The sequence below is a fragment of the Agrobacterium sp. SORGH_AS_0745 genome (assembly GCF_030818995.1).
Taxonomy (GTDB): Bacteria; Pseudomonadota; Alphaproteobacteria; order Rhizobiales; family Rhizobiaceae; genus Agrobacterium; species Agrobacterium tumefaciens.
The window spans coordinates 1286784-1401175 of sequence record NZ_JAUTBI010000003.1; the positions used below are offsets into that span (position 1 = coordinate 1286784).

Annotated in this window: 101 protein-coding genes and 4 pseudogenes (2 of these 105 cut by a window edge); 63 read left to right on the forward strand and 42 right to left on the reverse strand. The window is 59.6% G+C overall.

Annotated features, from left to right (window positions below; genetic code table 11):
• Positions 1–684 carry the beginning of an MDR family MFS transporter gene (locus QE432_RS15960; RefSeq protein ID WP_003515163.1) on the reverse strand. The gene continues 714 nt to the left of window position 1, outside the view, so only the first 684 of its 1398 coding nucleotides appear in the window; its start codon is at positions 682–684; its stop codon lies off the left edge, out of view.
• A gap of 193 nt (positions 685–877) precedes the next feature.
• On the opposite strand from QE432_RS15960, the gene QE432_RS15965 reads away from it, so the two are divergent.
• The 5 genes and pseudogenes from QE432_RS15965 (at position 878) to QE432_RS15985 (ending at position 6353) form a co-directional block, all read left to right on the forward strand.
• Positions 878–1879 (forward strand): MBL fold metallo-hydrolase, encoded by a 1002-nt coding sequence (locus tag QE432_RS15965; RefSeq protein WP_162690615.1) that lies wholly within the window; start codon positions 878–880, stop codon positions 1877–1879.
• Positions 1880–2163: 284 nt separating this feature from the next.
• Complete coding sequence (gene guaB / locus QE432_RS15970) at positions 2164–3669, forward strand: IMP dehydrogenase (protein ID WP_003515165.1); 1506 nt, start codon at positions 2164–2166, stop codon at positions 3667–3669.
• Positions 3670–3783: 114 nt separating this feature from the next.
• Positions 3784–4185, forward strand: a complete 402-nt coding sequence (locus QE432_RS15975) for an MAPEG family protein (protein ID WP_003515166.1) — start codon at positions 3784–3786, stop codon at positions 4183–4185.
• 149 nt (positions 4186–4334) lie between these two features.
• Positions 4335–5363, forward strand: coding sequence for an alcohol dehydrogenase AdhP (adhP, locus tag QE432_RS15980; protein WP_003515167.1), 1029 nt, complete (start codon positions 4335–4337; stop codon positions 5361–5363).
• 110 nt (positions 5364–5473) lie between these two features.
• A pseudogene (locus tag QE432_RS15985) lies at positions 5474–6353 on the forward strand (dienelactone hydrolase family protein).
• Positions 6354–6397: 44 nt separating this feature from the next.
• On the opposite strand, the gene moaB reads toward QE432_RS15985, so the two are convergent.
• The 4 genes and pseudogenes from moaB to QE432_RS16005 form a co-directional block, all read right to left on the reverse strand.
• Complete coding sequence (gene moaB, locus QE432_RS15990; RefSeq protein WP_003515169.1) at positions 6398–6943, reverse strand: molybdenum cofactor biosynthesis protein B; 546 nt, start codon at positions 6941–6943, stop codon at positions 6398–6400.
• A 26-nt stretch (positions 6944–6969) separates the two neighbouring features.
• A complete protein-coding gene (locus tag QE432_RS15995; protein WP_112681697.1) occupies positions 6970–7854 on the reverse strand; it encodes a 4-(cytidine 5'-diphospho)-2-C-methyl-D-erythritol kinase in 885 nt (294 codons plus the stop codon).
• 6 nt (positions 7855–7860) lie between these two features.
• Positions 7861–9706: pseudogene (locus tag QE432_RS16000) on the reverse strand (tetratricopeptide repeat protein).
• A gap of 191 nt (positions 9707–9897) precedes the next feature.
• Positions 9898–10914, reverse strand: a complete 1017-nt coding sequence (locus tag QE432_RS16005) for a polyprenyl synthetase family protein (RefSeq protein ID WP_003515172.1) — start codon at positions 10912–10914, stop codon at positions 9898–9900.
• Between the two features lie 111 nt (positions 10915–11025).
• Here QE432_RS16005 and QE432_RS16010 point away from each other — a divergent pair, with 111 nt between their 5' ends.
• The 12 genes from QE432_RS16010 to QE432_RS16065 all read left to right on the forward strand — a co-directional run bounded on the left by QE432_RS16010 (position 11026) and on the right by QE432_RS16065 (position 21852).
• The gene (locus tag QE432_RS16010; protein WP_003515173.1) at positions 11026–11256 is read left to right on the forward strand and encodes a putative signal transducing protein; all 231 of its coding nucleotides are present in this window, start codon (positions 11026–11028) and stop codon (positions 11254–11256) included.
• A gap of 6 nt (positions 11257–11262) precedes the next feature.
• Complete coding sequence (locus QE432_RS16015; protein WP_019564271.1) at positions 11263–12063, forward strand: tRNA1(Val) (adenine(37)-N6)-methyltransferase; 801 nt, start codon at positions 11263–11265, stop codon at positions 12061–12063.
• Between the two features lie 87 nt (positions 12064–12150).
• A complete protein-coding gene (locus QE432_RS16020) occupies positions 12151–13020 on the forward strand; it encodes a S49 family peptidase (protein WP_306627075.1) in 870 nt (289 codons plus the stop codon).
• Between the two features lie 20 nt (positions 13021–13040).
• On the forward strand, positions 13041–13235 hold the full coding sequence (locus tag QE432_RS16025) for an NfeD family protein (protein ID WP_003515179.1): 195 nt from the start codon (positions 13041–13043) through the stop codon (positions 13233–13235).
• A 100-nt stretch (positions 13236–13335) separates the two neighbouring features.
• Positions 13336–14298: a glycine--tRNA ligase subunit alpha gene (locus QE432_RS16030; protein WP_013635520.1), complete on the forward strand. Its 963-nt coding sequence runs from the start codon at positions 13336–13338 to the stop codon at positions 14296–14298.
• A gap of 78 nt (positions 14299–14376) precedes the next feature.
• The gene (locus tag QE432_RS16035; RefSeq protein ID WP_025592535.1) at positions 14377–14928 is read left to right on the forward strand and encodes a LemA family protein; all 552 of its coding nucleotides are present in this window, start codon (positions 14377–14379) and stop codon (positions 14926–14928) included.
• An 84-nt stretch (positions 14929–15012) separates the two neighbouring features.
• Positions 15013–16290 carry a 3-phosphoshikimate 1-carboxyvinyltransferase gene (locus QE432_RS16040; protein WP_111804409.1) on the forward strand — a complete coding sequence of 426 codons (1278 nt, stop codon included), beginning with the start codon at positions 15013–15015 and terminating at the stop codon, positions 16288–16290.
• Positions 16291–16313: 23 nt separating this feature from the next.
• A complete protein-coding gene (locus tag QE432_RS16045; RefSeq protein ID WP_306624927.1) occupies positions 16314–18251 on the forward strand; it encodes a DUF2207 domain-containing protein in 1938 nt (645 codons plus the stop codon).
• Positions 18252–18349: 98 nt separating this feature from the next.
• Positions 18350–20665 (forward strand): glycine--tRNA ligase subunit beta, encoded by a 2316-nt coding sequence (gene glyS, locus QE432_RS16050; protein WP_306624929.1) that lies wholly within the window; start codon positions 18350–18352, stop codon positions 20663–20665.
• Positions 20666–20706: 41 nt separating this feature from the next.
• Positions 20707–21051 (forward strand): type II toxin-antitoxin system RelE/ParE family toxin, encoded by a 345-nt coding sequence (locus QE432_RS16055; RefSeq protein ID WP_306624931.1) that lies wholly within the window; start codon positions 20707–20709, stop codon positions 21049–21051.
• 1 nt (position 21052) lies between these two features.
• Positions 21053–21367, forward strand: a complete 315-nt coding sequence (locus tag QE432_RS16060; protein WP_306624933.1) for a helix-turn-helix domain-containing transcriptional regulator — start codon at positions 21053–21055, stop codon at positions 21365–21367.
• The gene (locus tag QE432_RS16065; RefSeq protein ID WP_306624935.1) at positions 21367–21852 is read left to right on the forward strand and encodes a DUF523 domain-containing protein; all 486 of its coding nucleotides are present in this window, start codon (positions 21367–21369) and stop codon (positions 21850–21852) included. The genes QE432_RS16060 and QE432_RS16065 overlap by 1 nt, the downstream gene beginning before the upstream one ends.
• A gap of 58 nt (positions 21853–21910) precedes the next feature.
• On the opposite strand, the gene QE432_RS16070 is transcribed toward QE432_RS16065, so the two are convergent.
• From QE432_RS16070 to purD, 3 genes are all read right to left on the reverse strand, one after another.
• A complete protein-coding gene (locus QE432_RS16070; RefSeq protein ID WP_111782792.1) occupies positions 21911–23734 on the reverse strand; it encodes a methyl-accepting chemotaxis protein in 1824 nt (607 codons plus the stop codon).
• Positions 23735–24061: 327 nt separating this feature from the next.
• Positions 24062–24574, reverse strand: a complete 513-nt coding sequence (locus QE432_RS16075; RefSeq protein ID WP_306624937.1) for a plant virulence effector HPE1-like domain-containing protein — start codon at positions 24572–24574, stop codon at positions 24062–24064.
• A gap of 157 nt (positions 24575–24731) precedes the next feature.
• Complete coding sequence (gene purD / locus QE432_RS16080) at positions 24732–26003, reverse strand: phosphoribosylamine--glycine ligase (RefSeq protein ID WP_111782790.1); 1272 nt, start codon at positions 26001–26003, stop codon at positions 24732–24734.
• 201 nt (positions 26004–26204) lie between these two features.
• On the opposite strand from purD, the gene QE432_RS16085 reads away from it, so the two are divergent.
• From QE432_RS16085 to ubiA, 4 genes are all read left to right on the forward strand, one after another.
• Positions 26205–28529, forward strand: a complete 2325-nt coding sequence (locus tag QE432_RS16085; protein WP_065658323.1) for a Tex family protein — start codon at positions 26205–26207, stop codon at positions 28527–28529.
• A gap of 167 nt (positions 28530–28696) precedes the next feature.
• Positions 28697–29953 carry an SAM-dependent methyltransferase gene (locus QE432_RS16090; RefSeq protein ID WP_003515197.1) on the forward strand — a complete coding sequence of 419 codons (1257 nt, stop codon included), beginning with the start codon at positions 28697–28699 and terminating at the stop codon, positions 29951–29953.
• A 234-nt stretch (positions 29954–30187) separates the two neighbouring features.
• Entirely contained in the window at positions 30188–30988 is an 801-nt protein-coding gene (locus QE432_RS16095; protein WP_003515199.1) for a MipA/OmpV family protein, read from the forward strand.
• A gap of 119 nt (positions 30989–31107) precedes the next feature.
• Entirely contained in the window at positions 31108–32061 is a 954-nt protein-coding gene (ubiA, locus tag QE432_RS16100; RefSeq protein WP_003515201.1) for a 4-hydroxybenzoate octaprenyltransferase, read from the forward strand.
• A 77-nt stretch (positions 32062–32138) separates the two neighbouring features.
• Here ubiA and QE432_RS16105 read toward each other — a convergent pair whose 3' ends face one another.
• A complete protein-coding gene (locus QE432_RS16105) occupies positions 32139–32705 on the reverse strand; it encodes a DUF6101 family protein (RefSeq protein ID WP_003515202.1) in 567 nt (188 codons plus the stop codon).
• Positions 32706–33071: 366 nt separating this feature from the next.
• On the opposite strand from QE432_RS16105, the gene QE432_RS16110 reads away from it, so the two are divergent.
• Positions 33072–35510, forward strand: a complete 2439-nt coding sequence (locus QE432_RS16110; protein WP_306624939.1) for a DUF1217 domain-containing protein — start codon at positions 33072–33074, stop codon at positions 35508–35510.
• Positions 35511–35590: 80 nt separating this feature from the next.
• Here the strand turns inward: QE432_RS16110 and QE432_RS16115 are convergent, their stop codons facing one another.
• A complete protein-coding gene (locus QE432_RS16115) occupies positions 35591–36541 on the reverse strand; it encodes a LysR substrate-binding domain-containing protein (RefSeq protein WP_003515204.1) in 951 nt (316 codons plus the stop codon).
• A 204-nt stretch (positions 36542–36745) separates the two neighbouring features.
• Between QE432_RS16115 and QE432_RS16120 the strand changes: the two genes are divergently transcribed.
• Positions 36746–37039 (forward strand): DUF1127 domain-containing protein, encoded by a 294-nt coding sequence (locus QE432_RS16120; protein WP_003515205.1) that lies wholly within the window; start codon positions 36746–36748, stop codon positions 37037–37039.
• Between the two features lie 207 nt (positions 37040–37246).
• Here the strand turns inward: QE432_RS16120 and QE432_RS16125 are convergent, their stop codons facing one another.
• The 7 genes from QE432_RS16125 to QE432_RS16155 all read right to left on the reverse strand — a co-directional run bounded on the left by QE432_RS16125 (position 37247) and on the right by QE432_RS16155 (position 44924).
• Positions 37247–38620, reverse strand: a complete 1374-nt coding sequence (locus QE432_RS16125; protein ID WP_038489924.1) for a glutamate--cysteine ligase — start codon at positions 38618–38620, stop codon at positions 37247–37249.
• Between the two features lie 173 nt (positions 38621–38793).
• Positions 38794–39531: a 16S rRNA (uracil(1498)-N(3))-methyltransferase gene (locus QE432_RS16130; RefSeq protein WP_162693297.1), complete on the reverse strand. Its 738-nt coding sequence runs from the start codon at positions 39529–39531 to the stop codon at positions 38794–38796.
• 20 nt (positions 39532–39551) lie between these two features.
• Positions 39552–41057, reverse strand: coding sequence for an inorganic phosphate transporter (locus QE432_RS16135; protein ID WP_173992356.1), 1506 nt, complete (start codon positions 41055–41057; stop codon positions 39552–39554).
• Positions 41058–41219: 162 nt separating this feature from the next.
• Complete coding sequence (locus QE432_RS16140) at positions 41220–41660, reverse strand: NUDIX hydrolase (protein ID WP_162632874.1); 441 nt, start codon at positions 41658–41660, stop codon at positions 41220–41222.
• Between the two features lie 274 nt (positions 41661–41934).
• Complete coding sequence (locus tag QE432_RS16145; RefSeq protein ID WP_111804414.1) at positions 41935–42705, reverse strand: HAD-IIB family hydrolase; 771 nt, start codon at positions 42703–42705, stop codon at positions 41935–41937.
• Entirely contained in the window at positions 42702–44048 is a 1347-nt protein-coding gene (locus QE432_RS16150) for a glycosyltransferase family 4 protein (protein ID WP_004432251.1), read from the reverse strand. Before QE432_RS16150 ends, QE432_RS16145 begins: the two co-directional genes overlap by 4 nt.
• Positions 44049–44150: 102 nt before the next feature.
• The gene (locus QE432_RS16155; RefSeq protein WP_004432249.1) at positions 44151–44924 is read right to left on the reverse strand and encodes a FadR/GntR family transcriptional regulator; all 774 of its coding nucleotides are present in this window, start codon (positions 44922–44924) and stop codon (positions 44151–44153) included.
• A 289-nt stretch (positions 44925–45213) separates the two neighbouring features.
• On the opposite strand from QE432_RS16155, the gene QE432_RS16160 reads away from it, so the two are divergent.
• Entirely contained in the window at positions 45214–46488 is a 1275-nt protein-coding gene (locus tag QE432_RS16160; RefSeq protein ID WP_013635538.1) for a DUF3422 family protein, read from the forward strand.
• Between the two features lie 9 nt (positions 46489–46497).
• Here the strand turns inward: QE432_RS16160 and QE432_RS16165 are convergent.
• Positions 46498–47398 (reverse strand): annotated as a pseudogene (locus QE432_RS16165) (LysR family transcriptional regulator).
• Between the two features lie 98 nt (positions 47399–47496).
• Here QE432_RS16165 and QE432_RS16170 point away from each other — a divergent pair.
• The 3 genes from QE432_RS16170 (at position 47497) to glcF (ending at position 51544) form a co-directional block, all read left to right on the forward strand.
• Positions 47497–48945 (forward strand): FAD-linked oxidase C-terminal domain-containing protein, encoded by a 1449-nt coding sequence (locus tag QE432_RS16170; RefSeq protein WP_236762564.1) that lies wholly within the window; start codon positions 47497–47499, stop codon positions 48943–48945.
• Positions 48946–49036: 91 nt separating this feature from the next.
• Positions 49037–50239: a glycolate oxidase subunit GlcE gene (gene glcE / locus QE432_RS16175; RefSeq protein WP_306624943.1), complete on the forward strand. Its 1203-nt coding sequence runs from the start codon at positions 49037–49039 to the stop codon at positions 50237–50239.
• A 3-nt stretch (positions 50240–50242) separates the two neighbouring features.
• Positions 50243–51544, forward strand: coding sequence for a glycolate oxidase subunit GlcF (gene glcF, locus QE432_RS16180; protein WP_004432239.1), 1302 nt, complete (start codon positions 50243–50245; stop codon positions 51542–51544).
• 236 nt (positions 51545–51780) lie between these two features.
• Here glcF and QE432_RS16185 read toward each other — a convergent pair whose 3' ends face one another.
• Both QE432_RS16185 and QE432_RS16190 read right to left on the reverse strand, forming a co-directional pair.
• Positions 51781–52440, reverse strand: a complete 660-nt coding sequence (locus QE432_RS16185) for an outer membrane beta-barrel protein (protein ID WP_013635541.1) — start codon at positions 52438–52440, stop codon at positions 51781–51783.
• 264 nt (positions 52441–52704) lie between these two features.
• The gene (locus QE432_RS16190) at positions 52705–53478 is read right to left on the reverse strand and encodes a L,D-transpeptidase (RefSeq protein ID WP_004432233.1); all 774 of its coding nucleotides are present in this window, start codon (positions 53476–53478) and stop codon (positions 52705–52707) included.
• Between the two features lie 237 nt (positions 53479–53715).
• On the opposite strand from QE432_RS16190, the gene QE432_RS16195 reads away from it, so the two are divergent.
• Together QE432_RS16195 and QE432_RS16200 are read left to right on the forward strand one after the other, a co-directional pair.
• The gene (locus QE432_RS16195) at positions 53716–54345 is read left to right on the forward strand and encodes a DNA-3-methyladenine glycosylase I (protein ID WP_004432231.1); all 630 of its coding nucleotides are present in this window, start codon (positions 53716–53718) and stop codon (positions 54343–54345) included.
• Positions 54342–54785 carry a hypothetical protein gene (locus QE432_RS16200; protein ID WP_013635544.1) on the forward strand — a complete coding sequence of 148 codons (444 nt, stop codon included), beginning with the start codon at positions 54342–54344 and terminating at the stop codon, positions 54783–54785. Before QE432_RS16195 ends, QE432_RS16200 begins: the two co-directional genes overlap by 4 nt.
• Positions 54786–54800: 15 nt before the next feature.
• On the opposite strand, the gene QE432_RS16205 is transcribed toward QE432_RS16200, so the two are convergent.
• Positions 54801–55844 (reverse strand): YeiH family protein, encoded by a 1044-nt coding sequence (locus QE432_RS16205; RefSeq protein WP_019564245.1) that lies wholly within the window; start codon positions 55842–55844, stop codon positions 54801–54803.
• Positions 55845–55926: 82 nt separating this feature from the next.
• Between QE432_RS16205 and QE432_RS16210 the strand changes: the two genes are divergently transcribed.
• Positions 55927–56844: a LysR family transcriptional regulator gene (locus QE432_RS16210; RefSeq protein WP_065658314.1), complete on the forward strand. Its 918-nt coding sequence runs from the start codon at positions 55927–55929 to the stop codon at positions 56842–56844.
• Positions 56845–56895: 51 nt separating this feature from the next.
• Here the strand turns inward: QE432_RS16210 and QE432_RS16215 are convergent, their stop codons facing one another.
• Genes QE432_RS16215 through relB form a run of 3 tightly spaced genes read right to left on the reverse strand, consistent with a single transcriptional unit; the run spans position 56896 to position 58153 of the window.
• Positions 56896–57660 (reverse strand): hypothetical protein, encoded by a 765-nt coding sequence (locus QE432_RS16215; protein WP_111782782.1) that lies wholly within the window; start codon positions 57658–57660, stop codon positions 56896–56898.
• A 6-nt stretch (positions 57661–57666) separates the two neighbouring features.
• Positions 57667–57936: a type II toxin-antitoxin system RelE family toxin gene (locus tag QE432_RS16220; RefSeq protein WP_111782781.1), complete on the reverse strand. Its 270-nt coding sequence runs from the start codon at positions 57934–57936 to the stop codon at positions 57667–57669.
• Entirely contained in the window at positions 57920–58153 is a 234-nt protein-coding gene (relB, locus tag QE432_RS16225) for a type II toxin-antitoxin system RelB family antitoxin (RefSeq protein ID WP_004432214.1), read from the reverse strand. Before relB ends, QE432_RS16220 begins: the two co-directional genes overlap by 17 nt.
• A 156-nt stretch (positions 58154–58309) precedes the next feature.
• Here relB and hisS point away from each other — a divergent pair, with 156 nt between their 5' ends.
• The 3 genes from hisS (at position 58310) to hisG (ending at position 61848) form a co-directional block, all read left to right on the forward strand.
• Positions 58310–59830 (forward strand): histidine--tRNA ligase, encoded by a 1521-nt coding sequence (gene hisS, locus QE432_RS16230; RefSeq protein ID WP_306624947.1) that lies wholly within the window; start codon positions 58310–58312, stop codon positions 59828–59830.
• A 201-nt stretch (positions 59831–60031) separates the two neighbouring features.
• The gene (locus QE432_RS16235; protein ID WP_004432209.1) at positions 60032–61159 is read left to right on the forward strand and encodes an ATP phosphoribosyltransferase regulatory subunit; all 1128 of its coding nucleotides are present in this window, start codon (positions 60032–60034) and stop codon (positions 61157–61159) included.
• Positions 61156–61848, forward strand: a complete 693-nt coding sequence (gene hisG, locus QE432_RS16240; protein ID WP_004432208.1) for an ATP phosphoribosyltransferase — start codon at positions 61156–61158, stop codon at positions 61846–61848. The genes QE432_RS16235 and hisG overlap by 4 nt, the downstream gene beginning before the upstream one ends.
• A gap of 63 nt (positions 61849–61911) precedes the next feature.
• Here hisG and QE432_RS16245 read toward each other — a convergent pair whose 3' ends face one another.
• From QE432_RS16245 to groES, 4 genes and pseudogenes are all read right to left on the reverse strand, one after another.
• Positions 61912–62358 (reverse strand): DoxX family protein, encoded by a 447-nt coding sequence (locus QE432_RS16245; protein WP_004432207.1) that lies wholly within the window; start codon positions 62356–62358, stop codon positions 61912–61914.
• Positions 62359–62619: 261 nt separating this feature from the next.
• Positions 62620–63054 (reverse strand): hypothetical protein, encoded by a 435-nt coding sequence (locus QE432_RS16250; protein ID WP_306624950.1) that lies wholly within the window; start codon positions 63052–63054, stop codon positions 62620–62622.
• A gap of 738 nt (positions 63055–63792) precedes the next feature.
• Positions 63793–65428: pseudogene (gene groL / locus QE432_RS16255) on the reverse strand (chaperonin GroEL).
• A 74-nt stretch (positions 65429–65502) separates the two neighbouring features.
• Positions 65503–65799, reverse strand: a complete 297-nt coding sequence (groES, locus tag QE432_RS16260) for a co-chaperone GroES (RefSeq protein WP_003494080.1) — start codon at positions 65797–65799, stop codon at positions 65503–65505.
• 369 nt (positions 65800–66168) lie between these two features.
• On the opposite strand from groES, the gene QE432_RS16265 reads away from it, so the two are divergent.
• From QE432_RS16265 to QE432_RS16280, 4 genes are all read left to right on the forward strand, one after another.
• Entirely contained in the window at positions 66169–67017 is an 849-nt protein-coding gene (locus tag QE432_RS16265; protein ID WP_004432196.1) for a TIGR01459 family HAD-type hydrolase, read from the forward strand.
• 43 nt (positions 67018–67060) lie between these two features.
• Positions 67061–68041: a bifunctional riboflavin kinase/FAD synthetase gene (locus tag QE432_RS16270; RefSeq protein ID WP_004432194.1), complete on the forward strand. Its 981-nt coding sequence runs from the start codon at positions 67061–67063 to the stop codon at positions 68039–68041.
• 268 nt (positions 68042–68309) lie between these two features.
• Complete coding sequence (ileS, locus tag QE432_RS16275) at positions 68310–71213, forward strand: isoleucine--tRNA ligase (protein WP_065658309.1); 2904 nt, start codon at positions 68310–68312, stop codon at positions 71211–71213.
• A gap of 205 nt (positions 71214–71418) precedes the next feature.
• The gene (locus QE432_RS16280) at positions 71419–72072 is read left to right on the forward strand and encodes a hypothetical protein (RefSeq protein ID WP_019564237.1); all 654 of its coding nucleotides are present in this window, start codon (positions 71419–71421) and stop codon (positions 72070–72072) included.
• 52 nt (positions 72073–72124) lie between these two features.
• Here QE432_RS16280 and QE432_RS16285 read toward each other — a convergent pair whose 3' ends face one another.
• Positions 72125–72583 (reverse strand): nucleoside deaminase, encoded by a 459-nt coding sequence (locus QE432_RS16285; RefSeq protein ID WP_013635558.1) that lies wholly within the window; start codon positions 72581–72583, stop codon positions 72125–72127.
• A 71-nt stretch (positions 72584–72654) separates the two neighbouring features.
• Here QE432_RS16285 and QE432_RS16290 point away from each other — a divergent pair, with 71 nt between their 5' ends.
• The 3 genes from QE432_RS16290 to QE432_RS16300 all read left to right on the forward strand — a co-directional run bounded on the left by QE432_RS16290 (position 72655) and on the right by QE432_RS16300 (position 76285).
• On the forward strand, positions 72655–74631 hold the full coding sequence (locus tag QE432_RS16290; RefSeq protein WP_142851140.1) for a pseudouridine synthase: 1977 nt from the start codon (positions 72655–72657) through the stop codon (positions 74629–74631).
• Positions 74612–75169, forward strand: a complete 558-nt coding sequence (rsmD, locus tag QE432_RS16295) for a 16S rRNA (guanine(966)-N(2))-methyltransferase RsmD (protein WP_004432183.1) — start codon at positions 74612–74614, stop codon at positions 75167–75169. Before QE432_RS16290 ends, rsmD begins: the two co-directional genes overlap by 20 nt.
• A gap of 189 nt (positions 75170–75358) precedes the next feature.
• Positions 75359–76285, forward strand: coding sequence for a patatin-like phospholipase family protein (locus QE432_RS16300; RefSeq protein ID WP_174045011.1), 927 nt, complete (start codon positions 75359–75361; stop codon positions 76283–76285).
• A gap of 42 nt (positions 76286–76327) precedes the next feature.
• On the opposite strand, the gene QE432_RS16305 is transcribed toward QE432_RS16300, so the two are convergent.
• Positions 76328–78157, reverse strand: a complete 1830-nt coding sequence (locus QE432_RS16305; RefSeq protein WP_004432178.1) for a monovalent cation:proton antiporter-2 (CPA2) family protein — start codon at positions 78155–78157, stop codon at positions 76328–76330.
• 116 nt (positions 78158–78273) lie between these two features.
• Here QE432_RS16305 and QE432_RS16310 point away from each other — a divergent pair, with 116 nt between their 5' ends.
• The 6 genes from QE432_RS16310 (at position 78274) to lpxK (ending at position 84298) form a co-directional block, all read left to right on the forward strand.
• Positions 78274–79620 (forward strand): TldD/PmbA family protein, encoded by a 1347-nt coding sequence (locus QE432_RS16310; protein WP_004432174.1) that lies wholly within the window; start codon positions 78274–78276, stop codon positions 79618–79620.
• A gap of 93 nt (positions 79621–79713) precedes the next feature.
• Positions 79714–80520 carry a 3'(2'),5'-bisphosphate nucleotidase CysQ gene (locus QE432_RS16315; RefSeq protein WP_004432172.1) on the forward strand — a complete coding sequence of 269 codons (807 nt, stop codon included), beginning with the start codon at positions 79714–79716 and terminating at the stop codon, positions 80518–80520.
• A 58-nt stretch (positions 80521–80578) separates the two neighbouring features.
• Positions 80579–80818: a DUF4170 domain-containing protein gene (locus QE432_RS16320; protein ID WP_019564234.1), complete on the forward strand. Its 240-nt coding sequence runs from the start codon at positions 80579–80581 to the stop codon at positions 80816–80818.
• Between the two features lie 215 nt (positions 80819–81033).
• On the forward strand, positions 81034–82356 hold the full coding sequence (gene waaA, locus QE432_RS16325; protein WP_149909651.1) for a lipid IV(A) 3-deoxy-D-manno-octulosonic acid transferase: 1323 nt from the start codon (positions 81034–81036) through the stop codon (positions 82354–82356).
• Entirely contained in the window at positions 82350–83087 is a 738-nt protein-coding gene (locus tag QE432_RS16330) for an HAD family hydrolase (protein WP_019564232.1), read from the forward strand. The genes waaA and QE432_RS16330 overlap by 7 nt, the downstream gene beginning before the upstream one ends.
• A 164-nt stretch (positions 83088–83251) precedes the next feature.
• Positions 83252–84298, forward strand: a complete 1047-nt coding sequence (gene lpxK / locus QE432_RS16335; RefSeq protein WP_306624958.1) for a tetraacyldisaccharide 4'-kinase — start codon at positions 83252–83254, stop codon at positions 84296–84298.
• Between the two features lie 130 nt (positions 84299–84428).
• Here lpxK and QE432_RS16340 read toward each other — a convergent pair whose 3' ends face one another.
• Positions 84429–84650, reverse strand: a complete 222-nt coding sequence (locus QE432_RS16340; protein ID WP_003519053.1) for a DUF2093 domain-containing protein — start codon at positions 84648–84650, stop codon at positions 84429–84431.
• A gap of 150 nt (positions 84651–84800) precedes the next feature.
• A complete protein-coding gene (mutL, locus tag QE432_RS16345) occupies positions 84801–86621 on the reverse strand; it encodes a DNA mismatch repair endonuclease MutL (RefSeq protein ID WP_306627077.1) in 1821 nt (606 codons plus the stop codon).
• 407 nt (positions 86622–87028) lie between these two features.
• Between mutL and QE432_RS16350 the strand changes: the two genes are divergently transcribed.
• Positions 87029–88648: a response regulator gene (locus QE432_RS16350; protein WP_162690542.1), complete on the forward strand. Its 1620-nt coding sequence runs from the start codon at positions 87029–87031 to the stop codon at positions 88646–88648.
• A 141-nt stretch (positions 88649–88789) separates the two neighbouring features.
• Positions 88790–90142 carry a putative bifunctional diguanylate cyclase/phosphodiesterase gene (locus tag QE432_RS16355; RefSeq protein WP_003519050.1) on the forward strand — a complete coding sequence of 451 codons (1353 nt, stop codon included), beginning with the start codon at positions 88790–88792 and terminating at the stop codon, positions 90140–90142.
• Positions 90143–90236: 94 nt separating this feature from the next.
• Here QE432_RS16355 and QE432_RS16360 read toward each other — a convergent pair whose 3' ends face one another.
• From QE432_RS16360 to QE432_RS16375, 4 genes are all read right to left on the reverse strand, one after another.
• Positions 90237–91124 carry an SMP-30/gluconolactonase/LRE family protein gene (locus QE432_RS16360; protein WP_306624959.1) on the reverse strand — a complete coding sequence of 296 codons (888 nt, stop codon included), beginning with the start codon at positions 91122–91124 and terminating at the stop codon, positions 90237–90239.
• Between the two features lie 4 nt (positions 91125–91128).
• A complete protein-coding gene (locus QE432_RS16365) occupies positions 91129–91758 on the reverse strand; it encodes a 2-dehydro-3-deoxy-6-phosphogalactonate aldolase (RefSeq protein ID WP_041694518.1) in 630 nt (209 codons plus the stop codon).
• A gap of 77 nt (positions 91759–91835) precedes the next feature.
• On the reverse strand, positions 91836–92750 hold the full coding sequence (locus QE432_RS16370) for a 2-dehydro-3-deoxygalactonokinase (RefSeq protein ID WP_013635571.1): 915 nt from the start codon (positions 92748–92750) through the stop codon (positions 91836–91838).
• A complete protein-coding gene (locus QE432_RS16375; protein WP_041694310.1) occupies positions 92750–93520 on the reverse strand; it encodes an SDR family NAD(P)-dependent oxidoreductase in 771 nt (256 codons plus the stop codon). The genes QE432_RS16370 and QE432_RS16375 overlap by 1 nt, the downstream gene beginning before the upstream one ends.
• A gap of 84 nt (positions 93521–93604) precedes the next feature.
• On the opposite strand from QE432_RS16375, the gene QE432_RS16380 reads away from it, so the two are divergent.
• The 12 genes from QE432_RS16380 (at position 93605) to QE432_RS16435 (ending at position 105509) form a co-directional block, all read left to right on the forward strand.
• Positions 93605–94474 (forward strand): IclR family transcriptional regulator, encoded by an 870-nt coding sequence (locus tag QE432_RS16380; RefSeq protein ID WP_306624961.1) that lies wholly within the window; start codon positions 93605–93607, stop codon positions 94472–94474.
• 208 nt (positions 94475–94682) lie between these two features.
• Positions 94683–95423, forward strand: a complete 741-nt coding sequence (locus tag QE432_RS16385; RefSeq protein WP_025592618.1) for a helix-turn-helix transcriptional regulator — start codon at positions 94683–94685, stop codon at positions 95421–95423.
• A 78-nt stretch (positions 95424–95501) separates the two neighbouring features.
• Complete coding sequence (locus QE432_RS16390; RefSeq protein WP_112958943.1) at positions 95502–96725, forward strand: CmpA/NrtA family ABC transporter substrate-binding protein; 1224 nt, start codon at positions 95502–95504, stop codon at positions 96723–96725.
• A gap of 127 nt (positions 96726–96852) precedes the next feature.
• Positions 96853–98004: an Mrp/NBP35 family ATP-binding protein gene (locus QE432_RS16395; RefSeq protein ID WP_111796222.1), complete on the forward strand. Its 1152-nt coding sequence runs from the start codon at positions 96853–96855 to the stop codon at positions 98002–98004.
• A gap of 337 nt (positions 98005–98341) precedes the next feature.
• Positions 98342–99319, forward strand: a complete 978-nt coding sequence (gene corA / locus QE432_RS16400) for a magnesium/cobalt transporter CorA (protein WP_013635577.1) — start codon at positions 98342–98344, stop codon at positions 99317–99319.
• Between the two features lie 15 nt (positions 99320–99334).
• Positions 99335–101254: a potassium transporter Kup gene (locus tag QE432_RS16405; RefSeq protein ID WP_013635578.1), complete on the forward strand. Its 1920-nt coding sequence runs from the start codon at positions 99335–99337 to the stop codon at positions 101252–101254.
• A gap of 146 nt (positions 101255–101400) precedes the next feature.
• Positions 101401–102552 (forward strand): cell wall hydrolase, encoded by a 1152-nt coding sequence (locus QE432_RS16410; RefSeq protein WP_003511694.1) that lies wholly within the window; start codon positions 101401–101403, stop codon positions 102550–102552.
• A 270-nt stretch (positions 102553–102822) separates the two neighbouring features.
• Entirely contained in the window at positions 102823–103188 is a 366-nt protein-coding gene (locus QE432_RS16415) for an AtpZ/AtpI family protein (protein WP_003511695.1), read from the forward strand.
• 60 nt (positions 103189–103248) lie between these two features.
• Positions 103249–103998, forward strand: a complete 750-nt coding sequence (locus QE432_RS16420; RefSeq protein WP_003511697.1) for a F0F1 ATP synthase subunit A — start codon at positions 103249–103251, stop codon at positions 103996–103998.
• Between the two features lie 73 nt (positions 103999–104071).
• Positions 104072–104299, forward strand: coding sequence for a F0F1 ATP synthase subunit C (locus QE432_RS16425; RefSeq protein ID WP_003494147.1), 228 nt, complete (start codon positions 104072–104074; stop codon positions 104297–104299).
• 81 nt (positions 104300–104380) lie between these two features.
• Positions 104381–105022: a F0F1 ATP synthase subunit B gene (locus QE432_RS16430; RefSeq protein ID WP_003511698.1), complete on the forward strand. Its 642-nt coding sequence runs from the start codon at positions 104381–104383 to the stop codon at positions 105020–105022.
• 1 nt (position 105023) lies between these two features.
• Positions 105024–105509 (forward strand): F0F1 ATP synthase subunit B, encoded by a 486-nt coding sequence (locus QE432_RS16435; RefSeq protein WP_003511699.1) that lies wholly within the window; start codon positions 105024–105026, stop codon positions 105507–105509.
• Between the two features lie 218 nt (positions 105510–105727).
• On the opposite strand, the gene QE432_RS16440 is transcribed toward QE432_RS16435, so the two are convergent.
• The 3 genes from QE432_RS16440 to QE432_RS16450 all read right to left on the reverse strand — a co-directional run bounded on the left by QE432_RS16440 (position 105728) and on the right by QE432_RS16450 (position 108702).
• The gene (locus tag QE432_RS16440; RefSeq protein WP_003511701.1) at positions 105728–106417 is read right to left on the reverse strand and encodes a hypothetical protein; all 690 of its coding nucleotides are present in this window, start codon (positions 106415–106417) and stop codon (positions 105728–105730) included.
• Between the two features lie 137 nt (positions 106418–106554).
• On the reverse strand, positions 106555–107208 hold the full coding sequence (locus tag QE432_RS16445) for a ribonuclease HII (protein ID WP_019564214.1): 654 nt from the start codon (positions 107206–107208) through the stop codon (positions 106555–106557).
• Between the two features lie 336 nt (positions 107209–107544).
• Complete coding sequence (locus tag QE432_RS16450) at positions 107545–108702, reverse strand: PA0069 family radical SAM protein (protein WP_065702782.1); 1158 nt, start codon at positions 108700–108702, stop codon at positions 107545–107547.
• A 288-nt stretch (positions 108703–108990) separates the two neighbouring features.
• Between QE432_RS16450 and QE432_RS16455 the strand changes: the two genes are divergently transcribed.
• Positions 108991–109509: a glycosyl transferase gene (locus tag QE432_RS16455; protein ID WP_080800558.1), complete on the forward strand. Its 519-nt coding sequence runs from the start codon at positions 108991–108993 to the stop codon at positions 109507–109509.
• Between the two features lie 27 nt (positions 109510–109536).
• Here the strand turns inward: QE432_RS16455 and QE432_RS16460 are convergent, their stop codons facing one another.
• From QE432_RS16460 to QE432_RS16470, 3 genes are all read right to left on the reverse strand, one after another.
• Positions 109537–110970, reverse strand: a complete 1434-nt coding sequence (locus QE432_RS16460) for an FAD-binding oxidoreductase (RefSeq protein ID WP_111796219.1) — start codon at positions 110968–110970, stop codon at positions 109537–109539.
• A gap of 48 nt (positions 110971–111018) precedes the next feature.
• Complete coding sequence (locus QE432_RS16465; RefSeq protein WP_111783291.1) at positions 111019–111996, reverse strand: L-threonylcarbamoyladenylate synthase; 978 nt, start codon at positions 111994–111996, stop codon at positions 111019–111021.
• Positions 111997–112060: 64 nt separating this feature from the next.
• Positions 112061–112669 (reverse strand): DUF6656 family protein, encoded by a 609-nt coding sequence (locus tag QE432_RS16470; RefSeq protein ID WP_013635584.1) that lies wholly within the window; start codon positions 112667–112669, stop codon positions 112061–112063.
• 332 nt (positions 112670–113001) lie between these two features.
• Here QE432_RS16470 and QE432_RS16475 point away from each other — a divergent pair, with 332 nt between their 5' ends.
• Positions 113002–114246: an aromatic ring-hydroxylating oxygenase subunit alpha gene (locus QE432_RS16475; RefSeq protein ID WP_003511714.1), complete on the forward strand. Its 1245-nt coding sequence runs from the start codon at positions 113002–113004 to the stop codon at positions 114244–114246.
• 7 nt (positions 114247–114253) lie between these two features.
• Positions 114254–114392, forward strand: the 5' portion of a protein-coding gene (locus QE432_RS16480; protein ID WP_013635587.1) for a hybrid-cluster NAD(P)-dependent oxidoreductase. The gene runs 944 nt beyond the window's last position; the window shows 139 of its 1083 coding nt (coding positions 1–139); the start codon lies at positions 114254–114256; the stop codon falls past the right edge of the window.

A 114392-nucleotide genomic window follows, 5' to 3' on the forward strand; every position in this document is an offset into this window, starting at 1 on the left:
GATGACCGTCGAGGCGATGCCGATGGCGGGCGGCAGTGCCGGAAGGCTGACGACCGACACGCCGAAAACCACGCCCGATGCTGCGAGACCGGATAACACGAAACCCTTGCCGTCCATCGGTGGCGGATTGGTGGTCTCGATTTCCGGCAGGAAGATCGTCGACAGCCAGATGCCGATGACGCCGATGGGCACGTTGATGAGGAAAATCCAGTGCCATGAAAAATAGGTGGTGATGAAGCCGCCGATCGGCGGGCCGGTCAGAGGCCCGACAAGCGCCGGTATTGTCAAAAGCGCCATGGCGGAAACCAGTTCGCTGCGTTGCGTCGTCCGCAGGAGGACGAGGCGGCCGACGGGCGTCATCATCGCCCCGCCCATACCTTGCAGGAAGCGCGAAACGACGAATTCGAATACCGATGACGAGACTGCGCAGCAGATCGAACCGACGACGAAGACGCCGATGGCGAAACGGAAGATTTTCTTCGCGCCGTATTTGTCAGCCATCCAGCCGCTGATGGGAATGAAGATCGCCAGCGACACCATATAGGCCGTCAGTGCGAGCTTGAGCGTGATCGGACCCACATGAAGATCGGCCGCAATGGCTGGAAGCGATGTGGCGATGACGGTGGAGTCCATCTGCTCCATGAAGAGAGCGACTGCCAGGATCAGGGGAATGATGCGGTTCATGAGGCTGCCTGCGGCTCTCCGCTGCGACAATGGTATCGCAGTTCCTCCTACGCCTGATGGGCCGACTTGCCAACACGTTAATTATCAATTTCTGAAGTTCCGATCAAACCTGCGTGAGGCCGGTTTTCTTGCAACTTTCTCGCTCTATTGTCCGTTGGGCAAAGTGACATTGGCGAGAATCGGGAGAAAAATGATGACTCAATCCTTGAGCATGAGCAGACGCGGCCTTATCGGTGTGGCGGGAGCAAGCGTTCTCGGCGCGCCGCTTCTGATGGCGCGCACCGCAACGGCGCAGACGAACCAGCCGCAAACTTCCATGGAGATCAAACACGCCATGCCGCCTGAAACCAATCGCTTCAAGCTTGGTAATTTCGAAGTGCTTGTCGTGAAGGACGGCGCGCGCGCCGCGCCCAATCCGGGCGAGACCTTCGGCACCGATCAGTCGGCGGAAACCGTCGGCAAGTTGCTGGAAGACAATTTTCTGCCGAAGGAGCAATTCGTCAATTCCTTCTCGCCGGTTCTCGTAAATACCGGCACGGACCTTGTGCTGTTCGACACGGGTTTCGGCGAGTCCGGCCGTGGCGCCGGTAACGGCCGGCTTATCGAAGGCATGGCGGCTGCCGGTTACTCTCCTGACGACGTGACCGTGGTGGTGCTGACCCACATGCACGGCGACCACATTGGCGGATTGATGGAAAAGGGCGCGCCGGCCTTCTCCAAGGCGCGTTATGTTTTCGGCCAGGCGGAATATGATTTCTGGACGGACGAGAAGCGGGTTGGCACGCCTGCCGAAGGCGGCCAGAAGGGCGTCATCGCCAACGTCAAACCGCTGGCGGAAAAGGCGACCTTCATCGGCGACGGCGCTGACGTGGTTTCCGGCATCACCGGCATCGCTGCGTTTGGCCATTCGCCGGGCCACATGATCTTCCGTGTCGAATCGGAAGGCAAGCAGCTGATCCTGACGGCTGATACGGCCAACCATTTCGTCCTGTCGCTGCAAAAGCCGGATTGGGAAGTGAAGTTCGACATGGACAAGACGGCGGCAGCTGCAACCCGCAAGAAGGTCTACGACATGATCGCCACGGACCGGCTGCCGTTCCTCGGCTATCACATGCCTTTCCCGGCTGTCGGTTACGCGGAAAAGCTGGATACGGGGTACCGTTTCGTGCCGAAGTCCTACCAGTTCGACATCTGATGCATATCGCGCAAAAGCGTTAAGCGGTTTTGCGATAACGACATGCGTAAAAACAAGCAGTTAAAGCGCGTCGTGCGGAACAGGGATCCACAGGACGCTCTTTAACGCCTGCTGCAATGCAGCAACAGAATAAGCCCGGAAGGTCATTCCGGGTTTTTTCTATTTCCTTCCTGTCATGAACGTGTTACCAGCCCTCGCCAACTTCCAAGCAATCCTTGCAGGGCGCCGGGGTGAACTTTTCGTTCCGGGACGGCCACGCATTTTCATTATGAAGGAATTTGGTCATGGCACGCATCATTCAAACACCCACTGGTTTGGACGCTCTCACATTTGACGATGTGTTGCTGCAACCCGGGCATTCCGAGGTTATGCCGGGACAGACGAATATCGCCACCCGCATTGCCCGTGATATCGATCTCAACCTGCCGATCCTCTCTTCCGCCATGGACACGGTCACGGAAGGCCGCCTTGCCATCGCCATGGCGCAGGCCGGCGGCATCGGCGTCATCCACCGCAACCTTACCCCCATCGAACAGGCCGAAGAAGTCCGGCAGGTAAAGAAGTTCGAGAGCGGCATGGTCGTCAACCCGGTCACCATCGGCCCGGATGCCACGCTGGCAGAAGCACAGGCTTTGATGAAGGCGCACGGCATTTCCGGCATTCCGGTGGTTGAAAACGGCGGTGCAGGCGGCCACAAGAATGGCCGTCTCGTCGGCATTCTGACAAACCGCGACGTGCGTTTCGCATCCGATCCGCAGCAGAAGATCTATGAACTGATGACCCGCGAAAACCTTGTCACGGTCAAGGAAAGCAGCGTCGATCAGCAGGAAGCGCGCCGTCTGTTGCACAAGCACCGCATTGAAAAGCTGCTGGTGGTGGATGGAAAGGGCAATTGCGTCGGCCTCATCACCGTCAAGGATATGGAGAAGTCGCAGCTCAACCCCAACGCCACCAAGGATGCGCAGGGCCGTCTTCGCGCCGCTGCCGCCATCAGCGTCGGTGCCGATGCCATCGAGCGCGCAGAACGCCTCATCGATGCCGGTGTTGACCTTCTGGTCGTCGATACCGCGCATGGCCATTCGCAGCGCGTGCTCGATGCCGTTTCGGTGGTCAAGAAGATGTCGAACTCCGTTCGCATCATCGCCGGCAATGTTGCGACCGCTGACGGCACCAAGGCACTGATCGATGCCGGCGCCGATGGCGTCAAGGTCGGTATCGGCCCCGGTTCCATCTGCACCACCCGTATCGTCGCCGGCGTTGGCGTTCCGCAGCTTGCTGCGATCATGGCCTCGGTCGAAGTGGCCAATGCTGCAGATATTCCTGTCATCGCCGATGGCGGCATCAAGTTCTCGGGCGATCTGGCGAAGGCTATTGCCGCCGGCGCCTCCGCCGTCATGATCGGCTCGCTTTTGGCCGGCACGGATGAAAGCCCGGGCGAAGTGTTCCTCTATCAGGGCCGTTCCTTCAAGGCCTATCGCGGCATGGGTTCCGTTGGCGCCATGGCGCGCGGCTCCGCCGACCGTTATTTCCAGGCGGAAGTGCGTGACACGCTGAAGCTCGTTCCGGAAGGTATCGAAGGTCAGGTTCCCTATAAGGGTCCGGTCTCCGGCGTCCTGCACCAGCTGGCCGGTGGCCTGAAGGCTGCCATGGGTTATGTCGGCGGCGGCACGATCAAGGAATTCCAGGAGCGCGCCACCTTCGTGCGCATTTCCAGCGCGGGCTTGCGCGAAAGCCACGCCCATGACGTGACGATCACCCGCGAAAGCCCGAACTACCCCGGCGCGGTTTGATCTTTCGAACCGAATCCGCAACAACATAGTCTGAGTATTTGGCGCTCCCCGATTCACGCCGGATCGGGGAGCGTTATTGTGATTGGAGGAGAAAGCATGTCACCAACGACCGCAATGTTCTGGCCGATGATAGCCCATGCATTTCTCGTGTTCGTTCTTTACGCCCTACTGCTTTACCGCCGCAAAAAATACACGCTGACGGACCGTGATACCGCGCTCAGATATCGCGATACGGGACAGGAAGGGCGCGAAAGCTATCTGGTCAACCGAAACATTGCCAACCAGTTCGAGCTTCCGGTTCTCTTCCACCCCGTCTGCCTGCTGCTTTATATTACCGACGCGGACAATATCGTTACCGTCGTTCTGGCCTGGCTGTTCGTGATTTCCCGTTATGCGCACTCCTTCGTTCACGTCACCAGCAACCGTCTGCGTTATCGTGCGCCATTGTTCGCGATTGGTTTCGCGCTTCTCGTCTGCCTCTGGGGCTGGCTCGCCATCTGGTTGGCGCTGGAGTGAGATGGCACCGTAAGGTTGCTTCATAAGTGAGACAATCGCGCCTCTAAAATGCTGCGATTTGCGATGGGTCAATTCCGTGACGCCCCATCCCCGGTAGTCTCTGCCTCGCCGTCGAGAATTTCAGGCGAGCAGCGATTAGGGAGTATGTCATGGCTAAAACAATGAAGGCCGCGGTTGTCCGCGCATTTGGCAAACCGCTGACCATCGAGGAAGTGGCGATACCGGATCCCGGCCCGGGTGAAATTCTCATCAATTACAAGGCGACCGGCATTTGCCACACGGACCTGCACGCCGCAACGGGCGATTGGCCGGTCAAACCCAATCCACCATTCATCCCCGGCCATGAAGGCGTCGGCTACGTCGCCAAGATCGGCGCTGGCGTGACCGGCATCAAGGAAGGCGACCGCGCCGGCACGCCGTGGCTTTATACCGCCTGCGGATGCTGCATTCCGTGCCGTACCGGCTGGGAAACTCTTTGCCCAAGTCAGAAGAACTCGGGTTATTCCGTCAATGGCAGCTTTGCGGAATACGGGCTTGCCGATCCGAAATTCGTTGGCCGACTTCCCGACAATCTGGAATTCGGCCCCGCTGCACCCGTGCTCTGCGCCGGTGTCACCGTCTACAAGGGTCTCAAGGAAACCGAAGTGAGGCCCGGCGAATGGGTGGTCATTTCGGGCATTGGCGGGCTTGGTCATATGGCCGTGCAATATGCCAAGGCCATGGGCATGCATGTCGTTGCCGCCGATATTTATGACGACAAGCTGGAGCTTGCGAAAAAGCTGGGCGCGGATTTCACCGTCAACGGTCGGGCGCCGGATGCGGTGGAACAGGTGCAGAAGGCGACCGGCGGCGTCCACGGCGCGCTCGTGACGGCGGTTTCGCCCAAAGCCATGGAGCAGGCCTACGGTTTCCTGCGCTCCAAGGGCACGATGGCACTTGTTGGTCTGCCGCCGGGCTTCATCTCCATTCCGGTTTTCGAAACGGTGCTGAAGCGCATCACGGTGCGTGGCTCCATCGTCGGCACAAGGCAGGATCTGGAGGAGGCGCTTTCCTTCGCTGGTGAAGGCAAGGTAGCCGCTCACTTCTCCTGGGACAAACTCGAAAACATCAACGACATCTTCCGTCGCATGGAAGAGGGCAAGATCGACGGCCGTATCGTCGTGGACCTTGCCGCCTGAGACAGATGACCAGCGGCGGCGCTCACGCAAAAGTGTGCCGCCGCTTGTTCACCGGGCGACGATCTGCGCTATCCTCCCTGTGCATCTGCGCGTTCAGGGAGAAGAGAGCGATGGACGACAAGCCGAAGATTACGCAGGCCATGATCGACGCTTACGATGAATATACCCATCTCAGCCTCGATCGCCGCAAATTCATGGAAAAGCTCAGCCTGCTTGCCGGGTCCGGCGCAGCTGCGGCCGCAATCGCGCCGCTTCTTTCGGCCAACAGCGCCCGTGCGGCAATCGTCGCGCCTGATGATGCGGGTATCGTTGCGGAAGAGGTGACCTATCCCGCCCCCCGGTGGCGAGATGAAGGGCTATCTCGTCACGCCAAAATCGGTTTCCGGCCCCATTGGCTCGGTCATCGTCATCCATGAAAACCGGGGCCTGAACGACCATATCCGCGATGTGGCAAGACGCGTGGCGCTTGCGGGGTTCAGGGCGCTTGCGGTTGATTTTCTGTCGCCGCAGGGCGGCACGCCTTCGGACGAGGATAAGGCACGGGAGATGTTCAGCGGCCTCGATATGGACGCAACAGTCGCCAATGCCGAAGCCGGTCGGGTGTGGCTCGCCGCAAGGCAGGGTGCGAACGGCAAGGTTGGTGCGGTCGGTTTCTGCTGGGGCGGCGGGCTGGTCAACCGGTTCGCCACCAAATCGGCAGGCCTGAATGCCGGCGTCGCCTATTACGGCCAGCAACCGCCGGCGGCCGATGTGCCTGCTATCAAGGCGCCCCTGCTGTTACAGTATGCCGGTCTGGACGAGCGCATAAATGCCGGTATCGACGCCTATAAAAAGGCACTGGAGCAAAACGGCAAAACCTTCGAAATCTTCGTTTATGACGGCGTCAACCACGCCTTCAACAACGATACGTCCTCGGCGCGATACGACAAGGCCGCGGCCGATCTCGCCTGGGGCCGGACGACGGAGTTCTTCAAAAAATATCTGGCGTGATGGGGTTTTGGTCCGCTGTGACGAACAACCCCTGAAATTCCACTCTAGACGCCGCCAGCCCCGCGTTTCAAATGCTCATCAAGCCGGGGCATGATCTCAACGAAATTGCAGGGCAGGTGGCGGTAATCGAGCTGGGCTTTGAGAATACCGTCCCACGCATCCTTGCAGGCGCCGGGAGAGCCGGGCAGCACGAAGATGAAGGTGGCGTTTGCCACGCCGCCGGTCGCCCGTGACTGGATGGTGGCGGTGCCGATCTTTTCATAGGAAATGCGATGGAAGATGGCGGAAAAGCCGTCCATGCGCTTTTCGAACAGGGGTTCCAGCGCCTCGGGTGTCACGTCGCGGCCTGTAAAGCCGGTGCCGCCGGTGGTGATGACCACATCCACGCTCCCGTTGAGCGTCCAGTCGCGCACGGTGTTGAAAATAGCAGCCTTGTCGTCTGCCACGATGGTGCGGGCGGCAACCTTGTGTCCGGCTTCCTCTATGCGTGCGACTAGCGTGTCGCCGGACTTGTCATTCTCAAGCGTGCGGCTGTCCGAAACGGTCAGAACCGCGATGCCGAGGGGAATGAAGGGTCTTTCGCCTGCCATGGCCTTATCCTCGAATTGTGTTGTCTTCAGATGGTCCGCGTCGCCTGAAAATACCAGCCGGGGCGCTTGTTTCGAAGCGATGTTTCCGCTTTTCGGGCGGCCTCGAAGGAATGAAATAGTCCAAAACAGGTGGCACCCGAACCGGACATGCGCACAAGGGAAGCACCTTCCTGCAACAGCATACCGGCGATTGCGCCGATATCCGGCAGGAGCGCCTTGGCGGGGACTTCCAGATCGTTGCGGCTTTGCGCCAGAAAATCCATCCAGCCGCCTTCTTTGCGCTCCGGCAGGGGCGGGTTAGCCTTGTCGAGCAGTCGCCGAAAAATCTCCGGCGTCGAGACCGCTTTCAGAGGGTTGGCCAGCACCAGAAAGAATTCCGGCAGATCGGAGACCGGCTCGATATCCTCGCCGATACCTCGTGCGATGAGTGGGCGGCTTTCAAGGCACATCGGCACGTCAGCGCCAAGCGCAAGCGCGATGTGTGCGAGATTTTCAGAAACAATCCCGGCATTCCAGTGCCGCAACAGCGCCCGCAGTGTCGCTGCCGCATCCGCTGAGCCGCCGCCAATGCCGGAGGCGACCGGCAGGTTCTTTTCGAGATGGATGGCAACCGGGCGTGCCGATTGACCTGCCGCCACAAGCGCATCACGCAAAAGGTCTCTGGCACGGACGACGAGATTGTTGCCGCCATCGCCTGCGCGCAGCAGATCGCCAAACGGGCCGGAGATGGAGAAAGTGTCGGCATCGGCATCGCGAACATGGATCGCGTCGCCTGCTTCGGTGAAGGTCACCAGCGTCTCGAGCAGATGATAACCATCTGCCCGCTGACCGGTTACATGCAGTGCCAGATTGATCTTGGCCGGGGCCGCCTCGGTTGTTTCGACAGCCCCGGTAATGTCATCCGCGCGCATGTCGCGTCAGGATTTCTTGTCCGGGGCAGGGGCAACAGGGGCCGGTGCTGGCGGAGCCGGCGGCTGCGGCGCGGCCTCCTTCTTGGCGGTGTTTTCGGCGTCCTTTTCCAGCGGCGGCAGGCCGTTGGCAATCTTTTCCTTCACCTTGGCCTTGTCCAGATCGTCATTGTCGCCAATCAGCGCGCGGTTCCACTGATACACGGCCTCGATCTTGCGGCCGACACGCCAGTAGGCATCGCCCAGATGATCGTTGATGGTCTGATCGCCGGCCTTGAGCTCGATTGCCCGCTCCAGTTCGGTGACGGCCTGGTCAAACGCGCCCAGCCGGAAATGCGCCCAGCCAAGCGAATCGACGATATAGCCGTCATTCGGCCGAAGCTCGACCGCGCGGCTGATCATCTTCATCGCTTCGTCGAGGTTGATGCCCTTGTCCACCCAGGAATAGCCGAGATAGTTCAGCACCTGCGGCTGTTCCGGGTTGAGTTCGAGCGCACGCTTGAAGTCCGGCTCGGCCTTGTCCCATTCCTTCAGGCGCTCATGGGCGATGGCGCGCTGGAAGAACACGGTCCAGTCCGACTTCTGCGGTACGGCACCGATCACCTCGACAGCCTTGTCGTAGTTTTCGGCCATGGCCTTGTAGTCCTTGGCGTCGGAAAGCACGCTGCCATAGGCGAGGTAAGAACGGATATCCTTCGGATCGGATTGCAGCAGGGATTGCAGGTGGTTGCGCGCTTCCTCCACCTTGCCCGTCTGCGCCAGCGTCAGCCCGAGCTGCAACTCGGAGATACGGTGCATCGGCGAATCCTTCGGCACGTCGCGGTAGAAGGCGATGGCGCGGTCGGGCTGTTTCATCGCCTCGGCAAGTCCGCCGAGAAGGATCAGCGTATCGGCGCTTTGCGGATCGAGCGCCCGCGAGGTCTGAAGGTAAAGCGTGACGATCTCTTCGGCACCTTCGCGGTTCAGCGCGCCCGCGATGGAAAACATCACGGAAGCCGCGCCTTCAACGGCATTGGTTATCTGCTGCGGCGGCTTCTCGCCCTTCTCGATGGATTGGCGAAGCGCTTTGAGCGGCGCATAGTTCGGCGCAAAAGTGTCGCCGACCGCAATTGCGTCCAGCGCCTTCTGCTTGTTGCCGGCTGAAGCCTCCAGCCGTGCAAGCGCCATCACCGCGCGCATATAGGTGTCGGAAGCGGTTGCCCCGCCTTCACGATCCGTCACGGCCTCATTGAGGCTCTTGCGGGCAGCATCTGTGTTGCCGGAGACAAGGGCGATCGCCGCGGCATTGTATTTCTGGAAAATCGAAATCCAGCCCGGACCCTTCATGTTGTTGACGAGGGCCAGCGCTTTCCTTGGGCTTGCCTGAACCGGCGCGCGCCCATGCCGTCAGAAGCGTATTGACCATGCGGTCGAGATCGTTCGGGCCGGTATATTTCAGGATTTTCTCGGCCTTGACGAATTCCTTGTCCTTGATGGCGTCGAGGCCGCGCACGATGGTCGTCACGCGTTCGACGGAGGTATCGTCCTTCATTGAATCGGCAATCTTGGCGCCAGCCTCGAAATTGCCGCTCAACAGTTCGGCGATCATCAGGCGCTGGCGGATTTCCGAATTGGCCGGATCGAATTCCAGCGCCTTCTTGTAGAGCGAAATCGCGGTGGGGTAATCCTGATCGACATCGGCATTGCGCGCGGCAAGGAATGCGCCGGAGAAGGTATTTACCTTGGCAGGATCGAAAGTAACGGCCTTGGCTTCCGTTTTCGTCTCCGCAAAGCCGGGGCTTGCACCCGCGCCAAGTGCGAGAGCGGCGGCAAGAGCCGCGCTGCAGAGAAGACGAAGTGCTGGTTTACGCCGCATGAGGGAACCTTTGCCTTTGTGCAGAAGCACGGAAAAATCAGTTTCCATTGTTTGGTCACGATAGAATGGCTTTTTTGAAGCAACCCCGCAAGAAATTATGGCCCGCGCCACAATCTCCCCTTGCGGGACACCCGGCCCGAAACAGCGGCGGACGGTCTTGTCCATCCGCCGTTTGCCTGAGGCCTCCAGCGTCAGTTGAGACGCTCGATGCAGAAGTCGATGACTTCCAGAAGCGCGTTTTTCCACGGGCTTTCCGGCAGCGGTGCAAGCGCATCGCGGGCAATGGTGCCGTAATGCGTGGCGCGGCCGATCGTATCGCCAAGACCGTTGTATTTGGTGATGAGACCGAGCGCCTTTTCGAGGTTCTCGTCGCTGCTTTCGCCGTTTTCGATGGCATTGCGCCAGAAGGCGCGCTCATCCTGCGTGCCGCGGCGATAGGACAGGATGACCGGCAGGGTTATCTTGCCCTCACGGAAATCGTCACCCGTATTCTTGCCGAGATCGGCGGATTTGCCGCCGTAATCCAGCACGTCGTCAACGAGCTGGAAGGCGAGGCCGAGATTCATGCCGTAGGATTTCAGTGCGCTGCGGCTTGCCTTGTCGGTTTTGGCGACGATGGGGCCAACTTCCGCGGCCGCTGCAAAAAGGGCGGCTGTCTTGGCGCGAATCACCTGCAGATAATCGTCCTCGGTCGTTTCCATGTTCTTGGCGACCGAAAGCTGCAGCACTTCGCCCTCGGCGATGACCGAAGCGGCGGTGGACAGCACATCGAGCGCATCCAGCGAGCCGACGTCCACCATCATGCGGAAGGCCTGGCCGAGCAGGAAGTCGCCGACGAGAACGCTTGCCTGGTTGCCCCAGATGGTGCGGGCGGTGGACTTGCCACGGCGCAGATCGCTTTCATCCACCACGTCGTCATGCAGCAGCGTCGCCGTGTGCATGAATTCCACGCTGGTGGCGAGCTTGATATGGTGGTCGCCCTCGTAACCGAACATCGAGGCAGAGGCCAGCGTCAGCATCGGCCGCAGGCGTTTGCCTCCGGACGAGATCAGATGGTTGGCCACCTCAGGTATCATCTGGACATCGGAACCGGCTCTGGAAAGGATAAGCTGGTTCACCCGTTCCATGTCGGCACGGGTCAGGTCGACAAGCGGCTTGACGGATGCGAGTTTGTTTTTGCTTTCTTCAAGCGGTATGACGACGCCCAAGGGACAGGACTCCTGTTCGAATTTGAGTTCGACAATAAAAACTGGCGCCTGTCGCGGCAAGGGGCGAATTGCCGCTAGCCATTCAAAAAAATGGGAATTTGGGGCTTATCCATGCGTGAACTGATCCGTACCAACGATGCCGTGCTGTTATCCTTCGCCGAAAGCCTGATGAAGGACGCTGGCATCCATTGCCTTGTCGCCGATCAGGCAATGAGCATTCTGGAAGGTTCGCTCGGTCTTTTGCCACGCCGGTTCCTGGTGGAGGAAGACCGCGCCGGTGAGGCCCGCCGCATTCTCGTGGATGCCGGTCTGGGCGACGAATTGCGCAACGAAGAGGCGTAAACGAACGTGGGCGGCGAGATTTCGGAAACTTTGGATGCGTTTCACCGGGGCCGTTTTCACATTCTCCAGCCCAAGGGCAGGGGGCACCGCGCCGGCATGGACGCCATGCTTCTTGCCTCGATGGTGGCGGACGAGCGCGCCTGCCGCATAGCCGATCTCGGCGCGGGCGCGGGCGCGGCAGGTTTCGCGGTTGCCACGCGGCTTGAAAAGGCCGAAGTGACCCTGTTCGAACGTTCGCCGGAAATGGTGGAATTTGCCCGCCGCAGCCTGGCATTGCCGGAAAATGCCGCTTTTTCCGCCCGTGTCAGCGTGCGTGAGGCCGACGTGACACTGCGTGGCAAGGCGCGCGTCGAGGCCGGTCTGCCGGACGGGCATTTTCACCACGTCATCATGAACCCGCCCTATAATGATGCAGGCGACCGCCGCACGCCCGATGCGCTGAAGGCTGAGGCCCACGCCATGACGGAGGGCCTGTTCGAGGACTGGATCAGGACCGCAGGTGCGATCACGGTTCCAGGCGGGCAGCTTTCCCTTATTGCACGGCCGCAATCGGTGGCGGAGATCATTGCCGCGTGTGGCAGCCGTTTCGGCGGCATCGAGATCACACTCATCCACCCGCGCCCCGGTGAGGACGCGGTGCGCATGCTCGTAACGGCGATCAAGGGGTCACGGGCGCGGCTGTCGTTCCGGGCGCCGCTCGTCATGCACGAGACCGGTAGCCATGCTTTCACGCCCATCGTGGATGACCTGAATAATGGCCGCACCGCCTATCGCCGTAATGTAAAGGCAATCGGGCCTGGCCTATAAATTCGCCGTTCCTCCGGCCGCAAACCATTGTGTTTTGCAGGGCAGTACATACATCCGTGACGAACAGGCAAATGCTGCGAGGAGTGAATTGTGGGTTTTCTGAAGTATCTGGTGCCGAAACGCTTTCGCAAAAAAGAACTCGTCATCCCGGTTGTGCGCATGCATGGCGCCATCATGGCTGGCGGCAACCAGTTCCGCCCCGCTCTCAATCTTGCCTCCTATGCACCGCTGCTGGAAAAGGCATTTGCCATCAAGGACGCGCCAGCCGTCGCCATTTCCGTGAATTCTCCCGGTGGCTCGCCGGTGCAGGCGCGAATGATCTATAATCGCATCCGCCAGCTTGCCGAGGAAAAGGACACGAAGGTCCTGATCTTCGTTGAGGATGTGGCGGCCTCCGGTGGCTACATGATCGCGCTTGCCGGCGACGAGATCATCGCCGACCCCACCTCCATCGTCGGATCGATCGGCGTCGTTTCCGGTGGTTTCGGTTTCCCGGAAATGCTGAAGAAGATCGGGGTGGAGCGCCGCGTCTATACGGCCGGCGAGAACAAGGTCATCCTCGATCCCTTCCAGCCGGAAAAAGAGGGCGACATCGAATATCTGAAGTCGCTTCAGGTCGAAATCCACAATGTTTTCATCGATATGGTCAAGATGCGCCGCGGTGCAAAACTGAAGGGCGATGAGACGGTCTTCTCCGGCCTGTTCTGGACCGGTATGCGTGGCCTGGATCTCGGCCTGATCGACGGCTTGGGCGACATGAGGGAAGTTCTGCGCCGCCGTTACGGGACGAAGGTCAAGCTTCAGCTCGTCACCGGTGGGCGCTCGCTGTTCGGCAAAAAAGTGCCGGGCGTGAATGCGGCACTCGGCCTCAATGCCGAAAGGCTTGCGGCAGGCGCCGTCTCGGGACTTGCGGAAGTTGCCGAAGAAAAGGCATTGTGGTCGCGTTTCGGTCTATGATGTCGCAGGAATAGGGCCTTATGGCGCAGCTTATTACAATCGTTCTTCTGGTGGTGGGATCCGTCATCCTCTACCGCCGCTTCGTTCGCGATGCGGAAAAGCTTTCGGCAAAATCGAAGCAGCGCGAAAAGGAACGCGAAACCGGCGCCATCGGCACGCTGATCAAGGACCCCGAAACCGGCGAATACCGCGTGAAGCGTGAGGATGAGACGTAAGCCGGTGTCTCCACGCATAAATCCTTGACCCCTTCGCCATGCCGTGGCACCAGTCCGCATCCGAAGTAAGTCAGTGCTTACTTATCCTCACAACGCCGCGATGACTGCAATGACCGATATTCCAGACCATATGAACCCTAAGCGTTCCTTTCAGGCGCTGATCCTGACGCTGCACAATTACTGGGCCGACAAGGGCTGCGCGGTATTGCAGCCCTATGATATGGAAGTGGGCGCTGGTACGTTTCATCCGGCAACGACGCTGCGCGCGCTGGGCCCGAAGCCGTGGAAGGCTGCCTATGTGCAGCCCTCGCGCCGGCCTTCTGATGGTCGCTACGGTGAAAACCCCAACCGTTTGCAGCATTATTACCAGTATCAGGTCATTCTGAAGCCCAACCCTTCCAACCTTCAGGAACTCTATCTCGGTTCGCTGAAGGCGATCGGTCTCGATCCGCTGCTGCATGATGTGCGCTTCGTCGAAGACGACTGGGAAAGCCCGACGCTCGGCGCCTGGGGTCTCGGCTGGGAGTGCTGGTGCGACGGTATGGAAGTGTCGCAATTCACCTACTTCCAGCAGGTCTGCGGCATCGAATGCTCGCCGGTCGCTGGCGAACTGACCTACGGTCTGGAGCGTCTGGCCATGTATGTTCAGGGCGTCGACAATGTCTACGACCTCAACTTCAACGGCCGCGAGGGTGAAGAGAAGATCTCCTATGGTGACGTCTTCCTGCAGGCCGAGCAGGAATACTCCCGCCATAATTTCGAATTTGCCGACACCGGCATGCTGCATCGCCATTTCATCGACGCGGAAAAGGAATGCCTGGCGCTTCTCGCTGCGGGCGCGCCGGGTGATGATGACAATCAGCGCCTGCATAAATGCGTGTTCCCGGCCTATGACCAGTGCATCAAGGCAAGCCATGTCTTTAACCTGCTGGATGCGCGCGGCGTGATCTCGGTGACGGAACGCCAGAGCTATATCCTGCGCGTGCGCACGCTGGCAAAAGCCTGCGGCGAAGCCTTCCTGCTCACGGATGCGGGCGGGTTGAACTGGAACAGGGCCGCCTGAACCTTTATGTAAGGCGGGGCAACAGTCTAACGTGCGGGTGCCGTTGCGGCGCTCGCGCCTCTTGAGGAGGGGTCGGGAATGTTCATCACGCTGGCAATCATCGCGGCAATCGCGCTCTATGTCGTCTTCATCTATAACGGCCTCGTCAAGGCGAGGCAGATGAAGGAGGAGGCGTGGTCGGGCATCGACGTGCAGTTGAAACGCCGCGCCGATCTCATTCCCAATCTCATCGAGACCGTGAAGGGCTACGCGGCGCATGAAAAAAGCACCTTCGAAGAGGTGATTGCCATGCGCAATCGGGCCCAAGCCGTGCCGGCTGGCGATGTCGAAGGCCGCGCCCAGGCGGAGGGCATGCTGTCGCAGGCGCTCGGTAAGCTCTTTGCGCTCGCTGAAGCCTATCCTGATCTGAAAGCCAACACGAACTTTCTGGAATTGCAGCGCTCGCTGGAAACAATCGAGGGCGAACTGCAGATGTCGCGCCGTTATTACAATGGCGCCGCGCGCGATCTGAACGTCAGGGTGGAAAGCTTTCCATCCAATCTGATCGCCGGCCAGTTCGGTTTTGCCAAGGCACCCTATTTCGAGATCGACAACCCGGCAGACCGCGCCGTGCCGACCGTGAAATTCTAAGGCGACCGTTCCCCGGGTCCAAATCCTCCCGCCGACATTCCTGTATCCTGGCTCTCTGCCGCATTCTTTGACAAGACGACGATCATGATCGAACTGACCATCACCCCGCCCGGCCACCCGCTTTCCGGCAAGGTAGAGCCACCCGGCTCCAAATCCATCACCAACCGCGCGCTTCTGCTGGCTGGCCTCGCCAAGGGAAAAAGCCGCCTAACCGGCGCTTTGAAGAGTGATGATACGCTCTATATGGCCGAAGCCCTGCGCGCCATGGGCGTTAAGGTGACAGAACCTGACGCCACGACTTTCGTGGTGGAGGGTACAGGCGTGCTTCAACAGCCGGAAAAGCCGCTTTTTCTCGGCAATGCCGGCACAGCCACGCGGTTCCTGACTGCGGCTGCAGCACTGGTGGATGGCGCCGTCATCATCGACGGCGACGAGCACATGCGCAAACGCCCGATCATGCCGCTGGTGGAAGCGCTGCGCGCCCTCGGCGTCGAAGCGGATGCGCCGACCGGCTGCCCGCCAGTTACCGTGCGGGGCAAGGGCATGGGTTTCCCGAAGGGCAGCGTCACCATCGATGCCAACCTCTCCAGTCAGTATGTGTCGGCACTTCTGATGGCGGCCGCCTGCGGCGACAAGCCTGTCGATATCATCCTCAAGGGCGAGGAAATCGGCGCGAAGGGTTATATCGATCTCACAACATCAGCCATGGAAGCTTTCGGCGCAAAGGTGGAGCGGGTCAGCAACGCCATCTGGCGCGTGCATCCGACCGGCTACACCGCGACCGATTTCCACATCGAACCGGATGCATCCGCCGCCACGTATCTCTGGGGCGCGGAGCTTCTGACCGGCGGTGCTATCGACATCGGCACGCCCGCCGACAAGTTCACCCAGCCGGATGCCAAGGCCTATGAGGTCATGGCGCAGTTTCCGCATCTGCCCGCTGAAATCGACGGTTCGCAGATGCAGGACGCCATTCCGACCATCGCCGTTCTCGCCGCGTTCAACGAAACGCCAGTACGTTTCGTCGGCATTGCCAATCTGCGTGTGAAGGAATGCGACCGCATCCGCGCCGTCTCGCTCGGCCTCAACGAAATCCGCAACGGTCTGGCGCATGAGGAAGGCGACGACCTGATCGTGCATGCCGATCCGGCGCTCGCTGGTCAGACTGTCGATGCCTCCATCGATACTTTTGCCGATCACCGCATCGCCATGAGCTTTGCGCTGGCGGCGCTGAAGATCGGCGGCATCGCCATCCAGAACCCTGCCTGCGTTGGCAAGACCTATCCGGGCTACTGGAAGGCGCTCGCCTCGCTCGGCGTCGACTATACCGAAAAGGAAAGTGCTGCCGAGCCGCAGCACTGAAACCGGCTGGAGGAGACCGCCCCGTGAAGACCATCGCCGCAAGACTTCTCGCGCTGCTTGTCTTCCTGGGCGCGACCTGCCCGGCCTTTGCGGAAGAATTCATCCGCTCCTATCATTCCGTCGTCGAGGTTGCGAAGAGTGGCGAACTGACGGTGACGGAAACCATCACCGCCCGTGCCGAAGGCCAGAACATCAAGCGTGGCATCTTCCGCGATTTCCCGCTTTATGCGCTGGATGCGAATAACCGACGCACCAAGGTGGATTTTAACGTCGTTTCCGTGGAGCGAGACGGCGCGCCGGAGAACTGGCGCACCGAGAATATCGATGGCGGTATCCGCATTTATACCGGCAGCGCCGACCGTTTTCTTCCGACCGGCGAGCATATCGTCCAGATCACCTACACCACCGCCCGGCAGATCCGTTATTTCAGCGACTATGACGAACTCACCTGGAATGTCACCGGCAATGGCTGGCAGTTTCCGATGGGTGAGATTTCCGCCACGATCACTTTGCCACAGGGCGTGAAGGCCACCGATACTGCCGTTTTCACCGGTCCACTCGGTGCCAAGGGCAAGGATGCGCGCATTTTGAGCGAAGGCAACGAGGTGTTTTTTGCCTCTACCCGCCCGTTTTCAGTAGGCGAGGGCATGACAGTTGCCGTGAAGTTACCGAAGGGCGCCATTGCCGCCCCCGACTCCTCCCAGGAGGCAGGTTGGTGGCTACGTGACAATCTTGCCATCCTGCTTTCGGGCGGCGGGCTTTTCGCAGTGCTGCTCTATTATCTGCGAGCATGGTTCGCGGTCGGCCGTGATCCGGCCAAGGGTGTAGTCGTGCCGCGCTGGGATGCACCGGAGGGGCTTTCGCCGGCTCTGGTCAATTACGTTGATAACAGGGGTTTTTCCGGCGCAGGCTGGACAGCGCTGTCCGCCTCGGCGCTTGATCTGGCGGTCAAGGGTTATGTCGTTCTGGAGGATCTGAAGAACTCCATAGTCATCCGCCGCACGCAAAAGCAGGCTGGGGCGGAGTTGCCGAGCGGGCAGAAGACGCTGTTGTCCTCCATCGGTGGTCCGGGCGAGACGCTCACCATCGACAAGGCGCATGGAACGGAAGTCGAAAAGGTCGGCAAGCAGTTTCGCGCGGCGATAGAAAAAGAGCACCGCGGCAAATATTACCGCAGCAATGCCGGTTACATCGTTTTCGGCATCTTCTTCAGCGTCGCCATAATCGTCGCGACGCTGGTGTTCGGTGATCTCGATGAAAGCGCCATTGCCGCCGTGCTGGTCTTCGGCTTTTTCGCCTTTTTCTTCAGCATCCTGTCGATCGGCATCGGCCGACAGTTCTCGCGTGGCGCGTCGTTGAGCAAGCGCATCGGCGGCATCGTCATGCTGGCCTTTGCCGGTTTTGTGGCTTTCTCGGTCATTGGCGGCATTGCCACGCAGATCCTGCTGGATGTGACGCATGACACCAAGTCGCTGGCGCTGGCCGCCATCGGCGGCATCGTGCTTACCAACGCGCTGTTCCTGTTCCTGATGGGTGCGCCGACGCCGCTCGGCCGCAAGCTGATGGACGGCATCGAGGGCCTCAGAACCTATCTGACGCTGGCGGAAAAGGACCGGATGAATATGGCGGATGCCCCCGCCATGTCGCCGCAGCATTTTGAGACATTGCTGCCCTATGCGGTCGCGCTCGGCGTGGAAAAACCCTGGAGCCGCACCTTCGAGACCTGGCTTGCCACGGCTGCTGCCGGTGCCGCCGCGGCAAGTTATGCGCCCGGCTGGTATTTGGGCAGCAATTACGGCAGCTTCGGAGACCGGATTGGTGGGTTCTCCACTTCCATGGCGAATACAATCGCTTCCACCATTCCCCAACCTGTCAGCTCATCTTCCTCCAGCTTTTCAGGTGGCGGTGGCGGTGGTTCTTCCGGTTCGGGCGGCGGCGGTGGTGGTGGTGGCGGCTGGTAACGTCCACCGGCGGTAATTTAACCGATAGCTGATGACTTTTGCCGCTGGTCTTGCTAAGTCCGCGACACTCTTTTGCAACAGATTAAAGTCCTTATCCCATGCCCGATCTTCTGCTTGAACTTCGCTCCGAGGAAATCCCCGCACGCATGCAGCGCAAGGCGGCGGGCGATCTGAAGAAACTCGTCACTGACGCCTTGGTGGAGAGAGGGCTGACCTATGAGGGTGCGCGCGAATATTGGACGCCGCGCCGCCTGACGCTGGATATTCGCGGCCTCAATGCCCGCTCCGCCGATGTGCGTGAGGAAAAGAAGGGTCCGCGCACCGATGCCAACGAAAAGGCGATTGAGGGCTTTCTGCGCGGCGCTGGCCTTAATGATGTCTCCGAGGCTCAGGTCGTTTCCGATCCGAAGAAAGGCGATTTCTACATCGCCATCATCAACAAGCCCGGCCGCCCGGCGGAAGAGATCATCGCCGAGGTGATGCCCGGCATCATCCGCTCCTTCCCCTGGCCGAAATCCATGCGCTCCGGCCCGGCCTCCATGCCGAAGGGTTCCAGCTATGCCGGCATCGAAGGCAAGGGCTCGGAGAGCCTGCGCTGGGTGCGCCCGCTGCAATCCATCGTCTGCCTGTTCGGCCCCGAACATGACGAAACCCAGGTCATTCCCTTTGTCATCGACGGCATCGTCGCTGGCAACGTCACCTATGGCCACCGTTTCCATGCGCCGGGTCCGATCACCGTGCGCCGTTTCGAGGATTATGTCTCCAGCCTTGAAAAGGCGAAGGTCATTCTCGATGCCGACCGCCGCAAGGATATCATCCTGCACGATGCCAAGGATCTGGCATTTGCCAACGGCCTTGAGTTGGTGGAAGACGAAGGCCTGCTGGAAGAAGTCTCCGGCCTCGTTGAATGGCCGCAGGTGCTGATGGGCACTTTCGAAGAGGATTACCTGCAAATCCCGGCGGAAATCATCCGGCTGACCATCAAGACCAACCAGAAGTGTTTTGTCACCCGCAATCAGGGTGCGGAAGAGGGTCTTTCTAACCGCTTCATCCTGATCTCGAACATCGAGGCAAGCGACGGCGGTAAGGAAATCATCCATGGCAACGGCAAGGTCGTCCGCGCCCGCCTGTCGGATGCCCGCCATTTCTGGAACCGTGACCAGGGCGATCTGCCCGATCTGGAGACGCTCAAGGATTCGGCTGCGAAATTTGGCCTCGATCTCAAGAAGCCGCTCGACCAGCGCATGGCCAAGCTCGATGCGCTGAACGTTACCTTCCATGCCAAGCTCGGCACTCAAGGGCAGCGTGTGGCCCGCATTCGCGAACTGGCCAAGGCTCTGGCCCCCGTCGTCGGGGCAGATGAGACGCTGGTAGACCGCGCCGTGGTGCTGGCCAAGGCTGACCTGCGCACCGAAGCCGTCGGCGAATTCCCCGAGCTTCAGGGCCTGATGGGCCGAAAATACGCAACCTTGCAGGGCGAAAACGAAAGTGTCGCCGCGGCGATCGAGGATCACTACAAGCCGCAGGGTCCCTCCGACCGCCTGCCAGCCGACAAGGTGGCGATCACGGTTGCTCTCGCCGACAAACTCGACACGCTCGTCGGCTTCTGGGCCATCGATGAAAAGCCTACCGGTTCGAAGGATCCCTTCGCACTGCGCCGTGCGGCGCTGGGCGTGGTTCGTATTCTGCTTGAAAAGAACGTGCGGCTTCCATTAGTGCCTGCCATAACGGATATAAATTTGGCGTTTTATCCTTCGGAAGCGAGGGAATCTGCAGAGAAACTGCTCCGAACCATCAATCCTGTTCGAGGGGAGTTTGAAGAGACCGAGTTGTTCAAGAACCTGCAAGAAGATGAAGCCTTCCACAATGGTCTCTTTGTTGCTCGTCCGTCCGTTTTTTCGCTGCTCTCCTTCTTCCACGACCGCCTGAAGGTCTATCTGCGCGATCTTGGCGCCCGCTACGATCTGATCGATGCAGTCCTGACACCGGAATCTGACGATCTGCTGATGATCGCCCGCCGTGTCGAGGCGCTGACCGCCTTCATCACCGGCGAAGATGGCCGGAACCTGCTGGCCGGTGCAAAGCGCGCCACCCAGCTTCTGGCCGCAGAGGAAAAGAAGGGCACCGTGGTTGCGAACAGCGTTTCAGAAGAACTGCTGAAGCTCGACGCCGAAAAGGCGCTTTACGCGGCGATCAAGACCGCTTCCGCCGATGCCGCAAAGGCCGTCGAGACGGAAGATTTCCGCTCCGCCATGCAGGCGCTTTCGACGCTTCGCGCGCCCGTCGACAAGTTTTTCGAGGATGTGCTCGTCAACGACGAGGACGCGGCCATCCGCGCAAACCGTCTGGCGCTGTTGAAGGCCATTCGTGAAGCCACCGGAACGGTTGCGGATTTCTCGAAGATTACGGGGTGAGGCAGGGTTGCCAATGGTAATGTTTATGTTACCATTGCTCCATGAAGGTCGTTGAATATCTGGACCCTAACGGATCGAGCCCATTTGAGCGATGGTTCGTGAAGATCGACGCGCGTGCAGCGTCGAAGGTAACGATGGCCGTGACCCGGATGGGGCAGGGCAATCTCGCCAACGTAAAATCCGTTGGCTCCGGTGTTCTCGAATACCGGATCGATTATGGCCCCGGATATCGTGTCTATTTCGGGCGTGACGGTGATGAGCTGGTGATATTGCTGATTGGTGGAACCAAGGCACGGCAGCAGAACGATATCGAAGCGGCCAAGGCCTCTTGGCAGGATTATAAATCCAGAAAGGGCGCCCACAAGGGTGCCGGGATGGGTGATTGACATGGCGCTAACGCGGGAATTCAAACAGACAGTCAAGGCGAGGGCGGAAAAAGACCCAGCCTTCCGGGCGGCTCTCTTGTCGGATGCTGTGGAACTGTTGCTGGAGGGAGATGTCGAAACCGGCAAGTCGGTATTGCGAGATTTCATCAACGCCACGATCGGTTTCGAGACTTTATCCAAACACGTGGATGTGCCTGCGAAAAGCCTGATGCGCATGTTCGGCCCGAAGGGAAATCCCCGGGCCGATAGTCTGTTTAGTGTCATTCAAGCGCTTCAGAAGAACTCGGGTATACATCTCGCTGTCGCAGCGGCCTGATGATCACCAAAATCCTAATCAGCGCCTGTCTCCTTGGCCAGGCGGTCCGCTATGACGGCAAGGGCAAACCTCTCGTCCACCCGGCGATAGACCGCTGGCGGGATGAAGGCAGGCTGGTGGCGATCTGTCCGGAAATGGCGGGCGGCATGTCCGTGCCGCGCCCGCCGGCAGAGATCGAGAAGGGAGCTTCCGGTCTCGATGTGCTGGAAGGCCGCGCCCGGGTGCTGGAAGTAACCGGCGGCGATGTCACGGCGGAATTTATTGCCGGTGCGGAAAAGGCGTTGGCCCTTGCTAAAGCCAATGGCTGCACGCACTCGTTGTTGATCGACGGCAGCCCGTCCTGCGGATCGGTTGCGATCTATGACGGCTCGTTCTCCGGCATCAAACATGCGGGCAATGGCGTGACGGCGGCGCTGCTTGAAAGAGCGGGAATTGCGGTCTTTTCGCCTGCCGATATCGACCGGCTGGATACTCTGACACGTTGAAACAAAAAACGCCGGAGTTTCCTCCGGCGTTTTCGTTTATACATCACCTCAGCGTATATCACCCCGCCATGCGCATCTGCTCTGCCATGCCGTGGAGTTGGTTGCCGGAGGAGACGCGGAAGCCGCGGATGAGGTTCAGTAGCTCTTCGGTATCGACGGCCAGCGCTTCCGCCGAAGCCGTGGTCTCTTCCGCCATCGCCGCATTGTGCTGGGTGGCGACGTCGAGCTGGTTGAGCGATGTGGAGATAGAGCGCAGCGTCGTGTCCTGTTCGGCCGCCGAATGGGCGATCTTGCCGACGATCTCGTTGGCGGATTTGATCTGGTCCGAGATGCGTTTCAGCGCGTCACCGGCTTCGCCGACAAGACGCACGCCGTTTTCCACCTGGTTGGAAGAGCGGGCGATCTGGTCCTTGATCTCCTTGGCGGCGGCGGCGGATTTCTGCGCCAGTTCGCGCACTTCCTGTGCCACCACGGCAAAGCCCTTGCCCGCTTCCCCGGCACGCGCCGCTTCCACGCCCGCATTCAGTGCCAGAAGATTGGTCTGGAAAGCGATGTCGTCGATCACGCCGATGATGTTCGAAATCTGATCGGAAGATTGTTCGATGCCGCTCATCGCCGCAATCGCTTCTTCCACCACCCGGTCGCTGCGCATCGCTTCGGAACTGACTGTCGTGACGCGCTTGGCGGCGTCGGCTGCACCTTCAGCCGTCTGGCGCACCGCAACCGTCAACTCGTCGAGCGCGGCAGAGGTTTCCTCGAGATTTGCCGCCTGGCGTTCGGTGCGCTGCGAAAGCTCGTTGGAGGCCTTGCGGATTTCTTCCTTCGAGCCGCCGATATCGATGCTCTTGGAATTCACCTTGGCCATGGCGGCGTCGAGATGGGTCAATGCCTCGTTGAAGTTGTCGCGCAGCGCGGCGTAACGGTTGCCGAGATCGGCGCAACGTACGGTCAGATCACCGCCGGCGAGTTTTTCCAGCGCCTCGCCAATGGTGGTGACGACACGTGCCTGCAATGCGGCCTCGTCGCGCTGCATGTCGAGGTTGTTCTGGCGCTCGGCGTTGAGCTGCTGCTGCTGTTCTTCCTCCCGGCGCTGCATGGCGTGGCGCTCCCGTACCTTGTCCTGAAGCGAGGCCGTGGCCTTCGCCATCATGCCCACTTCGTTGGTCAGCCCGGTATGGGGTATGGTGAGCGAGACGTTCTCATTGGCGACTTCACCGAGCGCCCTGTGAATGTCGCCGAGCGGCTTCGAGATCCCCCGGATAACGTAGAAGGCGGCGGCAAGTGCCAGCACGAAGATGGCGGCACCGATGGACAGCGCCCTCATCACCTCGCCACGAACCTGGGCATTCAGATCATCGATGTAAACGCCGGTCACGACCACCACCTGCCAGGGCTCAAAAGCAAGGGCGTAGGAGCTTTTGGCGTAGTCATTGCCTTCCATGCCGGGCTTCGGACCGTAGAAATCCGTCTGGCCGCCGCCGTTGCGGCCAAGCCGTACGAGCTCGTCACGATACTGGAAGCCCTTGCTGTCCGGCTTGCCCTTGTAGTTCTCGCCGACACGCTTCGCGTCGGGATGGAATTTCATCGTCACGTCGTAGTCGTAACCGAACAGATAGCCATCTGGGGTGAACCTCATGGCGCTGACGGTGGCGAAGGCCTGCTTCATGGCGTCTTCGTGTGAAAGCGTCCCGGCCTTTTCCTTGTCGTGGAAGGATTGCAGGATGGAAATGGCGGATTGCACCTGTGTCCGCAGCATGCCGTAGCGTTCTTCATAGATCGCGTCGGTGGCAGATTTCAGCTGGTAAAACGTTGCTGCTGCGAAGGCGGCCATAAGGGCCACCACGAGCACGATCAGCTGACGGGAAATGGAAAGATTCTTCATGGGCGCTCACAAGCTTTTGCGTCGCGAGCCGGAAAAAGCCGCGCGCTGCCGAAGTTTCGAAAATGGGAAGGCGCCTGATGCGCTGTGATCAGCCTGAAAGCGAAAGTCCGCTCCAAGCCCTCATGTCGTGCTGCATCGCACTATGAGGTCACTTAGCGGCAAAAAATTTGAATAAATATTTAATTAGCAAAAGCTTTATGAGCGTGCTTGGCAGAATAATGGATGCATAATTTATTATTCACCGGATGGTTGCCGTGCACTTCGAAAAATGCAGCGATGACGCGATTATTTGACTTTTGTCATCAAAGACGCCGCCGACACTGTCGGTCAATTGCCGCGCAATTTGAAATCCTGGTAATCGGGTGCCGCCATTACTGATGCGCTTGACGGTGCCGTGGCATTGGCCGCCGAAATTGTCTTCGTCGCTGCCGTGGTCGCGGTCATGTCTATGCCTGCTGGCGTGGCTGCCGTTTCCTCGGGGGGAGTGCCAGCTTCACCCTCATCATACGTGGCAATTGCGGTGCCAGGGGTTTCCTGCGGCATCCAAGCGGGATTGGTGCTGACGAAGGTGACGGGCGCGCCGCCAAGCCAGGCCTCGGTGCGCACCAGCGTGCGCTTACCCTCGATTTCACGCATTTCCGTGTGCTGCGTGCCCGGCTCGATGGAGGGGATGGCAAAGCCATCGGGGGCAGGGTTGTCCTTCACGGGCTGGCAGCGGGCGCAGTCGAGGCGAACGAAGCTGCCATTGCTGGTGTGGGTGCCGTTTACATATTCGATGGAAGACGCCATCGCAGACCCGCCGGTCAGCGCGACAACCGCTGTCAAAAGAAGACGACGCATCGAAAAACCCCCGAAATGACGGCGCAGCCTCACGATCGAGACAGAATGCGCCCTTCAATGTTCGGCAGATATTATCGGTCTTTCGTTTCCATCAGGTCAGCAAACTTGGTAAAAATTGAGCGAAATCTGCGCCCCGGCCGCTGTATGCCTTGAATGGTCAGACTTTTTCGCGCGCCACGGCCTGCCAGCCGATATCGCGACGGCAGAAGCCGTTTTCCCATTCCACCTTGGCCGCCAGCGCATAGGCGCGGGCCTGCGCTTCCGTCACGTTCTTGCCAAAGGCGGTGACGTTCAGCACGCGTCCGCCCGTCGCCACCAGTCTGCCGTCCTTCAGCGCCGTCCCGGCATGGAACACCTTTGCCTCTTCGCTGGCATCGGGAATATGGGCGATGGGCGTGTTCTTGTCGTAGGCACCGGGATAACCCTTGGAAGCTAGAACAACGGTCAGCGCCGCATCGTCGCGCCATTCCGCTTCCACCTTGTCCAGCGTGCCGGTAGCAGTGGCGTAGAGGATCGGCAGCAGGTCGCTCTTGAGGCGCATCATCAGCACCTGACATTCCGGATCGCCGAAACGCACATTGTATTCGATCAACTCGGGGCCTTTGGCGGTGATCATCAGACCGGCGAAAAATACGCCGGAGAAGGGATTGCCGTCTTTCGCCATGCCAGAAATCGTCGGTTCGATGATTTCTTTCATGGTGCGCTCCACCATGGCCGGTGTCATCACCGGGGCGGGGGAATAGGCGCCCATGCCGCCGGTGTTGGGGCCGGTGTCGCCATCACCCACGCGCTTGTGGTCCTGGGCTGTTGCCAACGCCAGCGCGGTTTTGCCATCGGAAAGGCAGAAGAAACTGGCTTCCTCACCGTCGAGGAAAGCTTCTACCACAACCTCGGCGCCGGCAGCGCCAAAAGCGCCGTCGAAACAGTCGTCGATGGCGGCAAGCGCTTCCGCCTCGCTCATGGCAACCGTTACGCCCTTGCCGGCGGCAAGCCCGTCGGCCTTGATGACGATGGGTGCGCCCTGTTCACGGACATATTGCTTTGCCGGTTCGGCGGTCTTGAAACGCTGATAAGCCCCGGTTGGAATATCGTAACGGGCGCATAGATCCTTCGTGAACCCCTTGGAACCCTCAAGCTGAGCGGCTGCTTTCGAAGGCCCGAAGGTGGCAATACCAGCCGCACGCAGATCATCTGCCAGACCGGCAACCAGCGGCGCTTCCGGTCCGACGACGACGAAGTCAATCGCCTTTTCCCTGGCAAAGGCGATAACGGCGGCGTGGTCTTCCACGTCAAGCGAAACGAGTGTCGCATGGTCGGCGATGCCGGGATTGCCCGGAGCGGCATAAAGTTCATCGAGCAGGGGAGACTGGGCGATTTTCCACGCCAGCGCATGTTCGCGTCCGCCGGAACCGATCAACAGAACTTTCATGGTCAACACCCCTGCAAATTCGCCTGTAACCTTGTTTGAGGGGCGTTAAGGGCAGGGGGGCGAAAGGTCAAGGAGAAAGCGCCTCAAATGCCCGTCTTTCCCTCGAACTCAGCCTTTCCTGTGGAATCGTTGCCGCCTCTTGTTGTCACGCCACAATCAGACATTATGTTCGCCGCTCCAGATGTGACATCAGAGAACCCCATGACCGCAGATAATGCCCGCCTCGCCACGCTCATCGCCTCCGAAATCAACGCCCGCGCCGATCAGGTGAAGGCGGCAGTGGCGTTGCTGGACGAGGGAGCGACCGTGCCCTTCATCGCCCGTTACCGCAAGGAAGCGACGGGAGGGCTGGATGATACCCAGCTTCGAACGCTTGCCGAACGCCTCGTCTATCTGCGTGAACTCAATGCGCGCCGCGCCTCCATTGTTGATACCATCAACGGTCAAGGCAAGATGACGGACGCCCTGATGGTCAAGATCATGCAGGCGGGCACCAAGGCGGAGCTGGAAGACCTTTATCTGCCCTACAAGCCGAAGCGCCGCACCCGCGCCGAAATCGCCCGCGAGCGCGGTCTCGGTCCGCTGGCCGAAGCGATCTGGGCAAACCGCGCAGCCGATCCGGCAAAGCTTGGCGAGGCCTATGTGCAGGGCGAGGTGGCGGATGTGAAGGCAGCGCTTGAAGGCGCGCGCGACATCGTGGCGGAAACCATGACGGAAAACGCCGATCTTCTTGGACGCCTGCGCGACTATATGCGCCAGAACGCCATTTTCCGCGCCAAGGTGGTCGACGGCAAGCAGGCGGCAGGCGAAAAATTCTCCGATTATTTCGATCATTTCGAGCGCTGGGCGACAGTGCCGGGACACCGCGCGCTGGCCATGCTGCGCGGCTGGAACGAGGAGATTCTGACGCTGACCATCGATGTCGATGCGGATGATCCCTCTCCGGTCAAACCCGCGCAGCGTACCGTCGCGGCCGCCTTCGATATCCGCAATGCCGGCCCCGCCGATCAATGGTTGATGGAAGTGGCAGGCTGGACCTGGCGGGTGAAGCTCTCCATGTCGCTTTCGCTCGATCTCATGCGCGAATTGCGCGAACGTGCGGAAGAAGAGGCGATCAATGTTTTCGCCCGCAATCTCAAGGATTTGCTGCTGGCCGCACCGGCGGGCTCACGCGCCACCATGGGGCTCGATCCGGGCATCCGCACCGGCGTCAAGGTGGCCGTGGTGGATGGCACCGGCAAGCTGCTCGACACCACGACGGTCTATCCCTTCCAGCCGAGGAACGACGTGCGCGGCGCGCAGGCGGAACTCGCCATGCTCATCCGCAAGCACAATGTCGAGCTGATCGCGATCGGCAACGGCACGGGCAGCCGTGAGACGGAAAAGCTGGTCGCCGATCTGCTGACACAGATGCCGGCTTCGGCTTCCGGCGCAAAGCCCACCAAGGTCATCGTTTCGGAGGCGGGCGCATCGGTCTATTCCGCGTCGGAACGGGCGGCGGCGGAATTCCCCAATCTCGACGTGTCCCTGCGTGGCGCGGTGTCCATCGCCCGCCGCCTTCAGGACCCGCTGGCCGAACTGGTGAAGATCGAGCCGAAATCCATCGGCGTCGGGCAGTATCAGCACGATGTCGATCAGGGCCGTCTTAGCCGTTCACTCGACGCGGTCGTGGAAGATGCGGTGAATGCCGTCGGTGTCGATCTCAATACCGCCTCCTCGCCGCTTCTGGCGCGGGTTTCCGGCCTCGGTGCTTCGATTGCCGATGCCATCGTTGCACACCGCGACCAGACCGGCCCCTTTGCCAGCCGCAAGGAGCTGTTGAAGGTGCCGCGCCTTGGCCAGCGCACCTTCGAGCAATGCGCCGGCTTTCTGCGTATCCCCAACGGCAAGGAACCGCTGGATTCGTCCTCCGTGCACCCCGAAGCCTATGGCGTTGCGAAAAAGATCGTTGCCGCCTGCGGTCGCGACCTGCGCACGCTGATGGGTGACAGCGCCACGCTGAAGGGGCTCGATCCGAAGCGCTTCATCGACGAACAATTCGGCCTGCCCACCGTCAAGGACATCATCGCCGAACTGGAAAAGCCCGGCCGAGACCCGCGCCCAAGCTTCAAGACGGCGACCTTTGCTGACGGCGTGGACGAGATCACCGATCTGAAACCGGGCATGTTGCTGGAAGGTACCGTCACCAATGTCGCCGCCTTCGGCGCTTTCGTGGATATCGGTGTGCATCAGGACGGGCTCGTGCATGTCTCGCAGCTGGCCGACCGTTTCGTGAAAGACCCGCATGAGGTCGTGAAAGCGGGTGATGTCGTCAAGGTCCGTGTCGTGGAAGTGGATGTGAAGCGCAAGCGTATTGCCCTCACCATGCGCAAGGACGGCGGCGAGGCGGCACCCCAGCCAATGCGCGAAAAGGGCAATGCGGGCGCCATGCGCCACGCGAATTCCAAACCGCAGGGACACAACGAAGGGTCGCAATCGGGTGGTGCTCTTGCTGCGGCTCTGGCCGAAGCGATGAAGCGACGCTGACCTCCGGTTGAAATGATTTCTATGGAAAAGCCCTGCCGGAAACCCCGGTGGGGCTTTTTGCTTGATGAAATCGTTCAATTTTTTTGAAATAAGACTATCTTGAAACTTGTGCCGAAAGGAATACGGTCAGAAAAATTGATAAGTGAGACTTAGCAATTGGGGGTGCCATGGCGTCGTCTCTGCATGTTCTTCTCGAAAAGATAATCAAGAACGGTAATCTTGTCGTCAATAGCCCGGGTGGTAGCCGTACATTTGGTAACGGTACCGGAACAAGGGTGGTTCTGAATTTCACCGACGAAGCTGCCATGCAGGAGATCGCTGCCGATCCTGCGCTGAAACTCGCCGAAATTTATATGGAAGGCCGTATGCAGGTCGTCGAGGGCGACATCTACGACTTTCTGGCGCTGGTTAAAAGCAACACGCTAAGCGAGGCGCTGTCCTTCGGCATGGTTTGGCGTGGTATGGCCCGCATCATCGCCGCCCGCATCAGGATGCATCTGCCGGTAAACCACAACAAGAGCAACGTCGCCCATCACTACGATCTGAGCGCCAAGCTGTTCGACATCTTCCTTGATGAGGACTGGCAATATTCCTGCGCCTATTTCAATCCGCCGGGCATCAGCCTTTATGAGGCGCAGGTCGCCAAGAAGCGGCACATCGCTGCCAAGCTGATGACGGAGCCGGGCCAGAGCGTACTGGAGATCGGATCCGGCTGGGGCGGCATGGCGATGTATATTGCCGAAAGTGCGGGTGCCGATGTGACCGGGATCACGCTCAGCGAGGAGCAACTGCGCGTTTCCCGCGACCGTGCAGCAAAACGTGGGCTTGCCGGCAATGTTCGTTTCGAATTGCAGGACTACCGTTACCTGCCTGCCTCGAAGAAATTCGACCGTATCGTCTCGGTCGGCATGTTCGAACATGTCGGGCCGACCCATTACCGCGATTATTTCGACAAGGTGGCGGAGGTTCTGGACGACAAGGGCGTGATGGTGCTGCATTCCATCGGCCAGCCCAGTCCGGCACTGGCGACCAATCCCTTCATCGAAAAATATATTTTCCCCGGTGGTTACATCCCCTCGCTCGCTGAGGTGCTGCCAGCCATCCAGAAGTCGGGGCTGCTGGTGAAGGATATCGAAATCCTGCCCATGCATTATGCGCATACGCTGCGGCACTGGCGCGAACGTTTCGTGGCGCGCAAGGCAGAGGCCGTAGCACTTTATGACGAGCGTTTCTTCCGCATGTGGGAATTTTATCTAGCGGGGTCCGAAATGGCCTTTACCCACGAAAATTTTCATATTTTCCAGATCCAGCTCGCCAAGGATCGCGACGCCGTTCCGCATAATCGCGATTACATTGCCCGCAACGAGGAAAAGCTGCTGGAGTTCGAAAAGACGCGGCCGCCGCTTGAGAAGGTTATGTTCTAAGGCTTGTCCATTCGCCACCGTCATGTCGGACCTGATCTGGCATCCAGCCAGCCCAAGTCCTCGGGCTGAAAGAAGGCTTCCTGCCGCGCAGACGCGCGACGTCTGAATTCCGGCTCAGGGCCGGAATGACGGAAGAGCTAATCGCCGCCTTCTCGCGCTGGTTAATGGAATGGAAACGGAATCCCTCTAATTCTACGCTTACCTGTTTGTATTGCGTTTCCTGGGGTTATTTTCATGTTCAAGCCATCAGCGGCCGTCGCCGCTTGTGTTTTATCGCTTTTTGCCGTCGGTAACGCCCATGCCGATGGCTGGTTTTCCGGCGACTGGTATTTGAAGCTCGGCGGTTCGGGTTTTTCTGCGCCGAAATATCAGGGCGACAACAAGAACGAATTCGGCTTTTCGCCCATCATTTCTCTCGGCCGTCAGGGTCAGGGCGCGCGTTTCACGTCGCGCAACGACAGCGCCTCGATCTCGCTGCTGGACAATGGCCCGATCAGCATGGGTCTTGCGGGAAAGCTGGTGTCTCCGCGTGACCAGAAGGATTCGGCCGATCTGAAAGGCATGACCCGCATCAAGCGCGGCGGCGAGCTTGGCGGTTTCGCCGAGGCTTATCCCACCGACTGGCTGCGTATTCGCGGCGAAGCCCGTCAGGGCATCCGCAGCCATAGCGGTGTGGTCGCCGACCTCTCGGCCGACGTCTTCACTGATATCGCCCCCGGTATCCAGATTTCCGCCGGCCCGCGCGCCACATGGGTCAGCAGCAAATACAATGAACGCTATTACGGCGTAAGCGCCGCGCAGACAGCGGCCGGCGCGCCATCGCCCTACAGCCCCGGCGGCGGCCTGCATTCCGCCGGCGTTGGCGCCGCCATCACATGGAAGGTCACGGAAGCCGCTGAAGTTGGTTCCTTCGCCGAATATCGCCGCCTGACGGGCGATGCCGCCGACAGCTCGCTGGTGCGTGAGCGCGGCTCCAAGAACCAGTTCGTCGTCGGCGTCCAGGCAAGCTACAAATTCGGCTTCACGCTGCCCTGAGGCGGGCGAGTATGCCCACCCCAAGCCCCGCCGCGAAAGCGTTGCGGGGCTTTTTTGTGTCTGCGGCCAAGTGCTGAAATCGATTCCGATTCGCCTGCCGATGCTGTAGAACCATCCCCATGGTTCACCACAGCGATTTGTCAGACCGCGTCTCCGACGCACCATCCAACAACTGGGTCTATCGGATTTTGCCGAGACCCCTCTGGCCCTATGCGCAGCTGGCAAGATGGGACCGCCCCATCGGCTGGCAATTGCTGATGTGGCCGTGTTTCTGGTCCGCAGCACTCGCGGCCAATGCCGCGGTAGCAAGCGGCGGTTTTTCCTGGGGCACGCTGATCTGGCATCTGGCGCTGTTTTTCATCGGATCGGTGGCGATGCGCGGCGCGGGCTGCACCTATAACGATCTTGCGGACCACAAGATCGACATGGCAGTGGCGCGCACGCGCTCGCGGCCGCTGCCATCTGGTCGCGTGAGCAGGGCGCAGGCGAAGGTCTTCATCGTGTTGCAGGCGCTCGCCGGACTCGTGGTGCTGTTGCAGTTCAACGGATTTGCGATTGCCACCGGCATATTCTCGCTGGTCTTCGTGGCAATCTATCCCTTCGCCAAGCGCTTCACCAACTGGCCGCAATTTTTTCTCGGCCTTGCCTTTTCCTGGGGTGCGCTGATGGGCTGGGCCGGGCAGTTCGGGTCCATCGCCTGGCCAGCTGTCCTGCTTTATGTCGGCTCCATCGCCTGGACGATCGGTTATGATACAATCTACGCCCATCAGGACAAGGAAGACGACACGGCAGTGGGCATCGGTTCAACTGCGCTGCTGTTTGGAGACAACACACATCGCTGGCTGGTTTTTCTTTATGGCACAGCCCTTGTCATGATCGCCCTGTCCTTCTGGGGAGCGGGCGTTAACCTGATCGCCTATAGCGGCCTTGCCGCCGCCGCCATCATGCTTTTTCGGCAGGTCTGGGTGCTCGATATCGACGACGTGGCGCAATGCCTTGTGCTGTTTAAATCCAACAACCGCGTCGGCGTGCTGATTTTCGCCGGTCTCATTCTGCCGCTTCTGTTGGCGTGAGGTTGTTGAAAGGTAGATGCAAAAAAGCCCGGCCGCGATATCCGCGCCGGGCTTTTTATTGTTTTGTCTGAAGATTATCAGCTGCGAGCGATGATTTCCTTGCCCTCGATCTTCATGCTCATGCCGAGAGAACCGGTGGAGCGGCGCACGAGGAAGCGCGGGCGACGATCCGCGAAATAGGAGTGCCGGCGACGGGGGCGGCTGTTCTTGGTGCGCACCTTGCCGAGATGTTCTTCCAGCGGACGGGCGACGCCATCGGCCTCCACCATCAGCATCGGAATGCGGTAGGCTTCCGACCAGCTGCGCCAGTCGGCGGCGATATCGCAAAGATCATGGGCGACGAGAAGTGGAACGCAAAGTTCCGGATCGTCGTGGTGAAGCTCCAGCGTCACCGTCACCTGTCCATCACCATGGTCGATGGCGCGGGCGGCAACGCCCTTGAAAGCGCGGGCTGGCAGGGCGAAGGACAAAGGCAGGCCGGAAGAGGACAGGACCTTTCGCAGAACGGCGCCCCGTTCATCGAGCGTGACGGCAACATCGGTTGCGCCATTGCCCCTGCCATAGGTGACCTGTTGCGGAAAACGTGCCGGGTCGAGTCTGAGTGTGGCGACGGCCCAGTCGGGCTTCAGAACGGTCTTGGTCATGTTTATTCTACCCTTGTTTTACCTGAGAGCCGGTTTCCGGTCTTCTCATCGGGACTTTTCGTCCTCTGATGTCAGGAGAATATCCGCCGCATGTTCGAGACTGCTTAAAAATCGCGGTTAAGAAAACTTTGCATTCCCAAATGGTTAGCAAAACCCACCGTGGCATGGTTTCGCTGAGGTAAAGCCGATTGAGACAATGCGATTTTTCTCAGTCCCGAAACTGTGCTCTTTCAAGCTCCGGGCAAGGCGCGTCATGCACAGTCGCGCCAAGGCCTGCCGTGCGTCCGGATGGAGGTGTGGTGGGCGAATTCAAAACCGGAGCCGGCCGTATCCAGCGTGATGCGCGGTGCTCCATGGGGCATTCGCATGGTATCGACATTTCTGAGCTACGACCTCATCAACCGCGATATGAAGGCAAGCATTTCACGCGTGTCGCAGCAGGGGATCGTCGAGCGGCAGACGAAATATTACAAGGAAAACATCGGCAATGTAAAAAGCGTCGACGAGTTCCTCAATAACTACCAGCTCTATTCCTATGCCATGGATGCCTTCGGTCTCGGCGAGATGACCTACGCCAAGGCCTTCATGAAGAAGGTGCTGGAAAGCGACCTGAACGACCAGAACAGCTTTGCCAACAAGCTGACGGATGAACGTTATCGCGAATTTGCCGCATCCTTCAACTTCACGCAGTCCACGACCACGGTGCAGACGGAGGCGCAGCTCGACAAGATGATCGGGCTTTACGACACCTCGATCACCAACCTCGATGACAGCCTGTCCGAAGAAACCCGTTATTATAAGGCGATCATCGGAACGGTCACGAACGTCGACCAGCTTCTTCAGAACGATAGAACCCGCGCCTACATCTTCGAGGTCTTCAGCATTGATGAGAAGACCTACAGCTATTCCCACATCAAGGGATTGATGACGAGCGATATCGATGACCCGAACAGCTATCTGAACCAGAAGTTCGGCGCGGCCTATTCCGCTGCCGTGGAAAAGCTTACGACCAAGGGCAATATCGAGTTGCATGGGGATGTGACGGATCGGATAACGGCCATCGATACCGCGCTGGCTGATACCACGCTGACCGCCGAACAGCGAACCGCCCTTGAAACAGAGAAAACCACCCGGCAGGATCAGCTCACCCAGCTTGAAGCCGTGCTGCCGCCGAAGGACCAGTGGGCGGCGACCCTTGCCTCCATCACGGCGGAGCAGACCCAGCTCTCCAATACCGTCTCGCAATATAATACGATGGCGCAGATGGCCCAGGCTTTCGAATTTGCCAATGACGGTACCGTTGCGGCCGGCCAGGCGCAGACGGCCGACAACGTCAAGATCCTGACCCAGGCCTATGTCGGCAGTGCCCCGCGTGTGACCCCGACCGTTGCCACCTTGAACAGGGATTATTTCGAATCGAAGATCGGTTCGATCAAGACCGTCGATGAGTTAATGGCAGACCCGCGTCTGGTGAATTACATCAAGGTCGCATTCGACCTGAGTGACTTGACCATAGTCAATGCGACGATCGAGAACATTTTGACCAGCGATCTCAGCGATCCCAACAACTATATCGCCAAGTTCGGCAATGGCGACAAACGTTACATCGCATTGCGTGAAGCGTTCAATTTCAAGGCGGATGGAACGCTGCCGGACGGTACGGCACCACAGACGACGACCCAGACCGTTACCACGACCAACGGGTACATGAACCATTATAACGACAAGGACGAGGCCGCTGACGAAAACGCTTTGAAGCTGTTCAAGAGCGATATTGCCAACGTCAAATCTGTTGCGGACTTCCTGGAAAGCAGCGCGGTTTACACCTATGCGCTCAAGGCGGTCGGCCTCGATCCGACGAAGGTGAATATTGCGGACGTTCGTAGAGCCCTGACCAGCGACCTGCTGGACAAGAAGAGCTACGTTTATGCGCTGAAAGACGACCGTTACGTCAAACTCGCGGAACTCTTCAACTTCAAGTCTGACGGATCGCCAGGTTCTCCGGTTCTTGCGCAGTCCGAACTTGAAATTCAGAGCATGTCGGTCGACTACATCAAGAAGAAATCAGCCTTCGGAACAGACCAGGAAAAGGAAGCCGCCAAGAAGGAGGCGGAATTTTTCCGTTCGGAGCTACAGAAGGTCAAGACGCTCAGCGATTTTCTGGGGAATGATCGCCTGACGAAATTCGCGATGGAATCGCTTGGCATCGACCCGACGAAGGTCACCAAGGACCAGCTGCAAAAAATGTTCACGTCCAATCTGGATGACAAGGACAGCTATCTCAACAAGGAGATGGACCCGGCTTTTCGCCGTCTCGTCACCGCGTTCAATTTCGACACGGACGGTAATATCCTGCGCGAGGATCGAAGCTCCATCCAGACGCGTCGCGGCCTCTACGAGACGCTGGACAATTATCTGACGCAGACGCTGGAGACGCAGGCAGGTGAAGAAAATGCGGGCGTGCGTCTGGCGCTCTATTTCAAGCGAATGGCGGCGGGAACAACGTCCTATTACTCCATTCTCGCCGACACCGCGATCCAGAACTTCATCACGACCACCTTTGGCATTCCCGATGAACTCGGCAATGCCGGGGTCGATACGCAGGTGGCGATGATGAAGAAGTATTTCGACATCGAGGACTTTCAGGATCCCGATAAGGTCAAGAAGCTGATCGCCCGTTTTACCATCATGTACGACGACAAGCAGAACACCACCAACCCGATCATGATGCTGTTCAACGGCAGCGGCTCGGTGGGCATCAGCGGCGACACGCTGCTGGCTGTCGCATCGCTGCGTGCGCGGTAGGCTGGAAAGCGAGGACGGACGATGGAAAGGCCGAGCTTACCCGGTTAAGGTGTCTCACACGACCGCATTTGCGGACCCATTCACCAGCCCGGCAGCATGTGCCCGGCGCGCAGGCGCGGCATCTTCGGGTAGGTCTTCACATCGTTATCCAGCTCATCGGCGACGTTCATCGGAGAGATGTTGTCGAGGCAGGCGGTGATGTGGTCTGTAATGGCGTTCACCAGCGAGGGCGATAGGCCCGGCCGTTTCATCAGGCCGATCTGGACCGGCGGCAGCGGTGGGAAACCGTCCGAGGCGGTCAAAACCTTCATGCCGGTACGCAGCGCCGATTCCGGCAGCACGGAAACCGCCATGCCTGCCAGCACGGCGGCGGCAACCACGGTGGAAGACCAGCTGGTGAACAGCACCTGATAATCCCGCCCGTCGGCATCGAGCGCCGAGCAGGCAAGTTGGCGCCAGTGACAGTCGCGCCGGCCGACAGCCAGCGGCACTGGCGCATCATCCTTCAGCGGATGGTTCGCGGAGGTGACCCAGCAGAGTGGCTCGGTGCGCACGACATCGGATGAGCGGGCGCGGGGATTGTGGGTGACGAGTGCTATATCCAGCTCGCCGCGCGCCATTTTTTCGGCAAGGCTCACCGAAGGTTCGCAGACGATGTAAAGCTCGACATTCGGATGCGTCTTGGCGAAACGCCCGATGATCTCTGGCATGTAGCGGTCGGCATAGTCGTCCGGGGTGCCGATGCGCAACGTGCCCTCGAGCCTGTTGTCATCGAAGGCCGCAATCGCCTCGTTGTTAAGGCGAATGATGCGGCGGGCATAATTCATCAGTTTCTCGCCCTCGGCCGTCAGGCGGTTGCCGCGCCCGTCCTTTGCAAAGAGCTGTTTGCCGATCCGCTCCTCAAGTCGCCGCATCTGCATGGATACGGCGGATTGCGTCTTGAAAACGCGCTCAGCGGCCTTGGTAAAGCTGCCGGTATCGACAATGGCGATGAAGGTGTGCAGCTGGTCTATGTCGAGAGGTGCGGACATTGATACTCATCCATCAGAATGATTGATGCCTCACATTAGAAACATTCGTTGGACTGATCAATAGTCTTGCGACATTTTGACACCCAGCAAATCAATCTCAACCCCGGGGCGGGCACATCGTCAGGCCCCCAACCCAAGGCAGCTTCCCGCGCACGGTGCGTCGGGAGCGGTGCCGCATCGTGCCGTTACGGAAGGATCATTGTTATGCGCACGGCAGAACGGAAAATGGAACTGGAATTCGCAACCGGCCAGCAGAGCGACACCCTGCGTCGCATCGCTTTCGGTGTTGCTTCCACCGTGAAAACGTTTGTGCAGCGCATCTACAATCGTATCGTCGCAAATGGTCTCACGGAGCTTGACGATCGCCTGCTCGCCGATATCGGGCTGGCGCGCTCGGATGTGACCAACGCGCTCAATACCGGCTTGCTCGAAGATCCGACCGCCCATCTGACCCGCGCCGCACGCACGCGCTCAGTCACGCGGTTCAAGACGCTCTAGGCTTGTGTTCGTGCAATTCCGGCGTACCTCCAGACGCCGGGATTGCTCGCGAACCGATAAGGTTTTCCCCGCAGGGTGATTTGCCAATAACCCTGCCTTTGCCCGGTGTCAGGCCCCTCGGCCGCACCGGGTTTTTTTATGGCAACGCCTTGCCTGTCTTGCGCACTGTCCGGACGTAAAGCCGCTGCGCAGTTTCAGCGAAATGCTTTAATACTGATATTCATCGAATACTGGCAGCACCGATCCACCCCAGCGGCCGTTATAGAGCGCAAGCAGGTCTTCGGCGAGCGTGGTCTTCTTGGCGAGAACCTCGTCCAGCGAGGACAGGAACACGGTTTCGTCCTGGCCTTCGCCGTTCAGCCGGTTGCGGTTCTTGAGGCCGGTGCGGGAAATGTCCAGCACCTCGCGGGCGAAACCGAGAAGCGGCTTGCCGGCGATCTCCGCCGCCAGCCCCTTGGCCGGTACGGTATTGCGAAGGGCGATGACCTCATCAAAACTCCAGCCAGCTGTCAGCGCATCGGCTGCGTCAAGCGCTTCCTGATTATAGAGAAGGCCGACCCAGAAAGCGGGCAGGGCACAGATGCGTCTCCATGGGCCGCCATCGGCACCACGCATTTCCAGAAAGCGCTTCAGGCGCACATCGGGGAACAGCGTGGAGAGATGGTTCGTCCAGTCACCCATGGTCGGTTCCCATTCAGCGATTTCACCCTTTAACGCCCCGTTCATGAACTGACGGAAGGTGACATGGGTGCAATCGTGATACTTGCCGTCGCGCACGATGAAATACATCGGCACATCCAGCGCCCATTCGACATAATCCTTGAAGCCGAAATCGTCATTGAAGGTGAAGGGCAGCACGCCGGAGCGGCGATTGTCGGTATCGCGCCAGATATCGCCGCGCCAGGAAAGCAGGCCGTTCGGCTTGCCTTCGGTAAAGGGCGAGGAAGCAAACAGTGCGGTGGCCAGCGACTGGAGCTTCATGGAAACGCGCATCTTCTGGCGCATATCCGCTTCGGAAGAGAAGTCGAGGTTAACCTGAATGGTGCAGGTACGGTACATCATGTCGAGACCCTTGGTCCCGACCTTCGGCATGTAGCGCGTCATGATCGCGTAGCGCGATTTCGGCATGCGCGGTGTTTCGTCATAGCTCCACAGCGGGCTGCCGCCAATGCCGAGAAAACGGATGCCCATCGGCTCCGCCACTTCGCGCAGGGTCGCCAGATGCTGGTTGGATTCCTTGCAGGTCTGATGCAGGTTCTCGAGCGGGGCACCTGACAGTTCGAACTGGCCGCCCGGCTCGATCGATATGGCGCCCATGCCGTGCTGTTCGCCAAGTCCGATGATGTTTTCACCATCCATGATCGGCTCCCAGCCGAGCTTTTCCTGCATGCCCTTCAGCAGAGCGGAAATGCTGGCCTCGCCGAAATAGGGAACCGGCCGGTTGCCCTCGCGGAAAAAGGCGAATTTCTCGTGCTCGGTGCCAATGCGGAAGTCGGCTTCAGCTCTGCAACCGCCGGCCAGATAATCTGTAAGCTCCGTGACGGAGGAGAGGGGTGTCTGGTCGGTCGTATCGCGTGCCATGGCTTACCTTGTTATGACGTCTCTGTTGCGGCGAGGCATATGTGTGGCAGATAGAGCCGGATCGTATCCGGAGGCAAATGAATTTCTTTTAAAGATGCATGAAGCGCAATGGTTCAGCGCATGTCGCGTAAAACTGTGCAGCGGTTTTGCGATAAAGACATGTGCCAGATAGTTCAATTCCAGTCGCCGATCGATGCCTGAATGACCGCAAGGGCTGCGACCGCAGCCGTATCGGCCCTGAGGATACGCGGCCCGAGCGGAATGGGGGTGACGAAGGCAAGGCTGCGCAGCAGCTCTCTTTCCTCTTCGGAAAACCCGCCTTCCGGGCCGACCAGAAGAGCGATTTTGCGTTCCTTGATGGATTGCAGGACAGGCAGCGGATTTTGGCCCGCGTCGCCCTCGTCGCAATAGATGATCCGTCGATCCTGGGACCAGGTCTCGAGCATGTCTTTCAGTTTCACCGGCTCGGCCACGTCAGGCAACGACAGGATGCCGCATTGCTCGGCGGCCTCGATGGCATTGGCGCGCAGTTTTTCGGTATTGTGGATCTTGCCCTGCACATGCTGGGTCATCACCGGCTGCAAAAGACCGGCCCCCATCTCGACCGCCTTCTGCACCAGATAATCCATGCGTCCGACTTTCAGCGGCGCAAACAGGTAGTGCAGATCCGATGCCTGCGGCTGGGGCCGTGTCTGTTCCAGAGGGATGAGGGTGATCTTCTTGCGGCTCGGAAAGGAGAGCCTCGCCTTCCATTCCCCGTCGCGACCGTTGAACAGCAGGATTTCCGCGCCATCGGTCATGCGCAGTACATTGGCGAGATAATTGAACTGTTCGGTTGTCGCTTCCTGCGCCACGCCCGCAGCAAGCGGGGTTTCGACGAACAGGCGTTGCATCCGGAAATTTGCGCGCATGGGACTTTTCTGTTTCAGCGTCAGAGAAAGAGGAAGGACATAAGCCAATATAACAGTGCTGCAAGCGTAGCACTTGCGGGAACGGTCACCAGCCAGGCGGCGATGATGGTCATGAAGTGGGATCGCCGGACGAGATAACGGCGGCGTATCTCGGAAGGATTGTCCAGATATCGATCGGCCCGGCGGATTTGACTGGTGCCGGCCTGGACGAGTTCCTGCCGCCGTCGAGACGCCTGCGTGTACCATTCGCGGAAGAAGCCGACGCCGAACACGGCGCCGATCGCCGTATGGGTGGTGCTGACCGGCAGGCCGAAGCGTGATGCGACGAGAACCGTCAGAGCCGTGGCCACGGAAACGCAGAAAGCGCGCATCGGGTTGAGCTTGGTGATCTGTTCACCGACAAGGCGGATGAGGCGCGGGCCATAGAGAAGAATACCGCAGGAAAGCCCGAATGCGCCGACCAGCATCACCCAGAGCGGTGCGCGGGCGGACGTCTCCACCGCCTCGTCGTGCAGTGCCCGCACGATTGCCACCACCGGGCCAATGGCGTTCGAAACGTCATTTGCCCCATGCGCAAAGGACATGAGGCCAGCCGCAAGAACGAGCGGCCACTGAAACAGCGTTCGAAGCGACTGGTTGCGGTTTTCCAATCCCACCGATTGTTTGCGGATGATCGGCACGCACAGCCGCCAGGCGACAAGGCCGGTCAAAAGCCCGATGCCGCTTGCATGGCCAAGCGAGACATGCACGATCTGCCTCAGCCCCACCCAGATGAGATAAGCGGTGAAGACCCCGGTCATGATGCCGATCAGAACAGGAACCCAACGCTTCGCGGCGTCGATCTTGTCCTCCCGGTAGATGATGAATTCCTTGATGAAGGCAAGGAGGGCGATGGCGATGGCCGCACTTATAAAGGGCGCTAGAACCCAGGCAAAGGCGATGCTGCCAAGCGACAGCCAGTCGACTGCCCGGATGCCATAGGCCGCCATTCCAGCCCCCGCAACGCCGCCAACCACCGTGTGGGTGGTGGAAATCGGCGCTTTCGTCCAGGTCGAGATATTGACGAGAAGACCGGCGGCGAGGAGGGCCGACAACATAGCCCAGGAAAACACGGTGCGGTCGGGAATGGTCTGGATGTTGATGATGCCGCTGGAAATGGTCTCGACGACGTTGCCGCCGGTGATCAAGGCACCCGCGATCTCGCAGATGGCGGCGATGAAGAGTGCCGCTGCAAGCGGCATCGCCTTGGCGCCGACCGCCGGGCCGACATTGTTTGTCACATCGTTTGCGCCGATGTTGATTGCCATATAGGCGCCGATGGCAACGGCTGCGATGATGATGACGGCGCCCGCCGTGCCCGTGACGAAGGCGCCGGCAAATATCGCCGCCAGAACAACGAACATCACCCCCGCACCAAGGCCGGCAAGCTGCTGCGTGACGTGCAGCGTCGCCTCTTCGACACGGGTGATCTTCTCGAGATCCTTGTCGAGCGTCGGCTTCATGTTCGGTGGCGGCTTCATTGCCATTCAGACCTCGTTCGCCAGCATTCCCATTCGTCCGGCAATGTCGCGGGCTGAAGGCAATTTACAGAAAGACTGTTACATCTCGCACATCTTTCCAAAATGAAAGACAGTAAAAGCCATGTTGGAAAAACAAACCTGCAGATTGCCACTATTCGGGCGTGGACGCTATTTCGAAAGCGCCATCCGCTTGTCGAAAGTGAGCATGAGCGCTTTCAGTTCCGGCTCGTTGACCCGTTTGGCGGCCTCTTCGGGAGTGACCCATTCAAGCCGTCTGGAATCCTTCTCGGGAAAGCTGTCCTGCAGCTCCGCCACTTCGAGCAGATGTACCTGAACCTTACACAGCACATTGATGCCGCTGTTCAGCTTTTTCTCATACTCATAAAAGCCGAAGGGGGCCTTATCCACCCTGCCTTTGACACCGGCTTCCTCGTAGGCTTCCTGTTCGGCAACTGCATGCGCCTTCTTGTTGGCCATGGGCCAGCCTTTGGGAATGACCCAGCGCCCCGTATCCCTGCTTGTCAGCAACAGGACTTCCGGCTCACGAAGTTTTTTGGACGATCGATAGCACAGCGCTGCGTATTGCTGTCGCGGCGGTCTGCGCAACATCAAGCCTACATCTGTCGCCAATCGATTCAAAATCTTCAATCCGTGTGGATCCTTCTTCGCCTGTTAGTCGTAACTGCTAATATAGATATCCTTTATGTCCCGCCAATCCCCTCTCACGCATAACCCACGATTGTCTTCATGCCGTTGAAGATCGTAGGCAGCAGGGGATGTGGCAGGGGTGCGAACGAAGGCTTTGCCCGGTACGTAACCGTCAGCGACCGATCGCGGGAATACTGCATTTTTTCTGTTTTACGCTATTCAGAACGCAAAACCGCTATGAATTATTGCCGGAACTGCGTTGGCCAGTGTGCAATCCCCAATTCTGGAGACCTTCGATCACACCGTCAGCTTCGGTCGCGCGCGAGAGGAAAAAACGGCTGTCATTGTTCGCCAGCGAAAGAAGCTCCGGCAAGGCATTGCCAACGATCACACCGCGAATACCATTCAACTCGAACATCGCCCGATCATTGCCAGTATCGCCCGCAACCACTGATTCGTCGAGACCAATGTGCAGTTGTCCACATAACCACGCCAATGCCGCACCTTTGTCTGCGGCCTTGGGTAATATGTCGAGGTCGCGGTTGCTGGAATAGACGATCCGGGCATCGATATCCGCCGCAACGAGCGTGTTTTCGATATCACTGAGCGTCTTCTCATCCGCACCATGCAGGAACCAGCTGGATTTGAGGCCATGCTGATAGCGTTCCGCCTGCATGGTCACACCCGGCAGGCCGGCCATGACATCGGCGATCTTTTGCCGGTCGAAACCCGTACCGAGCGAATGCGTATAGGCGCTTTCAAGCTCGCCCCGCTCTCTTGCGTGCAGCATGGTGCCGACCCCGCCGATAATGTAGTCGGGCCTCGGCAAGGGAACGTCTTCCAAAAGGGCGAGCTGGTCATCGACCAGCCTGCCGCTATTGAAGACCAGAACCGGGCGAAGATCGTCCGGCAGCGAATGCCAGAAATCGCGGAACCGGCGCGTAGCGGCGTTATCGCCGACGACGGTTCCGTCGAGATCGGTGGAAAACAAGCGAAGCGGTTTCAATCGCCGTCGTTCCATGGTTCTGCCCAATCGGATTCTTCCAGAACAGGCATCAGCGGCCTGCCTTCCACCAGCGCCAGCAATTGCTGCGCGATTCCCGTCCAGGTGAAAAGGCTGCGCGCCTTGTGCGCCCCCATGCGGGAAAGCCGCCCATACAGCCGCTCGTGCTTGAACGGCTTCATCATGGTAATGCCAAGGTCTTCCTTATCGAAAGGGTCGGCAAACAGCGCGTGGCGGCCGTAGCTGACGGCGCGGAACAGCCCGCCGTGGATGGTTACCACGGTCGGAGTTCCACTCGCCATCGCCTCGATTGCGGTCATGCCGAATGGCTCGTAACGGCTCGACAGAACGAAAAGATCGGCTGCCCGGTAGATATCAGGCAAATCCTCGTCCTCGACATAGCCGGAAAACGCCACCTTGTCCTCCAGCCCGAGCGATTTGACTCGCTCTTTCAGCTGATTGAGAATGGTGGTTTCCTGCTCGTCCATATTCTCGCCGCCGACGGCCAGATGAAGGCGGGCTTCCGGTTCGCGCGCCGCAAGAACCGAGAAGCCGTCGATCAAAAGGTCGTAACCCTTGTTGGTGGCAAGGCGTCCAAGCGCCAGCACCACCTTGCCCTCGAAACCGAAACGCTGCCGGATCATTTGCCGCGTCGCATCAGAGACGGGGAAGAAGCGGTTGTCGTCATAACCCGGCGGGATCATGTGGATGTGCTTGCGCTTCAGACCGTAATCTTCGATCAGGACGTCGAGTTGCACCGGCGTCGTCGCAATCACCATGTCGCAACTGCGATAGATGATGAGTTCGTGCTGGATACGTTCCTTGAAATTGAACTCAAGTTCGAAGGTATCGGCCTTTTCCGGGTAATCGGTTTCCATCTGGCGTTTTTTCCAGAGGCCGAGCGAATGCGGCGTGTGCAGATGCGGGACTTTCAGCGCCTCGGAAAGCCGCTGCCCGGCAACGCCCGCATCCCAGTAGTGGCTGTTGATGAAAGAGTAGTTGAGGTTGTTTTTCTTGATGAAGCGCAACGCGTTTTCGCACCATTCCATCAGGTGGCGGTGCAGATATTCCTTGGGAATGAAATCGCGCCCGCCACAGGGAATGCGCACCACACGGACGCGCTCGTCAACCTCGTCGAATTCCGGCTGGTCTTCGAAGCGGCGGGTATAGAGATCAACGGTGTAACCGAGCTGGCCGAGTTTGCGTGCAAGCTCAAGCACATAAACCACTTGTCCCCCGGTGTCCGCTGCGCCGAGTGGCGGGTGCGCGGCGACATAGCCATGCGTCGATATGAGAGCTATCCTTGGATAGCGTTCAGTTTCGCTCGTGGTCGTCATGGGTCCCATCTTGGTAAATTTTTCCAATTAACCCCAGAAAAAGACCAAAGAGGACAAAAGGTTCCATAAAATCTGAAGAAAAGCGATGCCGCATTTCGTCTGAAGCTGTTTTCAGGCGTTGCGCTGCTGTTGTCGCAGGCGTGAAATCCGGTCCCATTCCCTTGCCTGATGCGCCTTGGATGTGGTGTCCACGATGAAATCGATATGGGTTTCCGCCGCAGCCCTTGCCCCTGCCGCATTACCGCCCGCAATGGCCTCGTGGATGGCGATATGCTGTCTCAGCACCTCGTCATGCGCACCTGCGACACTGAATATGAGATGGCGGTTATAGAAGATGTCGTCGCTCAGGAGCCGGTAGCAGGACCGCAATGTGTGCATCAGCACGATATTATGTGCCGCCTCGCCGATGGCGTTGTGAAATTCCACATCGCTTGCAAGTTCTTCTTCGAAGCGGCCAGCCTCATGGGCCTCCCGCATTTTTTCGACGATAGCCGCAAGGTTGCGCCTGTCCGGTTCCGTCGCCCGCTGTGCCGCAAGTTCGGCGGTCATGCCTTCGATATATCGGCGATATTCCAGAAAATCCCGCGTTGCGCGGCTGTGGCGTGTGATCAGCGCGCTCAAGGGATCGGAAAAGACCGGACCGACAATATCGGCCACATAAGTCCCACCGCCGTGCCGGCTGGTGAGAAGGCCGCGCGTTTCGAGTTCCTTCAGCGCTTCCCGCAGGATTGGCCGCGAGACATCGAGCTTCTGCGCCAGTTCACGCTCGCCGGGCAGCCGGTCGCCATCCCGCAATATGCCGTCGAGGATGAGCTCCTCGAAACGTAAGATCACCTCCTGCGATGTGCGGCTGTGCTCTATTCGGGCGAACAGTGTTTCGTCCATCGCAACATTCTCCGGCGAAGTCCCGCCCCGTATTCGATGGGGCAAATTATCAGCGAAGCATCGCACTGGTCAAATATTCTGTCCAGTTCTGCCGTAAGCTCTGCGCCATGCCTGCGGCAACACGGCACCTGCCTTTTTAAACTGGCTTTTGTTAAAGCACCCGCACAGGGTGGTGATGACGGTTTTCTCCGTCAGGTGCATCAAAACAATTACATATGCTTCGATTGCGGTGTCGTCATCGCGATGGATGTTCTAGATAACCGGCGAAACAGGCGGGGACGATATCGCAATGGCCAAGGGTAGATTTGCTTTCGCAAGCGCGCCGGAAAGATCGCTGGCTCTCGGCGAGGTTCATGCGCGGCCGACCGTGCTTCTCGCGCCGTCGCGCATCATCGTCCAGCTTGCCTTCATGATGGATGGCGGTTCTGCCGTGCATCACTCGGTCATTGCGGAAATGTCGCGTAGCCGGGGTGTCGCGCCGCCGGAACGCGATGCCCGCCACCATGCCATGCCCTGGGGGCAGGGCACGCTGCGCTGGGAGCGGCATACCGAATTCTCGACATGGTTCTGGGATGGCCCCGCGCCGGAAAAATTCGGCGGCGATATTGTCGGCGATCCGTTCGGCGACGGTTTTTCGCCACCCGGCTCCCTGATATCAGGCATACGGCTGGAAATCCGTCCAGAAGGCGCAACGGCCCCCAACGCGGAGACCATGTTCGAGCCGACGAGCCTCTGTTACAGCGACGTGCGCGACGGGCAGGCGGCGATCCTCACCGATTTCCGTCAGGATCGCGACGGGTTGACGCAGATATTGGTGATCGACCGTGGCTTGAGCGATTACAGCCGCGGTGCGCTGGTGCAGCGGCTGCTGGATATCGAGACCTATCGCACGCTCGCCATGCTCGGACTGCCGATGGCGCAGACGCTGTCGCCGGAAATCCGTCGCATCGAAGATGGCCTGACGGGAATCACCCAGCGCATGAAAAACGGCGCGCGCGACGAGGCCGATGCGCTGCTGGCGGAGATGACCCGGCTTGCGGCGGAACTGGAAGCCAATGCCGCGCTCAGCCTCTATCGTTTTGGCGCCAGCCGCGCCTATGACGGCATCGTGCATGAACGTATTCGCGCGCTTGCGGAAACGCCGGTTCAGGGGCACGAGACCATGGGCAGCTTTCTGGAAAGGCGCCTGGCGCCCGCCATGCGCACCTGCCAGTCGGTCGAGGAGCGGCAGGCCAACCTGTCGCGCAAGCTCTATCGCGCTACGGCACTCGTCAGAAGCTGGATCGACGTGGAACTGGAACGGCAGAACACGGTGCTCCTGAACACCATGAATAAGCGCGCCGCCATGCAGCTTCGCCTGCAGCAGACGGTGGAAGGCCTGTCCGTCGCCGCCATCTCCTATTACGTCGTCGGATTGATCGGTTATCTCACCAAGGCGATCAGCCACGACGTGCTGCCGGTTGATCCCGCCGTGGTCACCGGTCTTTCCGTTCCCTTTGCCGTGCTGGGCGTCTGGTGGGTGGTGCGCCGCATTCGCCGCTCCCATGTCGAGGGCGGGCACTGAATACCGGCGTCAATCATGCTCCCAATAGGGTGAGGGGCCGTAAAGTCCGGCGAGATAGTCGATGAACAGCCGCACCTTCGCGGGCAGGAACTGGCGGCTTGGATAGACCGCCGACAGCGTGACGTTTCGCGATCCCTCATAGCTGGGTAGAACCTGCACCAGCCGGCCGGCGCGCAATTCGTGGCCGATATCCCAGGTGGAGCGCAACGCAATTCCCAGTCCCGATATCACCGCCTCGCGGATCACTTCGCTGGAATTGGTGACCAGCATGCCTTCCGGGCGGATGCTGAGCGCCCCGCCCGGTCCTTCCAGTCGCCAGATATCGTTGTTGTGGGCCGGCAGACAGCGGTGCTTCTTAAGGTCCTCGATCGTCGCCGGCATGCCGTGGGCAGTGACATATTCCGCCGAGGCGCATAGCACGCGGCGCACCGGCGCCAGCCGGCGGGCGACGAGGCTGGAGGAATTGAGATCGGCGATGCGGATCGCCAGATCGTAACCGCCTTCGATGATATCGATGAATTCGTCGCTGAGCACCAGATTGACCGACAGGTCCGGGTGGCGCTCCATGAACGTCTTCAGATGCGGCGCAATATGCATGCGACCGAAGGAGGTGGGAGCTGAGATTTTCAGCGTGCCGTTGACGGTGTTGGCGCGCCCAGACACGAAATCCTCGGCATCCTCCAGCCCTTCCAGCACGGCAAAGTACCCGTTCGTAAAAGCCTTGGCCCGCTTCGGTCAGTGAGATCTGCCTTGTCGTGCGCTGGAACAGCCGTGCGCCGAGCTTTTCTTCAAGCCGCTTGATGCGCTTGGAAATAACAGCGGGTGAATAACCAAGCTCCTTGGCGGCAAGCGACATGCTGCCGGAGGCGGCAACGGTTGCGAAGACCTCCAGATCGCCCAGATTTGTCACAGTTGCCTCCCGATTATTTCCAGAACGGAAAAAATCCTTAGCATTTGATTGCGCTCCTTCAAAGTGGTAAAGAAACAATACCACTTGGCAAGACGTGCATGGAGGAGGGGGCGGTGACGCAGCCGATCAAGTTTCTGGAGCCGCGTGCGGCGGTTTTATCGAGCCGTGACCGCATCATATCCGATCTGAAGGATATCCTGGCCGAGGACTGTCTCGTGCACGAGCCGCGTGAGCTCGTGCCTTTCGAGACCGACGCTTTCGTCTCCTACCGCCGCCTGCCGCTGGCCGTCGCCCTGCCGAAGACCACCGAAGAGGTCGCAGCGGTACTGAAATATTGTCACCGTTACGGCATTCCTGTCGTGCCGCGCGGCGCGGGCACCTCGCTTTCCGGCGGCGCCATTCCGCAGGAAGATGCGGTGGTGATCGGCCTTTCGAAGATGTCCGCGATCCTCGAACTCGATTTTTACAATCGCACGGCAAGGGTACAGGCGGGCGTCACCAATCTCTCCATTTCCGATGCGGCCGGTGCGGAAGGCTTCTTTTATGCGCCGGACCCAAGCTCGCAGCTTGCCTGCACCATCGGCGGCAATGTCGGCATGAATTCCGGCGGTGCGCACTGCCTGAAATACGGTGTCACCACCAATAATCTGCTCGGCGTAAAAATGGTGCTTGTCGATGGCACGGTGCTGGAGCTGGGCGGCAAGCATCTTGACGCCGCCGGTTACGATCTTCTCGCCCTCGTTTGCGGTTCGGAAGGCCAGCTCGGCATCGTCACAGAGGCGACGGTGCGGCTGATTGCCAAGCCGGAGGGCGCGCGCCCGGTGCTGTTTGGTTTCGAAACCTCCGAAGAAGCTGGCTCCTGCGTGGCCGATATCATCGGCGCGGGCATCATTCCTGTCGCCATCGAATTCATGGACAAGCCGGCAATCGAGATTTGCGAGGCCTTCGCCAGGGCCGGATATCCGCTGGATGTCGGCGCGCTGCTGATCGTCGAGGTCGAAGGCTCGGAGGCGGAAATGGACGCCATGCTGGCCGATATTGTCGCCATTGCGAAAAAACACGGCGTGAAGACGGTCAGGGAATGCCAGTCGGCCATGGAGGCCGCGGCGATCTGGAAGGGCCGGAAATCCGCTTTCGGCGCAACGGGCCGCATCGCGGACTATATCTGCATGGATGGCACGGTGCCGCTTTCCCAGCTTTCCTATGTGCTGAAAAAAACAAGCGAAATCACCGACCGCCTCGGCCTTCGCGTCGCTAATGTCTTTCATGCGGGCGATGGCAACATGCATCCGCTGATCCTGTTCAACGCCAACGATCCGCAAGACGCCGCCCGGGCCGAAGAGGCGGGCAATGAAATCCTGAAGCTCTGCGTCGATGCGGGCGGTTGCCTCACCGGCGAACACGGTGTCGGCATCGAAAAACGCGACCTGATGCGGCACCAATATGCCGAGGCTGATCTTGCCCAGCAGATGGCGGTTCGCGCTGCTTTTGACGAGGGTTGGTTGATGAACCCTTCCAAGGTGTTTCCGCTGGAGGGGAGGGGATGATGTACTTTAGCTTTGTAGCCTTGGTGGGTGCGGCTCACCCCTCTGTGCCCGGCAGGGCAGAGGAGGGTATCTCTTGCTCGGAGCGCACCCCATGCTGACCCCTTATGCAGAAACCCAGGTCGCCGACATCATCCGCGACCACACAACCCGAAAAACCCCGCTGAAAATCATCGGCGGCAACACCCGCTCCGGTTTCGGCAATGCGGTCGAGGCAGATGAAACGCTTTCCTCCCGCGCAATGTCTGGCATCATCGCCTACAACCCCGCCGAAATGGTCATGACGGTCAAAGCAGGCACACCGCTCGCCACCGTCGAGGCCGCCCTTGCCGAAAACCGGCAGATGATGGCCTTCGAGCCGATGGACCACCGCCCGATCATGGGAACTGCAGGCGAGCCGACCATCGGCGGCGTCTTTGCTGCCAATGTTTCCGGCCCGCGCCGTTATGTGGCTGGTGCGGCGCGTGACAGCCTGCTCGGCATCCGTTTCGTCAATGGAAAGGCGGAAGTCATCAAGGCGGGCGGCCGGGTAATGAAGAATGTCACCGGGCTAGATCTCTCGAAGCTTCTGGCGGGTTCACACGGCACGCTCGGTTTTCTCACGGAAGTAACCTTCCGCGTGTTGCCGAAACCGCCAGCGGAAAAAACCGTGGTTGTCTCCGGTCTGGACGACGAGGCCGCGACGCGGATCATGGCGGCAGCGATGGCGATGAGCGTCGAGGTTTCCGGTGCGGCCCATCTGCCGGAAAGCGTTCGCTCCCATTTCATCGCAGGCGCGCTGCCGGAAGGTCCGGCGACAATCCTGCGGCTGGAAGGGCTCGGGGCTTCCGTCGAGGCGCGCGCGGCGAAACTCCTTTCCGTCATGGATAGGGTTGGCCCATGGGCGCTGCTGGAAGGCGAGGAGAGTGCTGTTTTATGGCGGCAGGTGCGGAATGTCGCGCCCTATGCCGGGCAAGATGCCAAACCGCTCTGGAAAGTCTCGGTCGCGCCGAGCGAAGGCCACAGGCTGGTTGCTGCCTTGCGCATGGAAGCGGGCATCGATGCCTTTTATGACTGGCAGGGTGGTCTCATCTGGATGCAGATGGAGGCGGACCCGGAAGCGGAATTGGTGCGCGGCGCCATCCGCGCGCTCGGCGGCGGGCACGCCACCTTGATGCGGGCGAGCGACGCGGTGCGCGCCACTGTGCCGGCATTCGAACCGCGCCCGGCGGCGGAGGCCATATTGTCTGCGCGCATCAGGGAAAAGCTCGATCCAGCGGGCATCTTCAATCCTGGCAAGATGGGAAGGGCCGTCTGAACCATGCAAACATCCTTCACGCCCGAGCAACTGGCTGATCCGCATGTGGCGGAATCCGAAAAAATCCTGCGCAAATGTGTGCATTGCGGCTTCTGCACCGCCACATGTCCCACCTATGTCACGCTTGGTAATGAGCTGGACAGTCCGCGCGGCCGCATCTACCTCATCAAGGACATGCTGGAAAATAGCCGCCCGGCGGACCGCGAAGTCGTCACCCATATCGACCGCTGCCTGTCCTGCCTTGCCTGCACCACCACCTGTCCGTCCGGCGTCGACTACATGCATCTGGTCGATCACGCCCGCGCCCATATCGAACAAACCTATAAACGTCCCTTCATGGACCGCCTGACCCGCAATCTTCTGGCTGCGGTTCTGCCTTATCCCGGTCGCTTCCGGTTGGCCTTGCATCTGGCACGGATCACGCGACCCTTCGCCGGTGTGCTCGCGAAGTTTCCCGCGCTGAAACCGCTGCAATCCATGCTCGCTCTCGCCCCGGCTTCCGTGCCCGCCGTTTCAGCTTCTGCCCGTCCGGGTGAACGGTCAGCCGAAGGTGAAAAGCGTGGACGTGTCGCCATTCTTACCGGCTGCGCCCAGCCGGTGCTTGACCCTGGTATCAACGAGGCGACGCTGCGTCTTCTGGCGCGGCTTGGCGTGGAGGTTGTCGTGCCGAAGGGGGAAGGCTGCTGCGGATCGTTGGTGCACCATATGGGGCGCGAGGCCGAGGCGCTCGCCGCCGCCCGCCGCAATGTCGATGTATGGATGCGTGAAATGGAAAATGGCGGCCTCGATGCCGTCATCATCACCGCATCCGGCTGCGGCACGACCATCAAGGACTACGGCCATATGCTACGGCTTGATCCGGCCTATGCGGACAAAGCCGCACGGGTATCGGCACTCGCGAAGGACATCACCGAATATCTTGCCACGCTCGACCTGCCGCAAAAGGAAAGCCAGGGCCTGACGGTTGCCTATCATTCGGCCTGCTCCATGCAGCATGGCCAGAAGATCACCATGGCACCGAAGCAATTGCTGAAAGCGGCTGGTTTTACCGTCCGCGATCCGGCGGAAGGGCACCTCTGCTGCGGGTCGGCCGGAACCTACAACATCATGCAGCCGGAGATCTCAGGAAAGCTGAAGGCGCGCAAGGTGAGGAACATCGAAGCCACACGCGCGGATGTCATTGCCACCGGCAATATCGGCTGCATCACGCAGATCGCGACTGGCACGGAAATGCCGATCCTGCACACGGTCGAGCTGCTGGACTGGGCTTATGGCGGACCGAAACCCGCGAGGCTTTTGGCTTAGAGCGCCGTTCGCTTGTAAGGGCCATGGGACCCGACACAAGGCTCGGGCCGGTGCGTCGTTCGCTCTCCTCATCCCTGTGCTTGTCGAAGGGATCCAGTCAGCCCAGATCCTTGGGCTTGAAGGCCTCTTCTTGAAGCGCAGACGCGCGTCGGATGTATTCCTGTGACAAGCACAGGAGTGAGGTTTGAGGGTAGCTTGGCACCTGTCGGAAAGCGCCCTCTATTTCCATCCCAGTTTTAGAACTTGTAGGCCACGCCGAAGTTCACCGCATTGGTCATGATATCGGTTTTAAGCTTGCCGCCATTGTCGATATCCACGTCGATAAAGGAGTAGGTGCCTTTATATTCCACGAAGGTCGACCAGTTGTCGGTTATGCGGTAGCTGAGGCCGGCCTGCGCCTGCAGGGTTGCGCCACCGAACTGGTATTCGAAGGTTTTGCCGGAAGCCCGGGTAACCTCCACATGCGGCACGTTGATGCCAACGCCCGCGCCCACGTAAGGCGTCAGGCGCCAGGTCTCCAGCGGGAAACGATAGAGCGCGTTCAGCGTCAAAAGGTTCAGGCCGTCGGTGAACTCGAAATGCGACCAGCCGGAACGCGCCAGCGTCTGGTCGTCGGCATAGACCTTGTCGTGGGTGTAATCGAGCGAGATGCCGAGATTGTTGAGCTGGCCTTCCTCGAACCAGTAGGTGCCGCGCACCCCCCAATAGGCCGGGCTCGAAAATGACTTGCCTTCCCACCCCGCCCGGAAGTCCGTTCCGTCCGAAACCGTGACATCGCTGTGCGGGGCGCTTTGCCAGCCGCCGTAACCGGAAAATTCAAATTCCCCCGCGATTGCGGAAGAGAAGGAAACGCCGCTGAGCAGCAGGGCGCAAAGAATGGAAACGTGGCGCAGCATGGGGAGAATCCAGTTTGGTGTTGAGGACACACCAAACCGCTTTTTAGTAACATTTAAATGACAGAAACGAAAAACGGGCGGTCAGCTGACCACCCGTTTCAAGGCCGTTCCATCATCCCCCTGAGAGAGGTCCGGCGCCTGGCGTCCCCCGCCAAGTCTCCTTCAATCAATCTAGTAGCGATTGTACCGCTGCGGGACATCAATTCAAGCGCGATCTGCCGCGGTGTGGGCTGCAAAGTCCGCGTATTAGCGGCACCGTTGCCGTCATATCACAATGACGGTTGTTCCGACGTTCACACGCTCGTAAAGATCGGTGACATCCTCGTTGCGCATGCGGATGCAGCCTGAGGAATTGTTGCTGCCGATCGTCCAGGGCTGGTTGGTACCGTGGATGCGGTAAAGCGTTGATCCGAGATACATGGCGCGCGCGCCCATCGGATTGGCAGGGCCGCCTTCCATGAAGGCCGGAAGGTAGTGTCCCTTCGTCGCTTCGCGGCTGATCATTTCTTTCGGGGGAGTCCAGCTCGGCCATTCCGCCTTGCGGGTCACCTTGTGTGTTCCGGCCCATTCGAAACCGGGCTTGCCGACACCGACCCCGTAACGACGGGCCTTGCCATCCGCCATGACGAGATAGAGGAAGCGGTTCGGCGTATCGATGACGATGGTGCCGGGCTTCTGAGTGGTCTGGTAGCTCACGATCTGGGGCAGGAATTGCGGGGCGATCTGCGTGCGCACCGGCGCATTCGGGCGAACGGCGGCGTTCTGTACCCGGGCCGGGCGCTGCGAGGTGACGCCGGAGCTTGGGCGCTGTGGCATGGCGGCCTGGCGCTGCTGGAAGAAAGGCTGGCGGGCTGCTGGCGCGCGCGGGTAAACCACGGGCCGCACATTGCCGCCACCAAGCTGCGTTACCCAGGGGGCGGAAAGGTCTGGACTGACGACGACAGGCGGGCGCTCCCGATAACGCTCACCGGCTGCGGCGGCCGGGGCGGCGAAGGTGGAAACGAGGCTCAGCGCCAGAAAAACGGACTTCATCGTCATCGGGTGGACTCTCTCTGCGGTATGTCGCAACAATAGCAATTGCGGGATCATTCGCCCGCCTTGCCGGCTACGTTCGCACCTTGACGCCAGCGAATCGTAAATGGCTGTTCATTAAAAAGCGCTTGATTAGAAAAAGCTGGATTTAAGGTTAGCGACCCGTTTTGAAACGTGGTGAATGAGTGGTAAGTGCGCGCATCACGCCGGTCACGGGCGGGAGCGAAAAAGGGTGGTTGCGGTATGAACGAGGCGGGACTTGAAACGGGCGCGGATGGCCGCGTGCGGTGTTTCTGGCAGCAGGGACTTGAGGATTACAGCCGCTACCATGACGGAGAATGGGGTTATCCCGTCACCGACGATCGCCGCCTGTTCGAGAAGATATGTCTCGAGGGCTTCCAGTCCGGCCTCTCTTGGCTGACGGTGTTGCGCAAGCGCGAGGCTTTCCGTCTTGCCTTTGCCAATTTCGAATTCGAAAAAGTGGCGCAGTTCGGTGAAGCCGACATTGAGCGCTGTGTTGCGGACAAGGGCATCATCCGCCATCGAGGCAAGATCGTGTCGACCATCAACAATGCCCGTCGCGCCATAGCGCTCCGGGACGAATTCGGTTCGCTTGCCCATTATTTCTGGGGGTTCGAGCCTTCCGCCGCAGAAAGGCCGCAAAGGCTGGACTATGCGACGTTAAGGGCCAACCCCACCAGCGACGCGTCCATTCGTCTTTCCAGGGATTTGAAAAAGCGCGGCTGGACCTTCGTCGGCCCGACGACCGTCTATGCATTCATGCAGGCCATGGGTATGGTCAACGATCATATCGAAGGCTGTCATTGCCGTGAGCCGATCGAGGCCATGCGGCGGGAGTTTGTACGTCCATGAAAGCAAAGTCCCTTCTTCTGGCTTTTGCCATGGCCGTGGCGGCCGTGCCGCATCCATCCCTTGCGGAAAGCCGCAACGTCGACGGCATCTGGCTGGACGACGGCGAAAGGCTCAAGGAAGTTGCCCTGCCGCCCACCGGGCCGTTGAAACTAGATGGCTGGACACGGCGCGGCCGTGGCGATGTCTACCGCCTGAAGGTCAAGGCCGGGCAGACGATGAAGGTCGAGCTTACCTCTTCCAGCGAATTCGTCCTGATGGCGATCTTTGATTTTTCGACGCCGGATCAGGACGCGATCTTTTTCAGCGACTCCGAAGGTAAAATCGCCACGTTGACGCCGAAGGCGGATACCGAATGGCTGATCCGCCCGACGCTTATCCTGGGATCACCGCGTCGCGGGCTCGGCGCGCATTATATCCTGACGGTCAGCACTCAGAAATAACGGCCCGCCGCACCGTCAGGCCGTTTGCGTCAGCGCGATCAGGCCGAAGCTCAAGATTCCAAGCAGCACGAGCGAGAGGCTGGCGGCGACGATGACCTTGCCCCCGGCATGGCGAAGGCTGCGAATGTCGACCGACAGACCAAGTGCCGCCATCGACATGATGGTGAGGATGTTGGAGAGCGAGGCGAGGGGCCCTAGCAGAACCTCGGGAATGAGGCCGAAGGAACGGGCCATAATCATCAGCACGAAGCAGATGATGAACCACGGAACCATCTGCTGCAACTTCAGCCGGCCCTTGCCGGACTGGCCGTGGATGACGGAGAGGGCAGCAATGACCGGCCCTAGCATCAGGACGCGTATGAGCTTGACGATTGTCCCGGTCTGCACCGCAACGGCGCCGAGCGGGGCGGTGGCGGCTAGCACCTGCGGTACGGCATAGACCGTCAGGCCCGCGAAGATGCCATACTGGGTGGCATCAAGACCGAGAAGCTGCGGCAGAAACGGCATCAGCAGAACGGCGGCGACACCGAGAACGGCTGTAAAAGCAATCGATGCGGCGACATCTTCTGGCTTGGCGCCAATGGCGGGCGCTGCCGCCGCGATCGCCGAATTGCCGCAGATGGAATTGCCGCAGGCGATAAGGGTTGCGAGTTTGGGTGGCAGCCCCAGCATCCGCCCGGCGGCATAGCTGAAGATCAGCGAAAGGGCGACGATGACAGCGATGCCGCCGATCAGCAAGCCGCCGGCGCCTTTGAGAATGGCAAGGCTCAAGGATGCGCCAAGAAGCGCCACCGCAATCTCGAGCAGGGTCTTGGCACTGAACTTGATGCCGGCCGAAGCAACCGCTGGCAGCGACACGAGCGAACGCAAAAGCGTACCGATCAGAATAGCCAGCACCAGATCGCCGAGCCATGCATGTCCGGCAAGCCGCACCTGAAAGCGTTCCGCCAGAATGGCAGCGCAACTGACCGCCGCGCAAAGCAGAATGCCCGGCAGAAGCGGGGTCAGCGAACGAAAAGAAGACTGGAAGGGATGAGTGAGGGTGCGATGCTGTGCCATGGCCAGACAATGCCGTAATGGCCTGTTTTATTCTATCAAATAATATGGCATATATTATTCGATAAAATCGAATGAAAAAGCCATGACCTTTGAACAACTCCGCATTTTCATCGCCGTCGCCGAACGCGAGCACCTGACAAGGGCCGCGCAGGCAATCGGTTTGACCGCCTCGGCCGTCAGTTCCGCAATCAAGAACCTCGAGGCATTTTACAATGTCGAGCTGTTTCATCGCGTCGGCCGCAATATCGAATTGACCGAAAGCGGCCGGGTGTTTCTGGGTGAGGCCAAGGCAACGCTGGCGCGTGTGCGCAGTGCCGAACTGATTCTCTCCGAAATGGGCGGTCTGACGCGCGGCGAAATCACCGTCTGCGCCAGCCAGACCATTGCCAGCTACTGGCTGCCGCCGATCCTCATGCAATTCAAGAAGCTTTATCCGGGTGTGACGCTGAAACTCGATATCGGCAATACGAAAACGGTAACGCAGGCCGTGCTCGATGGGCTGGCTGAGGTCGGCTTCATCGAGGGCAAGATCGACGAGCCGGCGCTGATGGTGCAGCCCGTGGTATCCGACAAGCTTCTGGTCGTCACCGGCTCCGCCCACCCCTTCGCCGACGGCCGTTATCTCACCGCCCTAGATATTCTATACGGAACGTCCTGGGTGTTGCGCGAACAGGGCTCCGGCACCCGCTCCGCCTTCGAGGCGGCGGTGCGGCAGATGGGTGTCGACCCTGCAGATCTTTCCGTGATGCTGGAACTGCCCTCCAACGAGGCCGTGGTGATGGCGGCACGCTCCGGCGGCGCAGCGACGGCGGTTTCCGCCTCCGTCGCTTCCCTGTTCTTACGACAGGGATTGTTGGTCCGCGCCGGCATCGATCTGCCCGCCCGCAATTTTGCTCTGTTGCGCCACAAGGAACGTCACACCAGCCGTGCCGCCATGGAACTGGAACGCCTCAGCCGTGCCGCCTCGGAGGACTACAAGGCCGGTCTTGCCGGTTTGTAGGTCGAAAGGCCGCGCGGCATTATCGGGATCGCGGTGCGCGGGCAGAGCCTATCACGTTAGCTCATGCGCAACGACGTGATGAACGATTCGATAGTCCCTGCTTTCCTCTCCCAATGGAGCGAGTGGCCATTCCCATGCGGCGGCCGGCGCGGACAGATCAACGCCGTGCAGCAAGTCCTCGTGCTGGTGCAGGCTGCCGTCTTTGCCGATAACGTCAAAGGATGTGTCCGTTACCAGGCACACCTTGCAGGGAAGGGCGGCCAGCGCATCCAGATGCGTCTGAATGAGCCTCGGCAAAAGGTCATCAGGCGCGCCGGCAATCTTCTCCCGCTCCAGCCGATGCCGCACGCCGGTGCCGATCTGTGACAGGAGGTTGGCCGAGACGACGAAATCTAGATAGGGCACCCGCCGCAGGAACTCGAGCGGTTCCGGTTCTTTACCGGCAACGATATCGTCAAAACCGGAAAGATCGCGGTTGACGATGCGCACATTCTTTTTGGAATTGAAGCGCAGCTTCGCCTGCACGCTGGCAAGATGCACCAGATCGACCAGAACCACGGTATCGAACATCGCCACCAGCGCATCGTATGGCACGTCGCGCAGCAGACCCGACCCGAGCACCACCGCCGTCCGTCTCTGTTTGAGTTTTCTCACCGATTGCAGCACAAATTGCTGGCTGTTGTTTTCATGCTCCGCCCATGCTGTTGCGCAGCGATTGGCGCGCGCCCATAGATTGACGGAATAGCGAATATGCGGCCGGAATGGCTTCGGCGTGGCCGCACGCGTGGCGGCATATTGCAGGGCTTCGAGGATCATTGATGCCTAACGGTAAATTTCGCGGCGATGGCCAATTTCCACCACCAGCACGACAAGCTTGTGGTCCTGTATATCGCAGATGATACGGTAATCGCCTACCCGGTAACGCCAGAAGCTGCCGAGTTCTGAGCCTTGCAGGGCGGCACCTGTCTGGCGGGGATTGTCGTCCTGGACGACCCGATCCGCCAGAAAAGAAACGATGCGGTTCGCGTCCTGCTTTGCCAACTTTCCAAGCTGTTTGACGGCTCGCTGCTGAAATTCAATTTTCCAGGTCAAGATCGCGCATCACTTCTTCCAGATTATAGGTGCGCTCTTTATTGGCAATGCGCTGTCGCGTCGCCTCTTCGGCTAGATAGAGATCTTCCATATCCTCAATATGTTTCTCAATCGCCTCGCGGATATAGTATGCGGACGTACGGCCCGTGCGCTCGGAAAGCGCTTTCAGCCGTTCATAGGTCTCGTCCGGCAGGCGGATGGCAGTCTGTTTGCTCATTGCTTGCGCCCTTTTCGACTAAAATGGGATACATGCATCCCATATAGCATTGTTTGCCCCGTGCGGCCAGTAGAACCAGAGGCTTTGCGGCTTGCCGCACCGGGCTTCATCATCTAATACACCGGCATAATTTCAGGAAAATATCGGATCGGCATCATGAGCGAAAAAGCAAAAAAGCCTCAGAAACTGAAAGCCCGCCTGCCGCGTGGCTTCGTGGACCGTTCTGCTGCCGATATCCATGCCACCAATGAAATGATCGACAAGATCCGCAAGGTCTACGAGCTTTACGGCTTCGATCCGGTGGAAACACCGCTGTTTGAATATACCGATGCGCTCGGCAAATTCCTGCCTGATAGCGACCGTCCGAACGAGGGCGTATTTTCGCTGCAGGATGACGACGACCAGTGGATGAGCCTGCGTTACGATCTCACTGCACCGCTTGCCCGCCATGTCGCGGAAAATTTCAACGAAATCCAGCTGCCCTACCGTACCTATCGCGCCGGTTATGTGTTTCGCAATGAAAAGCCCGGCCCCGGCCGCTTCCGCCAGTTCATGCAGTTCGATGCCGATACGGTCGGTGCTGCCGGTGTGCAGGCCGATGCCGAAATGTGCATGATGATGGCCGATACGCTGGAAGCGCTTGGTATTGCGCGTGGTGATTATGTCATCCGCGTCAACAACCGCAAGGTGCTGGACGGCGTCATGGAGGCTATCGGCCTTGGTGGCGAGGAAAATGCCGGTCGTCGCCTGAACGTGCTGCGCGCCATCGACAAGCTCGACAAGTTCGGCCCTGATGGTGTGAAGCTGCTGCTCGGTCCTGGCCGCAAGGATGAGTCCGGCGATTTCACCAAGGGTGCGGGTCTCGGCGAAGAGCAGATCGAAAAGGTTCTGTTTTTCGTCGGCATCAAGGATTATGCGGAAAGCGCCGATGATCTCGCAAAACTGGTTGCGGGCACATCCAAAGGCGCGGAAGGCGTCGATGAACTGAACATCATCGGCTCTCTGGTTTCCGGTGCCGGTTACGACGCGACGCGTATCAAGATCGATCCCTCCGTCGTGCGCGGTCTCGAATATTACACCGGCCCTGTCTATGAGGCCGAACTGACCTTCGACGTCACCAACGAAAAGGGCGAAAAGGTCGTATTCGGCTCGGTCGGCGGTGGCGGCCGTTATGATGGTCTCGTCTCTCGCTTCATGGGTCAGCCGGTTCCGGCAACAGGCTTCTCCATCGGCGTTTCCCGTCTGATGACAGCCTTGAAGAACCTCGGCAAACTCGGTCAGGTCAAGCCGCTCGCCCCGGTTCTCATCACCGTCATGGATGGCGATGTGGACAGCATGGGCCGTTACCAGCGCTTCACACAGGCGCTGCGTGCCGAGGGCATCCGCGCCGAAATGTACCAGGGCAACTGGAAGAAATTCGGCAATCAGCTGAAATATGCCGACCGTCTCGGCTCCCCAATCGCCATCATCCAGGGCGGTGACGAGCGCGCCGAAGGCGTTGTGCAGATCAAGGATCTGATCGAAGGCAAGCGCCTGTCGGGTGAAATCGAGGACAATGCCAGCTGGCGTGAGGCGCGCGTGGCGCAGATCACCGCGCCGGAAGCCGAACTGGTGGCGAAGGTCCGCGAGATATTGGCCGCGCAGGCTGAAGATTTGGCGCGGGCGCAAGGCAGGTAATGTGATGCGCACCGTTTACCCCCCTCTGCCCTGCCGGGCATCTCCCCCACAAGGGGGGAGATCGATATGCGGCCATGTCCCGCCCATCTTGACGCTTGCGAATAAAGCGATGGGTGCCCGTCTTGCTGATCTCCCCCCTTGTGGGGGAGATGCCCGGCAGGGCAGAGGGGGGTATCTCGCGGTCTGCACAGGAATTCTCTCATGCCCCTGATCGACATGCCGGAATTTTCCGGAGAGCTACTGGAAGAATTCGCCGCGCGCCGCACAAGTCGTGTGAACACGCCTGTGATCCAGCCTGCCGAACCGTTTCTGGATATGGCGGGCGAGGATTTGCGTCGGCGTATTTTCATGACGGAGAGCGAGACAGGTGAAAGCCTTTGTCTGCGCCCCGAATTCACTATTCCCGTCTGCCTGCGCCATATCGAGACGGCGACGGGTACGCCGAAGCGTTACTCCTATCTGGGCGAGGTCTTCCGCCAGCGCCGGGAGGGTGCGAACGAGTTTTATCAGGCCGGCATCGAGGATCTTGGCGATACCGATATCGCCGCCGCCGATGCCCGCGCCGTGATTGATGCAACCGCCATCCTGAAACGCCTTCTTCCTGGCCGTTCGCTCGCCGTCACGCTGGGCGACCAGCAGGTGTTCGAGGCGGTCGTTGCAGCGCTCGGCCTGCCGCTCGGTTGGCAGAAACGGCTGGTGCAGGCTTTCGGCGATATGGCGCAGCTCGACGCGCTGCTGGAAAGCCTCGTGCACCCCAAGCCCATGACCGGCCTTGACGCGCGGGTCGCTGGACTTCTGGCAACGGGCGAAGAGGCGGTGCTGGTCGATTATCTCGACACGGTAATGCAGGAAACCGGCTATTCCACCAATGCCAGCCGCTCGCCGCAGGAAATAGCCCGCCGTCTGCGGGAAAAGCTGGCGCTTGCCGCCACGCGTCTGCCGGATGAGAGTTTCGAACTGCTCAAGCAGTTCCTGGCCCTGCAGGCGCCCTTGCCGCAGGCCTCGCAAGTTCTGGCCGATTTTGCCGCAAAGGCGAAGCTGAAGCTGGACGGTGCGCTTTCCGCTTTCGATAAGCGTGTCGCGGCCCTTGCCAATGCCGGGGTCGATCTCGAAACAGTCAGCTACGGCGCGGCCTTCGGCCGTCCGCTCGATTATTATACTGGCCTCGTTTTCGAGGTGATGGAAGAAGGTAGCGATAGCGTTCTGGCCGGTGGTGGCCGTTTTGACCGGCTGCTGACGCTGCTTGGCGCGCAGGAAAAAATACCGGCCGTGGGCTTTTCCCTCTGGCTGGATCGCATCGAAACGGTGCGCGGGAGCGATAAGCCATGATCACCATTGCCTTGCCCTCAAAGGGCCGGATGAAGGAAGACGCCTCCGCCGTTCTGGAACGCGCCGGGCTGAAGGTCGCAGCTGTCGGTAACGACCGGTCCTATCGCGGCCGCATCGAAGGGCGCGACGATATCGAGATTGCCTATCTCTCAGCCTCCGAGATCGCCCGCGAAATTGGTGCTGGCAGCGTGGATTTCGGCGTGACGGGTGAAGACCTGGTGCGAGAGGGGCTGACCAACGCCGATGCGCAGGTGGAATTCTGCGCCCGCCTCGGTTTCGGCCATGCCGATGTCGTTGTCGCCGTGCCGGAAATCTGGCTGGATGTGGACAGCATGGCCGATCTCGGCGATGTGGCCTCGGAATTCCGTGCCCGTCATGGTCGCCGTTTGGCAATCGCAACCAAATACTGGCGGCTGACGCAGCAGTTCTTTTCGCGCCAGCACGGCATTCAGCTTTACCGCATTGTCGAAAGCCTTGGCGCCACCGAAGGTGCGCCGGCGGCAGGGCAGGCGGATATCATCGTCGATATCACCTCCACCGGCTCGACGCTGAAAGCTAACCACCTGAAAATCCTCTCCGACGGCATCATCGTCCGCTCGGAAGCCTGTTTCGTGCGCGCCCGCAAGCCGGAGCACGAAGGTGATCCGGCGGTTCAGGAGATCGCGGCGCGAATAAAAGCGGCTGTCTGAAAGCACAAAAGAAAAAAGCCGCCGGATCGCTCCGGCGGCTTTTTTCTTGGTCAGCCTATGGGTTCAGGCGCGGGCGGCAACGAAGCCGCGCTTTGCGTCGACGGAATAGGCGCCTGCACCGAAGGTTGCGAGCAAGATATAGGCGCCGGCAAGGGTGATGTTCTTCATCAGCATGATGCCGTTCAGCGTGTTGATCCAGCCGAGAGCAGGCTCAGGCCAGCCGGGAACGGCAACGGTGCCGCTGTGGAATACGAGGCCGGTGAACACGCAGAACGCTGCAAGCGCCCATGCGGCGATCTTCGTCTGGAAACCGGCGAGAATGGCAAGACCGGCAACGAGTTCGAACAGGCCGGCAAGATAGGCAAGCGCGGTTGCGGCAGGCATGCCGGCGCCCGAGATCATGCCGGCAGTGCCAGCCGGATCAGTGAGTTTGCCGAAGCCGGAATAGATGAAGATGAAGGAAAGCAGAATGCGGGCGATGAGAACGAGAGCGTTCTGGCTGCTGGACATGGAGTATCTCCGGTAAGTGATCGGCGTGTCGCCGGTTAAACTGCAAGGTGATGTCTGGAGATATCAATGGCCGAAAATCATGCATCTATAAAGATGAACAATAGGAGACAAATTGTCTTCATTTTGTGAACGACCAACAATGTCGTTCAATGACATTGAGCGCGCTTCCCCGTTTGAACGGGACCATTCGACTCGATCTATCTATTTGTTTTAAAAAAATTTCCTGACATAAAGCCGCTGCGCAGTTTTACTGGAAACGCGCTAGGCGGCGAAGCGCATATCCTCGAAACGCGGAAACAGGAAGAGCCCCGAAATGCGCCCTTGCTGGCCGATCTCGAAACCCGAGGATTCGCCCATGCAAATAAGCGGCTGCCGCATTGCCGGCAGGGTGAACAGGCCGGTGGAAAAGCAGAAGCGTGAGGGTGCGGCGGAAGCCTGTTCGAAAATTTCGAGCACGCGGTCGTGGTGATCCCGATCGTAACAGCGGATCAGGCTGAGCAGGCCGCACTCACCCTGCGGCAGCCCATGCATGAAAGATGCATGTTCGCCAAGCTTGATGACGCCGCTCGAAAGATCGCCGCTCCATTCCTCCGAAATAAAGAAATGCGACAGGGTCTGAGTATCCGGCATGGTTGTCGCGGCCGCAGGCAGAGCATCGTTGCGTCTTGATATTTCGAACAAATCGCGCCCCCGCATGAACATCGTACCAGCGCTGCAATCTCAAGCGTCGCTGCCAAGTTGATTTTTCATCGCCATCCGCATTCGAGCGTGCTTGCCAAGCATCGAACCCCTTCAATGCTTGCATCCCGCCGCGGCACCCTCACGGGCGCTGACTTATAGTTTATTTTCTTCTACCCACAACAACCTGTCAGAGAGAAAATCAAAAATAATATGTATTCCTTCATCGTAATCGCGAAATATATGAAAAAAAGACAACTAAATGTCGTGCTTATAAACTGGAGAGGGCGAAAATCCGCCCCATCGGCAATTGTGATTCGCCTCTATCGGCACCCGATTATTGCACGCGCTGCCAAAAACAAGCCGACTAAAGTTATCGCTGTTTCAAAAAGAGACAATATTTTTTAAGCCCGATCCCGGCAAGTGAAGATATCACGCCAGCTCTCACAAGGGGCATGGGCGGCAACTAAAAAGGGCGATCCGAAGACCGCCCTTTCGTATTCCAGTGACAGGGCTGATTGGAAGTCCATGCCGCCCGTCTGGCGCGCTTGCGACGCCAGATCACCAAAAGGCATGAGCGGCAACGAAAAAAGGGCGATCCGAAGACCGCCCTTTCGTATTCCAGTGACAGGACTGATTAGAAGTCCATGCCGCCCGTCTGGCGCGCTTGCGACGCTAGATCACCAAAAGGCATGGGCGGCAACGAAAAAAGGGCGATCCGAAGACCGCCCTTTCGTATTCCAGTGACAGGACTGATTAGAAGTCCATGCCGCCCATGCCGCCGCCAGGCATCTGGGGCATTGCCGATTCCTTCTTAGGAAGTTCGGCGATCATGGCTTCGGTGGTGATCAGCAGCGAAGCAACCGAAGCTGCGTTCTGCAGGGCCGTGCGAACAACCTTGACCGGGTCGACGATGCCGAGCTGGATCAGGTCGCCATATTCGCCGGTCTGGGCGTTGTAGCCGTAGTTGTCTTCGTTCCGGTCGAGGATCTTGCCAACAACGATGGAAGCTTCGTCACCTGCGTTTTCTGCAATCTGGCGAACCAGAGACTGCAGAGCCTTGCGGACGATGTTGATGCCGGCTTCCTGGTCGTCGTTCTCACCCTTGACGGTGATCTTCGTGGAAGAACGCAGCAGGGCAACGCCGCCGCCCGGTACGATGCCTTCCTGAACAGCAGCGCGCGTCGCGTTGAGAGCGTCGTCGATGCGGTCCTTCTTTTCCTTCACTTCAACTTCCGTCGAACCGCCAACGCGGATCACGGCAACGCCGCCAGCGAGCTTGGCAAGACGTTCCTGCAGCTTTTCGCGGTCGTAGTCGGAAGTGGTTTCTTCGATCTGCGCCTTGATCTGGGCAACACGGCCTTCGATGTCGGACTTCTGGCCAGCACCGTCAACGATCGTGGTGTTTTCCTTGGAGATCGAAACCTTCTTCGACTTGCCGAGCATGTCGAGGGTAACGCTTTCGAGCTTGATGCCGAGATCTTCGGAAATGACGGTACCACCGGTCAGGATGGCGATGTCTTCCAGCATGGCCTTGCGGCGGTCGCCGAAGCCAGGAGCCTTGACGGCAGCGATCTTGAGGCCGCCACGCAGCTTGTTGACGACGAGCGTTGCAAGGGCTTCGCCTTCTACGTCTTCAGCGATGATGACGAGGCGGCTTGCCGGTCTGAACGACAGCTTCGAGAACAGGCAGCATGGCCTGGAGGTTCGAAAGCTTCTTTTCGTGCAGAAGGATGTATGCGTCTTCGAGGTCCGCAACCATCTTTTCCGGGTTGGTCACGAAGTAAGGCGACAGGTAGCCGCGGTCGAACTGCATGCCTTCGACGACTTCGAGTTCGGTTTCAGCGGTCTTGGCTTCTTCAACGGTGATGACGCCTTCGTTGCCGACGCGCTGCATTGCTTCAGCAATGTCGAGACCGATCTGACGCTCGCCGTTTGCAGAGATCGTGCCGACCTGTGCAACTTCTTCCGAAGTGTTGATCTTCTTGGCCTTAGCCTGAAGGTCCTTGACGACTTCTGCAACGGCCAGATCGATACCGCGCTTGAGGTCCATCGGGTTCATGCCGGCAGCAACTGCCTTTGCACCTTCGCGAACGATGGCCTGGGCCAGAACCGTTGCGGTGGTGGTGCCGTCACCGGCGATGTCGTTGGTCTTGGAGGCAACTTCGCGAACGAGCTGTGCGCCCATGTTCTCGAACTTGTCTTCGAGTTCGATTTCCTTGGCGACAGAAACGCCGTCCTTGGTGATGCGCGGTGCGCCGAAGGACTTGTCGATAACGACGTTACGACCCTTCGGGCCGAGGGTGACCTTCACTGCATCAGCGAGAATGTCGACGCCCTTGAGCATCTTTTCGCGCGCTGTGCGGCCGAATTTGACTTCTTTGGCTGCCATTTTCAAAACTCCTGGTTTCGAATGGCCGGACGGGGTCCGGCTTGAAATTTAAGGAAACGATGGGTGCGGCGAAATCAGCCGATGATACCCATGATGTCGGCTTCCTTCATGATCAGAAGGTCTTCGCCGTCGAGCTTGACTTCGGTGCCCGACCACTTGCCGAACAGGACGCGATCGCCAACCTTGACGTCGAGAGCGACGACCTTGCCGGCCTCATCGCGAGCGCCGGAACCGACGGCGACGATTTCGCCTTCCTGCGGCTTTTCCTTGGCGGTATCGGGAATGATGATGCCGCCCTTGGTCTTTGCTTCGGACTCAACGCGACGAACGACGACGCGATCATGAAGCGGGCGGAAATTGGTGCTTGTCATTGCCTAATCCCTCGATCAAATGACTTCAGGAACCTTTTGAAGGTTCACGTGATGGGTGTTAGCACTCCTGTTGTTGGAGTGCCAGCAAAGCCGAGATAAGGAGGCGTCCCCCCGGAGTCAAGAACGCACTGCCGGAAAAATTTCACGGCCTATGGTTACCAGCGTTCCATGACAGAAAATTTCCACGCTATGACGGACGAGGACAAATCGCTCTTTTTCAGGCAACCTTCGTTTTCGGCGTAGAGGGGTTTTATGTTCGGATGGTGGCCGGTGGTCCGGAGGCAGGCCTGGCGCCGCTTTTTTCCTTGCCATCGGCGTCCTGCTTTGCCATGTGACGCACACCCTTTTTTCGCACCCGGAAAGCATATCATGGCCCATCGCATTCTCACCCTCGGCGAAATCACTGATGGGTTCGACGTTGTTCTTTCGGATGTCTGGGGCGTGCTGCATAATGGCGTTAGCGCTTTCCCTGATGCGGCGGTTGCGCTGCACGACGCGCGCAAGGCCGGCAAGACCGTGGTGCTCATCACCAATTCGCCGCGTCCGGCCCCCGGTGTCATCGCCCAGCTTCGCGTTCTCGGCGTGCCGGATGAGGCCTATGACCGCATCATTACATCGGGCGACGTCACCCGCGGCCTGATCGCGGAAGGCCCGAGAAAAGTCTTTCTGCTCGGCCCCGAGCGTGACATGCCGCTGCTGGAAGGTCTCGATGTCGAACGGGTCGGCGAGGCGGAAGCGGAATCCGTCGTCTGCACCGGTTTCTTCGATGACGAGACGGAAACGCCGGAAGATTATACGGAAATGCTGAAAGGCTTTATCGCCCGCAAGGCGCCGATGATCTGTGCCAACCCCGATCTGGTGGTAGAGCGCGGCGAGCGCATCATTCCCTGCGCCGGCGCCATGGCCGCATATTACGAACAGCTTGGCGGCGAAGTCCGTATTGCCGGCAAACCGCACGCACCGATCTATGAAGCCTGCCTCGCGGCGGCGAAAGAAGTGCGCGGCGATTTCCCGAAGGATCGCGTGCTCGCCATTGGCGATGGCATGCCGACGGATGTGAAGGGCGCAATTGCGAGCGGCCTCAACCTTCTTTATATCAGCGGCGGCATTCACGCCGCCGAATATACGCTGAATGGCCAGACGGACGAGGCGCTTCTGAACGCCTATCTGAAGGGGCAGGGCGCGGCTCCCGGCTGGTGGATGCCCCGCCTTGCCTAGGAAACGTCTGGCGTAAGCCGGCGTAAAAAATGGATCGACTGCAATGACCGTCTTTCATCGCAATGAAAAAAAGGAGCCGCTGCCTGAAGGCTTGCGCGGCGGCGTCATCGCGATCGGCAATTTCGACGGTGTGCATCGCGGCCACCGCGCCGTTCTGGACCGGGCGCTGGAACTGGCCGAGGCGCGTGGCGTTCCGGCACTGGTGCTGACCTTCGAACCGCATCCCCGTTCCGTCTTCCGCCCTGAAACGCCGGTCTTCCGCCTGACACCTGCGCCGTTGAAGGCACGTATTCTCGAGGCCATCGGTTTCCGCTCGGTCATCGAATACCCATTTGACCGCGAGTTTTCGCAGCGCTCGGCGGAAGAGTTCGTCAATTCCATTCTGGTCGACTGGCTGGGCGCCAGCGCAGTCGTCACCGGCTTTGATTTTCATTTCGGCAAGGGCCGCGAAGGTGGCCCGGCATTTCTGATGGCGGCCGGCAAGCGCAACGGCTTCGACGTGACGCTCGTGGATGCCTTTCGCGACGAGGGCGCGGATGTCGTCTCATCGAGCCGTATCCGCTCGCTTCTGTGCGAAGGAGATGTGGCAGGTGCCGCCGGACAACTCGGGTATCGTTTCACGGTGGAAAGTGAAGTCATCGGCGGCCAGAAGCTGGGGCGAACGCTGGGTTACCCAACGGCCAACATGGCGCTTTCACCCGAAACGGAGCTGAAAGCCGGCATCTATGCCGTGCGGTTCCGCCGCCCCGACGGAGCGATTTACGATGGCGTTGCAAGCTTCGGTTACCGCCCGACGGTCACCGATAACGGTGCGGCACTTCTGGAAACCTACGTCTTCGATTTTTCCGGTGATCTCTATGGTGAGGTCTGTTCGGTATCCTTCTTCGGGCACCTGCGTGACGAGCTGAAATTTGACGGCTTGGACCCTCTGGTCGCGCAGATCAGGCGGGATGAGGAAGAGGCGCGGGCGATGCTGTCAGGCGTGCGGCCGCTCAGTGAATTGGATGCGAAGATAGCATTTTGAGCGGGCAGATAATCCTGTCCCGGATTGTCGTCGCTTTTCACTTCCTTTTTGCCGGAAAACCGCATAAACAACCGGCCATGTCCCAATACCGGTTGCTGTTTAAAGTTCAGATAGGCCGAATTATTGGCCCGGCCTTCCGCCCGCTCTGAAGAGCCGGAAGGTCCGGGATTTTGGCGCTCGTCATGGCATTTGACATGGCGCTTTCCGTATTTGCCCTCTTTGAAATTGAGACGGCGCGACCGACACGGCGCGCAACAACGGTACAATTATGAGCGACACCGCAGAAAAATTCGACTATTCCTCGACCCTCTATTTGCCGCAGACGGATTTCCCGATGCGTGCCGGCCTGCCGCAGAAAGAACCGGAAACGGTGAAGCGCTGGCAGGAAATGGGCCTGTATAAAAAGCTCCGCGCATCCGCCGCCGGTCGCGAGAAATTCGTGCTGCATGATGGCCCGCCCTATGCCAACGGCAACATCCACATCGGCCATGCGCTGAACAAGATCCTGAAAGACGTCATCACCCGCTCGTTCCAGATGCGCGGTTTCGACGCCAATTACGTGCCTGGCTGGGATTGCCACGGCCTGCCGATCGAATGGAAGATCGAGGAAGCCTACCGCGCCAAGGGCAAGAACAAGGACGAGGTTCCGGTCAACGAATTCCGCAAGGAGTGCCGCGAGTTCGCTGCTGGCTGGATCAAGGTTCAGTCGGAAGAGTTCAAGCGCCTCGGCATCGAGGGTGACTTCGAAAACCCCTACACAACCATGAACTTCCACGCGGAAGCCCGCATCGCCGGCGAACTGCTGAAGATCGCCAAGAGCGGCCAGCTCTATCGCGGTTCCAAGCCGATCATGTGGTCGGTTGTCGAGCGCACGGCGCTGGCGGAAGCCGAGGTCGAGTATCACGACGTTGAAAGCGACATGATCTGGGTGAAGTTCCCGGTGAAGGACGCTGCGCCAGCTCTTTCCGGCGTCTCTGTCGTCATCTGGACAACCACGCCGTGGACCATCCCCGGCAACCGCGCCATCGCCTTCTCATCGCGGGTCGAATATGGCCTGTTCGAAGTCGAAAGCGCGCAGAACGATTTCGGGCCGCAGCCGGGTGAAAAGCTGATCTTCGCCAGAAAGCTTGCCGATGAGGCTGCTGCCAAGGCGAAGGTGACCTTCAAGTTCGTGCGCGATGTGAAAGCTGAAGAACTGGCCGCCATCACCTGCGCCCATCCTTTGGCGTCGCTTGGCTACGATTTCCCGGTTCCGCTTCTCGATGGCGACCATGTCACCGACGATGCAGGCACGGGCTTCGTGCACACCGCGCCGAGCCATGGCCGCGAGGACTTTGACGTCTGGACCGCGCATCAGCGTGAGCTGGAAGCGCGCGGCGTTTCGCCGGCCATCCCGTTCCCCGTTGGCGATGACGGTTTCTATACCGAGGACGCACCCGGTTTCGGCCCGTCTGCCGAAGGCGGTGCGGCCCGCGTCATGGATGATAACGGCAAGAAGGGCGATGCCAACGAGCGCGTCATCAAGGCGCTGATCGCGGCCAACAACCTGTTCGCGCGCGGCCGTCTGAAGCACAGCTATCCGCATAGCTGGCGCTCCAAGAAGCCGGTGATCTTCCGCAACACGCCGCAGTGGTTTGTCTATATGGACAAGGAACTGGGCGACGGGACGACGCTGCGCTCGCGTTCGCTTGATGCCATCGACCAGACCCGTTTCGTTCCGGCATCCGGCCAGAACCGCCTGCGCGCCATGATCGAAGGTCGGCCCGACTGGGTTCTGTCGCGCCAGCGCAGCTGGGGCGTGCCGATCGCGGTCTTCGCCGACGAGCAGGGTGAGGTTCTGGTCGACGAGGCTGTCAACGCCCGCATCCTCGAGGCCTTCGAGGCTGAAGGTGCGGATGCCTGGTTCGCCGAAGGCGCCAAGGAACGTTTCCTCGGCAATGACCATGACCACGCCAAATGGCAGCAGGTCATGGACATCCTCGATGTGTGGTTCGATAGCGGCTGCACCCATACCTTCACGCTGGAAGACCGCCCGGACATGAAGTGGCCGGCGGATGTCTATCTCGAAGGATCGGACCAGCATCGCGGCTGGTTCCATTCGTCGCTGCTGGAAAGCTGCGCGACGCGCGGCCGCGCGCCCTATAATGCCGTCGTCACCCATGGCTTCACCATGGACGAGCAGGGCCGCAAGCAGTCTAAGTCTCTCGGCAACGTTGTTGCACCACAGGACGTGATGAAAGAGTCCGGCGCGGATATCCTGCGCCTGTGGGTCATGACGACCGATTACTGGGAAGACCAGCGTCTGGGCAAGGCCATCATCCAGACCAACATCGACGCGTATCGCAAGCTGCGCAACACCGTGCGCTGGATGCTCGGCACGCTTGCCCACGACAAGGGCGAGGAGATCGCCTATGCCGATCTGCCGGAACTGGAAAAGCTGGTACTGCACCGCCTGTCCGAGCTGGATAAGGTCGTGCGCGACGGGTACGACGCCTTCGACTTCAAGAAGATCGCCCGCGCCCTGATCGATTTCGCAAATGTGGAGCTGTCGGCTTTCTACTTCGACATCCGCAAGGACACGCTTTATTGTGACGCGCCGTCGTCGCTGAAGCGCCGTGCATCGCTGTCGGTCATCGCCAAGCTGTTCGATTGCCTCGTCACATGGCTTGCGCCCATGCTGCCCTTCACCACTGAAGAAGCATGGCTTTCGCGCTATCCGGATGCGGAATCGGTGCATCTTGCCCAGTTCCCGGAAATTCCGGCGGAGTGGAACAACGACGCGCTGGAAGCGAAGTGGGAGAAAATCCGCAAGGTCCGCACGGTCGTCACCGGTGCGCTCGAAGTGGAACGCCGTGAAAAGCGTATCGGCTCCTCGCTTGAGGCAGCGCCCATCGTGCACATTGCCGACGCCGATCTTCTGGCGGCTCTCTCCGGGCAGGATTTTGCCGAAATCTGCATCACCTCGGCCATTTCGGTGGTCGGCGATGAAGGCCCTGCCGATGGCTTCCGCTTGCCGGAGGTCGCAAAGGTCGTGGTCGAGCAGAAGCTGGCGGAAGGCGCAAAATGCGCACGCTCCTGGCGCATCACCACCGATGTCGGTTCCGATCCGGACTATCCGGAGGTTTCGGCCCGTGATGCGGCGGCACTGCGCGAGCTTGCCGCGTTGGGATGATTTAAAGCTGCTGCGCATCGTTCCTGTCGAAAAATCGATTTCGAGTTTCGGGCCGATGCGCGAGGAAAATGGCCGGATGAATTGCGCTTTAGCTCTTCATCCGGTACACCTGCCTGAAAATGGCCGGATTTGCACGGCAATGCGGGCTACCGCCTGCCGAAAGACGATGTCTGGCGCAATGGGACGGACGGCTGGAAGGGTTTTTATGAAGACGATGAAGGCTTTTGGGCAGGATAACGCGCAGGGTTTGAGCATGTTCCGCACGGTTGCAGGTATCACGGCGATAGGCGTGCTGCTCAGCGCCTGCACGAGCCCGACCTATGGTACGGGCAAGACTGCGGCAGAACAGCTTGTAGACGACCTCGGCAACGCGACTTCGATCACCGGCAACGATCAGGAAAAACGCAACCTGAAATACAGCCCGCGTCCGGGTCTGGTTGTCCCCGCCCAGTCCCGCGCCGAGCAATTGACGACGCCGCAGCAGAACATGGCCAGCCGCGAAAACAACCCGCAATGGGTCGAATCGCCGGAAGAGACCCGTGAACGCCTGCGCGACGAGGCGGATGCCAATAAGAACAATCCGCATTACCGCTCACCGCTGCTTGCCGGCAACGGCACGGCCGGCCAGATGACCGAAAGCCAGAAATGGGAAGCCTTCCGCAAGGCCAAGGCAGATGCCCAGGGTGGCTCTGTCGTCAACGCCCAGCGCAAGTTCCTGACTGATCCGCCGCAGGAATATCGTAGCGTTCCGCAGGATCAGCTGACTGACCTCGGTGAGCCGGAGCAGAAGAAGGAAAAGCGCCGTAAGAAAGAAGCGGCGATGGCAAACACCGGCAAACCCTGGTGGAACCCCTTCTGATAAAATGAAGGGCTTATGGCCTGCGGGAAAGATTGCATCTCCCGCCGGCTGCTTATTCGTCGAGACGTTTCTCGCGAAAGAATTTCCGCAGAATTTCAGCACTTTCGCTTTCCGCCAGCCCCGAATACACATCAGGCGCGTGGTGGCATGTCGGCTGGCTGAAGAAGCGCACGCCACTATGCACCGCGCCGCCCTTCGGGTCTTCCGCACCGTAATAGAGACGACGGATGCGGGCAAACGAGATCGCCGCCGCGCACATGGTGCAGGGTTCCAGCGTTACATAGAGATCGGCACCGGGCAGGCGTTCTTGTTCCAGCGCCTCGCAGGCCATGCGGATTACGGCGATTTCGGCATGCGCCGTCACATCGTTCAATTCACGGGTGCGATTGCCGGAACGGGCGATGACGCGACCGTCCATAACCAGGACTGCGCCGATCGGAACCTCCTGCCGCTCACCGGCGGCACGGGCTTCCGCCAGCGCCAGTTCCATGAAATGCGTCCTTTCGGCCATTGCGTTTCAATTTCCTCTTAACCCTTGTGCTTGGACCTGATAGGACAGCCCAAACAACAGGCAAACAGCAAATGACTTTTAAAGACAAGCCGAAGCGTGACGGTGGCAAGACTTTTAGCCGCGACAAGAAGCCGAAAGGCCCCGGCAAGCCCGCCGCAGAGCGTGAAAAGAAACCGGTAGAAGCCAAGGCGGCTCCGGTGCAGGAAGCCGTTATGGGCACCAAGCCAGAGCGCATTTCCAAGATCATGGCGCGCGCCGGCGTTGCCTCGCGCCGCGATATCGAGCGCATGATCATGGAAGGCCGCGTGTCGCTGAACGGCGTCAAGCTGGACACCCCGGTGATGAACGCGACTCTTTCCGACAAGATCGAAGTGGATGGCATGCCCATCCGCGGGGCTGAGCGCACGCGCCTGTGGCTTTACCACAAGCCCGCTGGCCTGGTGACGACCAATTCCGACCCGGAAGGCCGCCCGACCGTTTTCGACAATCTGCCGGGTGAATTGCCGCGTGTGCTCTCTATCGGCCGCCTCGACATCAATACCGAAGGCCTGCTGCTGTTGACCAATGATGGCGGTCTCTCCCGCGTGCTGGAACTGCCGACGACCGGCTGGCTGCGCCGCTACCGCGTGCGCGCCCATGGCGAGGTCGATCAGGCAGCGCTCGACAAGCTGAAGGAAGGCATTGCCGTCGACGGCGTGCTTTATGGCGCTATCGACGCGACGCTCGACCGCACCCAGGGTCACAACGTCTGGATCACCATGGGTCTGCGCGAAGGCAAGAACCGCGAGATCAAGAACGTGCTCGGCGCGCTCGGCCTTGAGGTCAACCGCCTGATCCGTATCTCCTACGGCCCGTTCCAGCTTGGCGATCTGCCTGAAGGCAAGGTGCTTGAAGTGCGTGGCCGCATGCTGCGTGACCAGCTTGGTCCGCGCCTCATCGAACAATCCGGCGCCAATTTCGACGCGCCGATCTACGATGCGCCTGTCGCCGACGATGAAGAAGAAAATACGCCCAAGCGCGCGCCCCGGTCCGAATGGGCAAAGAGCGATGCGCCGGAAGGCAAGCCGCGGTTCGACAGGGCTGCCGGCAAACCGGAAGATCGCCGCGAAAAGGCGCTCGGCCGTCTCGACACCAAGCGCGGTGACAAGCCAGCCGGCAAGTTCGGTGGCAAACCTGCCGGGAAATTCGGCGCGAAAACCCGTGGCGAAGAGGATGGCGAAGAACGCCGCCCCGCCCGCCCGCCCGCGGGCACCAGCCGCACGGCCAATGTCTGGATGGCGCCCGGCGCAAAGCCCACCCGTGATGGCAAGGAGCGGAAGTTTTCTGCCCGCGCGGAAGCGGAAAGCCTGTTCAAGAAGCCATCCGCCCAGGCGGAAGCGCGCCGCAACGTCGTCAGGCATGCCGATTCCGAGGGCGAGTGGATCCGTTCGGATTCCCCGCGCGAAGAGGAAGGCGGTCGTGGACGTGGCGACGGCCCGCGCGGTGGAAAGAGCTTTGGAGATCGCGGCGGGAAATCCTTCGGTGACCGTCCGTTCCGTGACAAGCCACGTGAAGCGGGAGATCGCCCGCGTGGCGACGGTCCTCGCGGCGAGAAGAGCTTCGGAGATCGCACCGCACGCGGTGGAAAACCGTTTGGCGACCGTCCGTTCCGTGACAAGCCACGTGAGGAGGGTGATCGCCCGCGCAGCGACCGCCCACGCGGCGAGAAGAGCTTCGGAGATCGCACGGCACGTGGTGAGAAACCTTTCGGTGAGCGTCCGTTCCGCGACAAGCCCCGCGAAGACGGTGATCGCCCACGCGGCGACCGGCCTTTTGGTGACAAGCCAAGAGGCGCAAAACCGGGTGGCAAACCCGGCGGCAGGCCCGCATCGGGCAAGCCTTCTTTTGGAAAACCGGGTGAACGTGGCGAACGTTCGGGTTTTTCAGGCAAGGGCAAAGGCCCCGGTGGCGGTAGCGGCCCCGGCGGCGGCAAACCGGGCGGCAAAGGCCCGGGTGGCAAACCTTCTGGTGGCAGGGGAATGACACGTAATGCGGATCGTAGGCGGTGAGTTCCGCGGCCGAAATCTGGCCGCGCCGAAAACAAATTCCATTCGTCCGACAATCGACAGGACACGGGAAAGCCTCTTCAATATTCTAAGCCACGCCTATCCGGAAAGTCTTGACGGTACGCGCGTTCTGGACGTTTTTGCCGGAACGGGCGCGGTCGGGCTGGAGGCGCTTTCGCGTGGCTGTCGTGTGGCGCTCTTCGTCGAAAACGGCGTTGAGGGCAGGGGGCTGTTGTGGGAAAATATCGATGCGCTGGGGCTGCATGGGCGTGCCCGCATCCTGCGGCGTGACGCGACCAAGCTTGGCGGCGTCAACAATATCGAGCCCTTCGATCTACTGTTCGCCGATCCGCCCTATGGCCAGGGCCACGGGGAGAAGGCATTTGCTGCTGCCCATGCTGGCGGCTGGCTGGCACCCGGTGCGCTCGCCATTCTGGAAGAGCGCGGCGATGTTGTGGTCAATGTCGAGCCGGTGTTCAAACCGCTCGAAAGCCGCATCTTCGGTGACTCGAAAATGCACTTCTACCGCTACGAGCCCTAGAGCATTTCCAGCAAAAAACGGCCCCGGTTTCCGTGCGGAAATGCCGCAAAACAAAGAGTTAGAGTGTTTTCGCGATTTGAAGAAAAGCGAAAACGCTCTGACGGCAGCACTTTCCCGTCACGTCACGGTCTTGTCTTGTTTGCCGAATAGGCAGAGGCTTTGCCGTGGAAAGGGTCTTGGGTATTTGGCATGGAGCAGGGTGTAAACGACAGCGTCACAATGGTTCACGCCGGGCAAGAGGCAATCGATGCCAGCCGCGAGAGCGGTCATGAGCCGACATTCGGCCTGGCGCTCGGCGGCGGTGGCGCACGCGGCATCTGCCACATCAACGTTATCGAGGCATTCGACGAACTAGGCATTCGCCCGGTCGCGCTTTCCGGCTCCTCCATCGGCTCCATCATCGCAGCAGGCATGGCGGCCGGCATGAGCGGCAAGGAAATCCGCGAATATACGCTTGAACTCATGGGGCGGAAGGGTTCGGTCGCCAACCGTCTCTGGAGCCTTGGCCCCGCATCCATGCGCCATGCGGTCGATGGTTTTCGTCTTGGCCAGTTCAATCTCGAACTCATTCTGCACGCCTTGATGCCGCAAGCCCTGCCGAAGGATTTTTCCGAACTTGCCATTCCCCTGAAAGTGGTGACCACGGATTATTATGCGCAGACCGAAGTGGTGGTGGAAACCGGCGAGATCATCCAGGCGCTGGCGGCTTCTGCGGCTATTCCGGCTCTATTCATGCCGGTGCGTGTCAACGGCCGCATCATGATCGATGGCGGCATCTTCAATCCCGTGCCCTATGAGCATCTGATGGATCAGGCCGATATCGTCGTCGGCATCGATGTGGTTGGCGGCCCTGAAGGTGACGGCACCACCATGCCGAACCGGCTGGACAGCCTGTTCGGCGCCAGTCAGCTGATGATGCAGGCGGCCATTGCCCTGAAACTCAGATTGCGCCCGCCGCATATTTTCCTGCGCCCACCAGTGCACCGTTTCGGCGTGCTGGATTTCCTCAAATCGGAAGAAGTTCTGAACGCTTCCGCCGGGATCAAGGATGATCTGAAACGGCAGATCGAAATGCAGGTGGAACTGTTCCATCGCGGGCAGGGCGTGGAGGCTTGAGCGGTACTCCTTGAGTATTCGCTATGGGCGAGCGCGTGCCGCTTAGTGGGTGACTGCTATTTCACCCTCGTCTTCGTCCTCTTCTTCCTCGCGCTTTTCCACCTTGTTCTTCGGCTTCATCAGTGGCTCGGGCTTCACTTCGCGCACCGGCTTGTTGTGCAGCATCTGCCTGCCGGCGGCGAGCCCCTCCACGGCTTGTAGCTGCAATCTCTCCTCGTCGCGCTCGCGTATGTCGTCGGAAATGGCAAGCGCCCTTTCGCCGTCCATGTCCAGCCCTTCCAGAATGCGGCGGCCAAACAGCAGGCCGGATTCCAGCGTCTCGCGGATTTCGTATTCCACACCCTTTTTCCTGAGATCGAGGGAATGAATGCGGTCATAGGAGCGGGCATAGATGCGCACGCTTGGAAATTCCGACTGGATCATGTCGATGATGCGGTCGGTGACTTCCTTTTTATGGGTGCAGACCGCCACGAGATCGGCGCGCTCTATGCCAGCCGCGATCAGCACGTCCTTGCGTGTACCATCGCCAAAAAAGATGCGGAAACCGAAGCGGGATGCCTGACGTACACGATCAGCCGAACTGTCGATGACAGTCACGTCGCGCCCACCGGCAAGCAGGATTTGCGAGGCGATCTGGCCGAAGCGCGAAAAGCCGATCATCAGCACATCGGCGCCAGCCCCGTCAAAATCCTCGTCCAGCGTGTCCTCATCGGCATCCTCCGCCGTCAGCCGGCGAGAAACCACTGCCAGCAGCGGCGTCAGCGCCATGGAAAGCGTCACGATGGCGACAAGGATGGAAGCCGTCGCCTGCGGAAACAGGCGGGAGGCGGCAGCAGTGGAAAATAGCACGAAACCGAATTCGCCGCCCTGCGCCAGCAGCAGCGCGATACGGCTCGATGCATAACGGGACGAACCGGCGATGCGGCACAGCCCATAGATTACGGCCGCCTTCACAGCCATCATCGCCGGCACGGCGATCAGGATGAGAAGAATGTGCTCGTAGACGATGTTGATGTGCAGCGACATGCCGACAGCCATGAAGAACAGCGCCAGAAACAGCCCGCGAAACGGCTCGATATCGGCTTCCAGCTCGTGCCGATAAGAAGATTCCGACAGCATCAGCCCGGCCAGTAGCGCACCCATGCCCATCGAAAGCCCAACCGCCTCCATGATGGCGGCCGCACCGATGACGACGAAGAGGGCGGCGGCGATCATCACCTCCCGCGCGCCCGTGCGGGCGATGATCTGGAACATCGGCGTCAGCAGATAACGCCCGGCCAACACCATGCCCGCCACCGCGACAACGGAGGCGACGAGATCGTAGGCCATCGAATCCGTCGGCACGTCCGGGCGGTTGGAAAGAATGGTGACAAGGGCGAGAAGCGGTACGATGGCGAGATCCTGAAACAGCAGGATCGAGAAGGACCGGTTGCCATGCCGCGTATTCATGTCGCCATCGTCTTCAAGAATCTGCAACGCAAAGGCGGTGGAGGAGAGTGCAAGGCCGAAACCCGCAACGAGGCTGCCGCGCGCGTCGATCAGTCCGGCCCACCAGGCAATCAATGCCAGCACGCTGCCCGTCACCAGCACCTGCGCCAGCCCGAGCCCTAAAATATCGCGCCGCATCTGCCATATGCGCGATGGCTTGAGTTCGAGGCCGATAATGAAGAGCAGGAAAACCACGCCCAGTTCCGAGACGTTGAAGATATCTTTCGCGTCTGTCACCAGATGCAGGAACGGCCCGATGACGATGCCCGCCACCAGATAACCGAGCACGGTGCCAAGGCCGAGTTTGCGGAAAATCGACGCCGCAATGACAGCGCCGGCCAGAAGCAGCAAGGGTTCGGAAAAGAGAGCGTCGTGCTCGGTCATGCTGGCTGACTTTCGAATATGGTGGCGACAAAGCCTTGTCGATGGAGAAAGCGGCGTTTCGCCCTTGATGCGGGGTTGATGGCACAATAAATGGAACAGGAATGAAAGGCCAACTCATGTCCTCAGAAATAGATTCTTCCAAACTTCTCGATCGCGCCAGCGAGCTTGTCGATCTTGCCCGTGCTGCAGGCGCGGATGAGGCGGATGCCGTCGTCGTCCGCTCTCGCTCGCAATCGGTCGGCGTCCGGCTTGGCAAGGTGGAAAGTACCGAATCCTCCGAAAGCGATGATTTTTCGCTTCGCGTTTTCGTCGGGCGGCGGGTGGCGAGCGTTTCGGCCAATCCCGGCTTCGACCTGAAGACCCTGGCGGAACGGGCGGTGGCCATGGCGAAGGTTTCGCCGGAAGACCCCTTCGCCTGCCTGGCAGACAAGGAACGGCTCGCAACCTCCTACGACGATCTCGAGCTTTTCGATGCGACCGAGGTCTCTACAGATCAATTGCGTGAGGCAGCGCTCGCCTCGGAAGAGGCGGCGCTTGCCGTCAAGGGCGTCAGTAATTCCTCCGGTGCTGGCGCATCGAGCGGCATGGGCGGCCTCGTCCTTGCCACCTCGCACGGTTTTTCCGGCAGCTACATGGGCAGCCGTTTCAGCCGTTCCGTCAGTGTCATCGCCGGCGAGGGCACGAAGATGGAGCGCGACTACGATTTCGACAGCCGCCTCTATTACGCTGATCTGGATGCAGCCGAAGAGATCGGCCGCCGCGCCGGCGAAAAAGTCGTGCGGCGGGTCGGCCCGCGTCAGGTCGATACCGGCAGCAATATTACCGTGGTTTTTGATCCCCGCATCGCGCGCGGTTTCGTCGGCGCCATTGCCGGCGCGATCAATGGCGCTTCCGTTGCTCGCAAGACCAGCTTCCTGCGCGACAGGATGGGGCAGCAGGTTCTGAAAAAGGGCCTTTATCTGACAGACGATCCGCAGATTGTTCGTGGCCCCTCGTCGCGTCCTTTCGATGGCGAGGGTGTCCGGGGCGAGAAGATGACGATGATCGAGGACGGGGTGCTGAAGCATTGGTTCCTCTCTACCTCGGCAGCGCGTGAACTCGGCCTTGAAACCAACGGTCGCGGCGTGCGCGGTGGCACCTCGGTATCGCCGTCCTCAACCAATCTCGCGCTGGAGCCAGGCGATATTTCGCCGGAAGATCTGCTGAGGGACGTCGGAACCGGCTTTTACGTCACCGAATTGATTGGCCACGGCGCCAACATGCTCACAGGTGAATATAGCTGCGGTGCGAGCGGCTTCTGGATCGAGAATGGTGAAAAATCCTTCGCGGTTTCCGAGGTCACCATCGCTTCGAACCTGAAGGACATGTTCATGCGTGTCACGCCGGCTAACGATATCGACCGTAAATACGGTGTCGCAGCACCGACACTTGCTATCGAAGGCATGACGATAGCGGGCAAGTGAGGCGACCTGCGGGTTGTTTTCGCCAGCACTTTGTGTGCAAGTGCGAAGGGAAAAACAGGCGCGCCGTATGAGGCGCGCGGAAAAGACGGCAAAATGAACGATATGGCTGAGGCCCGCTGGGCTTCCGATCTGAGGCTGGTCCTCGAAGCCGCACGCAAGGCGGGCGAGACGGCCCTCGGTTTCTTCCGCAAGGACCCCGAGGTCTGGTGGAAGAATGGCGGGCTTTCACCGGTCAGCGCGGCCGATTACGCGGCAAACGAAATTCTCGAAACCATCCTGCGTACCGCCCGGCCGGAATATGGCTGGCTTTCGGAAGAGACGGATGACGATACGACAAGGCTGGCCCGCTCCACCGTCTTCGTCATCGATCCCATCGACGGAACGCGCGCCTTCATCGGTGGGCGGGATACCTGGTGCGTCAGCGTCGCGGTGGTGCATGAGGGTCGACCCGTCGTTGCCGCCCTTGTCGCGCCTGCACTCGCAGAGGAATTTACCGCACTTGAAGGCGGCGAAGCGCTGAAGAATGGCAAGCCGATTTCAGCCGCCCGCGAAAACACCGGCGTTTTCCATCTGGCCGCACCGGAAGACGTGATTACGCATCTGCCGGAAGAGGTGCGCAGCACCGTCAAGCGCATTCCGCATGTGCCCTCGCTCGCCTACCGGCTGGCGATGGTGGCGGATGGCCGCATCGATGGAACGCTGGTCAAGGCGAACTCGCACGAGTGGGATCTGGCCGCCGCAGACCTGATCCTCGAAAGGGCAGGCGGCAGTCTGGTCGGACTTGATGGAAAACCCCTGATGTATAATCGCCGCGAGGTAAACCACCCCGCATTGTGCGCTGCAGCAGAATATGCGCTTCCCGCGCTTTTGAAAGCGTTTTCACATCTGTCCGATGGTTGACGTTTGCCCGGAAATCCCGCAGATGAGGGGCTCTCAGAGCTTAAGAAAGAGACAAGACATGACGGAATCTGGCAAACAGAAACAGCTGCTGCACCTTGTGTTCGGCGGCGAACTGGAAAATCTTCAGGATGTTCAGTTCCGGGATTTGAATGCGCTCGATATCGTCGGCATCTATCCTGACTACGCTTCCGCGCTGACCGCGTGGAGATCCAAGGCGCAGATGACTGTTGATAACGCCCATATGCGTTATTTTATCGTGCATATGCACCGTCTTCTCAATCCCGACGATAAAAATTGAGTCCTTTTGCCCTTGCGTTGTAATACTATTGGGTGAAGGCGAGTTTTCCCGCGATTCCTGCCCGGAATGGCAGGCAGGAAATTCGATTGCGAGAAAACGTGATCGCGCTTTTGTTTCCGATGATAAAAAATGACGCAATTTGAGAAGAAGTAGGCGGCGATAACAACAAAGAACAGGGGCAGGGCATTGCGCGGAATGATCAAGGGCAGAATGTCATGAGCAGCCGTATCGCACGTTTCGCTCTTTCCGGTTACAGGATTGCCGGTATCGCCGCTTATCCGTTTGCACGGCCTTATCTTTCCTATCGGGCCGCAAAGGGCAAGGAAGACAAGCGCCGCCGTCTAGAACGTTTCGGTTACGCCAGCGCGGAGCGCCCCCGTGGCCCGCTCGTCTGGTTCCATGCCGCAAGTGTCGGCGAAACGCTCGCCCTCATTCCGCTGATCCGGGAAATACGCAAGCGCGATATCTTCGTGCTTTTGACCACAGGCACCGTCACCTCGGCCGAGCTGACCCGTACCCGGCTTGGCGATGATGTGATCCACCAATATGTGCCGCTCGACATCAAGATCGCGGTCAACCGTTTCCTCGCCTACTGGGCACCGGATGCCGCCATCACCGCTGAATCAGAAATCTGGCCGGTGACGATGATGGAGCTGGAGCGCCGGCACATTCCGCAGATCCGGGTCAATGCGCGGCTCTCAGACCGTTCCTTCGACCGCTGGAACAGCCGGCACGACATTGCGGAATCGCTGTTTTCCAAGCTGGCGCTGGTGGTTGCGCAATCCGATGTCGATGCTGAACGCTTCCGTGATCTCGGCTCCTGGCCGGTGGTTATATCCGGCAACCTCAAGGGCGATACGGATCCGCCGCCTTGCGACGAAGCTCTGCTCGAGCACTATCGCAGGCAGATCGGCACCCGCAAGACATGGGCGGCGATCTCCACCTTCGACGGTGAAGAGAAGGCAGCAGCCACCGTGCATGCGGCGATCAAGTCGCGCAACGGTCAATTGACCATCATCGTGCCGCGCCACCCCGAGCGCGGCGACGACGTGGAAGCCATGCTGAAGGGCATGGGGTTGACCGTGGCGCGCAGAAGTCGCAACGACGTGATCACGCCGGAAACCGATATCTTCCTCGGGGATTCCATTGGCGAAATGGGGCTTTACCTGAGGCTCACCGAACTTGCCTTCGTCGGCCGTTCGCTGACGGCCGAGGGTGGGCAGAACCCGCTGGAGCCGGCAATGCTGGGCTGCGCCGTACTGTCAGGCGCGCATGTACAGAATTTCCGCGAGGCCTATCAGAAGCTGATCCGCGCCGGCGGCGGGCGCATCGTCCGCGATGTCGAGATGCTGGCCAAGGCGGTGCATTACCTCCTGGTCAACGACAATGAACGCTACAAGATGATCGATGCCGGCAACCGGGTCATTCAGGACATGCGCGGCGCGCTTTCCGCCACCGTCAAGGCGCTGGAGCCCTACATCAACCCGCTCACAGTCACCGCCAAGCTGCAACCGCGGAGTGCCATCGGTTCATGGTAGCGGATATGGAGATTGATGCGACCCGATCGATTGCCGCTGTCCTTTTCGACAAGGACGGTACGCTGTTGGGTTATGACGCAAGCTGGGGGCCGGTGAACCGCGAACTTGCGGCGATTGCGGCCAAGGGCGATCCCGTTCTTGCGGACCAGCTTCTCGCCGCCTGCGGCATGGATCCGGTTACCGGGCATGTGGTGCCCGACAGTCTTTTGGCTGCCGGCAATACGGCGGAGATAGCTGCCGGTCTCGTCGCCGCCGGTTCGCCTTGCGATGTCGTGGAGTTGACTGCGCGGCTCGACCGGCTATTCACTGAAGCAGCGGATAAATCCGTGCCGGTCACCGATCTCAAGGCATTTTTCGCAAGGCTCAAGGCACGCGGCTACAAGCTTGGCATCGCCTCCAGCGACAACGAAAAATCCATCCGCCAGACGGCGATCCGTTTCGGTTTCGAAAGCGATGTCGATTTCGTCGCGGGTTATGACAGCGGTTACGGCACGAAGCCGCAACCCGGCATGGTTCTCGGTTTCTGCGACGCGATTGGTCTTGCGCCTGCGCGCGTGGCAGTGGTCGGCGACAATAATCATGATCTGCACATGGCAAGAAATGCCGGCGCAGGATTGCGCATTGCCGTTCTCACCGGAACCGGCTCGCGCGAAAGCCTTGGCGCCGACGCCCATTATTGTTTCGATGATATTACCGCGCTGGAAACCCTGCTTCCGGAACGCGTTGTTTAGGTCATGTCCCCGCAGTGCGCGCCACTTGTCGCACAAGATGGGAAGAGACAAGCTGCGCATGTATAGCCGGGTTTTGCAATTCAGGGTTTTTTCTGGCAAATACCCATGTGACTTATCGAATTTAAGCGCAATGCCGTGGGTGATGCGGCCGGGAGCAGGCATATATGGTTTCTGAAGCGCCGCCTTTCTGGTGGCAGAAAGCAGGCTGGCAAGCCTGGCTGTTATCACCGTTTTCCCTTCTCTACGGCAATATTGCCGGCCGGCGGATGCGCACGGCAAAACGGGCGAGCGTTTCCGTTCCGGTCATCTGCATCGGCAACTTCACCGTTGGTGGTGCCGGAAAGACGCCGACCGCAATGGCAATCGCCCGAGCCGCCACCGCAAAGGGCCTGAAACCCGGCTTCCTGAGCCGTGGTTATGGCGGCACACTTGATGTCACCACCCTCGTCGATCCCGCGCAGCACCGCTCCGCTGATGTCGGCGATGAACCCCTGCTGCTTGCCCGCGAGGCGGTGACGGTCATCTCCCGCAAGCGGGTGGAAGGGGCACATCGGCTGGTGAAGGAGGGCGTGGATCTCATCATCATGGATGATGGCTTCCAGAGCGCACGCCTGACGCTGGATTATGCGTTGGTCGTTATCGATACGGTGCGTGGCATCGGCAACGGCCATCTTGTGCCGGGCGGCCCGGTCCGGGCGCCGCTTGCCGAACAGATGCGGCATATGTCCGGACTCTTGAAGGTCGGTAACGGCCATGCGGCCGATCCGCTGGTCAGAACCGCGGCAAAGGCCGCCAAACCGGTTTTCGTCGCGGCGATAAAGCCGCAGGAACCGCAGGATTTCAGGGGAAGGCGCGTGCTGGCCTATGCTGGTATCGCCGATCCCGCCAAGTTTTTCCGAACTGTCGAGGGGCTTGGTGGCGAAATCGTGCTGCAGCGCTCCTTTCCTGACCATCACCATTTCAGCGATGACGAGATCGCCGATCTTCTGCAGGACGCGGATAAGGAAAACTTGCAGCTGGTGACAACGGCCAAGGACGCCGTTCGTCTTAACGGGCACCATGGCCGTGCGGAAGAATTGCTGTGGAACAGCCTGGTGATCGAGGTCGACATGGTGTTCGACGATCCCAATGCGGCCACAACGATCATCGAGACGGCGGTGCGGAACTGCCGCGCCCGTTTGCTGCGGGAAAATGCGCGGACGTCAATTTAGAGCATCTCGTAACGCAAGCCGCCGGGCACTCATCCCCTCATTCCTGTGCTTGTCACAGGAATTGAGCAGCCCTCAGCGCGAAAAGAAGAATTCGCACACGCGGCCATTTCGGGCGTGCTTCCGCGCCTGATCAGGCGGGCAAATTACCAGCCTTGCGCTCTGCCTCCAGTGAGGCGCTGGCATCCACATAGGCTTCCTGCCGGGCGACGCTCCAGTAGCGCAGCTCGTCGACCGGAATGGTCTTGCCGGTGATGGCGCATATGACATGCGAGCCGGTCTGCACGATCCGGAAGTCACCGTCGAGATATTCGATGACGGCGATGCGGTTTCCGCCTCCCTCAAATCTGTTCATCCGTTTTCGTCTCCTGCTATGTCCTGTCAGTGCATCCAGCCCGAAACGGCGTAGCGTTCTCCTGAACAATCCGGATGCTCCAGTCCCTTGAATTTATATCGCTGAGCTACGCCCAAGGCCAGCCCTGCCTGCTGCCCCCTGGGTTAAGGCTCAGCTTCGGCCGAAGAGACGTTCTATATCGGAAAGTTTTAGCTCAATATAGGTCGGACGACCGTGATTGCACTGTCCTGAACCCGGCGTGTTTTCCATCTGCCGTAAAAGCGCGTTCATCTCCTCCGGCCGCATGCGCCGCCCTGAACGCACCGAGCCGTGGCAAGCCATGGTGGCGGCGACATATTCCAGCTTGTTGGCAAGCGTGGAGGCAGCTTCCCATTCAGCGATCTCGTCGGCAAGCTGCCGCACCAGCCCCTGCACGTTGACCTCGCCAAGCATCGCCGGCGTTTCGCGAACCGCGACCGCCCCCGGCCCGAAACGCTCGATGACCAGTCCCAGTGCATCGAAACCAGCCGCATGGTCCATCAGCCGGTCGCAATCCTCTTCGGGAAGGTCGATGATCTCAGGAATGAGCAACACCTGTGAAGGCGGGCGTCTGGAATGCAGCGCATTGCGCATTTCCTCAAACACCAGCCGTTCATGCGCCGCATGCTGGTCGACGATGACGAGGCCGTCTTCCGTCTGCGCGACGATGTAGTTCTGGTGCAACTGCGCCCGCGCGGCGCCGAGCGGATATTGTGACGGTTCCAGCGACGAGCTTGCAGAGGCCTCGTAAACCTCGCGGGGTTCTGCCCGCGCGGTCGGCATGGTGATGTCGGAAAAGCGCGATTGCACGGCCTCGGCAAATTGCATGTTCCCGGAAATGGCAAGCGGTCGGGAAGGCGAGGCCGCGGCGGACCATGTCGCAGCGGCAGACGGTCGGAGATTGGACGGGCTGTAGCCGGGGCGAAAGGCGTTCATCATCTGGCTGGCACCAGTCGTCGCCGCCCTGTCACCGTCGCGGGTCAGCGCCTGGCGGATCGCACCGACGATCAGCCCGCGAACGAGACCGGGATCGCGGAAGCGCACATCTGATTTCGCCGGATGCACGTTCACGTCGACAAAGGCGGGATCGAGCGTCAGGGACAGCACTGCGACCGGATATCGCCCGTGCGGCACGGTTTCGGCATAGGCACCGCGAATGGCGGACAACAGCAATTTGTCCTGCACCGGGCGACCGTTGACGAAAACATATTGATGCGCCGAGTTGCCGCGGTTGAAGGTCGGCACGCCGGCAAAACCGGAGAGCGTTACATCCTCGCGCCCGGCATCGATTTCGATGGCGTTGTCCTTGAACTCGGCACCGAGAATCTGCGCCATGCGGGCAAGGTGATCGTCGCCGGTGGAAGGGATTTCAAGCGTGGAGCGGTCGGTGCCTGACAGCACGAAGCGGATATGCGGAAAGGCAATTGCCATCCGCTTGACGACTTCGGTAATGGCGGCTGCCTCCGCTCGCTCCGTCTTGAGGAATTTCAGCCGTGCGGGCGTCGCGAAAAACAGGTCGCGCACCTCAACGATGGTGCCGGCATTGGCGGCGGCGGGCCGGACCTCGGAGACTTTGCCGCCGGTGACGGAGATCACCGAACCCTGTTCTGCGCCGTGTTGCCGGCTGGTGATGGAAAGCTTGGCAACCGAGCCGATGGAGGGCAGGGCCTCGCCGCGAAAGCCAAGCGTGCGGATATCGTCAAGCGTGGTGGATATTTTCGAGGTGCAATGGCGTCGTACCGCAAGCTCCAGATCGGCAGGCGACATGCCGGAGCCGTTATCGGTGATGCGCACCAGTCCCTTGCCACCGCCCGCCGTGGCGATTTCGATGCGCGTTGCGCCCGCGTCGATGGCGTTTTCCACCAGCTCCTTCGTGGCGCTGGAGGGTCTTTCGATGACCTCGCCGGCGGCGATCTGGTTGATGAGGGTTTCTGAAAGCTGCTTGATGGCCATGATCGTCATTTTCGCGGATTCGTCACGGCTTCGAAAGCAAAAAACTCAAGTCGTGAAAGTTTGCACATGTTTTGCGGCCTGCCCGGCGTTTGATCATTTCCGTTCAACGCCAGGATAAGCGTTAATCCGCCTTTAATCGGCCTTGCATATGGTGAGGCGGCTTGAAATGACTGCAGGAACGAGGCCCCCCTTCGCCGGGTGGTGTGACGTCGTATATGGGTGAACGTCATCTTCCCCTCAAGACTGCTTCAAGTAGCGAACCCTGATGTCTCTTTTGCGGAATTTACCGTTTCATCCCGGCATTTGCCTCGGACGATTCCAATAGAAACATAAGCCTGACCCTGAAAACAGGTGGGAGTTTGCAGTTGAGTGATTTGGCGTCCTCCGGCGCGGGCGTTCATACGGTGATGCTTGATGCCCTTTGCGACGCGCTTGGCGCGGCGATCGTCGTTTACGACCGGAACGATCACATCGTTTTCGCAAGCCGGAAGCTTTTGAGTTTTTTTCCACTGCAAGAGGCCGTTATCGGGCCGGGCGCGCGGCTGCGCGACTATCTGAGCGCGCTTTACGATTGTTATCTTCTGGAAGCGGAAAGCCTGTCCGCCAATGCCCGGCAGCTGGGACGCGAGGAATGGATTGGCGAGCGGCTGGCGCTGCACTGGAAGGAAAGGTCTGAAAAAACCGAGCGGCTGAAGGGGGAGCGCTTCCTGCGCTTCGTCATGAACCGCCTGCCTTCCGGGCTGGGCATCAGCGTCGTTGCCGATATTTCCGAACAGAAGAAAAGAGAAGAACAGTGGCGCATCGACCTCGAACGCGTGCAACTGATCGAAGACATTCTCGACAATCTGCCGTTTCCGGTCCTCGTCAAGGACCGGAACCTCGCCTATGTCGCCGTAAATAAAGCCGCCTGCACTATGGTCGAGACCAGTGCAGAGAGCATTCTCGGCCGCACGGTTTTCGATCTGCATTCGCGCCAGGTCGCAGGCCGGATCGACGCTGCCGATCGCATGGTGCTGGACAGCGGCACGCCGAGCATCCTTCCCGAAAGGGTGAGGCGCGCGAATGGTGAAGAGGTGCTGACGATTACTCGCAAGCAGCGGGTGGGTCGGCCTGGCCGGCATTTTCTGGTCACGACGATGGAGGACGTGACCGCGCTCGCCACCATCGACGCGAACGGCATGCCCATTATCCCCTCGCTCGAACATGTCGATTTCGTCGCCTCCACCTATGGCAAGGATGAAGATCGCGATTCCGCAGGCGGTCTGCTGAAAAGCAAGGCAGTGCTGGTGGTTTCCGGAAACGGGCGCTTTGCCGAAGCCGCCTGCCACCGGCTTGCCGCGAGCGGCATGGATCATGCCGTGGTGAGGAGCGAGGAAGAACAGCGTAGTTTCATCGATATCGCCGCTTCCGCAGGCGTCGGCATCGATGTCGTCGTTGTCGACGCCCAGATGAGTGTCACATGCCTCGATATCGCGGCTGCGCATGACCTGCCGGTCGTCACCATCGAGGAAGAGGAGATCGACGCTTCGCTGCTGCATTATCTCGCCGTCGGCCTCAAATCGTCTCCGAAGGAAAAGTCCTCCGACGAGGACTGGGAGATCATGACCGAGAACCTGCCCAAAATCCTCAAGACTGGCGGCGTCTGCGAGATACTTCTCGTTGAGGACAACAGGGTCAACCAGATCGTCTTCTCACAAATCCTTGAGGGATTGGGGCTGTCCTGGCGGCTTGCCACGTCGGGTGAGGAGGCGTTGCGTCTTTTTGCGGAACAGGCGCCGTCCGTCGTCCTGCTCGACACCACGCTTGGCGATATCGACGGTTTCGAGGTCGCCCGCCGTATGCGTGCACTGGCCGGCGACGAGCGCATTCCCATCGTCGGCGTCATCACCCACGCTTTCGAGGGCGATCTCGACAAATGCCTGGCGGCGGGCATGGAGGACATGCTGCTGAAACCCGTCAGTCCCGATATGGTCGATGCCGTTTTTCTGCGCCTTTTCGGCAAGGATGCCCTGCGGCTGCAAGCCTGAAGCTCCTCCATTTCGGTTTTTTTGTTCGAGCCGCTGGCCTTGCGGAAACGCCGACGCATTTTCGGTGCGCGGTTCTATGGCTTTTTTAATACTTGCCCTGCATTGTGATCGCGGTCGACACGGGATTCACGAGATGCAGGAATGAAACGGGCAGAGCCGCAGGCGTTGCACGTCAGCCAGAACGAGCTGCAGGCGATGGCTTACAGCGATCCGCTGACGGGGCTTGGCAATCGTTACCGTTTGCGGGACAAAATCCGCATGCTCGCCAGCGAGCGTTCCAGCGATCCCGCGCCCTTCACCGTCGGCATTGCGAATATTGACGGCTTCAAACCCATCAACGATCTTTTCGGCGTGCAGGCGGGCGACGAGATTTTGTGCCAGGTCGCGCATCGGCTGAAGGCTTGCATTCCCGATGGCGCCGCCGTGACGCGCCATGATGGCGACGAGTTCGCCTTCGTGCTGCCGCTGGTATTCGAACGCACCGGCGCAGAGCGCATCGGCAACATGATCAAGGACGTGCTTTCTGCGCCTTACGATCTCGGCGACCGCAACGTCCGGCTTTCCTCCTCCTTCGGTTTTGCCATCTATCCCTTCGCCGGCGATGATTTCGAGGATTTGCTGAAAAGCGCCGAGACTGCGCTTTACCGCTCCAAGCGCCGTGGTCGTGGCCAGATAACGGTCTATTCGCGCGAGATTGCGCAGGAAATGAAGCGCGCCACCCAGCTGGAACAGGCGTTGCGTAACGCCATCATCACCGATGCGATCGACGTGCATTTCCAGCCCATCGTCAGGCTGGAAGAAGCGAAGGTCATCGGTTTCGAGGCACTCGCCCGCTGGAACGACCCCGATCTCGGTTTCGTGTCGCCCGCCGTTTTCGTGCCGCTGGCCGAAGAACGCGGTTTCATCGACGCGCTGTCGGAAGCGCTGCTGAGGAAGGCGGCGGAAGCGGCGCTGTTCTGGCCGCGAGAGCTTTTCCTGTCCTTCAACCTGTCTTCCGCGCAATTGATGGACCCCGGCACAGCGGATAATATTCTGTCCATCCTGTCGCGTGTCGGCCTTGATCCGCACCGGCTGGAGCTTGAAATCACCGAAACCGCTGTCATGACATCCGCCGATACCGCGCAGCGCATCATCAGCGAATTGCAGGGTGCGGGTGTTCGTATCTCTCTCGACGATTTCGGCACCGGCCAGTCGAGCCTTGGCCGTCTGCGCGACTTTACCTTCGACAAGGTCAAGATCGACCGCGCCTTTGTCTCCCGCATCAGCAGCGACCGTCCTTCGGAACATATCATCAAGGCCATCGTCGCCATGTGCGAAGGGCTTGATCTCGAGGTCGTCGCGGAGGGTATCGAGGAGCAGGCGGAAGAGGAAAAACTGCGCGCGCTCGGCTGCGCTATGGGGCAGGGCTATTTTTACGGCCGCCCCGCCGATGCCGCCGCCACGCAGCGCTACCTTCACGAAAACTATCGCGAGATCCTGTCGGATATTCCCTGAGAAATGGAATGGCCTTGCACATAAGGCTGTAGGGACCTCCCCAACCTCATCCCTGTGACGAGCACAGGAATGAGAAGGCGGCACGCGCCGCGCTTCACAACCGGTAGAGCGGCTCGAACCTGCCCTTGATCTCAATCCCGAGCTCGAATGTCTTTCCGTGCTGCGGATTGGCGGCAATGGCGTCGTCGTCAAGATTTTCGCGGGCGGATGTGATGAGAAGGCGCGACGCATCGGGGCCGATGAAGGCCGGGCAGGTGGTCTGTCCCGCTGGCACCAGATAGCGTTCGATGTGGTTGCCGTCGGCATCGTAACGATCGACCGCACCCATACCCCAGCGGGCGTTCCAGATATGCCCTTCCGCATCGCAGACCGATCCGTCTACGCCACCGTCGATGCCGGCGGTGTCAATGAACACCTCTGCCTTGCCGGTGGGAAGTCCCGTCTCGGCATCGAGCGGCACCCTCATCAGCTCGTTGACCTTGGTGTCGACGTAATATCCGGTCGCGCCATCGGGCGAAAAGCAGATCGAATTTGGAATGCTGACATCGGCAAACAGCTTGGTCACGGTTCCCCTGGCAACGTGGTAGATGCTGCCCGCGCCGATTTGCGCCTTACGGCCCATGGTGCCGATCCACAGCGCGCCCGAGGGATGCATACGCCCGTCATTGGAGCGGTTGTCGGGCATGTCCTTTTCAAGCTCCGCATGCAGCGTCAACACGCCGGTTGCCGTATCGCGAAGGAAAAGGCCGTCATCGGAGGCGATCAATTGCTTGTGGTCGCTGATTTTCGCCAGTGCGCTGCCCATGAAGGGCAGGGCGTGCACCGTTTTGCGGCCGGAGGCGAGATGCAATTCATGCAGTTCGCGCCCGATGATATTGAACCACCAGGCCGTGCCGGTCGCCGGGTCGAAAGTCGGGCCTTCGCCAAGCGTCATCGGCGTTTCGTCAAGAACACGTCCGGCAAAGGGAAAAACGGTCGCCATGCTTTTATCCTCCAATTGCTGCATCATAGGCCGAAAGTGTGACGATGGCGCGCTCGCGCACCTCCGCGGCCGTCATGCCGGGCTTATAGAGACTGGTGCCAAGCCCGAAAGCGAGGATGCCGGCGTTGGTATAGTCGGCGAAATTCTTGTCCGAAACACCACCGACGGCGGCAATGACCAGATCCTTCGGCAGGATCGTCCGGATCGCATTGATGCCGGACGGGCCGATGATGCTGGCGGGAAAGAACTTCAGCCCGGTTGCTCCGGCCTTTGCGGCAACCAAAGCCTCGGTCGGAGTCAGAACGCCCGGCATCGTCACCATGCCCTTGACGCGCGCGGCGGAGATGACGTCGGCATCGGCGTTGGGGCTGACCATCAGTTTGCCACCGGCGGCGTCCAGCGCATCCACGTCTTTCGTGCTGAGCACGGTGCCGGCGCCGATCAGGCAATCGGCGGGCGCCATCTTTGCGGCGATCTCGATCGAGCGGAACGGATCGGGCGAATTGAGCGGGATTTCGATGGCGCGGAAGCCGGTCTCGATCAGCGCGCCGACGACGCCTTCGGTTTCCTCGGGTTTAAGGCCGCGCAGGATGGCGATCAGCGGATATTTCATGGCGGGGAAGGGGATACGCATGTTGGGTCTTTCGTCCTTGAGCGGGATGGCGAAAAGCGTGAGCGGTTTTCGCCTGGAATTCCGCTCCACTGAATAATCTATGACCAGATGGCATTTGCGGCGGCTAACAACCCGCGCCGAACGGCCTCGTCTGCGTCGATGACAGTATATTGAATCTCAAGGGCTGCGAATGCACCCTCGTAAAGCGCGCCGAGCGCGCCGGAGCCGATCAGCACCACCGGCGTGTCCCGCCGTACGGAGGAATGCGCACCGGCGATTTCCAGTCCGATCATGATGCCGGAAAGCTTGGCCTTGGCGTCTGTCGCGGTGAGGCCGTGCAGCAATTGTCCGGAGCGCAGGGTGAACAGACGGTTGGTGGCGAGCTGCGGATTGGCGTAGATATCGCGCACGGCCGCCCTGAATACCTCGTGCTCGCCGGTAAAGGCTTCGGCTTCTGCCACCGCATGGGAAAGGATGGTCTGTTTCGAGATGACCTCGAACAGCTCACCGGTCATGAAGGTGGCAAAGCCCGTCACGTCGCTGCCATCCACCGTTACCCATTTGGAATGGGTGCCGGGCATGCATACCAGCTTCCTTCCGCCACCGGCAGAGCTGAGCGCACCGAGCAATTGCGTTTCTTCGCCACGCATCACATCAGGTGCGTTTTTGTCCCGCTGCGCCAACCCCGGCAAAATGCGGACATCCCGCTCCTGACCCGGCACGCGCACCGCACCATCGAGAACCGCTGAAAGCGATGCAGGCACGTCGATATAACCGGCCTCCACCCAGCCCTGCCGCGCACCCGCCATGCCGCAGATAAGAACCGGCAGTTTTTCCGGTGCACCGATGGCATCGAGATGCGATTGCAGCACCTCCGTAAAGCCGGTCCGCATGGCCGTGGTCATGCCTTCAGCACTTCTGCGCTCAGCCAGCACCGCGCCGGACCGGCTGAGCAGCCAGAGCCGGAAACTGGTCGTGCCCCAGTCGACGGCGATAAAAGCGGGTTCAGACATTATAACAGGCCTCCGTCTACGATTATGGATTGCGCGGTGATCGCGCTCGATGCCGATGATGCGAGAAACAGGCACGGACCCACCAGATCGGCGGCGACAAGCGTGCGCTTGAGACATTGCCGTGCCGTGGTCGAGGTGACGTCGTCGTCCGTCAGCCACAATTCTTTCTGCCGTTCCGTCACGATCATGCCCGGCAGCAGCGTGTTGACGCGGATATTTTCCGGCCCCAACCGTCCGGCCAGGCTTTTCGTCAGGCCGATGATGCCGGCCTTGGCTGCCGCATAAGAAGGAAGCTCGCCCATGTTCAGCAAAAACGAAATCGAGGAGAAATTGATGATGGCTGCGTCCTGCGCCTGCCGCAGATGTGGCAAGGCGGCCTGAACCGTGAAGAACATCTGCTTGAGATTGACGGCCTGATTGGCATCCCAATAGGCTTCTGTGACGGTATCGATCTCGTGGCGGTCGTCCCATGCGGCATTGTTGACGAGCACCTTGATGCCGCCGGTTGCAGCTGCTGCCGCCTCCACGCTCTGCCGGGTCGCCGCAATATCGCGCAGGTCGGTCTTGAAGAAATGGACCGGATGGCGTGCGGCATGAGCAAGCCGCGCAACGAGCGCCACACTCGGCTCTTCGGCGATGTCGATGAACGCGACCCTTGCGCCCTGCGCCGCAAAGGCCTCCACCAGCGATGCCCCGATGCCGGAGCCGCCGCCGGTGACGAGCACGCCCGCGTCCTTGAGGTCAGGGAAATGGGCTTGCATCATCGACATCGTCTCGTCCAGTGAGGGGCTTGATTGTTCCATTATTTGGAACTAGATTTTACTAAGTGGAATTATTCTCTTGGCCGCAGGCTTATGTCAAGACAGATGACGGTGGATGTTGCCATGCCCGATCACAAAAACCCAAATGACAGCGAGCATGAGGTGGTTCCTGCCTTGGATCGAAAAAAGGAAAGCGTAACCGGCACGCTTGGTAAGGCCGTCTCGCTTCTGGAGCTTATCGCCCTTGCCGAAAAACCGATGCGCTTCACCGACGTTGTCGAGGCTTGCGGCCAGCCGCGCGGCACGGTGCACCGCCAGCTCGCCCATCTCGTGGCCGAAGGTCTGGTCGATCATGTCGCCGACCAGACCTATGTCGTGGGTCTGAGGCTGCTGCAATTGGCTGCCAAGGCCTGGAGCGGCAATGATCTGCGCAGCGTTGCCGCGCCGCATCTGGCGGCATTGCAGGAGGCGACGCAGGAATCCGTGCATCTTGCCGTTCTGAACGGCGGGCAAGTCACCTATTTGGACAAGATGGAGGGCAAGCATACTTTGCGCATGCATTCGCAGGTGGGCAAGACATCCCCCGCCTACTGCACAGGGGTGGGCAAGGCCGCGCTGTCAATGCTTTCCCCTGACGAACTCGCTGCACTTGCCGCAGAGCTGGACTTCCACCGCTTCACGCAAAATACGATCGTAACCCCGCAAATGCTGGCGCAGGATGTGGCCACCATTCGCAGCAATGGCTACGGTTTCGACCTTCAGGAGCATGAAATCGGCATCCACTGCGTTGCCGCGCCGGTAAGGGCGCCGGGGCGCAATTTTCTCGCGGCGATTTCCGTCACCGGCCCAGCCTATCGCGTGGATGTGGAGCAACTGCGGAAATGGGGTCCTCTGGTGCGCGAAACGGCCGATCAAATTTCGGCGGAACTTGCCTGCAGATTATCTCCGGTTGCGAATGGTTGAGAAAAATGGATGCGTGAAGCTGTTGGTTTCCGCTCCAAAAACGGCAGATCGCGCGCCGATGCGTGTAAGTGAAATCTTATTTTCGATTATTCGGAATTAAGTTTCAACTTTTGTTTGCATGAATCATTTTGGCGAGTAACATCCGCGCAATTTCCGCACGAAGGCAGGCCTTTGCGGCGGTATTTTCTCTTTTTTGAAGAACCGCTTCATGCAGAAAACAGAGACGGCCGCCGTTCAGTCGATTGGTGTTGATTGCGTTCGCGAGATCGCCGGTCTCAACACGCAATTCGATATATTCCGGTTTTTGAAACGGCTGACGGAAGCCTGGGGATTCAAGGCCTTCATGGTGCTTGACCTCTCGGCCGAAATGGCGAGCGAATTGTCGCAATGCACCATCATCACCAGCTGGCCGGCCGAGCTTTTGCAGCGTTATGATGAAGAGGGCATGCTGCAGAGAAGCCGGGTGATGGCGCAGTTGAAAAAATCGACCACACCCTTTTCCGTCTCTCTGGATTTTCTGGTCAGCGGCGACGAAAACGCGCCGAAGAAACCGGTCATCGGACTTTTTGAGCGGTTCGATATGATCAATTCGGTGTGGTTTCCTGTTCACGACATCACCACGATGCGGGGAGCGGTGTCCTTTTCCGGTAACAAAACGACTTTGCCCACCAGCCAGCTAGCGGAACTTTTTTACATTTCCAGCCACATCTTTGCCCGGCTATCTGAAATCCGCCGCCTTGACCTGCGGGTTCCCGAGACATTGAACGAGCGCGAGATAGATTGTCTGAACTGGACGGCCGCCGGCAAGACCAGCGCCGAGATCGCTGAAATCATGATGCTCTCGGAACATACCATCAATCACTACCTGAACCGTGCGACGAAAAAACTCGATACGGTCAACCGCACCCAAGCCGTCGCAAAGGCGCTCCGGGTCGGTCTGATTAAATAGCGAAACCGCAAATTTATCATTGTGATAAATGGGTTCCTGGGCGATCCTTCTTTCGAATCACCGGGAAGGAGAAATCGTTTGCCGGAACGGCATAGGATAAAAGCGGGGTTTTCTCCGACTGTCGATTGCGCCGTACTGATAGCCGCTGCCGAAAAAGGCTTTGCTGCCGACGAGGGCGTCGAACTGGAACTCATCCGAAAACAATCCGCGCGCGCCGTGCTTGCAGCACTTGGCGAGGACGAGGTTCAGATCGCCCATTTGCCCGCCGCGGTTCCTGTCGGTTCCGCGGTTGGCCTCGATGACCTGCCGGCCGATATTGTCGGCGTCTTCACTCTTTCCCTTGGCGGATCGGCAACGACCGTTTCGCACGGATTTTTCGACGAGCTTTACCGGGAGGGCATGAAGCTGCCGGACCCGGCCGCGTTCGGGCGGGCGATGGCCCGTGTCTGTTCCGCGCGCCGGGCGGCGGGTGAAAAACCGCCGGTCTTTGCGATCGAGGATATCGTGTCCACGCCGTTTTATGCATTGCGTTATCTGCTCGCAAGCTGCGGCGTGCTGCTCGGCCGCGACATGGAAATCGTTGAAGCCCTGCCGAAGGCTATGCCGGCGCTTTTGGAAAGCGGCAAGGTCGATGCGCTCTGTACCGCCGAACCGGCGGGCAGCGCTGTGGTGCTGGGTGGCGGCGGGCGGATCGTCACCACGGGAGCGCTGATCTGGCACAATGCGCCTGAAAAGATACTGGCCGTGAAGCGGCCCTGGGCGGAAGAGAACGCCACTGTGCTGGAAGGCTTGCTGCGTTCGCTTTATCGCGCCGGCGAATGGTGCGCCAACTCCGCCAATATCGAGGAACTTACCGGCATTCTTGCCGCCCCCCATTATATTGACGAGAACGGCGAATTCCTGCTTCCAGCGCTGACGGGTTATATTTCCACTTCGCAAAGGGACATGCAGCGTTTTCAGGAGTTTTTCGTAACAAGCGCCAAGGCCGCCAATTTCCCCTGGCAAAGCCAGGCGCTGTGGTTCTTCAGCCAGATGTTGCGCTGGGGCGAGGTTCCCCCCGATCGCCGGTTCGATGCAGCCGTGGTGGAGGCCGCGCGCAATGCCTATCGGCCGGATATCTTCCGCAAGGCGATGAAGCCGCTTTTCGTGCCGGTGCCGGGCGCGAACCTGAAGCTGGAAGGCACGTTGCGGGAGCCGGTCCATGTCGGGGCGTCACGCTCGGGTCTTGTCCTCGGCCCCGACTGTTTTTTCGATGGTCGGGTTTTCGATCCGGAAACGCTTGATATGGACGACGAAATCTGAAGTCTGCGAATAAACCGTCGCGATGATCCGCTGTTTGCGGTTTGGCATTGGCGAACGGGCCGCGTTTGTCTATGGATGGCGCGGAATGCAGCCCATATCCGGCGGGATGATGTAGCGGAGTAAACATATGGCAGAGGTCAGCAAGCACCAGGTCGAAAAGGCTTTGGAGGCAGTCATCTATCCGGGCAGCGGCAAAAGCATTGTGGCGCTTGGCATGGTCTCGGAAATCTTCATCGCCGACGCGAAAGCCTATTTCTCTATTACCGTCCCGGCCGACAGGGCAGCCGACATGGAGCCGTTGAGGCTTTCGGCTGAACAGGCCGCCAGGGGCGTTCCGGGTATCGCCGGTGCCGTCGTCGCGCTGACAGCGGATCGCAAACCCGGCACACAACAACCCGCACCGGCGCGCCCGGCACCGGCACCCGCGCGCCCTGCGGCTGCAACCGGCCGCCCGCCCGCGCAGCCCGGCTCGTCGAAGGTCGGCGTTCCCGGCGTCGGCGCGATCATCGCCGTTGCCTCGGGCAAGGGCGGGGTCGGCAAGTCCACGACCGCCGTCAACCTAGCGCTGGGCCTACAGGCGCTGGGCCTCAAGGTTGGCATGCTCGACGCCGACATTTACGGCCCCTCGCTGCCACGACTGCTGAAGATTTCAGGACGCCCGCAGCAGCAGGAAGACCGCATCATCATTCCCATGGAAAATTACGGACTGAAGGTCATGTCCATGGGATTTCTGGTGGATGAGGAAGCGGCGATGATCTGGCGCGGGCCGATGGTTCAGTCCGCATTGATGCAGATGTTGCGTGAAGTCGCCTGGGGTGAACTCGATGTGCTGGTTCTCGACATGCCGCCTGGCACCGGCGACGCGCAACTCACCATCGCCCAGCAGGTGCCGCTCGCCGGCGCCGTCATCGTCTCCACGCCGCAGGATCTGGCGCTGATCGACGCGCGCAAGGGCATCACCATGTTCCGCAAGGTGGAAGTGCCGCTGCTCGGCGTCGTCGAGAATATGAGCTACTTCATCGCACCGGATACCGGCGCGCGTTATGATATTTTCGGCCATGGCGGTGCCAAGGCAGAGGCTGAGCGGATTGGCGTGCCGTTTCTCGGCGAAGTGCCGCTCACCATTTCCATCCGTGAAATGTCTGATGCCGGAACGCCGGTGGTTGCCGCCGAGCCGGATGGTCCGCAGGCCGCCATCTACCGCGATATTGCGGAAAAAGTCTGGGCCCGCATCGGTGCGGGCGAAAGAAAAGCCGCCCCGAAAATCGTTTTCGAATAACGTACCGGTTAAGGAAGAAAAAAGGCCGGACGGTTGTCCTGCCTGGATATATTTTAAAAACAATATGTTAACTGGTGGCTTCGGGAAAGGCCGATGCATTTGAACGCCAGAGATGCATCGCCTGCAATGCTGTCGCGAGAAAATATTGCTTGATTGGGTCTCGCTTTGGGAGCATAGCCCTGCGCCGTTTGGTTCTTGGTCCGTCAGTCCGGCGGGATGTGAAAATCCCGCTCGTTCCGGTGTTCCCTGAAGTGTCGTCCAAAGGTTTGCCGACCTTGAACAGGATATGTTAAGCAGCATTGCGGCTGAAGCCAGCGATGCGGACCGGAGAAACGGATTGATAAAAGCCTATCGCGCCAACTGCGAGGCGATCAGCCTGTCGCCAGACGACGGCCGTGAACAGATTCCCGACGATATCGTCTGGATCGACCTTATCAATCCGACGAGGACGGAAGAGCAGTATGTTGAAAAACTGCTGGGGCTAGAGCTGCCCACCCGCGAGGATTTGAAGGATATCGAACCTTCCAGCCGCCTTTACATGGAAGATGGCAACGTCTTCATGACCGCCTCTCTGGTTTGGAAGGCAGATTCCGACGGTCCGCGCCTGACCGATGTTGCCTTCATTCTTGCCGGCAAGCGCCTTGTGACGATCCGTTATGCCGAGCCGAAATCATTCCACCTCTTCACCGCCGCCATCACCCGCGTGCCGCACGAGATGCGCAGCGGCACGGCGCTGTTGCTGAAACTGCTGGAAACCATCGTCGATCGCACGGCGGAAATTCTCGAAAACTCGGTGGCAGGCATCGACAATCTCGCCGCCGATCTTCTCGGCAGCCAGGCGCGCAGCAAGCGCAAGGCACCGCGTTATCTGGAAGACCGACTGACGAACATTGCCGCCTATCACCGGCTGATCTCCAAGGTTCGCGACAGCCTTGCTTCCCTTGCACGCCTGCAGACTTTCCTGTCCACAAGTGCGCAGGTCCAGCAGGACAAGGACGCGAGGGAACAGAGCAAATCGATCGGTCGGGATATCCAGTCGTTGAGCGAACATGCCTCCTTCGTTTCCGGCAATCTGACATTCCTGCTGGACGCTTCTCTCGGCATCATCAACATCGAGCAGAACGGCATCATCAAGATCTTCTCGATCGCGTCGGTCGTGTTCTTGCCGCCCACTCTGGTGGCGTCGGTTTACGGAATGAACTTTCAGCTCATGCCGGAGTTGAACTGGACGTTTGGCTATCCACTCGCGCTCGTCGTCATGCTGATGTCGGCAATCATCCCGTTTCTCTTTTTCCGTTGGAAGGGCTGGCTCTAAGGAGCCAGGATCATCATGTCTCAAATCGCAGACAAGGACTTTACCGAGAAGCCGGATTCGGATGACAAGCATCAGAACAAGGGGCTTTATGCCGCGATCCTTGGTTCTATCGGCGTCGTCTACGGCGATATCGGCACCAGCCCGCTCTATGCCTTCCGCGAAGCGCTAAAGCCGATCGCCTATGATGGCGTGACGAGAGAAGAAGTCATCGGCCTGACATCCCTGATGATCTGGTCTCTGACGATCATCGTGACGTTCAAATATATCACGCTTCTGCTGCGCGCCGACAATGACGGCGAGGGCGGCACACTCTCGCTTCTGGCGCTGTTGATGAAGACGGCGGGCACTCACCGCAGCGTTCTCATCGTGCTCGGCCTCATCGGCGCAGCCCTGTTCCTGGGCGATGCCATGATCACGCCGGCGCTATCAGTGCTTTCGGCGGTGGAGGGTCTGAAGCTCGTCACTCCGGCGATGGACGACTTTATTATTCCGATCTCCGTCTGCATTCTCATCGGCCTATTCGCGATCCAATCGCACGGTACGGGAACGGTGGCGAAATTCTTCGGACCGATCACCGCCGTCTGGTTCCTGGTCATGGGTGTAGCCGGCCTCATTCACATCGCCGATGATTTCGGCATTCTCTATGCCTTCAACCCCTGGCATGCGGTCGAGTTTCTCGCCAACGAAGGCTTTTATGGCATCGTCGTGCTGGGCGCGGTTTTCCTGACGATCACCGGTGCTGAAGCGCTTTATGCCGATCTTGGCCATTTCGGCCGCCGTCCCATCCAGTGGGCATGGTTCTGTCTGGTTTTCCCGGCACTGACGCTGAATTATCTCGGTCAGGGCGCGCTGGTTCTCAAGGACCCGGCGGCGATGTCCAATCCGTTTTACCTGATGTTCCCGCAATGGGCGATCCTGCCGGCCGTCATTCTGGCGACCGCCGCCACCATCATCGCCAGCCAGGCGGTTATAACAGGCGCGTTCTCGCTCGTGCGTCAGGCGATCCATCTCGGCTATCTGCCGCGCATGGAAATCCTCTTCACTTCGGAAACCAATACCGGGCAGATCTATCTTCCTGCCGTCAACACCATCCTGCTGTTCGGCGTCGTCGCACTGGTGCTCACCTTCAAGAGTTCGGATGCACTGGCCACCGCCTACGGCATTTCCGTTACCGGCGCGATGGTCGTCACCAGCATGATGTTCTTCGAATTCGTTCGCAAGCGCTGGCAGTGGTCCATCTGGCTGGCGATTGGCGTGCTGGCGCCGCTTCTGCTGCTGGAACTGATTTTCCTCGGTGCAAACCTGCTCAAGATACATGATGGCGGCTATGTGCCGGTGTTGCTGGCAATCGCTTTCACCATCATCATGACCACCTGGCAGCGCGGCTCGAAAATCCTTTTCGCCAAAACCCGCCGCAGCGATGTGCCGCTGAAGGCTTTCGTGGCTTCGGTGGAAAAGGAAAGCGCCCATGCGCCGGTGCGCGTGCCCGGCACAGCGATTTTCCTGACTGGCGATCCGGATGCCGCACCCGCTGCATTGCTGCACAATCTCAAGCACAACCACGTCCTGCACGACAAGAACGTGATTTTGACGATCCGCACGGAAGACCAGCCGCGCGTCCGCCCCGAAAATCGTTACACACTGACGAAGCTGAGCGATCGTTTTGCCGTAGTCGAACTGCATTTCGGCTTCATGGAAACGCAGAACGTCACCCAGGCGCTCGGTTACCTCAGGCGCACGGGTTACAAGTTCGACATCATGTCCACCTCGTTTTATCTCGGTCGCCGCAAGCTGGTGCCGGATCCGAAATCGGGCATGCCCGGCTGGCAGAACCGACTGTTCATCGCGCTTGCCGAAACGGCCGCCGATCCCTCGGACTACTTCCGCCTTCCGGCCAACCGCGTGGTGGAACTCGGGTCTCACGTCGTCGTCTGATTATTAGAAGGTGGTTACACATTAACGTGAAGCCGCGCCCACGCGCGGCGTTAACCAAGCATCAAGGTTAATAAGAGATTCTCGAACACCTGTAACAAATATGGTTCCTGGTGTTCGGAGTGCTGGTTTTGCGTTCGAAAAGAGTAATGCGTCGTCGGTCCTTTGCGTCCCTTCAGGCATGGACCTCACCCGTTGTCTTCGGCCTAGCTGCCTGGCTCGTCTTTCCTTCCATTGCCGCACGCGCGGATTTGGCCTCCCTGCTGGCAGGGCTGGACAATGGCGGCGAGCAATGGCGCATGGTGCTGACCGCGTCTCCGGCAGGCTCTGTCCATAATGCCTCGCTCACCTTTAACGATGCGGAAGGGGAGGCGGCGCTGCATGGCAGCGGCATGACCCTGCCCGATGGCCGCAAGGTGGCTTTCGTTACCAACAAGAAGGGTGACGAGACGACACCCGACAGCGAGCGCGTCAACCGTGCCGCCAAGAAGGGTCGCATCGTCGCAACCGAAATCATGCAGCCGCCAAAGGCCTTCACCGCCGGTTCCGTGCTGGAACGCACCAGCATGCTGGATATAGAGCCGCTGAAGCGCAAGGACCGCACGGCTTTCGTGAAACCGAAACGCGGCAGCGACGTCAAACTTGCCTCCTTCTATTTCCGCCGTGATGAAAAGAAGGCGGACAAAAGCGTCTCTCCGATGCTGGCGGAACTCGTCACCAACAGGACTCCCGATATTCTCGCCACGGCTTACGCGCCGGCCGAACCGGATTTCGCCCGTGAATCGCCGTTCGACGCCATTCTGAAAAAGCCGGAGGCCGGCCGCTTCGTGCCGTTGATCGGCGCGGACGATCACGCATGGGCGGCAACGCCGCTGCCCGCTGCCGTGTTTTCCGCAGCCGAACAGCAATGCCTCGCATCCGGCATCTATTTCGAGGCGCGCGGTGAATCGGTCAAGGGACAGGCGGCGGTGGCACAGGTGATCCTTAACCGCGTGCGCAACCCCGCTTATCCGAAAACCATCTGCGGTGTGGTTTATCAGAACAAGGACTGGCGCAACCGCTGCCAGTTCTCCTTCGCCTGCGATAATATAAAGGACCGGGTGAATTCCGAACGTCACTGGAAAATGGCGCGCGAAGTGGCCATGGCAACCACCGCCGGCAAAATCTGGCTGACGGAAGTGGGCTCGGCGACTCACTATCATGCCGTCTATGTTCGTCCCGCCTGGGGAAAATCCATGAAGAAGGTCGGCAGGATTGGCTTGCACGTCTTTTATCGAACCTATGGTGGCGGCTGGAGCTGATACCACCGCCAATTTGTCGCAATTTGCGTGTCAAAAATGCCGATTCCCGGGGGAAACATCGTCGACAAACTGCGATTTGGCGTTAAGCCTTTGTTTTTAAATATTTAATTTGTCAAAAAACAAGCTTCGCCAGTGCCTTGACTAGCGAAGCCCCTAAAACTATGTTGCGCGCGACTTCAGAGCGGGCTGGAACAGGCTTAATCCGTCACCGTTTACAACTCCAAAGGGTTCTGGCATGGCTGGAACGGAGAAAATGGGTGGGATTTTAAGATGACTGGCAACCGTGACGATAGTCTGGACGAGCGTCGCAAGCGCCTTGCCGAAGAGTTGGCAAAGGTGAAGGCGGAGGATGAGGCGGAAGTGAGGGCGGAGACCAATGCCGCGGAAAGCCGGAAAGGCTTTGCGATGGCGGTGAAGCTCTCATCGGAGTTCATTTCGGCCATCGTGGTCGGCGCTATGCTGGGTTATCTTCTGGACTATTTTGTCGGCACGACGCCGTGGGGGATGATCGTTCTTCTTCTTCTCGGTTTCTGCGCAGGCGTATTGAACGTGTTGCGCTCCACGGGCGCGGTGGCAAAGCCGCCGCTGCTTGAGAGAGCCGACAAGCGAGACGAGGGTGGAAAAGACGGCGTTTAAGCTGTTTTTTCTTGCAGTTGAGATGCCGCCGTGAGCGGCGACAGGTAAAGAGGGCAGCCGGTGGCAAACGATCCGACCCATCAGTTCTTGGTGCAGCCGATCATTCCGATCGAAATTGGCGGCGTCGATTTTTCCTTCACCAATGCGTCGCTTTTCATGGTCGCGACCGTGGCCGCCGCTTCCGGTTTCCTTTATTTCGCAACGTCGAGCCGCGGTCTGATCCCGACCCGCATGCAGTCCGTTGCTGAAATGTCCTATGAATTCATCGCCTCCATGCTGCGCGAAGGCGCTGGCAAAAAGGGCATGGTGTTCTTCCCATTCGTATTCTCGCTGTTCATGTTCGTGCTGACTGCGAACCTTCTCGGCATGTTCCCGTATTTCTTCACGGTCACCAGCCAGATCATCGTCACCTTCGCGCTTGCCTGCCTCGTCATCGGCACGGTCGTCGTTTACGGTTTCTACAAGCACGGTCTGCATTTCTTCGGCATCTTCGCACCTTCTGGCGTGCCGAAGGCGCTTTTGCCGCTTGTCGCGTCAATTGAAATGATTTCGTTCCTGTCGCGTCCGATCAGCCTTTCCGTTCGTCTCTTCGCGAACATGCTGGCTGGCCACATCACGCTCAAGGTTTTCGCAGGCTTCGTCGCCTCCATGGGTGCGCTCGGCGCGCTCGGTATCGGCGGTGCAGTCCTGCCTCTCATCATGACGGTCGCAATGACCGCTCTCGAATTTCTCGTTGCCTTCCTGCAGGCTTATGTGTTCGCGGTACTGACTTGCATGTACCTGAACGACGCCGTGCATGGTGGTCACTGAGAAGTAAAGTCGCTGGCCCCGGCAACGGGCGCCAAAAGATAGCCGCAACAACCAATATCTCAAGGAGTCTCACATGGAAGCGGAAGCAGCAAAGTACATCGGCGCAGGTCTCGCATGCCTCGGCATGGCTGGTACGTCCCTCGCACTCGGCCGTATCTTCGGTGATTACCTCTCCGGCGCACTGCGCAACCCCTCTGCTGCCGACAGCCAGTTCGGCCGTCTGGTATTCGGCTTCGCCGTTACGGAAGCTCTGGGCATCTTCTCGCTGCTCGTAGCTCTCCTTCTCCTGTTCGCTGTCTAATAACGGCACCAGGTCTGGATCACGGCTCGCGCAAATTGCGTGCCGTGATCCTTCGCATTTGCAGTCCCCCTGGAGGTGAGCATGTTCGTGACCGAGGCTTATGCCCAGTCAGCACCGACCGTAGGTGAAACGCATACGGAAACTCCGGCTGTCGGCCAGCCGCAACCGGAAGCCACGCACACGGAAACCGGTGTAGCGCACGGCGCCGAACACGGTGCTTCCGGCGTTTTCCCGCCGTTCGACCAGTCTACTTATGCATCGCAGGTCCTGTGGCTGGCGATCACGTTCGGCCTTTTCTACCTGCTCATGCAGAAGGTCATCGTTCCTCGCGTCGGCGGCATTCTCGAAAACCGTCATGGGCGCATTGCACAGGATCTCGATGAAGCGGCACGGCTGAAAAGCGAAGCCGACGCAGCCGTCGAAACCTATGAAAAAGAACTCGCGGCAGCCCGCGCCAAGGCAAGCTCGATAGGCTCCGCGGCACGTGACGCCGCCAAGGCGAAAGCCGATGCCGACCGCGTCGCTATCGAAGCCGGACTTGCCGAGAAGCTTGCCGCCGCCGAAAAGCGCATTGCGGGTATCAGGGATCAGGCATTCGCGGATGTCGGCGCCATTGCCGAGGAAACCGCGACCGCAATCGTTGACCAGCTGGTTGGCGCCAAGGTCAAGGATGCCGACGTCAAGGCCGCCATTGCAGCCGCTTCGACTGTGAAGGGAGCCTGATATGGCGTTTGATGCATCATTTTTCGCTCTTGTCGGTCTTGTCCTTTTCTTCGTCCTGATCGCCTATCTCAAGGTTCCGGGCATGCTCTCCAAGTCTCTGGACGAGCGCGCGCAGAACATTCAGGACGAACTGGCCGAAGCCAAGCGTCTGCGCGAAGAGGCACAGCACCTGCTGGCCGAATATCAGCGCAAGCGCAAGGAAGCCGAAGCTGAAGCAGCTGGCATCGTTGCCGCTGCCGAACGCGAAGCGGCCGCCCTGACTGCCGAAGCAAAGCAGAAGACGGAAGAATTCGTCGTCCGCCGCACGGCCCTGTCGGAACAGAAGATCAAGCAGGCCGAAGAAGACGCCATCGGCGCCGTTCGTGCCGCCGCCGTGGACATCGCCATTGCAGCTTCCGAGAAGCTCATTGCCGAAAAGACCACCGCTGCCGCAAAGGCCAAACTTTTCGCCAACACCATTGGCGAAGTGAAGTCGAAGCTGAACTAAGTTCATCTCGGACTATTCAAAACCCCTCCGGCACCCGCCGCGAGGGGTTTTTTATTTTATGCTTCAGCCAGGGGCGGTGTTGGCAAGCTCGCGGGTGCACACTGTGGTGCCGGCTTGCAGCGTGTCTATCGATGTCTGTCGACCTTTGGAGCAAAAGCATCGGCTTTGAGGACTGGATGCTGGCCGGCAATTCGCGGCTGCCAATTTGTCGAGGCTTGTTAAGTGATCGCGGGATAGATTGTCTTGGCCTCGAGCGCTATCAGCACCGCCAGTACAAAAGCTGCCGCGGTGGCAACCAGAAATGCGCCACTGAAAGCCAGGCCTGCTTTCGCGATGCCCAAGCCGAGATCCTGCATCAGCCATCTTATCTGAGCCTGCGCATACCAGATCGTGGCGAGCGCGATAATGGCGAGCCCGAACGTAAGGCCATGTTCCAGAGGCATGGATGCAAAATCGAAGCCCAGAACCAGGACAAATGTAAACGGCGCAGCCACGTAACATTGGCTGAAGAACGGCGGACGCAGGGAGTTTCGGGTGATCCTCACCCGTTTCCACCGCAGAAGCGTGACGGCCATACACAGCGGATAAATCCCGAATATAACGCCACGCGCTATGAGCAGGTTCGAACCCGAACCAAGCTCCCGGGCGGCCAATGTGGGATCGTAAATGGTCGGAAGGGAGGCGGAGAGCCCCTGCGAAAATAGCAGAGTGATCAGGAGGAAGAGGGGCGGACTCAGTGTGTCGTCATACTGGTCCTCAAGCCGATCCGCGAGTTCGCTATCGGCGTAGCGCATCATGCTGAGCGGTGCGACGACCGATCGCCACATTGTAAGCGGATAGAAGAGGAGCCATGAAACCAGCTCGTAGAGAAGTTCTTCGAGCGACTTCAACAGTTTCATGAAATCCAAATCTCTTCTCCCAAAGCCCGTCAAGTCCACGCATTGAGATAGAATTCTACCAGTGGAGACGGAGATCGTCACCTCATGGCAGGGCGCTGAAATCCCGGGCGAGACCGCATTCTCCGCTTCAGGATCGTGGTTTTCGATCAGTCCTGCTTCAGCGGCCTGAAACTCATCCGGTGCAGCGGGCAGGGCCCATGGCTTTCTATGGCGCGCAGGTGGGCTGGTGTGCCGTAGCCGGCATGGCCTTCGAAACCATAGGAGCTGTGCACTACACCGGCCCGTTCCATCATCCGGTCACGGGTCACCTTGGCGATGATCGAAGCGGCGGCGATTGAGAGGGAGCGGGAATCGCCCTTGATGACGGCCTTCGACTCGCAGGTGATGCCCGGCGGCTTGTCGCGGCCATCTGCCAGCACGAGGGCTGGGGAAATTTCGAGGCCGAGTACGGCGCGACGCATCGCGTCGAGGCTGGCGCGCAGGATATTCATGGTGTCGATAAGGCCGGGGCCGGAGGAGGCGACGGAAACGATCGATGTTTCCATGATTTGCAGAAACAGGCTTTCCCGTTTCAGCTTGGTCAGTTTCTTGGAATCGTCAAGACCACCAGGAATATTGTCGGGATCGAGAATGACAGCTGCCGCAACCACTGGTCCCGCGAGAGGCCCCCGGCCTGCCTCATCCGTGCCGGCCACGGGCCAAAGCCCCTTCTTCCTCGCTTCAAGTTCGAAGGAGAAATCGGGGCCCGTATCGGCGAGATCAAAGAGGGCAGGAGAATCGGGTGTGGTGCGGCGTTTCATGCGGCAGAAACTTGCACACACACCCGATCTCCTGCAAGCCCCCGGAAGCGGGCGATGACGGGCGCGGCCAGCCGGGTCAAGGGGCGTGGCCAACCGTGCCCCTTAGGTCGTCATGACCTTTGATCCTCCAACGGGGCGGCGGAGGAAAAACGATCGCACGCGAGGCGGCGGGTTCCGGGGGTGATGTCCGACGGGCCAGGGAAACCCGCCGGGCATTTCGTCAAGAGCATGGCCCCGTCAACAGGAAAGGGCTGCCACTCCTTATGTGTCTGCACCGCTGGGTATCGTTGCGCGCATCGTAATGCGCCTTCGATCGGCCAAGCGGGCCTCATATTTTCAAAGCAGCGACAATTGCACGCCGGCACCTCCCGGCGGCACGAAGATATCGTCGCGCAGGTTAATGCCGCGGCGGATGAGGCCAAGCCGTTTCGTCGCCATTTCGAAACGCCTGCCGATCTGCCATGCATAGGGACCAGCACCCTTCATGCGTTTTCCGAATTCCGCATCGTAATCCTTGCCGTCGCGCATGGAGCGCACCAGCGACATGACATGCCGGTAGCGGTCCGGATAGTTGCGCAGCAGCCAGTCGCGGAAGAGGGGGCTGACCTCCAGCGGCAGGCGCAGCAGCACATAGGAGGCCTCCGTTGCGCCAGCGGCCTTGCCGGCTTCGAGAATGCGTTCGATCTCATGATCGTTGAGTGCGGGAATGACAGGTGCCATCATCACCGCCACGGGAATGCCGGCATCCGTCAGCGCCTTGACCGCTTCCAGCCGCTTTTCGGGCGTGGCGGCGCGCGGTTCCATGCTGCGTGCCAGCTTGCGGTCCAGCGTCGTCACGGAAATACCAACCTTCACTAGACCCTTCTTGGCCATGGGCGCGAGAATATCGATATCCCGCTTGATCAGGGCCGATTTGGTGACGATGGCGACGGGATGGTCGGCCTTTGCCAGCACTTCCAGTATCTGCCGCATGATGCGCCATTCGCGCTCGATCGGCTGATAGGGGTCGGTATTGGTGCCGATGGCAATGACGCGAGGCTTGTAGCCGGGCTTCGCCAGCTCCCTTTCGAGCAGCTTTGCCGCATCCGGCTTGGCGAAAAGCTTCGCCTCGAAATCCAGCCCGGCGGAAAGCCCCATATAGCTGTGCGTCGGACGGGCGAAACAGTAGATGCAGCCATGTTCGCAGCCGCGATAGGGATTGATGGAACGGTCGAAAGGGATGTCAGGCGATTCGTTGCGGCTGATGATGCTGCGCGGCTTTTCCACCTGCACTTCGGTGCGGAACTCCGGCAGCTCCTCGAGGGTCTGCCAGCCATCGTCGAAAACCTCCCGCTGCAGGGCCTCGAAGCGCCCGCCCGGGTTAAGTCCGGCGCCACGCCCTCGACGACGGTCGATCTCGATGCGCAGGCCCGACGCATCGGCCAACGCATTGGCAATGTCAGGCGTATGGCTCGGCTGGAAAGCAGCCTGCCCCGAAAGCGTATGGTCTCTCATCTGGATGCTCCCAGGGTGCCGCACGCCTCTCAAGGCAAGCCAACGCCCTAAACCGTTTCCACTCGAACCGGCGTTTCATTGCCTCTTCGAATGATTAAATTCCTACCGCAGAAACGAGAACATTACAAGAACAAAAAATACAAAATCGATAGCGGGCCGACCCGCCACCGGGGTCCTGTTTGTATCAATCCCACCTGAAGGTGGGCTAGGGTTAAGCCTGAACGGTCGCGGATTTTCTGACATCCAGTGCAGTGGCAATTTATTGTGCGATGCGTTAGAGCTATGCATATGTTGACAGTCATAATGGAATGCCGGGATCAGGAACCGGAACTGGCGCATACGCTGTCTGCGCTTGTAACCGGGGCCGTGGAAGGGCTGGTAAGCGACGTTGTGATCCTTGATCACGGTTCGCGCGATGGATCGTCGCGCGTCGCCGATGCCGCTGGCTGCCGTTTTTATGCGCAGTGGGATATTGAGGATGTCATGCGCTCGGCGCGCGGGCATTGGATCCTGCTGGTCGAACCGGGTGCGCGTCCGCAGAGCGGCTGGATCGAAGAGATTCTTGAATATGTGGCTGTCTGTGCCGAGCCCGCGCGTTTCTCGCCGTCCCGGTATCACAAGCGGCCCTTTTTCAGCCGGATAGTGCGCCGCCGTCCTCCCTTGGAATGCGGCTACCTGATGCCGAAGAAACATGCGGTGGCGATCGCAAAATCCGGCATGGGCCTGACACAGCTCGTGTACGCGCAAAAGCCGCGCCGCCTGAATGCGGAGCTGGTTCCCGCCTGGACGGCGAGAACTTCCAACTAACATGCAACGATGATGAAGCTGCTGTCCCTAGCGGGCGGTGATCACCTTGCCGGGGTTCATGATGCCGGCGGGGTCAAAGGCGTGTTTGATGCGTCGCATCAGGTCCATTTCAATGCCAGGCCTGATCGCGGCCAGTTCGTCGCGCTTCAACTGGCCGATGCCATGTTCGGCTGAAATTGAGCCGCCGAGCGACAGTACGATGCCGTGCACGATCTCGTTCATATCCCGCCAGCGACCGATGAATTCAGCTTTGTCCGCACCAACCGGCTGGGAAATATTGTAGTGGATGTTGCCATCGCCCAGATGGCCGAAGGCGCAGACGCGGGCGCCGGGAATGGCGGCAAGAACGGCCTTTTCCGCCGTTGCCATGAATTCCGGTATCTTCGACACCGGAACGGAAACGTCGTGTTTGATAGAGCCGCCTTCCGGCTTTTGCGCATCCGACATGCTTTCGCGCATATGCCAGAGCGCCTGACGCTGCGCTTCCGATGAAGCGATCACCGCATCCTCGACCAGCCCGGCCGAAAAACCGCGCTCCAGCAGCGATTGCATCATTGTTTCAGCCGTCTCAGCCGAATCGGAGGTGGAGATATCGATGAGCGCGTACCAGTCATGCGGCGTTTGTAGCGGATCGCGCACGCCGGGAATATGTTTGGCGGTGAATTCCACGCCGATGCGCGGCATCAGCTCAAAACCGGTCAGCGCCGTGCCGCAGAGGTTTGAGGCCATTTCGAACAGCTTCAACGCGTCCTCAGTGGATCGAAGACCGGCAAAACCCACCTGATGGCCGAGCGGCACGGGGAAAAGCTTCAGCACCGCACCGGTGATAACGCCGAGCGTGCCTTCCGAACCGATGAAGAGATCGCGCAGATCGTAACCCGTATTGTCCTTTTTCAGCCGGCGAAGCCCGTCCCAGATTTCACCTGTCGGCAGCACCACTTCAAGCCCCAGGCAAAGCTGGCGCATATTGCCATAAGCGAGAACCGCCGTGCCGCCGGCATTGGTGGCCAGATTACCGCCGATGCGGCACGAACCCTGCGAACCGAGCGACAGCGGGAACATCCGCTCCACGGTCGATGCGGCCTTGTGGATGTCGTCGAGAATGCAGCCGGCATCCGCAACGATGGTATTGGCGACCGGATCGATGTCGCGGATACGGTTCATGCGCTCGAGCGAGAGGATGATGTCGGTTCCGTCAGCACGCGGCGTCTGGCCACCCACAAGGCCAGTATTGCCGGTCTGCGGCACGATGGGCGTGCCGGTCTCGCTGGCGAGCTTCAGGATGGCTGCAACCTCCTCGACAGTGCCGGGCTTGAGCAGCAGCGGTGACGCACCATGGTAAAGTCCGCGATTCTCCACAAGACGCGGGGCCATTTCCACAGCGTCGCGCACCGCGTTTTTTTCGCCGACAATGGCAGTGAAGCGGTCGAGGATGTCGGAGGAGGGGGCTGCGATTGTCATTGGCGTCTCGCTGTCATTTGAAACGGTGGGCGAAATGGTGAAGTACCGTCAGCCTCGCGGCGCGGCGGCGCGGGAAAGGCGGTCATTGATCGCCTCTCCAAGACCGTGTGCGGGAATGGTTGTGACCGCGATTGTCGCGGCACCGCTCGCATCGGCTGCTTTGAGATAATCGAACAGATTGGCGGCCGCCTCGGCAAGGTCGCCGGAAGGGCTGAGGTCGAGAACGGTACGGGCCGTCTCTTGTCCCTCAACCGCGATGCCGCCGAACCGGATCAGTGCCTCGTCGGAAGAAACGGACGTCGCGTCGAGGCGAACAGCTGCACCGGGCGCATAATGCGAGGCGAGCATTCCGGGTGCCTCGATGGCAGCTGATGCCTTTTCCGGCCGTTCGAGCTGGGTGCCGGTGATGCGCTCGATCTCCTCGGTGACGATGCCGCCGGGACGAAGCAGCCGCACCCGCCCGTCGTCTTCCACTTTGACGATGGTGGATTCGACACCGACGGAGGCAGCACCGCCATCAAGAATGAGGTTGATCCTGTTACCGAGATCAGCCTCGACATGGGCGGCACTGGTGGGGCTGATCTTGCCGGAACTATTGGCACTGGGCGCAGCAAGAGGTTTGTCGAACCGGCGGATCAGATCACCGGCGAAACCCTGCGGAACGCGAATGCCGACGGTATCGAGCCCCGCCGTTGCGAGTGAGTGAATGCCGCTTGCCGGTTTCAGCGGCAGAACCAGCGTCAACGGGCCAGGCCAGAAGGCTTCGGCGAGGCGTCGCGACACGGGATCGAAAACCGCATAACGTTCGGCCATGGCGATATCGGCCATATGGCAGATCAGCGGATTGAACTGTGGCCTGCCTTTCGTTTCGTAAATGCGGGTAATGGCCGCCGGATCGGTGGCGTCCGCAGCAAGGCCGTAGACGGTTTCCGTGGGCAGGGCGATTGGCTGGCCGCGGGAAAGCTCCTCGACGGCCGCCTGCAAGGCGGTTTCCCGCTCGTTTTCGATATCGATATGACGCGCCATGATGCTGCCTTTCAGGGCGTCAATAGCGTATTTCAGGGCCTTATGGAAAGCGCTATCGTGGCTTTTATATTGCCTTGATGATCTTGCGCATCTCGTCCGAGCGGGCGCCGAGCATAAGCACGTTTTTGAGCGCTACGCGCGGGTCGTGGGTCTGGAACAGCAGGCCGCCGCGATGGAAGGAGGTATCGATGGCGACGTTCTTGTTTGGAAGCGCGTTGATGGCGACTGCGAAATACATCCGCGAATAGCGCGCATCGATGTTTTCGAAGAAGTTCTCGGCCCCGCTCAACTCGGCGAAGAAATTCGCGAAATAGAATGACCAGAGCACATGGCGCTCGGCGTCGAAACTGGTTTTCGCTGCCGTGACATGGCAATAGCCGAGATGCGGCCGCTCATCCAGCAGATGGTGGAAAACCATCTTGGGAAAACGGATGGACTGGTGAAAGCCATTGAGACGGCTATGGGTGGCGTCGGCAGCAGCCTCGAGCTTGCGCCCGGTCATCGCCGCCACTTCTTCATGGCTGTAATAGACGCGTTCCCTCGGCAGCCAGCGTTCTTCGTAGCGGCTGATGCGCCCGGTTCGCAGGAAATCCGAATGCGCGGTCTTTGAACGTATCGGCGTGACCGAATGTTTGCCGGCATCGAAATAACGTATGCGTGTCGCCTTCTCCACCCGGAACGCCCTCGTTGTTGTCGATCAGGCAATATAGTTTAGGGCATGTTAAAACTCCGTTGCGCCACAACCCCCGTTTTTTAACGGGTAGAGAGGGAGCTGCGCGACATCATGCGTCATATTGCGACGTGGTTTCCGGCGGGGAATAGCTGCCGGATTTCGCAGCGGAATGGCGTGCAACGGCCATTGGCGCATGTCGCAATTTGTCGCCAATGCGGAAGCCGATGTCGCTGTCTGCGCTACCGCAAATGAACGCTGATGTTTAGATGGGATCACACTTCCGCAGTCCGATAAATGGTGTGGGGCAGGGCGGTTTGATCGAGGATTTGGCCATGGAATTGCGTGATACCGTACTGCGTCAGCTGAAGAACCGCCGCGAAGGCTTCAGCCTGGAACAGTCTTTCTACACGGACCCGGATTATTTCAATCTGGACATGGAAACCATCTGGTACCGCGACTGGCTGTTTGTCGGCCATGATTGCGAAGTGCCGAAGGCCGGTAACTACATCACCGTTCAGGTCGGCGCCTATTCCGTCGTCATCATTCGCGGTCGCGATGGACAGATTCGCGCCCTCCATAATTCCTGTCGCCATCGCGGTTCCCGCGTCTGCTCTTCTCATAAGGGCCAGTCCGCACGCCTCGTCTGTCCCTATCACCAGTGGACCTACGATCTGGACGGCAAGCTGCTGTTTGCCCGCCATATGGGCGATGATTTCGACAAGGCTGAATTCGGCCTGAAGCCGGTCCACTGCGAAACCGTTGCCGGTTACGTCTTCATCTGCCTGGCAGACCAGCCCGCCGATTTCGCGCCGATGCGCGCCGAGGTCGAAAGCTACATGGCGCCGCATCGCATCTGGGAAGCCAAGGTCGCGCATGAAAGCACAATCATCGAAAAGGGTAACTGGAAGCTCGTCTGGGAAAACAACCGCGAGTGCTACCATTGCGCCGCCAACCATCCGGAACTCTGCCGCACCTATCCTGAAAACCCGAGCGTTACGGGTACGGACGGTGGTGCAAGCGATCCCGAGATCGGTGGCCACTGGGCACGCTGCGAGGCTGCCGGCCTGCCGAGCCGCTTCAAGATCGATCCGAAAGGCCAGTTCCGTGTTGCCCGCATGCCGCTGATCGGCGAGGCGGAAAGCTACACCATGTCGGGAAAACGCGCCGTGCGCCGGCCGCTTTCGGATGATGTCAGCATCAGCCATATCGGCGCGCTGCTTCTGTTCCATTATCCGACGACCTGGAACCACTTCCTCGGCGACCACACCATTTCCTTCCGCGTGCTGCCGCTCAACGCCAATGAGACCATGGTCACTACCAAATGGCTGGTGAACAAGGATGCGGTTGAAGGCGTGGATTACGATCTCGAGGACCTCACGCACGTCTGGAACGAAACCAACGATCAGGACCGCCGCATCGTTGAGGAAAACGCCTTCGGCATCCGCTCGCCCGCTTACCAGCCCGGCCCCTATTCCATGGAAGACGAGGGCGGCGTGATGCAGTTCGTCAACTGGTATGCCGATTTCATGGTTGACCGGCTGTCGGGCGACAAGGCCCGCCTTTCGGCAGTAGCGTAACGCGAAGATGAATATGGCTGTGACCTACAAGCACATAGACGAGATGAAGCCGTGGAGCGACAAGCTCCACCTGCTGGAATGCATTTCGGTGACGCCCGAGACGCCTGACGTGATGACATTCCTATTCCGGTCGGAGGATCAGAACT

What these genes read in the sequence shown, in the direction of transcription:
- QE432_RS16270 (WP_004432194.1), top strand. Translation starts at nt 67,061, where the DNA reads ATGACCGTCTTTCATCGCAATGAAAAAAAGGAGCCGCTGCCTGAAGGC.
- moaB (WP_003515169.1), bottom strand. Translation starts at nt 6,943, where the DNA reads ATGGCAGGCGAAAGACCCTTCATTCCCCTCGGCATCGCGGTTCTGACC.
- purD (WP_111782790.1), bottom strand. Translation starts at nt 26,003, where the DNA reads ATGAAAGTTCTGTTGATCGGTTCCGGCGGACGCGAACATGCGCTGGCG.
- QE432_RS16160 (WP_013635538.1), top strand. Translation starts at nt 45,214, where the DNA reads ATGGCCAAGGGTAGATTTGCTTTCGCAAGCGCGCCGGAAAGATCGCTG.
- QE432_RS16215 (WP_111782782.1), bottom strand. Translation starts at nt 57,660, where the DNA reads ATGATCCTCGAAGCCCTGCAATATGCCGCCACGCGTGCGGCCACGCCG.
- QE432_RS16235 (WP_004432209.1), top strand. Translation starts at nt 60,032, where the DNA reads ATGCCCCTGATCGACATGCCGGAATTTTCCGGAGAGCTACTGGAAGAA.
- QE432_RS16130 (WP_162693297.1), bottom strand. Translation starts at nt 39,531, where the DNA reads ATGCGCGCAAATTTCCGGATGCAACGCCTGTTCGTCGAAACCCCGCTT.
- QE432_RS16140 (WP_162632874.1), bottom strand. Translation starts at nt 41,660, where the DNA reads ATGTTGCGCAGACCGCCGCGACAGCAATACGCAGCGCTGTGCTATCGA.
- QE432_RS16460 (WP_111796219.1), bottom strand. Translation starts at nt 110,970, where the DNA reads ATGACAATCGCAGCCCCCTCCTCCGACATCCTCGACCGCTTCACTGCC.
- QE432_RS16310 (WP_004432174.1), top strand. Translation starts at nt 78,274, where the DNA reads ATGTCCTCAGAAATAGATTCTTCCAAACTTCTCGATCGCGCCAGCGAG.
- QE432_RS16155 (WP_004432249.1), bottom strand. Translation starts at nt 44,924, where the DNA reads ATGGACGAAACACTGTTCGCCCGAATAGAGCACAGCCGCACATCGCAG.
- QE432_RS16355 (WP_003519050.1), top strand. Translation starts at nt 88,790, where the DNA reads ATGAAACGGGCAGAGCCGCAGGCGTTGCACGTCAGCCAGAACGAGCTG.
- glcE (WP_306624943.1), top strand. Translation starts at nt 49,037, where the DNA reads ATGCTGACCCCTTATGCAGAAACCCAGGTCGCCGACATCATCCGCGAC.
- QE432_RS16340 (WP_003519053.1), bottom strand. Translation starts at nt 84,650, where the DNA reads ATGAACAGATTTGAGGGAGGCGGAAACCGCATCGCCGTCATCGAATAT.
- QE432_RS15995 (WP_112681697.1), bottom strand. Translation starts at nt 7,854, where the DNA reads ATGCGCGCGGATGACATTACCGGGGCTGTCGAAACAACCGAGGCGGCC.
- lpxK (WP_306624958.1), top strand. Translation starts at nt 83,252, where the DNA reads ATGGTTTCTGAAGCGCCGCCTTTCTGGTGGCAGAAAGCAGGCTGGCAA.
- QE432_RS16315 (WP_004432172.1), top strand. Translation starts at nt 79,714, where the DNA reads ATGAACGATATGGCTGAGGCCCGCTGGGCTTCCGATCTGAGGCTGGTC.
- QE432_RS16370 (WP_013635571.1), bottom strand. Translation starts at nt 92,750, where the DNA reads ATGTCTGAACCCGCTTTTATCGCCGTCGACTGGGGCACGACCAGTTTC.
- QE432_RS16030 (WP_013635520.1), top strand. Translation starts at nt 13,336, where the DNA reads ATGACTGCAATGACCGATATTCCAGACCATATGAACCCTAAGCGTTCC.
- QE432_RS16375 (WP_041694310.1), bottom strand. Translation starts at nt 93,520, where the DNA reads ATGTCGATGATGCAAGCCCATTTCCCTGACCTCAAGGACGCGGGCGTG.
- QE432_RS16455 (WP_080800558.1), top strand. Translation starts at nt 108,991, where the DNA reads ATGTTGACAGTCATAATGGAATGCCGGGATCAGGAACCGGAACTGGCG.
- QE432_RS16465 (WP_111783291.1), bottom strand. Translation starts at nt 111,996, where the DNA reads ATGGCGCGTCATATCGATATCGAAAACGAGCGGGAAACCGCCTTGCAG.
- QE432_RS16280 (WP_019564237.1), top strand. Translation starts at nt 71,419, where the DNA reads ATGAAGACGATGAAGGCTTTTGGGCAGGATAACGCGCAGGGTTTGAGC.
- hisS (WP_306624947.1), top strand. Translation starts at nt 58,310, where the DNA reads ATGAGCGAAAAAGCAAAAAAGCCTCAGAAACTGAAAGCCCGCCTGCCG.
- QE432_RS16475 (WP_003511714.1), top strand. Translation starts at nt 113,002, where the DNA reads ATGGAATTGCGTGATACCGTACTGCGTCAGCTGAAGAACCGCCGCGAA.
- QE432_RS16195 (WP_004432231.1), top strand. Translation starts at nt 53,716, where the DNA reads ATGAACGAGGCGGGACTTGAAACGGGCGCGGATGGCCGCGTGCGGTGT.
- QE432_RS16200 (WP_013635544.1), top strand. Translation starts at nt 54,342, where the DNA reads ATGAAAGCAAAGTCCCTTCTTCTGGCTTTTGCCATGGCCGTGGCGGCC.
- QE432_RS16250 (WP_306624950.1), bottom strand. Translation starts at nt 63,054, where the DNA reads ATGCGGGGGCGCGATTTGTTCGAAATATCAAGACGCAACGATGCTCTG.
- QE432_RS16095 (WP_003515199.1), top strand. Translation starts at nt 30,188, where the DNA reads ATGTTCAAGCCATCAGCGGCCGTCGCCGCTTGTGTTTTATCGCTTTTT.
- QE432_RS16040 (WP_111804409.1), top strand. Translation starts at nt 15,013, where the DNA reads ATGATCGAACTGACCATCACCCCGCCCGGCCACCCGCTTTCCGGCAAG.
- glcF (WP_004432239.1), top strand. Translation starts at nt 50,243, where the DNA reads ATGCAAACATCCTTCACGCCCGAGCAACTGGCTGATCCGCATGTGGCG.
- guaB (WP_003515165.1), top strand. Translation starts at nt 2,164, where the DNA reads ATGGCACGCATCATTCAAACACCCACTGGTTTGGACGCTCTCACATTT.
- QE432_RS16385 (WP_025592618.1), top strand. Translation starts at nt 94,683, where the DNA reads ATGCAGAAAACAGAGACGGCCGCCGTTCAGTCGATTGGTGTTGATTGC.
- mutL (WP_306627077.1), bottom strand. Translation starts at nt 86,621, where the DNA reads ATGGCCATCAAGCAGCTTTCAGAAACCCTCATCAACCAGATCGCCGCC.
- QE432_RS15975 (WP_003515166.1), top strand. Translation starts at nt 3,784, where the DNA reads ATGTTCTGGCCGATGATAGCCCATGCATTTCTCGTGTTCGTTCTTTAC.
- QE432_RS16380 (WP_306624961.1), top strand. Translation starts at nt 93,605, where the DNA reads ATGTCAAGACAGATGACGGTGGATGTTGCCATGCCCGATCACAAAAAC.
- QE432_RS16320 (WP_019564234.1), top strand. Translation starts at nt 80,579, where the DNA reads ATGACGGAATCTGGCAAACAGAAACAGCTGCTGCACCTTGTGTTCGGC.
- QE432_RS16395 (WP_111796222.1), top strand. Translation starts at nt 96,853, where the DNA reads ATGGCAGAGGTCAGCAAGCACCAGGTCGAAAAGGCTTTGGAGGCAGTC.
- groES (WP_003494080.1), bottom strand. Translation starts at nt 65,799, where the DNA reads ATGACAAGCACCAATTTCCGCCCGCTTCATGATCGCGTCGTCGTTCGT.
- QE432_RS16415 (WP_003511695.1), top strand. Translation starts at nt 102,823, where the DNA reads ATGACTGGCAACCGTGACGATAGTCTGGACGAGCGTCGCAAGCGCCTT.
- QE432_RS16205 (WP_019564245.1), bottom strand. Translation starts at nt 55,844, where the DNA reads ATGGCACAGCATCGCACCCTCACTCATCCCTTCCAGTCTTCTTTTCGT.
- QE432_RS16120 (WP_003515205.1), top strand. Translation starts at nt 36,746, where the DNA reads ATGCGCACGGCAGAACGGAAAATGGAACTGGAATTCGCAACCGGCCAG.
- QE432_RS16425 (WP_003494147.1), top strand. Translation starts at nt 104,072, where the DNA reads ATGGAAGCGGAAGCAGCAAAGTACATCGGCGCAGGTCTCGCATGCCTC.
- QE432_RS16285 (WP_013635558.1), bottom strand. Translation starts at nt 72,583, where the DNA reads ATGGCCGAAAGGACGCATTTCATGGAACTGGCGCTGGCGGAAGCCCGT.
- QE432_RS16065 (WP_306624935.1), top strand. Translation starts at nt 21,367, where the DNA reads ATGATCACCAAAATCCTAATCAGCGCCTGTCTCCTTGGCCAGGCGGTC.
- QE432_RS16410 (WP_003511694.1), top strand. Translation starts at nt 101,401, where the DNA reads ATGCGTCGTCGGTCCTTTGCGTCCCTTCAGGCATGGACCTCACCCGTT.
- QE432_RS16070 (WP_111782792.1), bottom strand. Translation starts at nt 23,734, where the DNA reads ATGAAGAATCTTTCCATTTCCCGTCAGCTGATCGTGCTCGTGGTGGCC.
- hisG (WP_004432208.1), top strand. Translation starts at nt 61,156, where the DNA reads ATGATCACCATTGCCTTGCCCTCAAAGGGCCGGATGAAGGAAGACGCC.
- QE432_RS16210 (WP_065658314.1), top strand. Translation starts at nt 55,927, where the DNA reads ATGACCTTTGAACAACTCCGCATTTTCATCGCCGTCGCCGAACGCGAG.
- QE432_RS16135 (WP_173992356.1), bottom strand. Translation starts at nt 41,057, where the DNA reads ATGGCAATGAAGCCGCCACCGAACATGAAGCCGACGCTCGACAAGGAT.
- QE432_RS16445 (WP_019564214.1), bottom strand. Translation starts at nt 107,208, where the DNA reads ATGAAACGCCGCACCACACCCGATTCTCCTGCCCTCTTTGATCTCGCC.
- QE432_RS16110 (WP_306624939.1), top strand. Translation starts at nt 33,072, where the DNA reads ATGGTATCGACATTTCTGAGCTACGACCTCATCAACCGCGATATGAAG.
- QE432_RS16265 (WP_004432196.1), top strand. Translation starts at nt 66,169, where the DNA reads ATGGCCCATCGCATTCTCACCCTCGGCGAAATCACTGATGGGTTCGAC.
- rsmD (WP_004432183.1), top strand. Translation starts at nt 74,612, where the DNA reads ATGCGGATCGTAGGCGGTGAGTTCCGCGGCCGAAATCTGGCCGCGCCG.
- QE432_RS16125 (WP_038489924.1), bottom strand. Translation starts at nt 38,620, where the DNA reads ATGGCACGCGATACGACCGACCAGACACCCCTCTCCTCCGTCACGGAG.
- QE432_RS16055 (WP_306624931.1), top strand. Translation starts at nt 20,707, where the DNA reads ATGAAGGTCGTTGAATATCTGGACCCTAACGGATCGAGCCCATTTGAG.
- QE432_RS16170 (WP_236762564.1), top strand. Translation starts at nt 47,497, where the DNA reads ATGGAGGAGGGGGCGGTGACGCAGCCGATCAAGTTTCTGGAGCCGCGT.
- QE432_RS16290 (WP_142851140.1), top strand. Translation starts at nt 72,655, where the DNA reads ATGACTTTTAAAGACAAGCCGAAGCGTGACGGTGGCAAGACTTTTAGC.
- QE432_RS16350 (WP_162690542.1), top strand. Translation starts at nt 87,029, where the DNA reads ATGCTTGATGCCCTTTGCGACGCGCTTGGCGCGGCGATCGTCGTTTAC.
- ubiA (WP_003515201.1), top strand. Translation starts at nt 31,108, where the DNA reads ATGGTTCACCACAGCGATTTGTCAGACCGCGTCTCCGACGCACCATCC.
- QE432_RS16190 (WP_004432233.1), bottom strand. Translation starts at nt 53,478, where the DNA reads ATGACGATGAAGTCCGTTTTTCTGGCGCTGAGCCTCGTTTCCACCTTC.
- glyS (WP_306624929.1), top strand. Translation starts at nt 18,350, where the DNA reads ATGCCCGATCTTCTGCTTGAACTTCGCTCCGAGGAAATCCCCGCACGC.
- QE432_RS16405 (WP_013635578.1), top strand. Translation starts at nt 99,335, where the DNA reads ATGTCTCAAATCGCAGACAAGGACTTTACCGAGAAGCCGGATTCGGAT.
- adhP (WP_003515167.1), top strand. Translation starts at nt 4,335, where the DNA reads ATGGCTAAAACAATGAAGGCCGCGGTTGTCCGCGCATTTGGCAAACCG.
- QE432_RS15965 (WP_162690615.1), top strand. Translation starts at nt 878, where the DNA reads ATGACTCAATCCTTGAGCATGAGCAGACGCGGCCTTATCGGTGTGGCG.
- QE432_RS16115 (WP_003515204.1), bottom strand. Translation starts at nt 36,541, where the DNA reads ATGTCCGCACCTCTCGACATAGACCAGCTGCACACCTTCATCGCCATT.
- QE432_RS16185 (WP_013635541.1), bottom strand. Translation starts at nt 52,440, where the DNA reads ATGCTGCGCCACGTTTCCATTCTTTGCGCCCTGCTGCTCAGCGGCGTT.
- QE432_RS16435 (WP_003511699.1), top strand. Translation starts at nt 105,024, where the DNA reads ATGGCGTTTGATGCATCATTTTTCGCTCTTGTCGGTCTTGTCCTTTTC.
- relB (WP_004432214.1), bottom strand. Translation starts at nt 58,153, where the DNA reads ATGAGCAAACAGACTGCCATCCGCCTGCCGGACGAGACCTATGAACGG.
- QE432_RS16010 (WP_003515173.1), top strand. Translation starts at nt 11,026, where the DNA reads ATGCGTGAACTGATCCGTACCAACGATGCCGTGCTGTTATCCTTCGCC.
- QE432_RS16245 (WP_004432207.1), bottom strand. Translation starts at nt 62,358, where the DNA reads ATGTCCAGCAGCCAGAACGCTCTCGTTCTCATCGCCCGCATTCTGCTT.
- QE432_RS16300 (WP_174045011.1), top strand. Translation starts at nt 75,359, where the DNA reads ATGGAGCAGGGTGTAAACGACAGCGTCACAATGGTTCACGCCGGGCAA.
- ileS (WP_065658309.1), top strand. Translation starts at nt 68,310, where the DNA reads ATGAGCGACACCGCAGAAAAATTCGACTATTCCTCGACCCTCTATTTG.
- QE432_RS16035 (WP_025592535.1), top strand. Translation starts at nt 14,377, where the DNA reads ATGTTCATCACGCTGGCAATCATCGCGGCAATCGCGCTCTATGTCGTC.
- QE432_RS16305 (WP_004432178.1), bottom strand. Translation starts at nt 78,157, where the DNA reads ATGACCGAGCACGACGCTCTCTTTTCCGAACCCTTGCTGCTTCTGGCC.
- QE432_RS16330 (WP_019564232.1), top strand. Translation starts at nt 82,350, where the DNA reads ATGGTAGCGGATATGGAGATTGATGCGACCCGATCGATTGCCGCTGTC.
- QE432_RS16365 (WP_041694518.1), bottom strand. Translation starts at nt 91,758, where the DNA reads ATGCGTATCCCCTTCCCCGCCATGAAATATCCGCTGATCGCCATCCTG.
- QE432_RS16060 (WP_306624933.1), top strand. Translation starts at nt 21,053, where the DNA reads ATGGCGCTAACGCGGGAATTCAAACAGACAGTCAAGGCGAGGGCGGAA.
- QE432_RS16085 (WP_065658323.1), top strand. Translation starts at nt 26,205, where the DNA reads ATGACCGCAGATAATGCCCGCCTCGCCACGCTCATCGCCTCCGAAATC.
- QE432_RS16450 (WP_065702782.1), bottom strand. Translation starts at nt 108,702, where the DNA reads ATGAGAGACCATACGCTTTCGGGGCAGGCTGCTTTCCAGCCGAGCCAT.
- QE432_RS16360 (WP_306624959.1), bottom strand. Translation starts at nt 91,124, where the DNA reads ATGGCGACCGTTTTTCCCTTTGCCGGACGTGTTCTTGACGAAACGCCG.
- QE432_RS16075 (WP_306624937.1), bottom strand. Translation starts at nt 24,574, where the DNA reads ATGCGTCGTCTTCTTTTGACAGCGGTTGTCGCGCTGACCGGCGGGTCT.
- QE432_RS16090 (WP_003515197.1), top strand. Translation starts at nt 28,697, where the DNA reads ATGGCGTCGTCTCTGCATGTTCTTCTCGAAAAGATAATCAAGAACGGT.
- waaA (WP_149909651.1), top strand. Translation starts at nt 81,034, where the DNA reads ATGAGCAGCCGTATCGCACGTTTCGCTCTTTCCGGTTACAGGATTGCC.
- QE432_RS16025 (WP_003515179.1), top strand. Translation starts at nt 13,041, where the DNA reads ATGGCGCAGCTTATTACAATCGTTCTTCTGGTGGTGGGATCCGTCATC.
- QE432_RS16150 (WP_004432251.1), bottom strand. Translation starts at nt 44,048, where the DNA reads ATGGGACCCATGACGACCACGAGCGAAACTGAACGCTATCCAAGGATA.
- QE432_RS16430 (WP_003511698.1), top strand. Translation starts at nt 104,381, where the DNA reads ATGTTCGTGACCGAGGCTTATGCCCAGTCAGCACCGACCGTAGGTGAA.
- QE432_RS16105 (WP_003515202.1), bottom strand. Translation starts at nt 32,705, where the DNA reads ATGACCAAGACCGTTCTGAAGCCCGACTGGGCCGTCGCCACACTCAGA.